Source organism: Burkholderia latens (assembly GCF_001718795.1).
Classification (GTDB): Bacteria; Pseudomonadota; Gammaproteobacteria; order Burkholderiales; family Burkholderiaceae; genus Burkholderia; species Burkholderia latens_A.
In genome coordinates, this window is sequence record NZ_CP013437.1 from 630,543 (window position 1) to 745,885 (window position 115,343).

The following is a 115,343-nucleotide window of genomic DNA, read 5'->3' on the forward strand; positions in this document are numbered from 1 at the left end:
AGTTGAAGAACGCCGAGCCGGTGTTGAACTTCGCATTCTGCGTGAAGGCCGACAGGGCGTCCGCGCCGTACTGCGTGTTCGAATACGCGATCCCGACGGTTGCCGGTCCGGCTACGTACTGGCCGGCCGCGCGCACGATCTGGATCGACTTCGCACTCGAGAAGCCCTGGTTGATCACGGTGTTGAACAGCGTGTCCGAACTGCTCGACCACGTACGCACGCCGTTCGCGACCGTCGAGCCACCGTTCGCGAAGAAGTAGCCGGCACCCAGCGACAGCGGGCCGTTCGCGTAGCTCAGCCCGAAGCTGTACGTGCGGCCACTGCCGGTCGCACCCGCGACGCCGCCGAAGCCGTACAGCGCGGCGAACTGGAACCCCGAGATCAGCGGGCTCGTGTACTTCACCGAATTGCTGACGCGCAGGCTGTTGTCGTAATTGTCGAGGTCTCCCGGCGTTGCGAACACGCCGCCGAAATAGTTGTCCGCGGTGAGGCCGTGCACGAGATCGACGACCGGATCGTACTGGCGGCCGAGCGTTACGGTGCCGTACGAGCTGCTCGCGAGGCCGACGACGGCCTTGCGGCCGAATTCTCGCTGGCCCTGGCCGAGCGCGCCGGTGCCGAGGTTGAAGCCGTTCTCGAGTTGGAACAGCGCGGATAGCCCGCTGCCGAGATCCTCGATACCGCGCAGCCCCCAGCGGCTGCCCGACAGGTTGCCGCTGCTGAACCTGACGAGATTCGACGCGTTGCTGCCATTGGCGTTTTGCGCGTTGTGCACGTACGCGATGCCCGCATCGGCGATGCCGTACAGTGTGACGCTGCTTTGCGCGTGCGCGCCGGTGGCGCAGAGCGCGGCAGGCGCGACGACGAGCGCGAGTGACCGGATTCGTTTCATTGCTGGATTCCCCCGTTGTTCGACAAGTCTGACGAATCGGTGAACGATACGGATCGCGCATCGTTGAGGGAACCAACAAATTGTCGAATCGTTATCAGGCCAGGATCGGCCGCGGTATCGTTGCGCGCGCAACCGGGCCGGCATCGTGCGGCTTCGGGGGCCATGCGGCGCACGGCCCACCCGAAGCCTCGGCGCGCGTCACTGTTCCGCCCCTTCCGCTTCCGCCGTCTCGCCGAGGAAGCCGCCGCTCTGGTGCGCCCACAGCGCCGCATAAATGCCGCCGGCCTGCAGCAACTGCAGGTGCGTGCCTTCCTCGACGATACGGCCTTCGTCGAGCACGATCAGCCGGTCCATCGCCGCGATCGTCGACAACCGGTGCGCGATCGCGATGACCGTCTTGCCGCTCATCAGGCTGTCGAGGCTGCGCTGGATCGCGACTTCGACTTCCGAATCCAGCGCGCTCGTCGCTTCGTCGAGCACGAGGATCGGCGCGTCCTTGAGCATCACGCGCGCAATCGCGACTCGCTGCCGCTGGCCGCCCGACAGCTTCACGCCGCGCTCGCCGACCTCGACGTCGTAGCCGCTGCGCCCGTGCCGGTCGCGCAGGCGCTCGATGAAGTCGGACGCCTCCGCGCGCACGGCCGCGTCGCGCATTTCGTGCTCGGTCGCGTCGGGGCGGCCGTACAGGATGTTCTCGCGCATCGTCCGGTGCAGCAGCGACGTGTCCTGCGTGACCATCCCGATCGCCGCGCGCAGGCTGTCCTGCGTCACGTGCGCGATGTCCTGCCCGTCGATGCGGATTGCGCCGCCGTCCACGTCGTAGAAACGCAGCAGCAGGTTCACGAGCGTCGACTTGCCGGCGCCGGAGCGGCCGATCAGGCCGATCCGCTCGCCGGGCCGGATCGTCAAATTCAGCCCGTCGAACACCGGCGTGTCGTTGTCGTCGTGCGCGAAGCGCACGTTGTCGAACACGATTTCGCCGCGCGGCACAGCGAGCGTCGTCGCGTCGCGCGCGTCGACCACGCTGCGCTTCTTCGTCAGCGTGTTGATGCCGTCCTGGATCGTGCCGACGTTCTCGAACAGCTCGGTCATTTCCCACATGATCCAGTGTGAATAGCTCGACAGCCGCAGCGCCATCGCGATCACGGCCGCGACCACGCCCGCGCTCGCGTCGCCGTGCAGCCACAGGTACAGCGCGACGCCGGTCGAGCCGACCAGCAGCAGCGTCGACAGCAGGTGGTTGACGATCTCGAACGCGCTGACGAGCCGCATCTGCGCATCGCCGGTGACCTTGAACGCTTCCATCGCGCGGCGCGCGTGGTCGGCTTCGCGGCGCGTGTGCGAGAACAGCTTCACCGTGGTGATGTTCGAATACGCATCGGTGATGCGGCCGGTCATCAGCGCGCGCGCATCCGCCTGCTGGCTGCCGACGCGTCCGAGGCGCGGCACGAAATACGCGCAGGCCGCGCCGTAACCGAGCGCCCACAGCACGAGCGGAAGCATCAGCCGCCAGTCGAAGCTCGCGGCGAGCGCGAGAATGCCGATCAGATACGCGGCGACGCCGATCACGACGTCGACCGACATGAACAGCGCGTCGCGCACCGCGAGCGCGGTCTGCATGATCTTGGTCGTCACGCGGCCCGCGAATTCATTCGCATAGAACGACAGGCTTTGGTCCAGCATGAGCCGGTGAAACAGCCAGCGCAGCCGCATCGGGAAGTTGATCGCCAGCACCTGGTGCTTGACCATCGTATGCAGCGCGATCAGCAGCGCACTGCCGGCGAGAATCACCGCGAAGCCGGCGAGCGTGCCGAAATGGCGGACGCCGAAGTCGGCCGGCGTCGCCGACGAGAGCCAGTCGACCACGCGGCCCATCATCGCAAACAGCGCGGCTTCGTACGCGGCGAGCGCGGCCGACGTCAGCGCGATCAGCAGGATCCAACCGCGCGCGCCTTTCGTGCACGCCCAGACGAACGAGAAGAACCCCTTCGGCGGCGTGACGGGGTCTTCGAGCGGGAATGTCGGCAAACGCCGTTCAAACCACGAAAACATTGAACCTTTCTCCTTGAACGAACCGGCGACGCTACCGGCCCGGCGTTGCCCGGCGAGCGCGTCGCAGTCGCGATCAGCTCGCGCGCATGCGGCTGCGTTGCCCGAATGGCGGCGCGGGCGTGGCGTCCGGCTGGGAGTGTCGCACCGATTCGAGTGCGCTGCAGGCTGCTTGTAAGCGCGGGCTCCACGCCGGTGCCGAACGGCGCAGGCTTTTTTCACCTGATCTCGAAAAAATCGCTTGACTATCTACCTATGAGTAGATACAGTTCGATCCATGGAAACGAAATCGACCGTCCGCGAACAGATTCTCGACCACGCAATCACGCTGATGATGCTGCGCGGTTACAACGGCTTCAGCTATCGAGACCTGTCCGATCTGGTGGGCGTGAAGACGTCGAGCATCCACTACTACTTCCCGTCGAAGGACGATCTCGTGCTGGAAGCAGTGTCGGCATACAGCGACGACGTCCTCGCGGCCATGCGGTCGATCGATCCGGCGTTGCCGGCCGACGTGAAGCTGAGCCTGTATACGAAGCTGTTCGGGCGAACGCTGGGCGACGGCAACCAGATCTGCCTGTGCGGAATGCTGGCGGCCGACATCGAATCGTTGCCGGAGAACGTGCGGCAGGCGGTGCAGGCATTCTTCAAGGCCAACGAGAACTGGCTCGCCGAATTGCTGGCACAGGGCGCGAACGAAGGCACGCTGCAGTTCAGCGGCAAGCCGGAAACGGCGGCGCGCACGTTGTACGCGGCGTTCCAGGGCAGTGTGCTGGCCAGTCGGCTGTTTCATGCGCGGGCGCGTCTCGAGGATGTCGAGGCCGTCTGGAAAACCCGGTCCTGACCGATCGGCAAGCAGTGAGGCGGTTCGCCGCCTTTTAGTGGGATTAATCGTCTATCTTTTAGTAGGTAGATCGACGAATGGCGCGGAGGGATTCGAACCTCCGCATTTTTTAGGGATGTTTATCTATCTATGAGTAGATAAACAACGTGATGCCAACGGCGCGGCCGTCGGCGCGCGATCCCGGGTTGGAAGGCTGTTTCACTCACTCATCGTTGAAAAGGAGTCTGATCATGTCGATCGAAAAAGTGCTGTACCGCGCTCATGCAAAGGCCACCGGCGGCCGCGACGGCCGTGCGACCGTGCCGGAAAGCGGTCTCGACCTGAAGCTGACCACGCCGCGCGAACTCGGCGGTGCGGGCGGCGCAGGCGCCAACCCGGAGCAGCTGTTCGCGGCCGGCTACAGCGCGTGCTTCATCGGCGCAATGAAGTTCGTCGCGGCCCGCGACAAGATCGCCATCCCCGCGGACGCGTCGATCGAAGGCAGCGTCGGCATCGGCGCGATCCCGAACGGCTTCGGCATCGAAGTCGAGCTGAAGATTTCGCTGCCGGGCCTCGACCGCGACACCGCGCAAACGCTGATCGACCGCGCGCACGTCGTCTGCCCGTATTCGAACGCGACGCGCGGCAACATCGACGTCACGCTGACGCTCGTCTGATCGCACGCAGTCCGAACCCATCCACCGTCATTCATTGCATTTACCGGTTGAGCCAAGGAGTTTCATCATGAAGATCGTCAAGCCGCTGCTGATCGCCGCCGCCGTTGCAGCCGCGTTGTCCGCGGCGCCCGCCGCTTTCGCGGGCAGTGCCGAAGCCGTCCGTCCCGATACGGCGACGAGCGCATTCCTCGCCGTGCTGAACGGCCAGAAGGGGCCCGGCCTCGAAACGCTGAGCCCCGCGAAGGCGCGGCAGGTGCTGGTCGATGCGCAAAGCGGCGTGAAGGTCGATCTGTCGGGCATCGACGTGTCGTCCCGGACGATCGAGCAGGATGGCCTGTCGGTGCCGATCACGATCGTGCGTCCGCAGCGCGTGACGGGCACGCCGCCGGTATTCATGTTCTTCCACGGCGGCGGCTGGATTCTCGGCGACTTCCCGACGCATGAGCGCCTGGTGCGCGATCTCGTCGTGCAGTCGGGTGCGGTCGCGGTGTTCGTGAACTACACGCCGTCGCCGGAAGCGCACTACCCGGTTGCGATCAACCAGGCGTATGCGGCGACGAAGTGGGTGGCCGCGCATGGCGCGGAGATCGGCGTCGACGGCAGCCGCCTTGCCGTCGTTGGCAACAGCGTCGGCGGGAACATGGCGGCTGTCGTCGCGCTGATGGCGAAGGACAAGGGCGGCCCGGCGATCCGCTTCCAGGGCCTGTTGTGGCCGGTTACGGACCATAACTTCGAAACCGGTTCGTACAACGCGTATCAGCAAGGGCACTTCCTGACGCGGCCGATGATGAAGTGGTTCTGGGACGCGTATACCAGGAACGAAGCGCAACGCAACGACATCTACGCATCCCCGCTGCGTGCGAGCACCGCGCAGTTGAAGGGCTTGCCTCCGGCGCTGATCCAGGTCGCGCAGTTCGACGTGCTGCGCGACGAAGGCGAGGCGTACGGCCGCAAGCTCGATGCGGCAGGTGTGGATTCGACCACGACGCGTTATGACGGCACGATCCACGATTTCGGCTTGCTCAATGCGCTGGCCGACGATGCGCCGACAAAGGCCGCGATGAAGGCGATGGCAAACGAGATCGCGACGCGTCTGAAGTAAGACCTCGCGCGGTATTCGAACAGCTTCGGATGCAAACGATGAAGCGGCGGGCGCGGGCCCGCCGCTTTTTGCATTGGAACGCGCGTTGCGACGAAACGCGACCGTTCGGCTGCATCGAAACGATCGAATCGCCACCGTGCGCTTGCGCGGTCAGGGCCGCGCCGTTTCGTTTGTTGGTACGATCCCGCGTATCGTCAATGCCGGCGCCGCGGGCTGCCGGCCCATCGCTCGCACGGCTGCACGCCGGCGCGGCCACGTTCGGGAGAAGTGCTTCATGCTGCAGGCGTTCGCGGTCTTGCTGACCTTTCAGTGCCTCGGGGAAGGTGTGTCCTATCTGTTCGCGCTGCCGGTGCCGGGCCCCGTGATCGGCATGCTGCTGCTGTTCGGCTTCGTGATGCTGCGCCCCAACGTGGCCGACGCGATCGAGCCGACCGCGCTCGAGCTGCTGCGTCACCTGTCGCTGCTGTTCGTGCCGGCGGGCGTCGGCATCATGGTGTCGGCCGATCGCGTGCGTGGCGATGCGCTGGCGGTCGTCGTCGCGCTGGCGGTCAGCACGTCGCTCGCGATCGCCGTCACCGCGCTCGTCACGCGCGCGCTGCTGCGGCGGCAGCGGCGTGCGGGCGGCGCGGCGGAGGGCACGCAATGACGGCCTTTCCGAAACTCGGCGCGATATGGGTCTATCTCGCCGCGACGCCGCTGCTCGGCCTGACGATCACGTTGATCGCATACCTGATCGCACAAGGCGTCTACGCGCGAGCGCGCTTCAACCCGCTCGCGAACCCCGTGCTGATCGCAGTCGCGCTGATCGTCGTGCTGCTGACAATTACGCGCACGCCGTATCCGACGTATTTCGAGGGCGCGCAGTTCGTGCACTTCCTGCTCGGTCCGGCAACCGTCGCGCTGGCGCTGCCGCTGTATCGCCAGTGGTCGAAGCTGCGGCGTGCGGCGGTGCCGCTGCTCGTCGGGCTGTTCGCCGGCTCGCTGACCGCGATCGTCTCCGCGGTCGGGATCGCCGCGCTTTTCGGTGCGTCGCATCAGACGATTGCGTCGCTCGCGCCGAAATCGGCGACCACGCCGATCGCGATGGCCGTCGCGCAAGCGATCGGCGGGATTCCGTCGCTCACGGCGGTGCTCGTGATTTCGACCGGCATCTTCGGCGCCGTGTGCGCGCGCGGCATCCTGAACGCGCTGCGCATCGACGAGCCGGCGGTCCGCGGTTTCGCACTTGGCGTCGCGTCGCACGGGATCGGCACCGCGCGCGCGTTCCAGGTCAGCGAGGAAGCCGGTGCGTTCGCGGGGCTCGGGATGGGGCTGAACGGCGTACTGACAGCGTTCATCGTGCCGATCCTGTTGCCGGTTTTGTCGCGCTGGATCTGAGCGGTTCAGGACACCGGACGGCGCGCGCGCGTGGATGCTATCGGTTTCCCTGATGGCGCCCGCGCCGGGTTGCCCGCGGCGCCGGCCGGTCAATGCGCGGGCCGCAGACGTATCGCACGCGTTATCAGGAGAATTCAGGAAGCCGCACGGACATTTGCGCGGCGATCGGCTAACGTTGGGTCGGCGCCGTCGTCGCACGCCGGCGTTCGACCCACAACCAACAATCGACAAGGAGAGCCCGCCATGAAAAAGTCTCGGGCGGTTTCGGTGGCAATGGCAGTAACGGTGTCGTTCGGTCTGCTGTCGGCCGCCGTGCCGGTGGCATATGCGCAGGATCCGGCGTCCGCGCCGATGCAGGATTCGGCATCTGCGCCGACGCAGAAGCAACTCGACAAGGCGCAGAAGAAAGCCGCCCGCAAGGCGGCGCGCGCGCGCCACGCGAAGGATCTGAAGGCGATCGGGACCGGCAGCGGCTACCGGCTGACGAACGACCAGAGCAACTATCCGCAGAACGCGGTGGAAAAGACGCCCGCGACCAAGGCGGCGCCGGCCGCGCCGGCATCGGGTCAGTGACCGCAGCTAACCGCCATCGATGACCGCAGGCGGCGGCAACGGCCGCCGTCTGCTCGATGGAAAACGGCGCCGGGTTCGACCGGCGCCGTTCGTTCGCGTGCGCGGCGCGCAGGCGCCATGTGATGCGGCGCGAGGTTTTCCCGCGCGCGGCATTCGATCGCGTTACGACGCGAGCTTCGCGGCGAGTTCCGCGACGTGCTTGCCCTGGTAGCGCGCGATGTCGAGTTCGTTCGGGCTCGGCTGACGGCTGCCGTCCGCGCCCGCGAGCGTGGTCGCGCCATACGGCGTGCCGCCCGTGATTTCGTTCATGTTGACGAGTCCGCTGCACGCGTACGGCACGCCGACGATCACCATCCCGTGGTGCAGCAGAGTCGTGTGGAACGACGTGATGGTCGTTTCCTGGCCGCCGTGCTGCGTGCCCGTCGACGCGAACACGCTGCCGATCTTGCCGACGAGCGCGCCCTTCATCCACAGGCCGCCGGTCTGGTCGAGGAACGTGCGCATCTGGCCGGCCATGTTGCCGAAGCGGGTCGGCGTGCCGAAAATGATCGCATCGTAGTTTGCGAGTTCGTCGACGGTCGCAACCGGCGCGGCCTGGTCGACCTTGACGCCGATCGCCTTCGCCTGGTCGACGGGAATGGTTTCCGGCACGCGTTTGAGCGTGACCTCGACGCCGGGCACCGATTTCGCGCCTTCCGCGACGTGCTGCGCCATCGTTTCGACGTGCCCGTAGGACGAGTAGTAAAGAACGAGTACCTTGGCCATGTTGCGAATCTCCGAGTAGGGAAGGCCCCGCCTTCAGCGGGGCCCGATGTTCCGAGCGGGCGTCATGCCCATTCGGCCGTCACTTCGACCGGACGCAGGTCGAATACCAGCACTTCCGCATCCTTGCCGTCCGCGAACGTGAGCGCCTGTTCGCCGCGGATGCGCGCGCCGTCGCCTTCGCCGAGCGTCACGCCGTTGACCGTCACGCTGCCGCGTGCGACGTGCACGTAAGCGAAGCGGTCAGGTGCGAGCTCCAGCGTGGCGCGCTCGTCGCCGTCGAACAGGCCTGCGTAGATCCGGGTGTCCTGCCGGATCTTCAGCGAGCCGCCGTTGCCGTCGGGCGACACGATCGGCGCGAGCTTGCCGCGCTTGTCGGCTGCCGCGATGTTCGTCTGCTGATAGCGCGGCTCGGCACCCTTCTCCGCAGGGCCAACCCAGATCTGCAGGAAGTGGACGGGCGTGTCCGCAGAGTGATTGAACTCGCTGTGCCGCACGCCGGTGCCCGCACTCATCAGTTGCACGTCGCCCGGCACGATCACCGACCCGGTGCCCATCGAATCCTTGTGTTCCAGCGCGCCCTCGAGCACGTACGACAGGATTTCCATGTCGCGGTGCGGGTGCGTGCCGAAGCCGCGGCCCGGTGCGACGCGGTCGTCGTTGATCACCAGCAGGTCGGAGAAGCCCACTTGCTTCGGATCGTAGTAATTCGCGAAAGAAAACGTGTGACGGGAACTGAGCCAGCCATGTTCAGCACGGCCACGCTGGTTTGCTGCACGAGTCTCGATCATGATTTTTTCCTGGATCTCGCCGGCCCTCGGAAGTGGGGCCGGCCGTTCGTTGAGATGAATCTTAGGTCAATCTATTTGACAAATAAATCGCCGTAGAGATAATGACTGTCGCTATGGAGTGGACAATATGGAACTCAACGACCTGAGGATCTTCGTCGCGACCGTCGACGCGGGCAGCTTCACGGCTGCGGCCGATCAGCTGATGCTGTCCAAGCAATTTGTGAGCCGGCGCACGATGGCGCTCGAGGCGTCGCTCGGCGTGCGGCTTCTCCATCGCAATACGCGCAATCTCGCGGTGACGGAATCGGGGCAGGAGTTCTATGCGCGCGCGCAGCGGATCCTCGCGGAGGTCGCCGATGCCGAACAGGCGATGTCGGTGCGCAGCACCGAGCTGCACGGGTCGCTGAAGATCAGCGCGCCGCTGTCGTTCGGGATCACGCACGTGTCGCCGCTGATCGCCGAATTCCTGTCCGCGCATCCGGCCGTGCGGCTGAACCTCGACCTGACCGACCGGCGCGTCGATCTGATCGGCGAGGGCTTCGATCTCGTGCTGCGGATCGGCGCGCTCGAGGATTCGACGCTGATCGCGCGACCGCTCGGCGCGTGGCAGATGATTGCGTGCGCGAGCCCCGCTTATCTGAAGCGGCAGGGCACGCCCGCGACGCCGGCCGACCTTGCCGCGCACACGTGCCTGATGTACGGGCGCGAGCGGCGCGTCGGCTGGGAATTCCGGATCGACGGCGTCGCGCGCACGTTCGACGTGCAGGGGCCGCTCGTTGCGAACAACGGCGAAGTCGTGCGCGACGCCGCGATCGCCGGGCTCGGCATCGCGCTGCTGCCGCAGTTCATCGTCGGCGCGGCGCTCGACAGCGGCGCGCTGGTGCCGGTGCTCGACGCGTACGCACCGGCGCCGCTCACGCTGAATGCGGTGTTTCCGCAGCACCGGGAAGGGTTCGTCACGCTGCGCACGTTCATCGCGTTTCTGGCGCAGCGGCTCGCGGACGTCGTGCCTCAGGCGGACGGCGGCGCCGGGCGGCGGCGGTAGCCGGAGCGCCGGACGTGCGGTGAAAGCATCGTCGGTTTCCGGCGCGGCGGTGTCGAATCGAAGTTCACCCGCGCGAAGCGGGGCCAATGCGTGGCCGTGGAGAACGCGCTACGCGCAGCGCTGCGCGTAGCGCGGCGTGCGTGGCCCACACTGCGGGGCGCTGCGCTTCATCCGGTGGCCGGACCACGCGTGATGGGCGCATGCGCTCACGCGACGGCCGCGCGTGCGGCGCTTGGGGCGTCACTTGCCGTCACCGTTACCGTGCGCCCGGTCACGCCAGGACATCGCGCGTGTTACCGGTGTGGATCGTGCGATCGGTTCGCGTTACGCTTCGGCGGCGGCACCGCATGCGCTGCGTGTCACGCCGGGCATTTTTACGCCGAACTGCATCGGGCACGTAGCTTCTACTCACTGCGATCCACGACGAGTCACGGCCAATGACAATCAAGAATCGTTCGAATGCTCGCACCGGCGCGCGAAAGCGAGCGGCATGTTGCGACCCGCAGAGGCACAGCGCGAGCGGGTGGGCGGCGAGGATATTGGCATTACTGACGATCGCGCCGATCGCCGCGCATGCAACCGGTTTTGACAGTGCGAAAGCGGCTTCGCGCACCGAAAAGACGATCTGCGCGGACGCCGGCCTGTCGTCGCTCGACGATCAGTTGGCACGCGCGTGGAAAAAGACGATCGCGAAAGGCGGCGATACGGCGGCGCTGAAGGCCGAGCAACTGAAATGGCTCAAACAGCGCGACCGGTGCGGCGGCGACGCGCCGTGTCTCGGCGACCGTTATCGCGAGCGGCTCGCAAGCCTGAACGGCGCGCCCCTTGCCGCCGACCGCTGGCAGCAGACGTGGTATCGCGACAGCGACAACCCGTCGTTCGGCGGCGTGCTGACGTTTACCGGCACGGCGCCGCGGCTGCACTTCGAACTAAGCGGCAACAACGGTGCGAACACCGGCGGGCTCGCCGGCGACATCGAACTGCACGGCGACGGCGGCACGTTTCTCCAGGACCAATGCCGGCTCGACTTCAGCCGCAACGGCGGACGCTTGAAAGTCGTACAGCACGGCAGCGATGCCGATTGCGGCGCCGGCGCCGGCGTCCTGTATTCCGGTGACTACGTGACGGCGGCGAACATGCAGGCGAGTTTGCCAGCAGACCTCGTCACGCTGAAGGTGCTGACCGATGCGCGGCAGAACGCAATCGCGCACAAGCTCCTCGGCGCCGACTATCAGACACTCGTCGACATGGTCAATGTCAGGGCGGCCGAGCAGGATCTCGACGGACTGAACGCGGACGTGGAGGCGTACTGGGTGCGCGGGATCGCGGCGACGAATGCGGCGATCGTCATGCGTCGGGGCGCCGATCTGTGGATCGGGCTGCTGGTGTTCGACCAGCATGACAAGGTGCGGATGCGCTACTACACGAACGTCCCGACATGGAAGAAGACCGTGCCGAAGACCATTCGCGCATGGCACGACAAGCTCGACAGCACGTATCCAGTCGACCTGATGTGACCCGATGTGGCGTGATGTGGCCCGCGCAGCGGGGCACCGCGCCGCGAGCCGGCCGTATGTGACGCGTTTGTTACGTGACAATTGTCCACTGCACAGAGACAGCGAATCTTGTTTTGACGGATTGATGATTTGCGATGAGACAGTAGACTGCACCCGTGCTTCGCCAGAACCGCTCCGCGGCGCCAGCCGGCGCGATCGGACGGACTCTTCGGCAGCGGGCCAACGGTCCGCGGTTCGAACTGGCGAGGAGGGTTCGTTGTCGTGAGCAGGTCCGCCGTTGCGGCGGGCGTCGGCACCGAATGCGTCAAACCGTCAAACCAAGGTGATTGCTATGCGTTACGTTTCGCTGGAGTCGAAGAAGGACGAGCTGCTGCTGGCGGCTCGCGTGCTGATGATGATCCTGTTCGTGCTGTTCGGCTGGCAGAAGCTGAACGGCTTCTCGGGCACGGTCGCGTACATGGCGTCGACGGGTGCGCCGTCGCCGGAGCTGTCTGCGGTGATCGCGGTGGCGGTCGAACTGGTCGGCGGCGCGTTGATCGCTGTCGGGTTCTATACGCGTCCGCTCGCGCTGGTATTCGCGGTCTATACGCTCGCGACCGCGTTGATCGGGCATCGCTACTGGGCGCTGCAGGGCATGGATCAGTATCTTGCGATGATCAACTTCTACAAGAACATCAGCATCATCGGCGGGCTGCTGTTGCTGGCGATCAGCGGGCCGGGACGCTACTCGTTCGACCGGAAGTAAGCGAGCGCGGCACAAGTTGTTCGCTGTACGGCAGGCCCGGTGCGCCCGATCGCGCGCCGGGCCTTGCTGCATTGGAGGCAAGCCGACGGGCGACCGAACTCGACATCGGCCGCGCGTTCTCGTATAGATTGGGGCGTCTTCCCCTTTCATCGTTGGCTACCTTGTCGCATCCGACCATCCTGCTCATCGGCGCGTCCGGCCTTCTCGGCCGTGCGGTCGCCGCGTCGCTGTCGCGCGAACCGTCGTTGACGCTGCTCGCGACCGTCCGGAACCCGGACACCGCCGGCGCACGGAGCCTCACGCTGCCGCCGCGCGACATTGCCCGGCTCGACGCGCTCGATCAGCCCGCGCTCGAACACCTCTTCGACATGCACCGGCCGGCGGCCGTGATCGTCTGCGCGGCCGAGCGCCGGCCCGACGTCTGCGAGCGCGACCCCGCGGCCGCGCGCGCGATCAACGTCGATGCGCCCGCGCGCATCGGCGCGCTCGCCGCGCGCTACGGCGCGTGGACGCTCGGCATTTCGACCGACTACGTGTTCGACGGCAACGCGGCGCCCTATCGCGAAGATGCGACGCCGAATCCGCTGAACGTCTACGGCCGCACGAAGCTCGAAGGCGAGGCGGCGTTGCTGGCCGCGTCGCCGCTGGCGTGCGTGCTGCGCTTGCCGCTGTTGTACGGACCGGTCGTGGACTGGCACGAGTCCGCCGTGACGAGCCTCGTGCCGGCGATCGTCGCGTCCGCGCAGCCGGGCGCGCAACCGGCCCGCATGGACGCGTGGGCAATCCGCTATCCGACTTACACGCCGGATGTCGCCGACGTCATCCGCGATCTGACGCTGCGTCATCTCGCGGGCGCGCCCGTCACCGGCATCCATCACTGGTCAGGCGAGGAGCCGATGACGAAGTACGACATCGCGCAGCGCATCGCGGCCGCGCTTGGGCTCGACGCAGCGCTCGCGCGGATCGACACGCCGGCCGATGCGACGCCGCGCCCGTACGATTGCCACCTCGATGCAGCGCGCGTGCGTGCGCTCGGAATCGCTCATGCGACGCCGTTCGATGCCGGCTTGCGAGCGGTATTGCGCGAGGCGCCGCCGCTGCGGTGATCGCGCGGCAGCGGCGGCGAACTGCGCGTTCCGGGTTGGCATGCAGCTCGCCATGCGCGCGTTCCCCTTGCCGCGGCCTGCATGCGCTATGCGGACAATCTCGCGTGCTCGGGCGACGGCGTGCTCGCGCGTGAAGCCGGGGCGGTTGCAGGTGCGGCGTGCTGCAATTGCCATCGACGACGGCTTCGCGATGCAACCGCTCAACACGCGCGTGATGTGCGTGACGCGATGTGCGCCAGCAACGGGCGCGCGTGGTCGTCAGTCGCTATCCGAAACGGGCGCGTGACGGGTTCGATGTCCTGAAGGCCATGCGGATCGACTGCATCCGCCGTCGACCGACGTCGCAGAACCGCGCCGCACACCCGCATTTACGCGCACATCCGGCCGGACGCAATGTGGATGCAGCGCGCCGAATGCCGCGCGCGGACCTGAGCATGCCCAAGCGCGCCGACGCGCAAATGTCCGAACACGACCGATGCGCACTGCTATCATTCGCGCCATGCCGCGCCATGTGTCATGTGCGCGGCGGCCGGCGGCGAGGAGGTCGCCGCCGGCGGTCCGTCGCGGATCCGGACGCGGCCCCGCGCCGTGTTGCGTGGCGGTGCCAAGCGGCTTTCGACGGTTGCTTGCCTTCGGCATACTGCGAAAGTCTTGCGGGCCCGTAAAACCATTCACGTATCGCAACACAGATTGGCGGAACTTCGTGATAGGTTCGGCCATCGGACGTTTTCTGAATAAAAACATGCCCAAAGAGGATGAATACATGACTCAGGCTCTGCAGGAACTCGAAGCACAACTTCGGGACCTGAACATCAAGCTGTCGGAAGCCAAGCAGAAGGAAAAGCAGGCCGCGCTCGCGGCATTCAAGGAACAAGTCGAACTGTTGGGTATCTCGCAGCAGGAAGTGCTGAGCGCCCTCGGCTACATCGTCCAGCGAAAACGCAAGGCGCCTGCCAAGTATTACGATCCAACGACCGGCCGTTCATGGTCGGGCCGCGGCCCCCGGCCCAAATGGCTCGAAGGCAAGGATCTCGATTCGCTGCTCGTCGAACGTGCGGCGAAGACGTGGTGGCCCGGAGACGATCAGGGCTGACAGATATCGCGACGGCACCGGCCGGTGCCGTTCGCCCGCGGCGGCTGTCACGCAGCGCCCGCTTCGTTCGCTTCGTTCTCCCGGTGTGCTGCCTGATTGGGGGATCGCCGGCTTCAAGTTCTTTCGAATTCATTACCGTGCGGCGTCCGTATTCGTCTGCGCAGGCGCGCGGCGCTTTCCGCCTGCGCTCGTTTGCGGGCCCGTGATGCGCGGGAACAGGCCGTAGAATGTCGCCCGGACAATTCCTGCAGGGCATCATGGCAGCAAACATGAAATCTCCGGCGCTCGGCGACCCGGCGCCGCCGCGCGCGGAGCAGGCCGGGCAGTACGCGTGGAAGGCGCTGGCGGGCTCGGCGCTCGGCTATGCAATGGACGGCTTCGACCTGCTGATCCTCGGCTTCATGCTGCCGGCGATCACGGCCGCGCTGCAGCTGACGCCCGGGCAGGGCGGCGCGCTCGTCACGTGGACGCTGATCGGCGCCGTCGCGGGCGGCATCCTGTTCGGCGCACTCAGCGATCGCTATGGCCGCGTGCGCGTGCTGACCTGGACGATCATGCTGTTCGCGGTTTTCACCGGCCTGTGCGCGTTCGCGCAGGGCTTCCATGATCTGCTCGTGTACCGGACGATCGCGGGCATCGGCCTCGGCGGCGAGTTCGGGATCGGCATGGCGCTCGCGGCCGAAGCGTGGCCGGCGAGCAAGCGCGCACGCGTGTCGTGCTACGTCGCGCTCGGCTGGCAGGCGGGCGTGCTGCTGGCCGCGTTGCTGACGCCGCTGCTGCTGCTTCATATCGGCTGGCGCGGGATGTTCGCGGTCGGCGTGCTGCCTGCGCTGCTCGCGTGGGTGTTGCGCAACCGGCTGCACGAGCCCGAAGTATTCCAGCAGCGCGCGACGCAACCGCGCGCCAACGCGTTCCGGATGCTCGTCGCCGACGCGCGTACCGCGCGCACGAGCGTCGGCATCGCGATCCTTTGCTCGGTCCAGAACTTCGGCTACTACGGGATCATGATCTGGCTGCCGACGTTCCTGTCGAAACAGATGGGCTTCTCGCTGACGAAGTCGGGACTGTGGACCGCGGCCACCGTGATCGGGATGATGATCGGCGTGTGGGTGTTCGGGCAGCTCGCCGATCGCATCGGCCGCAAGCCGACGTTCCTGCTGTACCAGCTCGGCTCGGTCGTGACGGTCATCGCATATGCGCGGCTGTCGGACCCGACGGCGATGCTGTGGGCCGGCGCGCTGATGGGGATGTTCGTCAACGGGATGGTGGGCGGCTACGGGACGCTGATGTCCGAAGGCTATCCGACGGCCGCGCGCGCGACCGCGCAGAACGTGCTGTGGAATATCGGCCGCGCGGCGGGCGGATTCGGGCCGGTTGCGGTCGGCGCGCTGGCAGCGCACTACTCGTTCCAGACGGCGATTGCGCTGCTCGCCGGCCTCTATGTGCTCGACATGGTCGCGACGCTGTTCCTGATTCCCGAGCTCAAGGGCGTCGAACTCGAGTGATGTCGCGCGGCCGTTGCATGGTACGGGATGCTGCCTGCGCGTAACCGCCGGCCGGCCGCAGCATCGCACAGGAATCTCCGCGCCGGGAGCGCGTGCTGGCAGTCATGAGCCGCGGGCCGCGCACGTTGGCTGCCGCGTCGAATTTTCGACGCTAGCCCGCGCGGAAACAGGCTGCGGGATCCCGGCACGCTCGACAGTGTCGGCATCGATCCGCACGCGGTCCGAGCGGTAGCATGCGGCGGCGCTTCTACGCGCTTTCATGCATCATGCGATTGCAGCGACCCGTCGAGCAGCAGGGTCGTGCGAATCCTTGCGTCCGCAGCCGATCCGGAGAACCGACCGACATGCATTCGAATCCCTCCCGCCTTCGTCGCGCCCGCCTGCTCGCCGCGCTGACGATCGCCGCCACTGCCGTTGCCGCGCACGCGGCCGACTGGATCGTATCCGGCAACGACGGCAAATACCAGCGCGTCGAAGGGCGCGACACCTTTCTCGCATCGCCGCCGTCCGATACGCTGACGCTGCTTGATGCGAGCGTGTTTCCGCCGAAGGTCGCGCGTCAGGTCGATGTCGAGAACGGCATTCAGGGGCCGCCGCAGGCGGTCGCGATCGCGCCCGATGCGAAGCTCGCGCTGGTCGGCGCGCCGACGCGCTACGACCAGGCCGCGAAGCAGCTCGTATTCGACACGTTCGTGCAGGTCGTCAACCTCGATGCGTCGCCGGCGTCGATCGCGCGCATCGAGCTCGGCACGCACCCGCAGGGAATTGCGATCGACCGCTCGGGCCGGCTTGCGCTGGTCGCGAACGTCGACGGCAGCGTGTCGATCCTGCGGATCGACGGCACGCATGTGACGCTCGACGGCAGCCTGAAGATCGGCAAGAAGCGGCTTGCCGGAATCAGCTTCACGCACGACGGCACGCACGCGCTGGTGTCGCTGCGCGACGAGCAGGGCGTCGCGGTGCTGAACGTCGACGACGGCAACGTGACCGACAGCGGCACGCGGCTCAGCACGGGCGTTGCGCCGTACACGATCGACGTGTCGAGCGACAATCACTGGGCCGTCGTCAGCAATGTCGGGCTCGCGGGGCTGCCGGGCTATGCAGGCACACTCGCCGGCGATGCGGACTCGGTCGCGCTGATCGACGTATCGCGCACGCCGTTTCGCACGGTCCAGTACCTGACGGTTCCGTCGCTGCCGGAAGGCGTCGCGATCTCGCCGGACGGCAAATGGATCGCCGTGCAGGCAATGGACGGATCAAACCTGACGCCGGACAACCCGGGCCGTCACAAGCTCGGCAAGGTCGTGCTGTTCGAGATCCGCAACGGGCGCGCGGTGCAGACGAGCGAAGTACCGGGCGGCGAAGCCGCGCAGGGGATCGTGTTTACCGCCGACAGCCGGCACGTGCTCGTACAGTTCAACGTCGAGCGGCAACTCGCGCTGTATGCGGTGGAAGGGGGCAAGCTGCGCGATACGGGCAAGCGCATCGCGCTGACGGGCGGCCCGTCGTCGTTGCGGACGTCGCCGCGGTAATGTGCGGCGCCCGCTGGCCGCAGCGACTGAGGCGGCACGAGGCCGCCGCGAGCAGTGTCGCGCTCGTGCGCGCGCGAGGGCAAATCGATGAGCGGGCCGGCGCGCCGGCGGCGGCAACGAACCGGTGCGTCGCGGGGTGATGCGATGTTTCGGCGCGGCGGGTGGCTGACTCGCCACGTACGCGCGGTCGTTACGGACGCAGCAGGTCGAATCCGCCGAACACGACCACGCCGCTCAGCGCAATCATCGCGACCGAATGCTGGCCGAAGTAAAGAATCGCGGCCGCGAGCCACGTGGTCAGGCAGAAGGCGCCGATGCGGGCCATCGTGAATTCCTCGAAATGCGTAATGAAGGGTAGTGCGCGCGAAGCGGGCGCGTCGCGATGACGGTGCGTGCGCGACGCTTGCACCGCGACTGCGACGGACGGCATCGCATGTCGCGTCCGACCGGGCGTGCGCGAGTGCGGGGAGCCGCGCGGCGTTGCCTGAAGCGGCCGGAACGCAACCGATGGCGTGCCATCGCAGGCCAACTCGCAATTTTACCAGCGCCTTCTGCGACTCATTCTGGCCCCGTCGGAAATTCGGCGGCGCAGCGGGCTGGCGGCACGCACACCGGCATGTACGCGCGTCGTGCCGAGACGGTACGCACGCCCATTAAAGTTCGATATGACGAATGCCGTAAACCGGTTGCAAGGTAATTCCGTTCAACCGACTCGAGTCGCACACTCATTACGGACCGACACGATGCAGATCGATCTTTCTTCCGCCGCGCAGACCCCGCTCGCCACCGGCAACGCGACCGCCAGCCCGTCCGCCGCCGGTGGGACGCCGACGGCGTCGTCGGCCGCCTCGTCGCCGACGGGCGGCGCAGCGCCTGCCGATGCCGCGGGCCAGACGCCGGGGGCGGCGGGATCGTCGGGCGAGGATCCCGCGGTCGCGCAGCTGAAGCAGCTGATCGAGCGCTTGCAGAAACAGCTCGCGCAAGTGGAGCAGCAGATGGCGGCCGCCGCGCAGCGCGCGAAGAGCGACCCGGCCGCAGCGGTCGAACAGCAGACGCTCAGCGCCGAAGCCGGCACGATCTCCGCCGCGCTGTCGAGCGCGATCGCGCAGCTCGCGCAGGCGATCCAGAAGTCGGGCGGCTCCACGTCCGGCGGGCTGGTGTCAACGCAGGCCTGACCCGCATCGCAGCGACGCGGCGCAGCGCCCGCTGGCGCGCCGCGTCGCGCACATGACGTTCGCAAGCGCGCGCAATTCCGGGCGCGACGCTGACTGACGGCCACGCAGGGCGTCAGCCACTTCCCGCGGCAGCGCGCATCGACGCAGCGATGCGCGGGTTTCTCGACCGGTTGCCGCGCTGACATTCGCATGACCGGCTCCTGCGCCGCATAAGATTTTCTTTCGGCACGCGCAACATATCGTCGATTGTTGGCGGCCGGCCGTTGGTGGATAGTCCTGCTTCGGCGGGCCGCTGCTGCATCCTCTACGTGGTGCGGCGCGATCTGTTGTCCACACAACCATTCCGGAAAATCGAAGGAACCGTACTCATGCGATTCAACGCGACACGATTCGCCGCGATCCTGTTCGTCGCCGCGTGCGCCGCCGCGCCGACCGGCCGCGCGACCGCCGCCACGCAGGACGACATACATGCCGCCGTGACCCGCCACGTCGCGCCGCTGATGAAGCAGTTCGCGATTCCCGGCATGGCGATCGGCGTCGTCGCCGACGGCAAGCCTTACGTGTTCGACTACGGCGTGATGTCGACGCAAACCGGCAAACCCGTGACCGGCGACACGCTGTTCGAAATCGGTTCCGTCAGCAAGACGCTGACCGCGACGCTCGCGTCGGACGCGCAGGAGAGCGGCGACCTGTCGCTGTCGGATCCGGCCGGCAAGTATCTGCCCGCGCTGACGCGCACGCCGTTCGGCCGCGTGACGCTGCTCGAGCTCGGCACGCACACGCCGGGCGGAATGCCGCTGCAGGTGCCGGACAGCATCCACGACGACGGCGCGCTCCTGGATTATCTGCAGGCGTGGCGGCCTGCGTACGCGCCGGGCACGCGCCGTACGTATTCGAACGTCGCGATCGGAATGCTCGGCGAACTCACTGCGAAGGCGATGAACCGCGATTTCGCGGCGCTGATGGAGCAGCGTCTGTTTCCCGCACTCGGGATGACGCACACGTACATCAACGTGCCGCCGGCGCGCGAGGCCGACTATGCACAGGGCTATACGAAGGACGGCAAGCCGATCCGGATGGCGGGCGGCATGCTGTGGCAGCCGGCCTACGGCGTCAGGACGACGGCGGCCGACCTGCTGCGCTTCGTGCAGGCGAACATGGGACTCGTGGAAACCGCGCCGCGACTGCAGCGCGCGGTGGAGCGCACACATACCGGCTATTTCCGTGCGGGCCCGCTCACGCAGGATCTGATCTGGGAACAGTATCCGTATCCGGTCGCGCTCGCGACGCTGCTCGAAGGCAACGCGCCGACGATGCTGTTCGATGCGACACCCGCGACCGCACTGAAGCCGCCGCTTGCGCCGCGACCGGATACGTGGATCAACAAGACCGGTTCGACCAACGGCTTCAGCACTTATGTCGCGTTCGTTCCCGCGAAGCGGCTCGCGATCGTAATGCTCGCGAACCGCAGCTTCCCGATCGAGGATCGTGTGAAAACCGCGTACCGGATAGTCGAGTCGCTGGGCGGCAACCCGTAACGTGCGGTGCGGCCGATGATGCGGAATCGTTTCATCTGCGGCCCGCGCATTGGCGCAGTGCGATCCATATCCCCGTCGAGTCCGGATCGAGGCGGTGGGCGTCGCACTACCAAGCGCTTTCCCCCGAGGCTCTTGTCCGGTTGAATGAATCGCGACCACACTCACATAGTTGTGTGTGCAACGAATTCAATATTTTGATGCCGCGGAAAACACCTCCTTCGCGAAATCGTTGTTGGTCCGCGATCACGAAGCGACGCCCCGATTTCATCGGCGGCGTTGCCGGACGCGCATGCCGCTTGAACTGTCCCCGCGCACGCGGTCGCAGATGGGCGGCTCACTTCATCGATTAGACCGGAAAGGACTCAACTGTGTCGAATTCCGTCTTGGACAGACTTAACCCGCATGCCTAGACTGAGCTCGTTTTCCGTTACTCGCTGGAGAAAATCATGAGTCTCAAAGGCAAGCTGCCCGCAGAAAAGATCCTTGGCTTCGGTACCGCACCGCTCGGCAACATGTTCCGCAACATCCCCGATGCGGAAGCGGCGGCCACCGTCGAGGCCGCATGGCAGCAGGGCATCCGCTATTTCGATTCCGCGCCGTTCTACGGCGCCGGTCTTGCCGAAATGCGGCTGGGCGATGCACTCGCGCACCATTCGCGTGACGAATACGTGCTGAGCACGAAGGTCGGCCGGGTGATCCTCGACGAAGTCGAAGACGTATCGGCGCGCGATCTCGGCGAGAAGGGCGGCCTGTTCGAACACGGCCGGCCCAACCGCATCGTCAACGACTACTCGGCCGACGCGACGCTGCGGTCGATCGAAGACAGCCTGAAGCGGCTGCGCACCGATCGCCTCGACATCGTGTGGGTGCACGACATCGCGCAGGACTTCTACGGCGACGAATGGCTCGCGCAATTCGAGGTCGCGCGCAAGGGCGCGTTCCGTGTGTTGAGCAAGCTGCGCGACGAACGGGTGATCGGCGCGTGGGGTCTCGGCGTGAACCGCGTCGAACCGATCGAGCTGGTGCTCGATCTCGCCGAGCCGCAACCGGACGGCATGCTGCTGGCCGGCCGCTACACGCTGCTCGATCACGAGCGCGCGTTGCAGCGCGTGATGCCGGCGGCGGCCGCGCAGGGCGTCGGGATCGTCGTCGGCGGCCCGTACAGTTCGGGCGTGCTCGCAGGCGGTACGCACTTCGAATACCAGAAGGCGTCGCCGGATATCCTTGCGAAGGTCGACCGGATCAAGACGATCGCCGCGCGCCACGACGTGCCGGTCAAGGCAGCCGCGCTGCAGTTCTCGATGGCGCATCCGGCGACCGCAGCGGTGATTCCCGGCGCAAGTCGTCCGGAGCGGATTGCGGAAGACCACGCGGCGCTGAACGCCGTGATTCCAGCCGACTTTTGGCGCGACATGCGCGAACAGGGGCTCGTCGCGGCGAACGCACCGCTGCCGATCGATCGCTGATCGTCGAAGGTGATGACGTGGCAAATGCAAGTGCAAGCATCGAGCTTCCGGCTTCGGCCAACACGGTCTGGAAATTGATCGGCGGTTTCGGATCGTTGCCCGACTGGCTGTCGTACATTCCGGCGAGCGAGCTCAGCGAAGGCGGCCGCGTACGCAGTCTCGCGAACCCTGACGGCGACGCGATCGTCGAGCGGCTGGTTGCGTTCGACGATGCCGATCGCAGCTATACGTACGCGATCCTCGCGGCGCCGTTCCCGGTCGCGAACTATCGCTCCACGTTGCGCGTGCGCGAAAACGGCCCGAATGCGTCGACGGTCGAGTGGTCGGGCACGTTTACGCCGAACGGCGCTTCCGATGACGACGCGATCAAGCTCTTTCGCGGCATCTACGAAGACAGTCTCGCCGAACTGGCGAAGCGGTTTGCGGCGTGAGTGCGTGATCGCGTGATGAAGTCGCGCGCGCAGTCAGCCAGTGGCGGCGGCTGTGTCGGCATCTGCGGACTTCGTGTTTCGTTATGGGGTCCGTGCGCAACGCGCACCGGACCCGACATTGCCGTGCGTGCGGCAATTATCCGGTTGAAGCACGGAGGCATCGATCGGCCGCGCCGCAGCACGGTAGCGCCGGCAAACCGACGCCGACGCACGCGTCCCGTTCCACTCGATGGGGTGACGCATCACCGCAAGAGCCGCGCACAGCGGCCTCCGGCAAGCGGGCGATAACGAACGGTTATACCGGTATCACTTCCTTTCAATTGTCGTGCGGCCGATGACTCCGTATGCTGGCCGATTGCGCGGGTTTTCCGGTGACGCGCATGCGGCCTGTCCGAACGGCGCTGTGCATCTTGTCAGGGCGCGGCGCGTAGCCGCGCACGTTTCGATCGGACGGCGCGGTCCGACGGCAACATGCAGTGAGCCGCGTTGCGCGACGCCAGCCCGATACAAGTCAACACAACGCATAAGCGAACCCGTCATTCGATGGCGTTTGCATCGATTCACCTACAGAGGACACGACGGAAATGACTATCGCAGGCAACCTGCTGATCGGCCAGCGCGCGCGGCGCGGCACGAACGGCGACATATACGCGATCGACGCAGCCAGCGGCGAACGCATGGAACCCGCGTTCGGCGGCGCAAGCGTCGCCGATCTCGACGAAGCATGCGCGCTCGCATGGGCCGCGTTCGACACGTATCGCGAAACGAAGCCGGAAGCGCGCGCGGCGTTCCTCGACACGATCGCGTCGAACATCGTCGCGCTCGGCGACGAACTGGTCGAGCGCTGTGTTGCCGAAACCGGTCTGCCGCGCGCCCGCATCGAGGGCGAGCGCGGCCGCACGGTTGGCCAGCTGCGAATGTTCGCCGACGTGGTGCGCGCCGGCGACTACGTCGAAGCGCGCATCGATCCTGCGCAACCGGCGCGCCAGCCGGCGCCGCGTCCGGATCTGCGCCTGCGTCACATCGGCGTCGGGCCCGTCGCGGTGTTCGGCGCGAGCAACTTTCCGCTCGCGTTTTCGGTGGCGGGCGGCGATACGGCGTCCGCACTCGCGGCCGGCTGCCCGGTGATCGTGAAGGCGCATCCCGCGCATCCGGGCACGTCGGAACTCGTCGGGTCGGCCGTGCAGCAGGCGGTGAACACGTGCGGGATGCCGGAAGGCACGTTCTCGCTGCTGTTCGACAGCGGCCTCGAGATCGGCCAGGGGCTGGTGCGCGATCCGCGCATCAAGGCGGTCGGTTTCACCGGTTCGCGCCACGCGGGCACCGCACTGGTCGCGATCGCGAATGCACGCCCCGAGCCGATTCCGGTGTACGCGGAGATGAGCAGCATCAATCCGGTGCTGCTGTTTCCGAACGCGCTCGCCGCGCGAGGCGATGCGATCGCGCAGCAGTTCGTGCAGTCGCTGACGCTCGGCGCCGGCCAGTTCTGCACGAATCCCGGGTTGATCTTCGCGGTGGACGGCCCGGCGCTCGAGCGCTTTACCGCCGCCGCCGCGGAACGGCTCGCGCACGCGCCTGCTGCGACGATGCTCACGCCGGGCATTCACCGCGCGTTCGAGCGGTCGGTGGACGCATTCGCACAGCATCCGGAGGTGCGCACGGTCGCACGCACGCATGCGCCGACCGCCGCGAACCAGGGGCACGGCGCATTGTTCTCGACGAGCGCGGACGCGTTCCGCAAAGCGAAGGCGCTGCACGAGGAAGTGTTCGGCGCCGCATCGCTGATCGTCCGGTGTCCGGATCTGAACACGATGCTCGAACTGATCGAGTCGCTGGAAGGGCAGTTGACGGCGGCGCTTCATATCGATGAAGCCGATTACGCCGCAGCGCGTGCGTTCCTGCCGGCGCTGGAGCGGCGCGCGGGCCGCGTGCTCGTCAACGGTTTCGGCACCGGCGTCGAGGTCACGCATGCGATGGTGCACGGCGGCCCGTATCCGTCCACCGCGGACGGGCGCTCGACGTCGGTCGGCACGCTCGCAATCCGCCGCTTCCTGCGGCCGGTGTGCTACCAGGACATGCCGGATGCGCTGCTGCCCGATGCGCTGAAAGCGTCGAATCCGCTGGCGATCAACCGGCTGCTCGACGGGAAAGTGACCCTCGCGGAGTAACGCAGGTAGGGGATGCCGGCATCGGCGAATGCGCATGTGCATGTCGTTGCGTGCGCATCGATGCCGGCCGATCGATTTCAGCCGCGTTTGCCGCGAGCACGCGCGTCGTCCGTCAATCGTCGATCACGCCGGTTCGGCGAGCGTGCTTTCGTGCGGGGACCACGGCGACACGGCGCGCTGCACCGTGTGCCGCAGGCGGCGCCTGCCGTGGTCGACGTTACGTCCCCGCTGCGCGACGCGAACTGCCTCATTCGACCGTTGCGACCGCTTCCCCGCCCGTCAGAATTTCGCGAAACACCCCCACCAGCGGCCGCAGATTGACCTTGTGCCAGGCCGCCCATAACGGTGTGCGATAACTGAACCACGGCAACTCGCGCACCACGACGCCTCCCGGCACCTGCTGACGCAGACTCTGCTGGATCATCGTCGCGCCGAGCCCGGCGGCGACGAGGCCGAGCGCCGCGAGCGGCTCGCTCGCCTCGACGGAGATGTCCGGCGAGAAGCCGGCCTTTGCGCAAGCGGCGACGAACGCGCCGTGGCGCGGCGCGCTTTCCGGTTGCGCGACGCCGATCCAGGGTTGCGTGGCGAGATCGTCGGCCGTGAGCGACTTCTTCTTCGCGAGCGGATGTTCTTCGGGAAGCGCGAGCAACATCGGATCGTTCAGCACGCGCATCGATTCGAGCTCGGGATCGTCGGGCGCGGGCGGCTCGGTGACGAGCGCGATGTCGAGGCTGCGCTCGCGCAATCCTTCGAGCTGTGCGGAGGACGTGTAGTTGTACAGCGCGATGTGGACGGCCGGGCGGTCCGCACGCAGCGCCTTCAGCGCACGCGGCAGCACGCCCGAGTGCGTGGCCGTTTCGACGTAGCCGATGCAGAGCCCGCCTTCGTCGCCACGGCCGAGCCGGCGCGCGAGCGATTCGAGCCGGTTCGCGTGGCGCAGGAACGCCTGTGCTTCGCTGAGGAACGTGCGGCCGTCGCGCGTCAGGCGAATGCGTTGCTGGCTGCGTTCGAACAGCGTCAGGCCAAGCTTGTCCTCGAGCTGCGCGATTTGCCTGCTGAGCGGCGACTGCGAGATATGCAGGCGTTCCGCAGCGCGCCCGACGTGTTCCTCTTCCGCGACTGCGATGAAGTATTGAAGCTGGCGGATGTCGAGCATGTAAGACCTTTGAATACTCAAGTATGCCTAATTATGTCCGCGCGGGGCATCGACTTCAACCGGCCGGCATGCACGGGACGGAACCGCGATGCCTGCGGCGCGCCTGGACGCGAAACGAACGCTTTCGATACCGGCACACCCGCGCGCGAGCGAACCCATCGTCATGCTCGATCGCGGACTCGCCCGAGCAACTCGCGTCGAAGGCGTTCACGATGCGGGCGAACGTGAGGGCGAAACTGCCGCGTCCGGCGGCATTCTCGCCGGTCAGGTAGCGAGCCGCGGGCTCTGCAGCGTTTCGACGAGCATGCGCGCGCCAGGCGTCAGGTGCGCGAACGCGCGGGCCACCACGCCGAACGGCTCGTCAAGCGTCGGGATCGCGACCGGCAGGCACGCGACGAGACCGAACCGTTCGCCGAATTCCGCGACTTCGCGCGGAATCACCGCGACGAGTTCCGGGTTTTCCTGCAGGAGTGTCAGCGTCGCGAACGTCGACGCCGTTTCGATCGGATAGCGCGGCACGTCGATGCCGGCATCTGCGAGCGCGCGTTCCAGAGCGAGCCGCATCGGCGTGTTGACCGGATAGGCAACCCACTCGACATCGGCGAGATCGCGCAGCGTCAGCGTGTCGCGCCCGGCGAGCGCATGCGTGCGCGCGGTCACGACCGCAAGCGGCTCGGATTGGAGCGGCACGCAGTCGTAGGCTTCGGGCCGCCGGCCGTTGCCGTTGCGGCAGATCGCGAGATCGATGCGGCCCTCGTCGATCAGCGCGAGCAGGCTCGCGCTCGTGCCTTCGACGATCTCGACCGACAGGTGCGGCTGGCGTCTGCGCAGGTCGGTCAGTGCGCGCGTGAGCAGCGGCACCGCGCCCATGATCACGCCGACGGCGAGGTGACCGCCATGTCCCTGCGTGATTGCGAGCACTTCGGTATGCAGGTGTTCGAGGTCGCTGTAGATGAGGCGCGCGTAGCGCGTGACGCAGCGGCCGAGGTCGTTCGCGACGAGCCCCTTCGGTTGCCGCTCGAACAGCGGCATGCCGAGGATGTCCTCGATCTCGCGCAGCACCTTGGTCGCACCGGGTTGCGAGATCGCGATTTCTTCGGCGGCCTTGTGCAGCGAACCGTGGTTTTCCAGCGCGATCAGCAGCTTCAACTGCTTCAGGCGAAGACGCGACGCGATGTTCGCGAGAGAGGGAACGGCCAGCGGCTTCATGGCAACGACCAAACCGAAAGCGGCGATTATAGCCGTGTTCGGGCTGGCGGCGACCCGGATGACTCATGCGCGCGGACTCGCGCGTGCCCGGCGAATCCGCGCCGAACGCGTCGCGATGGATGATTCGCGCCGTCGATTCATTTGGGCGACCGGCGCGACGCTCCAGCGGGGCGCAAATCGGGAACAGCGTTCGCCAACCGGTCGCGCTGACACGACATTGATCGGATGATATGAACGAGAACCGTCGAGTGCGCACGTGATTTTCTGACACATGACGCGCGTACCGTGATCGGAAACGGATACCACGCGTCGAGCGAAAAGCCCATGCGGCGACGCCGATGACAACAGGCCGGTGCCGTATCACGGGGGCGTCACATGCTGACGAGAGACTATGTGGAGCGCGAGCTGTCTCACATCGGGAAAATGGTCGCGCTGCTGGAACGCGACGCGCAAGCCGGCAGGGCGGCGATGCCGTATGCGATGCGTGTGAGCCGTCCGAGCTACTGGCGCGAGCGGATCGACGCGTTGCTGACGATTCCCGGCATGCCATGTCATCTGACGAAGCTCTGCCATGCGCTGCTCGCGAAGATCGCCGGGATCGAGTCGCGCAACGGGGCAGCGAAGTAGCGCGGGAGGCTGCTTCGATGCGCTCGCGATCGCGTCGCCCGCGCCAAAGAAAAAGCCACGGAACGATCCGTGGCTTTCGGTCCGGGTATGCGGCCGTTTTGGCCGCATCGTCGCGCGCGCTTACGCGATCGTCTTGGACCAGTTCGCGTACCAGTTGCGGAACAGCGTGTACTGCGCTTCCGCGTAATTGCGCTGTGCGTCGCTCAGCACGTCGGTTTCGTTGAAGTGCAGCGTGTATTCCTTGTCGCCGTTCAGCACCATCAGGTGCTTGTAGAACAGCACCAGATCGCAGCCTTCGTCGAACGACGACAGCACGGCCAGCGCCGCTTCCAGTTCCTTCGCACGCACGCGCGCCACCGCGTCGCCTTGCGCGGCCTTCTTGCACAGGTCGACCAGTTGCAGCACTTCACGCGGCAGCGCGTTGCCGATGCCGGTAATCGCGCCGGCCGCGCCGCAGTTCACGAAGCCATGAAACACTTGCGTGTCGACGCCGGCCATCAGCGTGACGCTGTCGTCCTGCGACGTGATGTTCTCGGCCGCGTAGCGCATGTCGGCCGCACCGCCGAATTCCTTGAAGCCGATCAGGTTCGGGTGCTGACGGCGCAGTTCGAAGAACAGATCGGCGCGGGTCGCGAAGCCGTAGTACGGGCTGTTGTAGATCACGGCCGGCAGGTTCGGCGCCGCGTTCAGGATCGCGGAGAAGTGTGCCTTCTGCGCAGCCGGCGATGCGCCACGCGACAGCACGCGCGGGATCACCATCAGCCCGTGCGCGCCGACCTTCGCCGCATGCGCGGCGTGCGACACGGCCTCCTTCGAGTTGACCGCGCCCGTGCCGACGATCGTCGGCACGCCGGCTTCGACGAGGCGCGCGACGCCTTCCTGACGTTGCGCTTCGGTCAGCAGCGGCCAGTCGCCCATCGAGCCGCAATACACCACCGCGCGCATGCCGAGTGCCACCAGCTCCTTGCCCTTCTTCACCAGCGCGTCGAAATCCGGCTGACGGTCGGCGGTGCACGGCGTCATCAGGGCCGGAATGGTGCCGGTAAAAATGTTGTCGCTCATCTCGTTTCCTCATTCAGATAGGGTCAGCTGCCATTGCCGGCAGCGTGGGCCGCATGCGCGCTCGCCGTCTTGGTCCGCCTCATGCGATTCGGACGGCGGCCGGCCGCCTGCTGTTTGCCTCGGTGCCGAAACGTTGCCTCCGGTTCCGCCCGAGAGTCAGCCAATCGACAAGCGCATTCTAGCCAGTCCGCATATTTTATACAATATAAAATAAAAAGGGCGTGACGACGGGTCGGGTTTCGGGCGCCCGGAAGGGCGCCGGGCGGCCGCGTCGCGGCCTCCGAGCGAGATGTCCGGCGCGTCGCGTCAGGCGACGCGACGGCGCGCACGAACGCGTGACGCGGACGACGGAAGCGCGTTCGCACGCATGGAAGCCACCCGCGATGGTGGCCTTGTCGTGCGCGCCGTGGAACGCGAGCGTCGAATCGACGGCGGTACGCGGGTACGGCGTGCGGCCCATGCGGGTCCCGGCGCGCGCCTTCGGTTGCCTCAAGGCCGGGCGACCAGACGCTGCGCCCACCGCGCTGGGCCGCAGTCCCTCTGCTAATATCGTAGAAAATATGCAATCGCCGCCGCCGCGCCGGCGTCAGCCTTACCGCCTTTCCCCGCCCACACCGCTACATGAACGAGAAACGCCCAGCTCTTGTCTACGCCACGCGCGCCGAGGCCGCAGCGAACGAATTGCGCCGCCGCATCCTGACGGGCGAGTATGTCGACGGCTTCCAGCTTCGCCAGGATGCGCTCGCGACTGAACTCGGCATCAGCCGGATTCCGTTGCGCGAAGCGCTCGTGCAGCTGGAGAGCGAAGGGCTCGTAAAAATTCTGCCGCACAAGGGCGCGATCGTGTCGGAGTTGTCGCCGGAGGACATCACCGAGTTGTTCGAGCTGCGCGCGTTGCTCGAACCCGTGCTGCTGAAAAAATCCATCCCGAAGCTGACCGCCGACGATTTCGCGCGGCTCGACGCGATTCTCGACGAATACAGCGCAGTGCTGCATGCGAGCCAGTCGGGGCGCTGGGGCGAACTGAATACGGAACTGCATCATCTGCTGCTGTCCCGCGCCGAACAACCGAAGACGGCGGCGATCGTCGCATCGCTGCTGCAGCAGACCGACCGCTACACGCGCGTGCAGCTGTCGCTGTCGGAAGCCGCGCGCGACGTGGCCGAATCCGAACATGCCGAACTGGTCGCGCTGTGCCGCAAGGGCGATGCGCGCGCGGCTGCATCGTTGCTCAAGCGGCATATCGAACACGCGGGCAACGAACTGAACGCGTTTCTGCGGGACCGGCGCGTGGGCCGCTGAGCGGGGGCGCGTCTCGAACCACCTTGGCTGCCGCGTGACGGCGGCGTCCAGCCCCGAATTGAAATCGCCTGCGTTGCACCGGCAACGTGTTCGATTGCAGCGCGTCGAATCGCGTACCTACGTTGCGGCTCGCGCCTAGCCGCCGCCGATTCCCTGCAACACCTTCCCCGTGCCGCCGCACACGGTACACGGCTGTCCTTCCACCATTCCGGTACCGCGGCACACGCCGCATACGTCTTCGCCGACGCCGGGCGCATCAGGCGGCCCGTCGTCGCCCGGGTTCAATGGCGAATCCTCACGCTGTCCGTCTTGCGGTTTGCTCGTTTGCATCGCTTGCCTCCATGAGCGTTTCGGCTGTCACGGCGCGCGCATGGTTCGTGCCCGTCGTGGCGGTGCGCGGCCGGCCATGCGCCGGATGCGGATGGATGGAGGGCGACGCGCATCCGCAGCCTGGGCTTGCATTGAGCGGATGAAAGCGTGTAGCGGGGCGCTTCGCAGCGATGTTGTGGTCAGTCGTCAGATAACAAGCAGGATGGAATGAGAGCACCACCAGCTGCGCGTCAACCCTTACTACGGAGCCAGCTCGCATGATCGCTCATTTCCGGAAAACGTTTCTCCGCACTGCGGCCGAATATCGAACCTCATTGCCCGGCACCATGACGAAAACGCACAACGAGAAGGCTTATAGGGTATGCACCAAGTGAGTTAAACGATTAACCGACGTACATTCCGGTCAACACGTCATACAACGTATGACTGCGGTTCGGCGAACGTCGCGCTTGGGCCCACGCGCAAGCCCCCGGACCCGCGATGACATAACGAGCAACCAGCAAGGAGACTGACGATGAAGCACCGATTCACTCGCTCCCGCACCGCATTGGCCGTCGCGCTGATGGCCGGCTTCGCGGTGTCCGCGCACGCCCGCGTGTTCCGCTCGGCGGATGTGCACGGCGACAGCTTTCCGACCAACATGGCGGTCAAGTACATGGGCGACGAACTGTCGAAGCTCACGGGCGGCAAGGATTCGATCAAGGTGTTCGGCAACAGCGCGCTCGGCTCCGAAAAGGACACGGTCGACCAGGTGCGGATTGGTGCGATCGACATGGCGCGCGTGAATGGCGCATCGTTCAACGAGATCGTGCCCGAGTCGCTGATCCCTTCGTTCCCGTTCCTGTTCCGCGACATCGATCACTTCCGCAAGGCGATGTACGGTCCGGCCGGCCAGAAGATTCTCGACGCGTTCGCGGCGAAGGGAATGATCGCGCTGACGTTCTACGAGAGCGGCGCGCGCTCGATCTATGCGAAGCGCCCGGTACGCACGCCGGCCGACATGAAAGGGTTGAAGGTGCGCGTGCAACCGTCCGACCTGATGGTCGACGAGATCAGGGCGATGGGCGGCACGCCGACGCCGATGCCGTTCGCCGAGGTGTACACCGGCCTGAAGACGGGCCTCGTCGATGCAGCGGAAAACAATCTGCCGTCGTACGAGGAGACCAAGCACTTCGAGGTGGCGCCCGACTACTCTGAAACGCAGCACGCGATGACGCCGGAAGTGCTGGTGTTCTCGAAGAAGATCTGGGACACGCTGTCACCGCAGGAGCAGGCGGCGATCAGGAAGGCGGCGGCCGATTCGGTGCCGTACTACCAGAAGCTGTGGACCGCGCGCGAGGCCTCCGCGCAGCAGACGGTGACGAAGGGCGGTGCGAAGATCCTGCCTGCCGCGCAGATCGATCGCGCGGCGTTCGTAAAGGCGATGCAGCCGCTGTGGGCGAAGTACGAAAAGACGCCGCAGATGAAGCAGATCGTCGACGAGATCGAGGCGACCAAGTGACACGACGCACTTCCGTGACTGGCGCCGCGGCCGTCGGCTCGCCGGACGCGGCCGCCGCCGGCGGCGCGGCGCCGTGCCGCCCGCGCGCGGCCGCGCCGCTGCTGCGCTGCGTGAACGACCTGGTGTCCCGCGCGCTGGCGGTGACGGCGTCGCTGTGTCTCGCGGCGCTCACGCTGCTGGTGTTCTACGCGGTCGTGATGCGCTACGTGTTCGAGAACGCGCCGGATTTCGTCGAGCCGATCGCGCTGTTGCTCGTGATCGTGATCGCGATGTTCGGTGCGGCGATGAAGGTGCGCGACGGCGGCCACATCGGCCTCGACTCGCTCGTGCGGCGTCTGTCCGCGGGACCGCGAACGGCCGTGATCGCGATCCAGCACGTGAGCCTGATCGCGTTCGCGATCGCGATCATGATCGGCTGCGGCACCATGGCCGCCGAGACGATGGGCGACCGCATTCCGATCATCGGGTTGCCCGAAGGCGTGCGCTACCTGATCACGATTCCGGCGGCGATCGCCATCATCCTTTTCTCGCTCGAGCATCTGCTCGCGCTTCGTCGTTCTTCGTCGGGACAATAACGCCATGGAACTCGCGATTCTGTCCGTCAGTTTTCTGATATTCCTGGTGCTTGGCGTGCCCGTGTCGTTCGGGCTCGGCCTCGCATGCGTGCTGACCTACATGGTCGAAGGGCTGCCGATCGCGACCGCGATGCAATCGATGATTTCGGGGATGAATGCGTTTTCGTTCCTCGCGGTGCCGTTCTTCATCTTTTCCGGCGAGCTGATGCTGCATGGCGGCATCGCCGACCGGATCCTGCGCTTCGCGCAGGCGACGGTCGGGCACTTCCGCGGCGGCCTCGGAATGGCCAACGTCGTCGCGTGCACGCTGTTCGGCGGCGTGTCGGGCTCGCCGACCGCCGACACGTCGGCGATGGGCGGCGTCGTGATTCCGCTGATGAAGCGCGAAGGCTACAGCGCGGCGTATGCGGTCAACGTGACGACGCACGCGTCGCTCGCCGGTGCGCTGATGCCGACGTCGACCAACATGATCATCTATGCGTTCGCGGCGCAGGGGATCACCGGGATGCTGCACGGGCAGCAGGTGAGCGGCGTGTCGATCGGCGACCTTCTGTTCTCCGGCCTGCTGCCGGTGCTGTGGGTGATGGGCTTCGTGCTCGCCGCCGCGTATTGGCAGGCCGTGCGTCACGGCTATCCGCGCCGCGACGACGGCTCGTCCGCGTTGCCGTCGTTTCCCGGCTGGTATGCGGTGCTGCGCAGCTTCGTCGGCGCGGTGCCGGGCCTGATGGTCATCGCGATCATTCTCGTGTGCGTCGCGAAGGGCATTGCGACCGCGACCGAGGCCGCCGCGATTGCCGTCGTGTATTCGCTCGTGCTGACGGCGATCGTCTACCGCACGCTGACCGTCGAGAAGCTGCGCCGCGCGCTGTCGCATGCGGCGCGAACGACGGGCGTCGTGCTGCTGCTGATCGCGGTGTCGAACATGCTGCGCTTCCAGATGTCGTACCTCGAGATTCCGGATGCGATCGAAGGGCTGCTGAAGCAGTCGACCGCCGCGCCGTGGCTGATGCTGCTGTACATCAACATCATCCAGGTGTTCCTCGGCACGTTCGTCGACATGGCCGCGCATATCCTGATCACGACGCCGCTGTTCCTGCCGATCGCAATGGCGTGCGGCGTCGGGCCGGTGCAGTTCGGGATCATGCTGCTGCTGAACTGCTCGCTCGGGCTCGTGCATCCGCCGATCGGCTCCGTGCAGTTCGTCGGTTGCGCGATCGGCAACGTGTCGATCGGCGAGACGACGAAGATGGCGTGGCCTTACTACCTCGCAATCTTCAGCGCGATCAACATCGTCACGTACATGCCGTTCTTCTCGACCTGGCTGCCAAGCCTGATCAGCGGGCACGCGGTCTTCTGACCGCACGCGTTGCCCCGCGCGGCGCCGGACGATCGAGGTCGTCCGGCGCCGCGCGCGCTTGAACGCTTCCCGACACGCACGACGAATCCGGTGAACGGGCGCACCGCGTGACGCGGGCTATGGGGAACCGGCACGGCGGAATGACTGCCGTGGCCCGCGCAGTGTCCGGCAACGTACCGGCGCCATATCGCGTCGGCTGGCACGCCTGCGTCGTCGCACTCCGGGATGACGCACAGCGCCCGCCGCGCGGCATCTGACTGCGGCTTCACCATGTGCATCGTCATCCCCGATCGCCGAGACTTGTGCGATAATTCGACGCTTCGCGCGCGTCGCAATACGCCGCCGAACATGGCGCCCGCTGGCGGCTGCCATCCATCTTCAAGACATCGACGAACCCGGAGGCGGGATGCCCGCACTGACCATTCAACGCAGCACGCTGCATTATCAGGAACACGGCACCGGCTTTCCGGTGCTGCTCGGACACAGCTATCTGTGGGACGCGGCGATGTGGGCGCCGCAGATCGACGCGCTGTCGAGCCGCTATCGCGTGATCGTGCCGGACCTGTGGGGCCATGGCGCGTCGGGCCCGCTGCCCGACGGCACGCATTCGCTCGACGATCTCGCCGTGCACGCGAGCGCATTGCTCGATGCACTGGAGATCGAGCAGTGCGCGGTCGTCGGCCTGAGCGTCGGCGGGATGTGGGCTGCCCGGCTTGCATTGCGTGAACCGGAGCGTGTGCGCTCGCTGGTGCTGATGGATGCATCGCTCGAGGCCGAACCCGACGCGACGCGGCTGCGCTACTTCGGGATGCTGGATGCGATCGCCGCCGCCGGCTCGATCGTGCCGCCGCTGCTCGATGCGATCGTGCCGCTGTTCTTCCGGCCGGACGTCAACCTGGCCGACCCGGTGCCGAGCGCGTTCCGCGCCGCACTCGCGAGCCTGCCTGCCGACCGGCTGCGGGAATCGATCGTTCCGCTCGGCCGGTTGATCTTCGGGCGGCCCGATACGCTTGCCGCGCTCGCTGAACTCGACGCCGAACGCACGCTGCTGATGTGCGGCGCCGGCGACATGGCGCGCCCGCCGTCGGAGACGATGAAAATGGCGGGCGTGATCGGCTGCCGGCACGCGCTGGTGCCGGATGCAGGCCATATTTCGAATCTAGAGAATCCCGCATTCGTGACGCGTACGCTGCTCGACTGGTTCGACGCGCAGCAACTCGCGGCGGGCTGACGGTCGCACGGCCGATGCGGGCGGCAAGTGCCCGCGCGGCGTCCTCGATCGTGTGACGGCGCATCGGCTCCCGTTACGCGCGTTCGCCGATCGGCGTGAACTTGCGCTCGCGCACGCGGCCTTCGTCCGTGCCGCGGCGAATCAGGTCCTGCGCTTCTGCGCGGCTCGACACGCACGGTGCGGAGCCGGGCAGCGGCCGCCGTGCGCTCTCGCGCAGCGCAAGCACCGACACGATGCCGATGAACGACGCGCCCATCAAGTAATAGGCGGGCATCATCAGGTCGCCCGTGCGGTCGACGAGCCACGCGGTGACGAGCGGCGTCGTGCCGCCGAACAGCGACACCGACACGTTGAAGCCGATCGCGAGCGCACCGTAGCGGATGCGCGTGGGGAACAGCGCGGGCAGCGCGGACGGCATCACGCCGGTGAACGTCGACAGCAGCGTGCCGTAGATCAGCATTCCGCCGAACACCGGCAGCATCCCGCCGGTGCGGATCAGCAGCAGCGCGGGCACCGACAACGCGAGCAGGCCGACGCAGCCGAACATCATCACCGGCTTGCGGCCGAGCCTGTCCGACAGATGGCCCGCGTAGAGCGTCATCGGCATCATCAGAACCATCACGAGCAGCACCATGAACAGGCCGTGCGTCTCGTTGAAGTGCAGTGTCGCAGACAGGTAGTTCGGCAGGTACGACAGCGCCATGTAATCGGTCACGTTGAAGATCAGCACGAGGCCGACGCACTGCAGCAGCGGCCTCCACTGTTCGACGAGAAGGGCGCCGAACGACTGCTTCGGCCGCGCCCGTTCGTCCGCTTCGCGTGCTTCGGCTTCCTTCCTGAACGCGGGCGTTTCTTCCAGCTTGAGCCGCACGTACAGGCCGACGAGGCCGAGCGGGCCGGCAATGAAGAACGGTACGCGCCAGCCCCACGACAACAGCGCTTCGTGCGACAACGCGGCCGTCAGGATCGCGACGGTGGCCGCGCCGAGCGTGTAGCCGATCAGCGTGCCGAACTCGAGGAAGCTGCCCATGAAGCCGCGGCGCTTGTCGGTGGAGAACTCGGCGATGAAGGTGGCGGCGCCGCCGTATTCGCCGCCGGTCGAGAAGCCCTGCACGAGGCGGGCGACGAGCAGCAGGATCGGGGCCATGATGCCGATCGACGCGTAGCTTGGGATCAGGCCGATCGCGAACGTGCCGACGGCCATCATGATCATCGTTGCGGCGAGCACGCGCTGGCGGCCGATGCGATCGCCGAGCGGGCCGAACACCATGCCGCCGAGCGGACGCACGAGGAACGCGGCCGCGAACGTGCCGAAAGTCGCGAGCAACTGCGCGGACGGGCTGCTCGACGGGAAGAACACCTTGCCGAGCGTGACGGCGATGTAGCTGTAGACGCCGAAATCGAACCATTCCATCGCGTTGCCGAACGCCATTGCGCCGACCGCGCGTTTCAGCACGGCAGGATCGACGATCGTGACGTCTTCCAACTTCAGGGCCTTGCGGGAAGCACGGACTTTCGCGGGGTGCGCTTGCGATGAACTCAATGAACGCTCCTGGAAGGGCCTTCGCGGCTGGCCGTGCGGATGCGCGGCGGGCACGGGCGCGTGACCGTCGGGGCGAAGGCGGTTGTCTCTGGATCGCCGGGATGTCGGTGGTGCGGCGCGCGTCACGCAGCATCCGGCGAGTGTGTGTTGGTGTGAAGCAGTGTAGAGAAACGGGCAGAGCGGACTATCGGTCATGCGCCCGGAAACCGGTCGTAAACGACACGGACGGCGCAGGCAGGCAAGCCGCCGCGCAACATGTCGTCGCGTGTCGGGCGGCGTGGCGGTACGGGGTGTGCGTGCGGCGGTCTATACCGGTGGCGACCGGATCGACGCCGTGGCGCATGCGCATCCCGATACGTCGCCGCTCGTGCGCGGGGAAGCGTGCGGAGTAAACGGCGCGTTGCTGGCGAATCCGAACGCGATGAAAGCGCCGCCGAAATCCGGATACATCGTTGCGATCCGGATTCGGCGGAGATTTATTTGGAGCACGAATTAATGGTGCTGGAGATGCGACGCGGCAACCGGCGCCCGCGCATCAGAACATGTGGCGGATCCCGACGTTCGCGCCGACAGTCGTTCCGGTGACCGCATACAGCGCATTGTTGATGCCGAGCCCGGTGTTCATCGCGCCGTGGTTGTTGACCATCGCGACCTGCGCATACAGCGCGGTCGCCTTCGACAGGCTGTACGTCGCGCCGAGCGCCGCGAGCAGCGAGTGGTTGGCCGTGTCGTTGCGATCGCTGGTGAACCAGACGCCGCCGTTCAGATCGACGGCCGGCGTTGCCTGATAGTCGAGACCGCCGCCGTACACGTTGTTGCTGAACGATCCGCCGACCTTGTAACTGGCGAACGACGCCTTCGCGGTGACCGGTCCGAACCGGTAAGCGGCACCGATCGTGCGCCCGACGAACGCGACGGTGCTCGGCGTCGGTGTCGGGTTGGTGCCGTCGTTGCCGTCGTAGAATGCGGCGTCGATCATGAAGCCGTCGTGCTCGTACTTGACGCTCGCCGAATATTGGCGACCGGCCTGGAAGTCGCCGGCCTTGCCGCCGAATGCGAACATCGCGCTGCCGGTGAGGCCCGCGATCGTCGGGCTCGTGTACGACACGGCGTTCGGGTTGAACAGGCCGGTCACGAGCACGTTGTCGACGTAGTTGATCAGGCCGCTGCCGAAGTGCGAGAAGCTGCGCGGATCCGAATCGAAGATTGCGAGCAGGAACGGCGAGTACTGCACGCCCGCCTTGATCGTGCCGAAACCGCCATCGAGCCCGACCCACGCCTGGCGGCCGAAGAAGTTGCCGTTCGAATGGTTGAACGCGCCGTTGGTCACGGCAAAGCCGCTTTCGAGCTGGAATCGCGCCTTCAGGCCGCCGCCGAGATCCTCGCTGCCGGTCATTCCGAACGTCGTTGGCGTCATGCCGGTGTCGGTCATTGCGAACTGGTGACCGGCGTTTGTGCCGGTGGCCGCGCCCAGCGTCTTGCTCGTGTACAGCAACGCGGCGTCGAGGTTGCCGTACAGCGTCACGCTGCTCTGCGCGAAGCTGCCGGGGCTGGCCAGTGCACCCGCGAGCGCGGTGCAACCGATCATGATTCTGCTTTTCATTGGGTTGTCTCCAGTGTTGTGGTGTCGTACGTCGATGCATCGAACAGACGGATGCGACGGGTGTCGGCATCGCGGCGTTCGTCGCGTGCGCCGCGCACGCGGGATGGGCGCGGCGGGACGCACATGTGCGGCCGGATGGCGGCCGCGTGCGACGCGTCGATGGCGCGGATGAGCGCCGGCACGCGCGTGCGTCGAAAGATGTCGGGTGAGGCCGGCCGCTTCGTCAGAGGGAGCGGCCCAGCTGCTCGAGGATCGCCGGGTTCTCGAGCGTGGAGGTGTCCTGCGTGATGGCTTCGCCCTTCGCGAGCGAGCGCAACAGGCGCCGCATGATCTTGCCCGAGCGCGTCTTCGGCAGGTTGTCGCCGAACCGGATGTCCTTCGGTTTTGCGATCGGCCCGATCTGCTTGCCGACCCAGTCGCGCAATGCCTTCGCGAGCGCCGCCGCCTCGTCGCCTTCCGGGCGCGAACGCTTGAGCACGACGAACGCGACCACCGCTTCGCCGGTGGTGTCGTCCGGGCGGCCGACCACCGCCGCTTCCGCGACCAGCTCGTGCGACACCAGCGCCGACTCGATCTCCATCGTACCGAGCCGATGGCCCGACACGTTGAGCACGTCGTCGATGCGCCCCATGATCGTGAAGTAGCCGGTGTCCTTGTCGCGCACCGTGCCGTCGCCTGCCAGATACAGCCGCCCGCCCAGTTCCTCCGGGTAGTAGCTCTTTCTGAAGCGCTCCGGGTCGCCCCAGATCGTGCGGATCATCGACGGCCACGGACGCTTGACGACCAGAATCCCGCCTTGCCCGTTCGGTACGTCCTGCCCCGTCTCGTCGACCACCGCAGCCATGATGCCCGGCAGCGGCAGCGTGCACGAACCGGGCACCGTCGGCGTCGCACCCGGCAACGGCGTGATCATGTGGCCGCCGGTTTCGGTCTGCCACCAGGTATCGACGATCGGGCAGCGCTCCTGGCCGACGTGCTTGTGATACCACATCCACGCTTCCGGATTGATCGGCTCGCCGACCGTGCCGATGATGCGCAGGCTCGACAGGTCGTAGCGCTTCGGATGAACGTGCTCGTCGGCTTCGGCGGCCTTGATCAGCGAACGGATCGCGGTCGGCGCGGTGTAGAACACGGTGACCTTGTGATCGCCGATCATCTTCCAGAAGCGGCCGGCGTCCGGATACGTCGGCACGCCCTCGAACACGACCTGCGTGCCGCCGCACGCGAGCGGGCCATACGCGATGTAGGTGTGGCCGGTGACCCAGCCGATGTCGGCGGTGCACCAGAACACGTCGGCGGGCTTCCAGTCGAAGGTCCACTTCATCGTCTGCGCGGCCCACAGCAGGTAGCCGCCGGTGCTGTGCTGCACGCCCTTGGGCTTGCCGGTCGAGCCGGACGTATAGAGGATGAACAGCGGATGCTCGGCGCCGACCCATTCCGGCGCGCAGGTGTCGGACTCGCCGTCGACCAGTTCGTGCATCCACAGGTCGCGGTGCGCATACCAGTCGATCTTGCCGCCGGTGCGGCGATAGACGATCACGCTCTTGACTGCCTCGCAGCCGCCCATCGCGAGTGCCTCGTCGGCGATGCTCTTGAGCGGCAGCGTCTTGCCGCCGCGCGCCTGCTCGTCGGCGGTGATGAGCGCCACCGCGCCGACGTCGACGAGGCGCTCGTTCAGCGACTTCGCGGAGAAGCCGCCGAACACGACCGAGTGCGTGGCGCCGATGCGCGCGCAGGCCTGCATCGCGACGATGCCTTCGATGGACATCGGGATATAGATGACGACGCGATCGCCCTTGCCGATGCCGCGTTTTTTAAGCGCATTCGCGAAGCGCGACACGCGTGCGAGGAGCTCGGCGTAGGTGACGCGGGTGACGGCGCCGTCGTCGGCCTCGAAGATCACCGCGACGCGCTCGCCGTTGCCGGCTTCGACGTGACGGTCGAGGCAGTTGTACGACGCGTTGAGCTCGCCGTCGTCGAACCACTTGTAGAACGGCGCATTGCTCTCGTCGAGCACCTTCGTGAACGGCTTGTGCCAGCTCAGGCCCTCGCGTGCGAGGCGCGCCCAGAAGCCTTCGTAATCGCGCTCGGCTTCGGCGGCCAGTGCGCGGTAGGCCGGCATGCCGGAGACGGTCGCGTGCTCGCGCGTGTCGGCCGACGGTTCGAAGATTCTGTGTTCCTGAAGGATCGATACGAGGGCGCTCAAGGTGTTCTCCATGAAAATCGTGCAGTGGTCGCGTGACTGTCGAAACGCAACTTGCATGCCAATCGATGCGGCACTCGCTCGAAACGGCCGGCATCCCGAGCCGCCATGCGGTTCATGACGTTGGATCGGTACTGCGAAGCATGAACGAACCGGGCGATCGGCGCTTCCGCCCGGCAGCCGGTTGCGTCGAAATGCAGCAGTGGCTGTTGCACGCGTCAACACGGCGAACCGCACCGAGGCGGGCGCGCAGCCGTGCTACGCGATGAATGACCGGAGCGCGCCCAGCGCGTCGGATGCGCGCAGGCGCGCAAGTGCCGCCGCTTCGATCTGCCGCACGCGTTCGGCGGACAGGTTCAGCTGGCGTCCGATGTCGCGCAGCGAGCAGCCCTCGTCCGTTTGCAGCCCATAGCGCAGCCGGAGGACCGTCGCTTCGCGCGATGGCAGCCGGTCGATCGCGGCGGCGATCGTTCTGCGCAGTTGCGCGGCGCCGGCGGCCTCCTCCGGCGACGGCGACGACAAGTCCGGCGCGACGTCCGCGAACGTCATGTCGCCTTCCGGCGAGATCGGCACGTCGGCCGATACCGGTTCCTTGACGATCGCCATCAGGTCGCGCACCTTGTCGACCGGTTCGCCCATGTGAGCGGCCAGTTGCGCGGGCGTGGGCGCCGTGCCCGCGCGTTGCCGGTGTTCGCGCGCGATTCGCGCGAGCTTGTTCAGCGCGTCGGCCGTATGCGTGGGCACGCGGATCGTGCGGCCGAAATCGGCGAGCGCATGCGTGATCGCCTGCCGGATCCACCAGGTTGCGTAGGTGGAGAACCGGAAGCCGCGCCGATAGTCGTAGCGCTCGATTGCCTTCAGCAGGCCGATGTTGCCTTCCTGGATCAGGTCCGCGAACGGCAGCCCGCGATCGGGATAGCGCTTCGCAATCGACACGACGAGCCGCAAATTCGCATCGAACAGCCCGTTGCGGGCGGCGTGCATCGCGCGTTCGATCGCGCCAAGGCGCGCATCGAGCGTTGCGGTCGCGTCGGGCGGAAGCGCCGATGTCCGGGCATCGCGCACGATCGTGTCACGCGCATCGACGAAGTCCGCAGCGCGCCGTGTGAGGATCGGCCCGCAGGCCGGATGCGCGGCGATGCACGACGCGAGCCAGCCCGCGTGGTCCGCGTCGGCCGCATGCGCGAACGACGACGCAACGCCCACCTCGGCCAGCATGCGCGCCAGCCGGCCGCGCAGCATGCGCTGTCGGCGTGCGCGGGCGCGCAATGCTTCGCTCATGCGCTCGAGCGCTCGAGCGGACAGATGCAGTGTGCCGAGCAACGCCGCAGCGTCGCGGACATTTGCCCGATAGGCGGCCGACGCCGTGCCGCCGGTCGCGAGCGCCGCGCGCATGCTGCGGGCCAGCGCGTCGAGACCGGCGAGCCGTGCCACGATCGCGTTGCGCTGCACGGAATCGTCGTGGCGTGGGCTCATGTCGTCGCCTTCGTCGGCGCGGATGGATTCACCTGCGATGGCCGGCGCAGCGTGTGCCGCGGCGTCGACGGATCGTGCATCGTCGCCCGCGCCATCGGCGAGACAGACCACGTAGATCGATGCCGGGCTCCGGCATTCGGCGATTTCCGTGCGGATGGCAACCAGCGCGTCGAGTGCTTCGGGATCGCCGCACAGTACCGCGACCGATGCCGCGCGCCCGCGTTCGAGCCGCCGGGCATAGGCGAATTCCTCGTCGCGTGTGAGAAGCGGCGTCATGCCCATTTCGCGCAGGTACAGCCGGACCGGATCAGTCGTGCGCGGCGCGAGCAATTCCGCCGCGGCGAGTGCACCGGCCCCGTCGACCCATGCGCGCGCGGCCGGCGCCGGGCGGAAGTAGCGCTCGAGCGTCCAGCCGCTCGCGGTATCGGTACGGTCGCGCACGGCGATGCCGAGCTCGCCGAGCACCGCGGCCGCCGCGTCGACGCCGCTGTGGTGCGCGTCGTCGTCGGGCAGTGCGTCGATGATGTCGCCGCGCGTGACGAAACCGCGCGACAGGCCCGTCGCGATCAGCGCTTGCAGATGCGCGGCGGCGTGCGGCAGTGTGCCGCCACCGCCACTGCCTGCCGCGGATGCCGGTGCGGACCGCACCGGCATCCCGCCGCGCGCTGTGTCACGCGCGCTTCGCATAGACGTTGCACCAGCCGTCCGCCGCGACCAGCTTGCCGCCGAACATCGGACACGTGCCGCTCGCATCCGCTGCTTCGCCCTTGTAGAAGCGGCAGTTCGAGCAGCGCTGGCCGGCCTGGTATTTCGGGAACTGCGCCGCGTCGACGCTCGACGCGTGCGCGCGGTAGCCGAGCGTTTTCGCGGCGGCATCGTTCTCGTCGACGAGCGGCGGCGCCGCGAATGCGGTGCGTGCGGCGGCGAGCGTCGCGCACAGGCCGACGGCGTGGACGAGGAAGGTTCTGCGGGGGGTCGGATATGTCACGTTCGTTTCCTGATGAAGATGAAATTGTGGAGAAGGGCGCGGCACGCATCGCATCGTTCTGCCGCTCGGGCAGGTGTTACTGGCTCGCCTCCTTGTGCCCGGCCGGACCGACGACGAGCGGCGCAGTCGACCCGCGCGCGGTATCGGCCGTCAGCTTCGCGTTGCTCGCGACATAGCCGTTGGACGCGAGCAGGAACGCCATCAGGTCCGCGTATTCGTCGTCCTTCAGCTTGCCGGGCTGGTCCGCCGGCATGTTGGTCGCCATGTAGCCGAATACGCCGCCGATCGTCAGATGCGAATGCGACAGCGGCGCGAACGACGGGCCGCTCAGCGCGGGCGCGGTATTGCCTTCGAGGTCGGCGCCGTGGCATTTCGCGCAGGCGTTGCCGTAGATCTCCTTGCCATGGGCGACTTGCGCGGCGTCGAATGCGGGCGCTGCGTCGCCCGCGCTCGCGCCGACCCGGATGAAGCCCCCGCCTGCGCGCACGTTGCGCGCGTGCAGCAGCCCGGATGTCGAACGGCTGCCTGCCGCCATTGCACCGTCGAGGAAGCGTGCAGGCGTGCTCGACTGGTGCGACTCACGCGACTCGTGCGCTTCGAGCGCACTGCCGGGCAGCGCCCACTTGCGCGTCAGCGCGGCGAGCCGGCCGTCGCGGGTCATCTGCGTAAGCGCTGCGTCGATGCGCTGTTGCAGCACGGCCGAGCGCGGCGCGAACGCGAACGTAAGCTGCCAGTCCGCATACGGCGACGACGTCGCGCCGATACGGAACGCCTGCTTCGGATGCGCGGCCTGATACGCGACGACTGCCGGATACCAGACGATCGCGCGATGCGCACGGCCGCGGGCGACCGCGTCCACCGTTTGCGCGGACGTGTTCTCGAGATCGAAGCGCGCGCCCTTCTGCTGGACCGCGATCAGTTGTGCGGGGCTCGCGTAGGTTGCCGCGACGATTTCCCGGCCGGCCGCCGGCGTGCCGGCGTCGCGGCGCGTGACGCTCACGTAGCCCGAACGCAGGTAACCCTGCGAAAACAGCAGTTTCGTGTCGGATGCGTCGGCGATCGCCGAGCGCGGGAAGCCGGCGAGCACGTCGCAGTCGCGTTCGAGGATGCCGGCGAGTTCGTGTGCGGACACGCCGTCGTCGTCGCCGCCGCCGGCCTCGTGCGCGGCAAACGTTGCGGCGATGCCGGCCGTGCGGAACACGGCGCGGGCGACGGCCTTGTCGAGGGCGGCCGTCGGCGTGCCGGGCAGCGAGCAGACGCGCACGGGCGTCGCTGCCGTGGCCGGCGCCGGAGACAGCGCCGTGCATGCCGCGAGCGCACAGGCTGCGGCGACGCGGGAATATCGAATGTTCATGATCGGACGCTCGGTTGAAAGAGTGACGGGGAGAAGGCGCCCGCGCCGGCGGCGCGGGCGTCATGCGGTTGAAGCGGACGATGCTCAGCCGCGGTTCAGCGCGAACACGTACAGCGTGCCGCCGCGCGGCACATCGTCTGCCGCCTTCGCCATCGGGCCGCCCCAAATCGGATTCGCGCCGCCGTAGCCGGCGAGCACCGCTACGTACTCCTTGCCGTCGACTTCAAACACGGACGGCTGCGCGATGATTCCGCTCGCAAGCTTCGGGCTTTCCCACAGCACCTTGCCGGTCGACACGTCGAACGCGTACAGATGGCCGTCGAGCGAGCCGCTGAACGCGAGGCCGCTTGCAGTCGTCGCGACGCCGCCGTTCCATGGCAGCTTGCTCCAGTGGCTCCACACCTTCTTGCCGGTGTTCACGTCGATCGCCTGCAGTTCGCCGTAGCCTTCGCTGCCCGGCTCCGGCTTGATCTCGAAGCCTTCGCCGAGGTACGGCAGCCCTTCCATGTAGTTGACCGACTTGCCCGACAGGCTCATGCACGCATGCAGCGACGGCACGATCGCGAGATGGCGCTCCGGGTCGTACGACACCGACCACCAGTTCTTGCCGCCGAGGAAGCTCGGACACGTGTCGATCGTCGTGCCGACCTTCGGATACTTCGCGGGATCCTGGATGGGCGCGCCGTCTTCCGTGTAGCCGGTGACCGACGTCGCCTTCACGAACGGCTCCGCGTAGATCAGCTTGCCGCTGTCGCGGTCGATCGCGTGGAAGTAGCCGTTGCGGTCGGCGTGGATGATCGCGTCGTGCTCCTTGCCCTTGTACTTGATCGTCGCGAGCACGGGCGTGTTGACGCCGTCATAGTCCCAGGTGTCGTGCTTCGTGTACTGGTAATGCCATTTGAGCTCGCCGTTCTTCGGGTCCAGCGCGAGCAGCGAATCGGAATACAGGTTGTCGCCGGGGCGCAGATCCGCGAGCCACGGGCCCGGGTTGCCGACGCCCCAGTACAGCGTGCGGGTCGCCGCGTCGTAGGTGCCGGTCAGCCACGCCGGCGCGCCGCCATGCGCCTGCATCCCGTCCGGCCACGTATCGCCGTGCTTCTCGCCCTGACCGGGGATCGTGAAGCGCTTCCACAGCACCGAGCCGTCGGTCGGGCTGAGCGCGGCGATGAAGCCGCGCGCACCGTATTCGCCGCCCGAGCTGCCGACCACGATCGCGCCGTCGATCGCGAGCGGCGCGAGCGAGAACGCATAGCCGAGCCCCGGCTCGAACATCTGCTTCTTCCACACGAGCGCGCCCGTCTGCGCATCGAGCGCGGCCACTTCGCCGCTCAGCATCGCGACGTACACGTTCTTGCCGTACAGCGCGACGCCGCGGTTCACGACGTCGCAGCAGGCCGTCTTGAACGATTCCGCACCGAGCTTCGGCTCGTACTTCCACAGCTGCGCACCGGTGGCCGCATCGAATGCGTACACGTTGTCTTTCGGCGTGGTCACGAACAGGTAGCGGCCGTTGATGATCGGCGTTGCTTCGAAGCCCTGCTTCAGCTCGGCCGGAAACTTGTAGCTCCATGCCTGGGTGAGCTGATTTACGTTCGACGGGTCGATCTGCTTGAGCGGGGAATGCGCGTGGCCGTTGTACGTACGGTAGTAGGTGAGCCAACCCGGATCGCGCTGCGCATCGGTGAGACGCTGGTACGTGACGGCCGGGTAATCCGCGGCGGCATCCACGACGCCGGGATTCAAGGCGATCGCAGCTGCTGCCGCGATGCCGATCATTGCCAGTCGGCTCGTCGAAGCCGAGAGATTCTTCATGGTTGTCTCCTGAGTCATTGTGGTCGCACCGCGGCCAACATCCGGCCAGGCCGGCTGGGTGGGGTTCCGGGTTCAGTGCGCACCCAGTCACGCAAATCGCATGCCATTGCTTCGCGAAGGTTGCGCTGCAAGGCAGAGCTGGCGATTGAGCGCGCGGCGGCGACGCGCGCGGAGTAGTGGGGTTGATCCGCGTGTGTTGCGTTCAGGGACAGACGTTGCCCAAGTGTTGCGAAACATGACAGCGCAGCGCTGACGGTGCGGCGCGGACGGCGTCCGTATCGATTCCGTCTGTGGCGGAACGCATGCACGCAGCGGGCAATGACCGTCGGACATTCCGACGGATTGCGGCAGATGTGCGCGTGGATGTCGCGCGCAGCGGCGGCGTTGATCCAAATTGACACAGGTGCAACGGCGTTGTCACGGGCTGCAACAGTCGAGCATCGCGCTTGTCTGCGCAGCCGCGGCAGGGTGGCCGCGGCGGAACGGTTCGGCGATCGGCATGCTTCTTGCCGTTGTCCACGCCGTGCGACGCAAGCCGTGCGATGTTCCGTCGCTCTCCGATGTAGTGCGTCGGTCAGAGCGAGCTCGAGCGCTGCAGCGGCGTCTACCGTCGATGCATCGTTACGGATAACGACATAAACAACAGGCTGGAGGAGACGGGAGATGAAGGGACTGCACGCATCGAAGCGCTGCGTCGCCGCACGGCGCGCGAGCGTCACGCTATGCGTTGGCGGCATGCTGGGTGGCTGGGCGGCGCCGGCGTCGTCGCAGGCAACGCCGGCCGACGACGTCGCTGCGCCGATGCTCGCGCCGATCGTGGTCGTCGGCACGACGCCGCTGCTCGGGATCGGTACGCCGCTGTCGCGCGTGGCGGCCAATGTGCAGACCGTTCGAGGCGGCGACGTCGCCGGTCAGCACCGCAGCGTATTGACCGACTATCTCGAGAAGAACGTGTCGAGCGTCGACATCAACGAGGCGCAGGGCAATCCGTATCAGGCAGACGTGAATTACCGCGGCTTCACCGCGTCGCCGGTCGTCGGCACGCCGCAGGGCCTGTCGGTGTTCGTCGACGGCGTGCGCGTGAACGAACCGTTCGGCGACGTCGTGAACTGGGATCTCATTCCGCAGGCAGCGATCGACACGATGCAACTGATTCCCGGTTCGAATCCGACCTTCGGCCTGAACACACTCGGCGGCGCGCTCGCGATCACCACAAAGAACGGCAGGACGAGTCCGGGCGGCGCGGCGGAGGTGTCGATCGGGTCGTGGGGCCGCAAGACGGCGCAACTCGAGCAGGGCGGGCGCATCGGCAACCACGTCGACTACTACGTGACCGGCAACGTGACGAACGACAACGGCTGGGCCGATCACAACGGCAGCCGCGTGCGGCAGGGCTTCGGCAAGCTGCGCTATACGGATGCCGATACGACGCTGTCGATCTCCGCCGGCGGCGCCGAGAATTCGCTGCAGGGCACGCAGACGATTCCGCGCTCGTTCCTCGACAACCGCGCGCAGGCGTACACATATCCCGACCTGAATCGCAACAGCGCCGCATACGTGACGATGTCCGGCGATCATTCGTTCAACGATCACGTGCAGCTCAGCGGGAACGTTTATTACCGTCATTACCGCAACACCAACATCAGCAGCAACGTGAACGATGATTTCGGCAGTGTCGACGACAACGGCGCGACCCAGACCCGGCAGGCGACCAACGATCGATCGGCGATCGCGACCGACAGCTATGGTGCAAACCTGCAACTGACACTGCTCGGCAAGGTCGCGGGCATGGAGAACCAGTTCGTCGTGGGCGCGTCCGCCGATCTTGCGAACTCGGGTTTCGACCAGTCGTCGCAGGATGCGACGTTCACGCAGACGCGCGCGACGATCGGGATCGGCGACTTCACGCCGACGACGCGCGCGAAGACACGCAATGCGAACTACGGCGTCTACTTCGACGATACGCTCGCGCTGACGCGGCAGTGGTCGCTGACGCTGGCTGGCCGCTACAACTGGTCGCGCGCGGCGATCGAGGACGTGAGCGGCCTGCAGCCGTTGCTCGACGCGCGCCATACGTTCGCGCGCTTCAACCCTGCCGTCGGCGTTACGTGGAATCCAGTGCAGGGATTCACCGCGTATGCGACGTACAACGAGGGCATGCGCTCGCCCACCGCGATCGAGCTCGCATGCGCCGATCCAGCCGCGCCGTGCTCGCTGCCGAACGACTTTCTGGCGGACCCGGCGCTGAAACCGGTGATCGCGAAGACGATCGAATTCGGCGCGCGCGGCCGCATCGCGGACGCGACGACATGGAGCGCGGCCGTCTACCGCACGACGCTCGACGACGACATCCAGTTCATCAGCAGCAACGGCGGCGCGGGCACGCTCGGCTATTTCCAGAACGTCGGCAAGACCCGCCGTCAGGGTGTCGAACTCGCGGGCCATACGCGGCTGGGTCCCGTCGGCATCGGTGTCAGCTACAGCTATGTTGATGCGCGTTACCGGTCGACATGGACCGAAAGCAGTGCGAGCAATTCGAGCGCGAACGCACAGGGCAACATCGTCGTGCGGTCCGGCGACCGCATGCCGTGCATTCCGTCGAGCACCGTAAAGTTGCGGCTCGACTATGCGGCGACCCCGAAGTGGAACGTCGGCGCCAACGTCACGTACCGCAGCGGCGTATTCGCGCGCGGCGACGAGAACAACCGGGATGTGAACGGCAAGATCCCCGGCTATGTCCTGGTCGACGTCGATACGACGTGGCAGGTGACGAAGCGCATGCAACTGTTCGCGTCGGTCACCAATCTGCTCGACAAGCGCTACGCGAGCTTCGGGACGCTTGGGCGCAACTTCTTCAACGGCCCGAATCACGGCTTCGACGGGCTCAACCCGGTCAACGAGCAGTTCATCGGCCCGGGCGCGCCGCGCGGCGCATGGATCGGCGCACGCTACGCGTGGGACTGAACCGGCGAGTCGACAGGCTGCGCAGTGTCGGGCACGGAGACGGCGAGCATGTCGCGCACCGCACGCGTGACGCCGCGCGCGAGCGCATCGTCGCTCGCGAGGTGACCGGCCCGCACACGTTCGACGATCGCGGCCGGCACCGCGCGAGCGAGACGATCGACGTTGTCGACCGGGCATACGCGGTCGCGCGTGCCGTGCACGGCGCGGATCGGCACGCCGGCCTGCGCGGCCCGTCGCGCAAGCGCGAGCAGCCGGCGCTCGCCGAGCCAGCAATGGCGCTGCAGGTAGTGCGCCTGGATTCGATATTTGTCGACCAGTCGATCGATCGCGGGTTGCGTCGGCCGCGCGCCGCGTGTCGGCCGGCCGGTGAGGATCGCGTCTTCATACGCGTTCCACGCGAGCGCGAGCGCGCGTTGCCGCGCGACGCCGGCACCGGGCTGCAGGCGTCGCGCGCAGCTGTCGATCAGGCGACGGCCGCATGCGGTGCCGGCGGCGGCCGTCAGGCGTCGCCACGCGCGGGGCGCCCGCGCGCGCGCGCCGACGAACAGGCCGCGCACTTCGCGCGGCGATGTGAGGAACAACCCGCGCAGCACGACGCCGGTCACGCGCTCGGGGTACCGTCCCGCATACGCGAGCGCGAGCGCGGCGCCCCATGATCCGCCGACGACGCCCCAGCGTGCGATGCCGAGCCGCGCGCGCAGCGCGTCGAGGTCGCCGACGAGCCTCATCGTGTCGTTGTGCCGCAAGCCCCCGCGTGGCAGCGACGCGCCTGCGCCACGCTGGTCGACCAGCACGACGCGCATGCACGTGAGGTCGAACAGGCGCAGCACCGCGGGACGGCTGCCGCTGCCGGGGCCGCCGTGCAGTACGACGACCGGCTCGCCGCGCGGGTCGCCGGCTTCGGTCCACGCGATCGTGCACGCATCGCGGGACAGGTGGCGCATGCGGATGGAGGAGCGGCGGAGCGGTTGCATATGTCGATCGTTCGTGGCGGCGAGGGCAGCGGCGCCGCGCAATGCGGCCTCCGGTGAGATGAAACGTATGAAGCCAGAATCGCACCAGTAAGGCAGATAGGGATTCGTCCGGGTGGCGACGCGAGCGCGTTTCACGCTAACACGTTCGCGATGGGCTGGAACGGTCTGCGCAGCGTTGCGCGCGTCCCGCTGTCATTCTTGCGTTTTCCTTTCATGTTGCGCGGCACGGCGCCGTGGCCGGACAACGCCGCGCGCATAACCCGTCGTGGCCCGATGTTTGCTTGCACCTATGGGAAACAGTCCGGCACCGACCGGCAGGATCCCCGGAGGAGACAATGCGCGATGACGTTCATCCGACGGCCAACGCACGGGCTACGCAGGTGCCCGGCTGGCCGACGCCGACGATCCAGAAGTCCCATCAGCGGTCCGAAACGTTCGGCCTGCAGGCGTCCGCACGCCCCGACTACGACGTGCTGTCCGGCGCCGCGCTGGCGCTCAAGCGCGAGCAGAACCGCGTGCTGTGCGTGCATGCGATGCCCGTGATGGAGACGTTGCACGAGCAGATCGTGAACACGCAGAGCATGATCGTGCTGACCGATGCGGAAGGGCTGATTCTTCACTCGATCGGCGACGACGACTTCCTGCGGCGCGCGGAGCGCGTCGCGCTGCGCCCCGGCGCGAACTGGGCGGAGAACCGGCAGGGCACCAACGCGATCGGTACCGCGCTGGCCGAGCTGTGCCCGATGGTCGTGCACGGCGATCAGCATTTCCTGGCCGCGAACCATTTCCTGACCTGCTCGAGCGTGCCGATCCTCGATCCGTACGGCGACGCGATCGGCGTGCTCGACGTGACCGGCGACCACCGCAGCTATCACCAGCACACGATGGCGCTCGCGAAGATGTCGGTGCAGATGATCGAGAACCACCTGTTTACGACGACGTTCCAGGAGACATTGCAGGTGTCGTTCCACGGCCGCCCCGAATTCCTCGGCACGTTGATGGAAGGGATCGTCGCGTTCACGGCCGACGGCCGCTTCCTGTCGGCGAACCGCAGCGCGCAGTTCCAGCTCGGCATGCCGCTCGCGGCGCTGCGCGCGCATACGCTCGCGTCGCTGTTCGACGTGACGAGCGCGCAGCTGATCGACCGTATGCGCGCGAGCACGGAGCCGCACGTGTCGCTGAACCTCGGCAACGGCGCGGTGGTCTGCGCGCGTGTGCAGTTCCGGCGCGCGTTGCGCGCCGAAGGCAGCCGGCCCGCCGAAGTGCACGACGGCGCCGCGCCGCCCGCGCGGTCCGGCGCGCCGCAGGGTGCGGCAAACCTGTCGCGGCTCAGCTATCTCGACACCGGCGATCCGCAGGTTGCGGCCGTGATCGCGAAAGTCCGCAAGGTGATCGGCAAGGACATCCCGGTGCTGATCACAGGCGAGACCGGGACCGGCAAGGAACTGCTCGCGCAGGCGATCCACAACGACTCGCCGCGCCGCGACGGTCCGTTCGTCGCGGTCAACTGCGCGTCGATTCCCGAGACGCTGATCGAATCGGAACTCTTCGGTTACGAGGAGGGCGCATTTACCGGCGCGCGTCGCAAGGGGGCGACCGGCAAGCTGCTGCAGGCGAACGGCGGCACGCTGTTTCTCGACGAGATCGGCGACATGCCTTATCCGCTGCAGGTGCGACTGCTGCGCGTGCTGCAGGAGCGCATCGTCAATCCGCTCGGCTCGACGAAGGCAATCGGCGTCGACATCGCGATCATCTGCGCGACGCACCGCGACTTGCGCGACATGATTGCGCAGAACCGTTTCCGCGAGGACCTGTACTACCGGCTCAACGGCCTCGTCGTGCGCCTGCCGCCGCTGCGCGACCGCACCGATCTGGCGGTGGTCGTGCAGAAGATGCTGCAGCGGGAGACGCTGTCGGGGCCCGGCCGCCGCCCGCTCAGCGTCGCGTCGGACGTGATGGCGCTGTTCGAGCGCTGTGCGTGGCCGGGCAACTTCAGGCAGCTCGCGAACCTGCTGCGAACGGCGGCCGCGATGGTCGACGACGACTGCGAGATCCGGTGCGAGCATTTGCCCGACGATTTCTTCGACGACCTGCGCCGCGACAGTGCGCAGACCGCGCAGACCGCGCAGACCGCGCAGACCGCGCAGCACGGCGGCGCGGCGACGGCGCCGTCCGCCGCGCAAGCCGCGACGTTCGCGCCGACGGCGACCGCCTGCGATGCGCGGCTGCAGGACGTGGCGGCCTCGGCGATCGCGGCCGCACTTGCGCGCCATGGCGGCAACGTGTCGGCCGCCGCCCGCGCGCTCGGCGTGTCGCGCAATACGATCTATCGCAAGATGCCGGCCGCCGGGACGGACGCGCGGGAGCCGGACGAACATTGAGCGCGGGCGCAAGTGTCACAGGGGTGTGTCAGGTTGCAACACCCCGGTGTTCACGGATTCAACACCTGCTCAGTCGGCGGCGCACACCGCGAACCATCGATCGATGGTTTATGAAATAAAGCTGTATTGAAATCGTAAGAATGCCGGTGGCATGCGCACCCGTTGGCAGCCGCATGCGCGCGCGGGCCGTCGCACGCCGCAAAACCGTCCCCGGCACACTCCTTGCTGAATGAGTATCGGCCGCTTGATCGATGCGGTTGTTTCGACTCACCAACTCAACAAGGAGACACATCATGCAGTGGACCACTCCCGCCTATACCGACCTGCGTTTCGGCTTCGAAATCACGATGTACATCGCCAACCGCTGATCGACGCGCGCAGTGCCGCCCGCATCGACGTACACGATGCGGCGGCACCGGGAGCACACGCAGATGAAGATCAAGATACTCGGGTCGGGCGCCGGCGGCGGGCTGCCGCAGTGGAACTGCAACTGCGGCAACTGCCGTCGTGCGCGGGCCGGCACCGACGGCATCGTGCCGCGCACGCAATCGTCGATCGCGGTCAGCGGCAACGACATCGACTGGGTGTTGGTGAATGCGTCGCCGGACATTCTCGCGCAGTTGCGCGCCAATCCCGACCTGCAACCGGCCCGTGCGATGCGCGACACCGCGATCGTGGCCGTCGTGCTCTGCGACGCGCAGATCGATCACGTCACCGGATTGCTGATGCTGCGCGAGCGCACGTCACCGCTGCCGCTGTACGCGAGCGCGCCGGTGCTCGACGATCTGTCGACCGGCTTGCCGATCGTGCCGCTGCTCGGCCACTACTGCGGCGTCGACGTGCACGCGATCGCATCGGCCGAACCGTTCGCGATTGCGGGCGCACCCGGCCTGCGCTTCACCGCCGTGCCCGTCGACAGCAAGCCGCCGCCTTATTCGCCGCGCCGCGACGCGAGCGTGGAAGGTGACAACATCGCATTCCTGATCGAAGACACGCGGACCGGCCGGCGCGCATTCTACGCGCCGGGGCTTGCCGACGTCGACGACGGCGTGCGTGCCGCGATGCGCGACGCCGATCTCGTATTGGTCGACGGGACGTTCTGGACCGGCACCGAGATGATCGATCTCGGGCTGTCGTCGAAGCACGCGGCCGACATGGGCCATCTCGCACAGTGCGGCGATCCGACACGGCCGGGCATGATCGACCGGCTGCGGATGTTGCCCGCGCGCACGCGCAAGGTGCTCACGCATATCAACAACACGAATCCGATTCTCGACCCCGGCTCGGTGCAGCGTGCGAAATTGCGCGAGCACGGGATCGAGGTCGCCCACGACGGCATGCAATTCGAGGTTTGACCCATGAACGCACCGATTCCCGCCGCTGCGCTGCACGCGACGCCCTGGAGCGCGGAGGAATTCGAGGCGCGCCTGCGCGCGCTCGAATCGCGCTACCACATCCATCATCCGTTCAACCGGCGGCTGAATGCCGGGGAGTGTTCGCCGGCGCAGATCCGCGGCTGGGTCGCGAACCGCTTCTACTATCAGGTCAGCATTCCGCTGAAGGATGCGGCGATCCTGTCCAATTGCCCGGATCGCGACACGCGCCGGCTATGGGTCGAGCGCATTCTCGACCATGACGGCCACGGCGATCAGGAGGGCGGGATCGAAGCGTGGGCGCGGCTCGGCGAAGCGGTCGGGATCGGGCGCGAGCAACTGTGGTCGCTCGAGCACGTGCTGCCCGGCGTGCGATTCGCGGTCGACGCATACGTCAATTTCGCGCGGCGCGCGCCATGGCAGGAAGCCGTGTGCTCGTCGCTGACCGAGATGTTCGCGCCGCAGATCCACCTCGACCGGCTCGCTGGCTGGCCGTCGCACTATCCGTGGATCGATGCGCAAGGGCTGCAGTATTTCCGCAGCCGCGTGCCGCTCGCACAGCGCGACGTCGAGCACGGGCTTGCGGTCACGCTGCGCCATTTCACGACCCCGGCCGCGCAACGGCGCGCGCTCGACATCCTGTCGTTCAAACTCGATGTGCTGTGGTCGATCCTCGACGCAATTGAAAAGGCGTATCCGGCATGAATACCAACGACGCCGTCAGCGGCGTGCCGCTGCGTCCTTCGCTTAAGGGCATGTACCGTCTGCAATGGGAGGCGGCCCAGGATGCGTACGTGCTCCTGTATCCGGAAGGGATGGTCAGGCTCAATCCGAGCGCGGGCGAGATCCTCGCGCGCTGCGACGGCACGCGCGAGCTCGACGACATCATCGACGAGCTCGAGCAGTTGTTCAGCACGTCGGATCTCGCGTCGGACGTCTACCGCTTTCTCGATCACGCGCGACTGCGCGGCTGGCTCGACTGACATGGACACGACATCCGCTCCGAACCGGCCGTCCCCGCCGCTGTGGCTGCTCGCCGAGCTTACGTACCGGTGCCCGCTGCATTGCGCGTTCTGTTACAACCCCGTCGACTTCGCGACGCATGGGCCGGAACTCGACACCGACACGTGGCGTGCGGTGATCGGCGACGCGCGTGCGCTCGGCGCGGCGCAGATCGGCTTTTCCGGCGGCGAGCCGCTGCAGCGCGGCGATCTTGAAGATCTGGTGCAGCATGCGCGTTCGCTCGGCTTCTATACCAACCTGATCACGTCGGGCGTGGGCCTCACCGACGCACGCATCGACCGGCTCAAGGCCGCCGGGCTCGATCACATCCAGCTGTCGTTGCAGGATTCGACGCGCGAGCTGAACGATTTCCTGACGAGCACGCGCACATTCGAACTGAAGCGCGGCGTGGGCCGGATGATCAAGTCGCGCGGCTACCCGATGGTGCTGAACTGCGTGCTGCATCGGTACAACCTGCCGCACGTCGCGCAGATCATCGAGATGGCGCTCGATCTCGGCGCCGATTTTCTCGAGCTCGCGAACACCCAGTACTACGGCTGGGCGATGCTCAATCGCGACCAGCTGATGCCGACCGCCGAGCAGCTGCGCGAAGCGGAGGAAACCGTCAACCGCTACCGGAAGCTCGTCGGCGAGCGGTGCAAGATCCTGTTCGTCGTCCCGGACTACTTCGAGCACCGCCCGAAGGCTTGCATGAACGGGTGGGGCTCGGTATTCCTCGGCGTCGCGCCGGACGGCACCGCGCTGCCGTGCCATGCCGCACGCTCGCTGCCGGGCCTCGCGCTGCCGAACGTGCGTGACCGTTCGCTAAAGGAGATCTGGTACGAAAGCGACGCGTTCAATGCATTTCGCGGCGACGGCTGGATGCGGGACCCGTGCCGCACCTGCGACGAGCGTCACGCGGATCATGGCGGATGCCGATGTCAGGCATACATGCTTGCCGGCGATCCGGCAGAGGCCGATCCCGTGTGTGCGAAGTCCGCACATCACGGCGTCGTCGAGCAGGCGGTGCAGTTCGCGCGGCGGCCGGCACGGCAGGACGAGCGGCCGCTGGTTTTTCGCAGTGTTGCCAATTCGGTCGGGCGCCCCGCTCCATCCGATGTCTGAAACGCCTTTTTAATTCAAACGCGTCTTCGATGGATGCGTAGCGCGTCGGCATCCGGCGCTGCGTGTCCTGCCTCGCCCGACTCCCCCTTTCGACCGACGCACGACGGTCACAAGAACGATTCGCCCCGCGGGGCGATTTCAGTGCTTACCTGCACGCGTTCGGATATGACAGAAGCGCGTACACCCGCCCCGCGCAATGACCGCGGATTCGCGGGCCATACGCATCCCGCGCAATCGAACGTAAAGCGGAGTAACGCGATGTAATCAGCGATCGGCCATTTCGGCGACAACGTTTGCGCGACGCTATATCGAAGCATTCGATGCCGCGGCCGGTTTTACGTTGGCCATACGATATGAAATATTCGCGCGATTTACATTAATGCGAGCCACGCTCTTCGGGAGTGCGCTTTCATGAAATCGAAGTGCGCCAAATGCAAATGCGGCTTCGTCGATTCACTCCGCCATTCCGTATCGCGGCCGCGCAAATGCCGGTAGACGCATGGCGTGCGGACGCTTAAAGCGCACCGCAGTGCCCCGCGACGTCGAACTTCACTCGAAATGCGCGATTAAGCGAGGTAGCGGCCGGGCAGCCCGGCGGGCCGGTGCGCACGGCCTGCCGACGTCATTCTTTGGACGCGTGATTCACACGGTACCGGTATCCGGTTGTGCACCACGGGAATGAAACCGCTGGTGGTCACGCATTCTCATCGCCATACTCCTCCGACGTTCAATGCGGCAGTGCCAGCCGCAATCCGCCGACTCGCCGGTTTCCCCCTCTCGTCGCTCTTCGCGGGACGAGTTGTCTCGGTTATCCCGATTCAAATTGTCAGATGTTGATGCAGATCAATTGCCTGGACAGTTGTATGTGCGCATTTCTACAGGGTGTGACAAATCTCAATAAATAGTGCCGTACCACGGGCTTGATGGATTCGGACAACAACACGGCAAAAACGGACAGTGCGAAATCAGCGGGCGAGGGTCGCCCCTATGATGCGGCGCAGAAAAGACAAATGTAAAAAATTGTTAAAGGGCGGTAATGATGCAAACAGTGTCGACTCATTTCTCGACGGGGTTAAGCGTGAATCGTGGTAGAAGCGCCGGCAACGGGCATCAACGAGCAAGCGTAATCGTACTGTTGCTCGAAGGTTTTTCCATCATGCAAATGGGCAAGCTGGCCGCCGTTTTCGAACTCGCAAATCAGCTAGGGCGCGCCGACGGGTCTTTTACCGACCGGTACGAATTGCGACTGTATTCGGTGCATGGCGGCCCGGTCCGTTCGTCATCGGGCGTCGGCATATGGACAGAAGCGGCCCGTACGCTGGAGGCGAGCACGGTGCACGCGATGTTCGTGCTGAGCGGTCAGGATGGAATCGACGCGCTTGACGAACAGCTGATCGGCTGGCTGCGGCATGCGTATCAGCGCGCGCGGGTCGTGCGCGGCAGTCACGGCGGTCGCAAATTGCTCGCGCAGATTCACCTGACCCAGAAGGGCGCCGAAAAGGCCGCGGCCGGGATGAACTGCGGTCATGCGTCATCCGACGGCCGCGAAGACGGCGAGACGGGCGACGAAGACGAGGGGCCGTTTTCCGACGCATTGTCGATCGTCAGGACCGACATGGGCTACGAAATCGCGCAGGAAATCGTGATGTGCATGGTATCCGGTGCGAACCGCAAGCTGACCGACGTGTTGTTCGGCGCGCGTGTCGCGCGCGCGAGCACGTTGATCCGGATGGCCGCGCATCATCTTCGCGTGAACAGCGAGAACCGGATTTCGATTGCCGATGCCGCACAGGCTGCAGCGATGAGCGAGCGCAATTTCTTGCGGCGCTTCAAGAACGAGATCGGCGTTACCCCGACCGAGTTCGTGTTGAAAATCCGGCTCGAAAAGGCGTGTCGCATGCTGATCGAGACCGACCTTCCGGCGGACAAGGTCGCGCGCCGCACCGGCCTCGGCAGCGGCGACCGGATGGCTAAACTGTTTCGTCAGCACCTGCAGACGTCCCCGACCGAATATCGCGCGGCCGCCCGGAAGAGCGGCGGCGCATCGGCGGACCTGCTCTTCACATCGGACTTTGGCGACTGGATGAGCGGCGCACCATCGTAGACGTGCCATCGACGTGTGACGTGCGCGGCCGTGCGCCGCGTCGGCCGATGCGGCGCAATTGCATCGTGCGAAGGAATTAATGTCCAATCCGGATAAAGAATGCGTTATTCGGATTTCGTCAATTCCCGCCATAAATCGCGCTTCATGCGACGAAGGCGGATTCAGCCACAATCGTGGCGCGGTCCGACACGGACCGATCCAAAACCGCTTCCCCCGATTAATTTATCGGCTGGCCTTTCGAGGAGTCAGCACCCCGGCACTCCTCGGAATTTTGCCTGCCGTGCTGCATTGCGCACACCGTGCAGGCCTTTTTATTCAATGAGCGAGTGTCCGGCCTTCGATGAGCGGATGCTCGCCTCCAGCCTGCCGCCGTACCGCGTCGGTGCGTCGAACGCACGATGCGCAAGCGGCGGCACGCGTGCCGAGTGGCGAATCCGCATGCAATGGCGCGTCGTACGCGCAATTGAAATTCGACAGGAAATGGTTGTGCATGACCGTTGAGTGTGGATTAAACCTGCATCGTTCTATTTATGAAAGCGATCGAATAATTCGCGCTCCGAACCTGCCTTGATGTGTTCCGCCATCAGCAAGGCGAATTCGGACGACGACGGTGGAGGCACGAGTCGCGGCGAATATGATGCGCTGCGGAAACGTTGAAGCAACGGTATCGCGACAGGCGCGCCCGATGGACGCGCCGCGGCACGAGGCTCCGCTGCATCGCGAACGGATGTTGGACGATGAATTAGGAGTTCATATCAATGAATTCGTTGATCAATCGGGCAACCGATGTCGGGCTGATCGTGCTGGGTGCGTTCATTCCCGCGTTGATAGGTGCCACCGGCGGTGTGCGTGGAACCCTGTTCGACGGTGCGCTCGTCGCGTTCGCGGCCGCGCTCGCGCTGTCGGTATTTCCGGCCTGCGGCATCTACGAGGCCGCGCGCACGCGCTCGGCGCTGCACATACTCGGCCGCACGGTGCTCGCCTGGATCGTTGTGCAGGGCATGAGCACCGCGCTGCTGTACCTGCTTCACCGCGCTCACGTGCTGTCGAGCCAGTGGTTCGTGTACTGGACGCTCGCGAGCGGGGTCGGGCTGATCGCATTCCGCGCGCTGACGCTCGCGATCTTCGGCATGCTCGAGCGGGCCAGCGGCCAGATGCGAGCGGTGGCCATCGCGCAGGCCGACCTGCACGGGCAACGCACGGTCAGCCGCATCAAGCGGATCGTCAAGCGCACCTTCGACCTGGCCGGCGCGTCGCTGCTGCTCGTCATGCTCGCGCCGGTGTTGCTCGGCATCGCGTGGCTCGTGCGGCGCGACGGCGGCCCGGCGATCTTCGGCCACGAGCGCGTCGGCCGCGACGGCCGGCGGTTCAAGTGCCTGAAATTCCGGTCGATGGTGACGAACGCGGATGCGGTGCTCAAGGCGCTGCTGGAGCGCGATGCCGATGCCCGCGCGGAATGGCATCGAGAATTCAAGCTCAAGCACGACGTGCGCATCACGCCGATCGGCCGCCTGCTGCGCAAGACGAGTCTCGACGAACTGCCGCAGCTGCTCAACGTGCTGAAGGGCGACATGAGCCTGGTCGGGCCGCGTCCGATCGTCGAAGCCGAACTCGAGCGCTACGGCGCCGACTTGCGCTACTACCTGATGGCGAAGCCCGGCATGACGGGCCTCTGGCAGGTCAGCGGCCGTAACGACACCGACTATGCGACGCGCGTGTCGCTCGATGTGCGCTACGTGCGCGAATGGTCGCTGCGTCGCGATATCGGCATTCTGTTCCGGACGATTACCGTCGTGGTGCGCGGTTCCGGCGCGTATTAGTACGCGAGCGGCGCGCGTCCGCGCGCGAGTGCGCCACGGTGCGGCGACAACGCGGTATTTGGCAGAAGCAGTGGCAACAAGCATGTCCGGTCTCGACAGGGGTGCTGTACTCGCGGGCGACACGCCGCGGGGCGACCGAAGCAATTCCAAATTAAAAAAGTGCGAGGTTGTAATGCAGAGGTTGCATCAAACGGAGTCGGCGCGCGCGTGCGCGCCGTGGCGGCCATCGCGGGCCGGCCGGATCGCGATGATCCTGCCGCTGTGTGCATTGCTGGGCGCATGCGGGATCGCGCCGGGCATGCGCATGCAGCAGCCGGCGTCGATCCCGCTGCACGACGGCGCCACGCCGGCCGACAACGCTGCGGAGCTCCCGGTGCCGGTCACGAACATCGATGTGGCGCTGATCCGGCGCCTGCGCGACTCCGAGCGCAGTGCGCGCGGCGAACCGCACGATATCGTCTCGGCGCCGGACGCATACACCATCGGACGCGGCGACGTGCTGCAGATCACCGTCTGGGACCACCCGGAGCTTGCCGCTGCACTCGGCGCGCCCGCGCAGGCCGCGCCACGCGCCGCGGATGCGCCGCCGGGTTTCGTCGTCGATCAGGACGGCACGCTGCAATTTCCGTTCGCGGGCCGGTTGCCGGTGGCCGGACTGACGGCCGAGCAGGTGCAGACGCAGCTTACGCGCCGCCTCGACAGGACGTTCAGGAATCCGCAGGTGACGGTGCGCATTGCATCGTTCCGTGCGAAGCAGGTGTATATCGAGGGCGAGGTGCATACGCCTGGTTCGCAATCCGTGAACGACATTCCGATGACGCTGTATGACGCGATCGGGCGGGCCGGGGGATTTTCCGCGTCGGCAGACCAGAGCCGCATCGTGCTCGTGCGCGACGGCGTCGAACGACGGATCGACCTGACCGAGATGGCCGAGCAGGGCCGCAATCCATCGAAGATCGTGCTGCGCAACGGCGATCTCGTGCGCGTATTGCCACGCGACGAGAGTGGCGTGTTCGTGATGGGCGAGGTCAACAAGCCGGTCACCGCGCTGCCGATGCGAAACGGTCGGCTGACGCTGAGCGAGGCCATCGCGCAGGCCGGCAGCCTCAACGCGAATACGGCCGACGCCGCTCAGCTGTATGTGGTGCGCGGGATGCAGGACGAGCGGCCGCAGGTCTATCACCTGGATGCACGCTCGCCGGTCGCGATGGTACTGGCCAATCAGTTCCAGCTGAAGCCGAAGGACATCGTATACGTCGACGGCAACGGGCTCGTGCGCTTCAGCCGCGTGCTCAGCCTGCTGCTGCCTGCCGTCAACGCAGGTCTGACCGCGGCGATTGCGACCAAATGATCGAATCGATCCTGATCGTCTGCGAGGGCAACATCTGCCGCAGCCCGATGGCCGAAGCGATGCTGCGGCACGCCATGCCCGGGCGGCGCGTCGCATCCGCCGGGCTGAACGCGCTGGTCGGCATGCCGGCCGCACCGTATGCATGCGAGGTGATGCAGATGCGCGGCTTCGACGTGTCGACGCATCGCGCGCAGCAGGTCGACCGCTCACTGTGCATCGACGCCGACCTGATCCTCGTGATGGACCGCCGCCAGCGCACGTCGCTCGAGAACCAGTTCCCGTTCGTGCGGGGTCGCGTGTTCCGTCTCGGCGAGTACACGGATTTCGACGTGCACGACCCTTACCGCCAGCCCCGCTTCGTGTTCGAACGCTGCGCACGCCTGATCGAACTCGGCGTGTCCGAGTGGTCGAAGCGCCTGCGTATCGTCTGACGCGGCTGCAGGTCGATGCCTCACTGGAACCCAATACACGCATATCGTCGCCATGACCCAACCCTCCATCCCGCCGCAGCGACCTGCCGATGACGGCAGCGAGACCGATTTCGTCGCGGTGCTCGACATCCTGCTGGAAAGCCGCTGGCTGATCGCGGCCATTACGTGCGCGCTGCTCGCCGCCGGGCTCGCGTATGCCATTCTCGGCAAGCCCGTATTCGAAGCGAACATCATGGTCCAGGTCGAGGACAGCCCCGACACGTCGGCTGCCAAGTCGTTGCTCGGCGACGTTTCGTCACTGTTCGACGTCAAGTCGTCGGCCGCCGCCGAACAGCAGATTCTCGCGTCCCGCCTTGTCGTCGAACGCGCGGTCGACAAGCTCAACCTGTTCATCGACGCTCAGCCGAAGCGCTTTCCGCTGATCGGCGACTGGATCGCGCGCCACAGCGACGGCTTGTCCGATCCGGGCCTGGCCGGCTTCGGCGGCTACGTCTGGGCGCGCGAGCGCATCGACGTGCGGCGCTTCGACGTGCCGCGCAAGAACGAAGGCGACCCGTTCACGCTGACAAGCCTCGGCGGCAAGCGCTATCGGCTGGAAGGCGGCGATCTCGACGCACCCGTTGAAGGGACGGTCGGCGAGCTCGAACGCTTCCGGTCGCCGCGCGGCCCAATCACGCTGCAGGTCGCGTCGATCGCCGCGAAACCCGGCGCCGCGTTCGTACTGGTGCGCAACTCGCGGCTGAAGACAATCGAGGACATCCGCGACCGCCTCAACGTGCAGGAGCGCGTGAAGCAGTCGGATGTCGTCGTCGCCAGCCTGCAGGACACCGATCCGAAATGGGTCAGCGACACGATGAACGAAATCGGCCGTCAGTACGTGCGGCAGAACATCGAGCGGAAATCGGCGGAGGCAGCGCAGTCGCTGGAATTTCTGACTGCGCAGTTGCCGCAGCTCAAGCAGCAGCTGACCGATTCCGAAGCGCGGTTGACGAAACTGCGCGACGAGCGTGGCACGGTCGATCTGACCGAGGAGGCGAAGCTCGCGCTCGCGCAGACCGCCGACGCGAAGACGCGCCTGCTCGAACTACAGCAGAAACGGCAGGAACTGCTGTCGCGCTTCACCGAACGGCACCCGAGCGTCGCGGTGATCGACGAGCAGATCGCCGCGCTCGGCGGCTATCGGAAGGCGGCCGAGCAGCAGATCCGGCGCTTGCCGGACCTGCAACAGGAAATGGTGCGGCTGATGCTCGACGTGAAGGTCAACACCGACTTGTACACTGCACTGCTCAACAACATGCAGCAGTTGCAGCTCGTGCAGGCGGGCAAGACCGGCAACGTGCGCCTCGTCGATACTGCGGCGGTGCCGGAAGTGGCGGTGCGGCCGAAGAAAGCGCTCGTCGTGCTGGCGTCGGTGCTGCTCGGGTTGCTCGCGGGTTGCGGCACCGCGATCCTCCGGTCGATGCTGTTTCATGGCGTCTCGGATCACAATGAGATCGAGCGTCGTCTTGGCCTGGCGGTGTACGCGACGGTGCCGATCAGCGACCATCAGCGCGATCTGGCCGAGGAGGCTGCGCGCAAGAGCGGACACAAGTCGATCCTGGCGATCGACTTCCCGAACGAGCCTGCGGTCGAATGCCTGCGGAGTTTGCGCACTGCGCTGCAGTTCGCGATGCTCGAGGCAAAAAACAACATCGTGCTGATTGCAGGTCCCGCTCCCGGCGTCGGCAAGACCTTTCTGTCGTCGAACCTCGCGGTGGTCATGGCAAGCGCCGGCAAGCGGGTGTTGCTGATCGACGGCGACATCCGCAAGGGCCGGCTGCACGACTATCTCGGCTTCCCGCGCGGCCGCGGCTTCACGGAGCTGATCGCAGGCAGCGCGCGCGTGGAGGATGTGATTCACCGCGAAGTGGTCGACGGTCTCGACTTCATCTCCACGGGGACGATGCCGAAGAATCCCGCCGAACTGCTGCTGAACCGCAATCTCGCGACGCTGGTCGGCGATTTGTCGTCGCGCTACGACATCGTCGTCATCGACTCGGCACCGGTACTCGCCGTGCCGGATACCGGCATACTCGGCGCAGTCGCCGGCACCGCGCTGCTGGTCACGATGGCGGGCAAGACGAAGCTCGGCGAAATCGGCGAGTCGGCCAAGCGCTTCGCGCAGAACGGCGTTCGCCTGAACGGCGTGATCTTCAACGGCGTCAATCCGCGCCTCGGACAGTACGGGTACGGGTCGAAGTACGGCGGTTATCGCTACGTCGCGTACGAATACGGGGTGCAGGATGCGTGACGCCTGCGGGATGGCCGTCGTGGGCCGGTCGCGCGCATCCGGTCGTGCACGGCACACGGAGGCGAGATGATCAATCCACGGGATTCGATCGTGTCGCTCGCCGGCGTCGTGGCCGGGCAGATCGCGCTGTTCGTCTGCATATTCGTGATCGGACGGCGTTTCGGTCCGGAGTCGCTCGGCCACTTCAACTATCTGCTCGCGCTTGCGACCTTCATCGGCACGCTGCTCGCGTTGCGTTACGAGCTCGCGTGCGTCGACGATGTGCCGGGCGAATCGTTCAACGCGTTCGTCAACGTGACGATGCTGAGCGTGGCCGTCGTCGCCGGCGTCACGGCGCTGCTTGCGATCGCCGGCCGTGGCGATCTGTATCCGGTTTCCGCCTATGCACTGGCAACGTTCGTGCAACTGGCTGCCGGATCCTATCTGAACAGCCTTCGGCGCTACGGCTGGATCGCGCTGTCCCGCGTGGTGGTCAACGGTGCGTTCCTCGCGGGCCTCATGCTGTCGCTCGCGTGCGATGCGTGCGCGCATGTCGACGTGTTTGCGCTGTACACGTGGGTGAGCGTCGCGGTATCGATCGTGATGGCGGTTGCGATTCTGTTGTCCGGTTATCGGTCCGGGTATTCGTTCCGGCTCTCGCGCGAATTTTTCGTCAGGAACCGGCGTTTCGCGCTGTATATCCTGCCGTCGACGCTATGCGCGTCGGTGCTGACCTACGCGCTGTCGATCGCGATTCCGCACTGGTTCGACGCGCAGAGCGCCGGTTACTTCGCCGCCGCGTACCGGCTCGGGTTCTTTCCGGTGTCGCTGATCGCACAAAGCGTCGGCGGCGTGTTCCGCCGCGACGCGATCGGCGCAATGGCACGCGCGGATGCGGGCACGACGGTGCCGCGCGTGTACCGGATTTACGCGCGCGCGCTCACGGCGCTAGCGGCCATATACCTGGCTGGCGGACTCGTGCTGTTCGCGCCGCTCGTCAACCTGTTCTTCGGCGAAAGCTGGCGCGGCTCGGTCGGGTTCTATCACAGCCTGATGCCGCTGTTCGCTTTGCAGCTGATCTACGTGCCGCTGTCGCAGATCTTCCTGGCGGCGCGTGCGCAACGTATCGATTTCCTGTTTCAGCTGACCTGCGGCGTGTGTCTTGCCGGCGCGCTATGCATTGCGCGATTGATGGATCTGTCGGCCGCCACGAGCGTGCAGGTTTTTTCGCTGACCGGTACGGTGCTGATGGCGGCAGGCATCGCGCTCACCTACCGGGTTCTCGGGACAAGCCTGTCCGCGCCGCGAGCGGTGGCGTGAGATCGCAGACACGACGAACGAGCACACCATGATCCTGATAGTCGTTGATTCCCTCGAGCGTTACTACTTCGTCACTCGCCTCGTGCACGCCGTGCGTCACGAATATGCGTTCGCGTTCCTGACCAGCGAACCGGTCGCGCATCTCGGCCTGCTGCTGAACGGCTATCGGTCGGTGTATCTGAACCGCCTGACGCCGATCGGCAAGTCAGACGGCCAGCAGGTCGACCACACGCCATACCAGCTGTCGATCGAAGTGCTGAACGGGCAGATGTCAGAGGCGCGCGCCAAGCGCGAGTCCGCGGCGATTTTCCATATCGCGTCGGAACTGCTGCGCGCGCTGCGTGTCGAGCAGTGCGTGATGTGGAACGGGCAGCAGCTTGTGTGTCGCGCGGTGCGGCAGGCGTGTGCGGTGCACGGCGTCGCCACGCGCTTCATCGAGATCTCGAACCTGCCGGGCAAGCTGTTCGTCGATCCACTGGGCGTCAACGCACTGTCGACCATCAGCCGCAACCCGGAAGTCGTCGATCGGCTGCCGCGGCCAGACGAGGACACGCATGCGCGCTGGCTGTCGGCATATGAACGCTACAAGCAGATGCCGCTGCCGCAGGCGCGGACCTCGTGGGCGCGCAAGACCCTGTCCGCAACCAACTATGTGCTGAAGGTGCTCAGTCGCGGCGTCGGCCGCAGGCGCGTCGCGAGCGTGCGCGCGCGCAACGGAATGCCGGCGCCGCGCGATGCCAGGCACATGTCGGTCGATACGCTGGCAACCTGCCGCTATGTGTTCCTGCCGCTTCAGGTGTCCGGCGATACGCAGATCAAGCTGCACTCCGACGTCGGCAATCTCGACGCGATCCGTCACGCGTTCGAGTTCGCGGCGAACGAGAACGCCGATCTGTTCGTGAAGCTGCATCCGGCCGAGACGGACGCAGCGGAGATCGACGCGATCGTGCGCCTGCAGCAGACCTATCGCTTCGAGATCGTAACGTCGCCGACGACGGAGCTGCTTCGGCATGCGCATGCGGTCGTGACGATCAATTCGACGGTCGGGCTCGAGGCGATGCTGTACGGAAAGCGCGTTGTGTCGCTCGGCCGTTGCTTCTACAGGGATTTCGACCGCGAGCGGCTGCTGAAGTACATCCATTCGTTCCTGGTCGACGGTATCGACTATTTCGGCGCGGCGCGCATTCCTGCCGATGCCGCGCGACGCGTGTTCGGGAGTCGGTACTGACATGGCCGTATCGTTGCGACAGACCGCCGAGGCGATCGCCGAAGACTGCCGCCGCAACGCGTTCGTCAAGACGCGCTGCGTGGTGATCTTCTACCGCGTCGCACATTACCTCGCGTGCCGGAGCCGGTTCACGCTGCTGGCCGGCGCGCCGCTGATCCTCCTTTACATCGTGGTGTGCGACTGGCTCATGGGCATCGAGATTCCGGTCAAGACGAAGATCGGCAAGGGACTCGCGCTTTATCACGGTACCGGACTCGTGATCAACGGCTATGCGGTGATCGGCGATTACTGCACGCTGCGGCACGGCGTGACCATCGGTAACACGATCCTGAAGGACGGCACGATCGGCGGCGTGCCGACGATCGGCGATCACGTGGAGTTCGGCGTGCACAGCATCGTGCTCGGCGCGGTGCGTGTCGGCGACCGCGCGCGGATCGGCGCGGGGGCAGTGGTATTGCGCGACATACCGGACGGCCGCGTGGCCGTCGGCGTGCCGGCACGGATTCTCGACATTGGGCAGGGACCGACATGAAAGTATTCATTCTCCATCCCGGCAAGGCGAATTATCCCGAGATCGCTGCGTACGGACGTCGTCTGAGAACGCACGGCTTCGAGGTGTTCGACGGCGATCTCGACGCGTACGCGCGCTTTCCGGACCGGCAACAGTGCATTCTGTGGTGCATCATGGGCTTCTATCGCGCGTTGCCGCCTGCGCGATTCGTGATTCATGACTATCGGTCGCTGTCGGTCGGCCGGCTCGCGGCGCTCAAGGATCGCGTGAAGCGAGCGCTGAACGTGCGCCCCGATCTGCGCATCTTCCAGAACGCGCGGATGCGCGACGCGATGGCGTTTCGCGACGGCGTGCGTTCGCTGCTGCTGCCGATGGGCGTGCCGGACTGGATTTTCGACCCGGCCCGCGCCGATGCCCACGACGCCCGGCAAACCGCGGCCGGCCGGTTCTGCTATATCGGCGAGATGAGTCGTGAACGCGGCTTTCATAAGGTGCTGGCCGCCTATCGCGATGCGCGGCGCGACGAAGCGGATACGCTCGTGCTGGTCGGCAACCCGGAGCCCGAGATCCGCGCGGCGTTCGCCGATACGCCGGGCATCCGCTTCGTCGGCCGCGTGCCGCAATCCGACGCGTTGCGGATCGTTCGCGACAGCGAATACGCGGTGTGCTTTTTTCCTTATCACCGTCCGCATTGTTTTCAGACGCCAACGAAGCTGCTTGAGTACGCGTCGCTGGGCAAGAAGATCGTATGCAACGACGCGCCGTCGAATGTGCGTACGGCGCATGAACTCGGGATTCAGTGTCACGTGACTGGCGCCACGATCTTCGACGAGCTGTTTCCACTGTCGAAGATTCGCGCGCGCTGTCCCGATCCGGCCGCAATGAAGTCGCTGGAATGGGGGCGCGTGATCGAACGATCGGGGGTGCTCGCGTATATCGATGCGGTGGCCGGGCGCGGGCCACGCGTTTGACGGGACTATTCGCCATCGGCACGCGATGACTCATTCCTCATGAAACGGCCTCAGATGAAAATCGTCCACATAGTCGAATCCAGCGCGACGGGCACGTTGTCGATGGTGTGTCTGATCGCGAATCGTCTTGCCCGCGAAGGGCACGACGTGCATGTCGTCTACTCGGTGCGGCCCGACACGCCGCAGGGACTCGCCGCGATGTTCGACGCGCGCGTGTCGCTGCGCCATGTGCAAATGAAAGGCATGGGCCTGCTGCGCACGGTCGGCCGGCTGCGCGCGACGCTGAACGAGATCGGTCCGGACGTCGTACACCTGCATTCGTCGTTTGCCGGTTTTCTCGGGCGGCTGTCGACGTTGTTTGCGTTGCCGAAGACGGCATTCTTCTACAGCCCGCACTGCATTTCGTTCATGCGTCGCGATATCTCGGGCATGAAGCGTCTGGCGTTCGTCGCCCTCGAATGGATCGCGTGCGTGCGCAAATGCCTGTACGTCGCGTGTTCCGAAAGCGAAGGCCGCGCGATCCGCGCATGGCTTCGTCAACCGGTGGTGGTGGTCGAGAATGCAGTGAGCGACGTCACGTCGTCTACCCACAGGGGCAACGTCGACGCGTTGGCCGCTGCTCCCCGTTGCGTGGTGACTGTTGGCGGCATCCGTGCGCAAAAGAATCCCGAATTGTTTGCCCGGATCGCGCAACGCATGCGGGCGCACGGCACCCGCTTCGTATGGATCGGCGACGGCGACGCGGCATTGAAGTCAACGCTGACGGAAGCGGGCGTCGAAGTAACCGGATGGCTGCCGCACGACGAGGTCGCGTGCCGGCTCGGGCGCGCGGACGTGTATCTGTCGACGTCGTCGTGGGAGGGCATGCCGGTATCGGTCATCGAGGCGATGCTGGCCGGCCGGCCCGTGGTCGTGTCCGACTGTGCCGGCAACGTGGACGTCGTGCGTCATATGCAGACAGGCGTGGTGTACGCGACGGCGGCCGACGCAATCGCGTGGCTGACGCGCATCGTCGGCGACGACACGCTATGCAGCCAACTGGGCCGCCGGGCACGCGACGAGGCGCGGCAGCGCTTCGGCGAGGAGCGCCTGTTCGCGGAACTCGCACCGCTCTATGCTGCACGTGCGGCCCGCTGACAGTCGGAAGCGGCCGCGCTTGACCCGAGCGCTCGCGCGGCTGCTGCTGTCGCGCATGCGCTGCAACACCTTTCCCATTTCGTGGAGAACAGGATGAATGTAACCATCACCCCCGACATCATCGCCGGGAACGACCGGCCGTTCGTGCTCTTCGGCGGTCTCAACGTGCTCGAAAGCGTCGACTTCACGCTCGACGTCTGCGGCACGTTCGTCGAGGTCACGCGAAGTCTCGGCATTCCGCTGGTGTTCAAGGCATCGTTCGACAAGGCGAACCGCTCATCGATTCACTCGTATCGCGGCGTCGGGTTCGACGAGGGGCTCAGGATCTTCGATGAGGTCAAGCGCCGGTTCGGCGTACCGGTCATAACCGACGTGCATGAAGTGTGGCAGGCCGAGCCGGTCTCTCAGGTCGTCGACGTGTTGCAGGTGCCGGCATTCCTTGCGCGTCAGACGGATCTCGTCGTCGCGATCGCGCAGACAGGCAAACCGGTCAACATCAAGAAGCCGCAGTTCATGAGCCCGACGCAGATCGAGCACGTCGTGTCGAAGTGCCGCGAGGCCGGCAACGGCAACGTGATCCTGTGCGAGCGCGGGTCTTCGTTCGGTTACGACAACCTCGTCGTCGACATGCTTGGCTTCCGCCAGATGCGCGATGCGACGGGCGACTGCCCGGTGATCTTCGACGTCACGCACAGCCTGCAGATGCGCGATCCGGGCGGCGCCGCGTCAGGCGGCCGGCGGCGCCAGGTCCTCGATCTCGCGCGCGCGGGGATGGCGGTCGGACTCGCCGGGCTGTTCCTCGAAGCGCATCCGGATCCCGATCGCGCCCGCTGCGACGGTCCGAGCGCGCTGCCGCTCGCATTGCTCGAGCCGTTCCTGCAGCAGGTGAAGGCGGTCGACGACCTGGTCAAGCGGTTGCCGCCGCTCGAGATCCGATGAGCGGCGCAATGTATCGCGGGCCCGTGCGCCTGGTGCTGTTCGACGTCGACGGCGTGCTGACCGACGGTCAGCTTCATGTCACAGGCGACGGCGAGTTCATGAAGAGTTTTCACGCCAGGGACGGCGTCGCGTTTGCGCTGTTGCGCGCGCACGGCATCCACACCGGCATCCTGTCGGGCAAGCACAGCGGTGCACTGGCATGGCGCGCGCAGCAGCTCGGCGTGGACGTGCTGGTGACCGGTTGCGACGACAAGGCCGCCGGTTATGCGGACATCAAGAGACGTCAACGGCTCGACGACCACGAGATCGCGTATGTTGGCGACGACGTGAACGATCTCCCGGTCATTGAACGCGTCGGCGTGTCGTATGCGCCAGCCGATGCGCATCGTCTCGTGCGTTCACGGGTCGATCGTGTCACGGATATCGCCGGCGGCCGCGGTGTGGCAAGGGCGGTGGCAGAGCATCTGCTGGCCGAGGGCGGACTGTCGTTCGACGACGCGTACCGGCCGCTGCTCGAACAATGGAGCGGTCATGACGTCGTGCAGTAATCTGCGGCCGGTGCGCGTCGTGATTCCCGCCCGGTACGGTTCGACGCGACTGCCCGGCAAGCCGCTCGTCGATCTGGACGGCACGCCGATGATCGTTCGCGTGCATGCGCGTGTGCGCCGTGCGCTGCCGGGTGTCGACATCGTCGTCGCGATCGACGACGCACGCATCGCCGATGTGCTCGACGCACGAGGCGTCCGCTTCGCGATGACCGATGCCCGTCATGCGTCCGGCACCGATCGCGCGGCGGAAGTCGCGCGCATGCTCGGCTGGGCCGACACCGATGCGGTGATCAACGTGCAGGGCGACGAACCGCTCGTGCCGAGCGCGCTGTTGCAAGCGTTCGCCGGCTTCTGTGGCGCCGCGCCGGACCTCGGTGTCGCGACGGTGGCGTGCCCGGTCGGGGACGCCGCGCTGCTCGACGAGCCGGCGATCGTCAAGCTTGTCGTCGATTGCCGCGGCCGCGCGCTGTATTTCTCGCGCGCGGCGATCCCGTTCTGTCGGGACGGGCGACCCGCAGACGCGGCCCACGCAAGTGAATCGGGCAGCGGCAGGTTCCTGCGCCACATTGGCCTCTACGGCTATGGGAATGCGACCTTGCAGGCACTGGCGAGCACGGCGCCGTGCGAGCTCGAGCAGCTGGAAAAGCTCGAGCAGTTGCGCGCGCTCTGGCTCGGCTTGCCGATCGACGTAATGCGCTGGCCCGATGCGCCGCCGCCCGGCATCGATACGCCCGACGACGTCGAGCGCGTCGTCTCCCTTCTCAAACGGCACACCCATGATGCGACAGAACCATACTGAATCGGCGCGGCAGGTCTTCGAGATCGAGTCGCTTGCACTGGCCGGCGTGGCCGCACGGCTCGACGCGAACTTCGACGACGCGATCGAGATCGTTCTTGCTTCGCGCGGCCGCGTCGTCGTGTGCGGCATGGGCAAGTCCGGCATCGTCGGCAGGAAGATCGCCGCGACGCTGTCGAGCACCGGCACGCCCGCGTTCTTCATGCATCCGGGCGAGGCCTATCACGGCGATCTCGGCATGGTGACGCCGGACGACACGTTTCTCGCGATTTCGAATTCCGGCGAAACCGACGAAGTGATCAAGCTGATTCCGTTCCTGCGCAGCAACGGCAACGACCTGATCGCACTCACCGGCAACGCCGCGTCGGCGCTGGCGCGCGCCGCGCGCGCCCATCTCGACATTGGCGTCGAGCGCGAGGCGTGTCCGCTGCAACTCGCGCCGACTGCATCGACGACGGCGACGCTCGCGATGGGCGACGCGCTGGCGGTCACGCTGATGCGCGCACGCGGCTTTCAGCCCGAACACTTTGCGCGCTTTCATCCCGGCGGCTCGCTCGGCCGCCGGTTGCTGTCGACCGTCGACGACGAAATGGCGCGTGGAAACCTGCCGTTCGTGACGGAGGACATGTCGACACTCGATGTGCTGGATGCGATGACGCGCGGGCGGCTCGGGCTCGCGATCGTGAAGCGGCCCGCCGGCTGGGGCATCGTGACCGACGGCGACATCCGTCGCGCGATCGAGCGTCACGGCGACGGTGTGTTGCGGCGAACGGCAGCCGACATGATGTCGATCGAGCCGTCGACGGTGCGGCCCGGCACGCGGGTCGAGGACGCGCTTCAGCTGATGCAGCAACAGCGGATCGGGGCGCTGCTGGTCGTCGACGGCGATGAGGTCGTCGGCGTGTTCAAGAAGTAGCAGAAGGCGTCCGCAGCGTCGGATGACGCGCGGAAGCGCCGGCGCCGGCACGCGTTACTGGAGGCTTTGCGTCAGTGCACCGGAAGCCTCGTCCTGGCGGAACCGGCGCACGCGCAGGAAGGTGATGAAATTCGAATCGTGCTGGCTTGCGGCGCCGCCGTCCGGATCGTCGAACGCGACGCGCAGCACGGCGATGATGTCGTTGCCGTCGAATTGCCAGTCGGCATACTGGAAGCCGTGCCGTTTCATGTCGGCATGCTGCAGGAGTACGCGCCGCGCGCTCCACTGGCGCAGATCCGGCGACGACAGCAGCACCAGCATGTTCCGCACGCGCTCGAGGTTCACTCGGCCGACGCGCTTCGGCACCGCATTCGTGATCGTCCAGTACTGCTTGGACGTCGTATCGAAGCGAATCGTGAACTTCTTTCCGCCGCCGGGCAAGTCGACGAAATCGCGTGCCGGATCGAACGACAGCGTGCGGCCGTCATCAGCCGTTGCAACCAGCGCAGCCTTTTCCGGGCCGTTGTCGGTGTTCACGCGCAGCATGATCGCAGGCGCTGCGTCTTGCCTGCCGACCGCATTGCCTTCTTCCCACGACTGAAACCTGCCGCCAAGCCAGCGCCTGTCCGACGGCAGGTGCGCGGACACGCGCCAGTTCCGGGTGTCGAGCAGGTCGCGATCGACCGGCGCGGACATCACCAGCGCACGCAGGTCGCCGTCTTCCACACTTTCATACGCGCGCCACACGCGGCCGCGGTCGACGAGCACCGGCACCGGCCCCGTGATGAAGCGTCCCGGATAAGGGAACAGCCCGGTCGATGTATCCACTGGCGTGGTCCACGATGCGCCGCCGTCATCGGAGCGGCGGATCAACGGCGTGCCCATCGAGCGGTTGGTGCCCATCAGATACAACGAACCATTGACCACGAACAGCGACGACCAGTACTGGTCCTGCACGTCGCCGAGCCTGGACCACGTTGCTCCCTTGTCGTGCGACGTGAAGATGTGTACGCGGTTTTGCGCGGCCGCGGCGCCGAACGTGTCGAAGCTCGCGACATAGTCGCCGTTCGGCAGCACGGCCAGCGATGGCGAGCCGAGATAAATCCGCGTGGCGGCCCGGCTGTGCGCAATCACGTCGCCGGGGGGCGGCGGTACGGGTTGCGCCGGTGCCGCCGCCGCGGTGCAGCTCGCGCACAGCAGCGCGATCAGCGACCGCTTTACTGCGAGCAATGTCGGCGCATGTCGGCGTGATGTCATGTCGGTTGCGCGAGCGGCTTGCCGCCGGAAACCTCCGGCATTCGACGGGCGGCCGTTCGCCGGTGCGGAGCGTCCTGATTAGCCAGCACGACGAACAGCAGGATGGTGAGCCAGAGCATGCCATAGAGCACGTGGTACTTGAAGAGCAGGATCGGCAGCAGGTAGAGCAGATATTTGCGTCGGCCCCTGCGCCGGAACAGCAGCACGAGCGTCCCGAAGACCGCGACGAAGCCCGCGACGCCCGCCGCGAACACTAGGTAGATATAGAAGGAGCTGTCCCGCACCTGATAGCCACGCAAATGTGTTTTGCCGACGTTGTTGCGCTCGTCCCAGAACAGCCCGCCCCCGAACACGCCGGCGACGACATCGCGCTCGGTCAGCTCGGTCAGCACGAGCGTTCGGCTGCCGACCGCATCGTAATCGACCGACTGGTTTACCCGCTGGTCGTAGACGCCGTAGAGCCACGGCACGCATGCGACGGCGACCGCGACGACGGCGATCCTCGTGCGCAGGCGGCCGCGCGCCGAAAGTACGTGCAGCGCGCACAGCACCGCGCACACTGCCATCGACGCGACCGAGAAGCTAAGCAGCGCGGTGGCGAAGCCGATGACGGGCGCAAGCGTAATGCGCCGCTGCGACAGCAGCAGGATCACCGAAGAGGGGACGACCGTCATCGCATAGAACGACGGTTCCGAATACAACCCCAGCGCGCGGATCGAGATCAGACTGTCGGTCAGCGCCTTGGTCGCGTAGAGCGCCTCGGAATCGGCTTCACGCACGTAGCTGTCGAAATCGATGAAGGTGCCGGTTCCGAGGTAGTAGGCGAGCTGGAACGTGAAGAAGGCGGCGTGCACGTAAATGAGCGTCTTGCAGGCGGTATCGAGCGATTCGCGCGTGAGCACGCCGCCCGCGAACATCCAGTAGCTCAGCGCGATATACGTCTGGATCAGCACGAACTTGATGAAGAAGTTCACGTAGAAGTCACCGAATGCTGACAGGACGAACGCGAGGCAGGTGCTGACCAGCCAATACGTGCAGACCGGAAGCAAATATCGCTGCCGGTTCATCAGCGTCGGGGCGCGCAGAAACGCAAGTGCGCAGAGCAGGAAATACGCGGCAAAGGTGGCCCGCACGCTGAATGCGTTGAGCGAGAAGAACAGTACGCTGACTGAGAAGAGCAAGGTCGACATGCGTGCGCCCGATCGGAGACTCCGGATTCGCTGCGCGCTGGCCGTTCCGGCGCCGCGCGGCGGGATGCGGTGCGACACGGGGCAAGATGCCTGCCGGGCAGGACGGGCTTGCGCGCCGGTTCGCACGCGGAATGCGCGGCCTTCTTCGTGACGAAGCGATTCCGGCGCTCAAGGATAGGCGGTCAGGCCGTCGCGCGAGCCGGGGTGTCCGATCCTGCCGGTATTCTGTCTTTTTTCGGCGAGGCCGGTGCAACGAAGGTGAGCGCCGCCGCCGCTCGCTCGGCGTCGGGCAACCCCCGGACGGCTGCGGCGGGATCGTCAAGGCCGCAGCGTGAATCGCCCGCACAAAAACGGCGAATACCACTCGATCGCCGCCTGAATCGGCGCATGCCGGCCGTAAGCCACGGCCGACACGACGAGCAGCGACCCGGCAGCGAGCGCGCGATACCGGGCCTCGACGCGCGGCATGCCGTGCCGCCGCGCGAACGCCAGTGCGACCGCCGAGCCGACGAACCAGCCCGCGACGACTTCCGACGGCGTATGCGCGTCGTCGAACACACGCGCGACGCCGATCAGCGCGCCGAGCGCGAGTCCGGCCAGCAAAGGCGTGCCTGCCCGCAGCGGTGCGCCGCTCAGCACCAGCACGCATGTCATCGGCCAGACCGCCGACGCGAGCATCGTGTGTCCGCTGATCACGCGGAAATCGATGGCCTCGATCCGGACCCCGCAACCGGCGTAAAGTATCTTCGTGACACCGACGAGCGCCATGCCGGCCGCGAGCAGCAGCGCCCATGACACTGCCTGACGTCGCCCGGTCGTCGACCACGCGAGTCAGGCGATGCACCAGAGCGCAAGCGGCAACGTCATCGCCGCGTCGCCGAGATCGCTGACGGCCGTCCACGCGACCGGCTGCGCAGCGCCCACGCGGTCAGGCGACCATCAGCGCCGGCATGCGCGCGGCGAGATAGCTTTCGAAATCCGCAGCGACTTCCGGATGCCGCAACGCGAACTCGACTGTTGCCTTCAGATAGCCGAGCTTGCTGCCGCAATCGAAGCGCGTGCCGTCGTAGCGATGGGCGAGCACCTGCTCGTCCGACAGCAGCGACTGGATCGCGTCGGTGAGCTGCAGTTCGCCGCCCGCGCCCGGCCGCAGCGCGCGCAAATGCTCGAACACCTTCGGCTTCAGCACGTAGCGGCCGACCACGCCGAAATTCGACGGCGCGTTCGCCGGATCCGGCTTCTCGACGATCCCGGATAGCTTGAACAGGTTGTCGTCCCACCGCTTGCCGTCGATCACGCCGTACGACTTCGACGCGTCGGGCGCAATCTCCTCCACGCCGATCACTGACGCGTGGTAATGATCGAACACATCGATCATCTGGCGCAGCACGGGCGTCGGGCCGTCCAGCAGATCGTCGGCGAGGATCACCGCAAACGGCTGGTCGCCGACCAGCTTCTCCGCGCACAGCACCGCATGACCGAGCCCCAGCGCTTCGGCCTGGCGCACGTAGAAGCAGTCGACGTGGCTCGGCTTGATGCCGCGCACCAGCGAAAGCAGCTTTTCCTTGCCCCGCGCCTCGAGCTCGGCTTCGATCTCGTAGGACTTGTCGAAGTGGTCTTCGATCGCGCGCTTGCTGCGGCCGGTCACGAAAATCATTTCAGTGATGCCGGCGTCGATTGCTTCCTCGACCGCGTATTGAATCAGCGGCTTGTCCACGACCGGCAGCATTTCTTTGGGGCTGGCCTTGGTCGCCGGCAAAAATCGCGTGCCAAGACCGGCGACGGGAAATACGGCTTTCGTCACTTTCAACATGATTTCGGGATTCCATCCGTTCAGGATCCGGCATCGTGAATGCCGAGGAAGGCGGCGATGCGCGCAAGGCAGTCATCGTTCGCCGGTGGCGGGCCGCTCGCGCAAATGAACTCCGCGCCGTCCGAAAATCGTATGGGCGTTCCCGATCCCGATGGTGACCGAATCTAGTCCGAATCCGACAGCGACGAATCCCGAATTTCCAATCGCCAATCGCCAATCGCCGATCGCGAATGGCAACCGCCGAATTTACGGATGTCGGATGCCATCTAGGAATTGGCGGCACGAAGGTGATTGCATGACATAGATTCAGGCATCCATTACCGGACGGCCAATCACGGCGCCGCGCTCGCGGGCCGCAGGACGCCGTCGGCTCAGGAGCGATCATGACCGGACAGGGCGACATCTTCGATGCAATCGCGCAATTCAATCGCGCGTATCTCGCACTTGCGCAGCGCATGTTGCGTACCGACTACGAGCAGGGCAGGCGCCAATTGGGCATCTCTGACGAAATTGCGGCATCGATTGTCGCGTTGACGCCGGTTCAAATCGACGAACTTGCGGCCAGTGGCGAACTGGTGTGTGAATTTCGCGCAGAAAACGCGCCGGGCCGCGCATGACGGGCTTTCCGGTTTTCCCGAATGGGCGTTCGACTCACGGCCCTCAAGCGGATTGCATCATGGCGATCCCGCGTCCATTCGGTCTTTTATCACGCCATGTAAATGTGGAGGAATCGCATGTCCGGTTATCGCGAATTGAAGGCGCAAGCCGATGAACTGATGAAGCGTGTCGAGGAAGCGCGGCTTGCCGAGCTCGACGCCGTCATTCAGGAGATTCGCACGCGTATCGCGGAATACGGGCTGACCGCCGGCCAGATCTTCGGCCGCCACGCAGGCGCCGCGAGAACGGCGCCGCGCGGGAGCGGATCGGCGCCCCGGTATCGCGATCCGAAGACCGGCGCGACATGGAGCGGGCGAGGGCGCGAGCCGCGCTGGATCAAGGGTGGACGCCGTGAGCGGTTTCTGATCGAGCGCAATCCCGATTGAACGCGCGGCGGCGCGGCGAAAACCGGCGTTCCCGGGCCGCAAACGGGCGCGAGACCCGGCGCTCGCGCCGCCGGATCATCGACGCGCGCGCCGCCGCTCCCGCCGCGCGGCCCGCTCCAGCAGCGCCACGAACGCCGCTTCATCCGCGCGCAGCCCCCTCGGCTTGCGGACGACCTCGAGCGTATCGAGTTCCCCGGCCTCGAACGTTTCAAGCACCAGCGGATGGATATAGCAGCGCCGGCATACGGCCGGCGTGTTGCGCAGGATGTCGGCAACGGCCCGCACCGTTTCGACGATCTGCTTGCGCGCGTGCGTGACGCCCTGATGCGGAATCCGCCTCAATAGCGCCAGCGCCTGTACGCTGCCCGCCCACGTCCGGTAATCCTTCGCGGTGAACTCCGCGCCCGCTGCGTCGCGCAGGTAGTCGTTGACGTCGGATGAGCCGACGGAATGACGCGCACCGTCGTCGTCCAGATACTGAAAGAGCTCGTGGCCCGGCAACTCCGCGCAACGCCGCACGATGCGGCCGACGCGCGGGTCCTCGACGGTCACGTCGTGTTCGATCCCGCTCTTGCCGGTGAAACGCAGCCGCACTTGCCCCGGGCGGATCGTCACGTGGCGCTTGCGCAGCGTCGTCAGTCCGTACGACGCGTTCTCGCGCGCGTACTCGGCGTTGCCGATTCGCGCCAGCGTCGTGTCGAGCAGCCGGACGATCGTCGCGACGATCTTGTCGCGCGGCATCCCGGGCAGCGCCAGGTCCCGCGCGACCCGTGCGCGGATGCGCGGCAGCGCGCGCGCGAAGGCCGCCATCCGCGCGTATTTGTTCGCATCGCGCGTCTCGCGCCACAGCGGGTGGTAGCGATACTGCTTGCGCCCGCGCGCATCGCGGCCCGTCGCCTGCAAATGGCCGCGCGCGTCCATGCAGATCCACACGTCGGTGTACGCGGGCGGAATCGCGAGCGCGTTGATGCGCGCGATCTCGTCGGCATCGCGGATTCGCACGCCATCCTGCGTGTAATACGCGAAGCCGTTGCGCAGCCGGCGGCGCGTGTACCCGGGGCGCCGGTCGTCGACATGGCGCAGCGACGCGGCAACCGCACACGCGTTCGCCGGCGCCGTAAGCGACGCGCGTTTGTTCATGCTGCGCCGCGCCAGGCGGGCGGGTGGTCAGGATGCTGGATGCTGCGTTCAAACGCGGCGTTCATCGTCGTTCTCCTTGTTGGCGGCAGTTCGCCGCGATGCACGAGCGGGCGCTGGCGAGGCGGGAGCAAGATTCGTGCGCCGCCGACCGGCTCCGCGGCGAGGCGCGCCGGACGCGGCGAAACACGACGGGACAACGTGCGGCCCTGCACGGCGCGCCGCGCGCCCGAGCGCCGCGGGGACTTAGGTGTTTATACGTATGCCGATACCGATATCGCTGGAATCCAAGATTTCATTGGAAGGTTATCGGACTTGTTCATAGACTGATCCGGGGGTACATCTCTGGCCGGCCGCACGCGCGGGGCCGCTGCGCCCCGAACCGCGTCCGCGCCATGCAGAACCACAACAGCACGGCATCGCGCCAGGCCGGCGCCGCGGCATACAACGACACCATCGGAGACGAACCATGACATTCCTCAGGAAGCTGGCGGCCGGCGCGATCGTCGCGGCGGCGACGGCGCTGGCCACCGGCGCGCACGCGCAGCAAAAGCCGATCACGCTCGGGTTCTCGCAGGTCGGCGCGGAAAGCGCGTGGCGCACGGCGAACACCGTGTCGGTGAAGAGCGCGGCGAAGGACGCCGGCATCAACCTGAAATTCTCGGATGCGCAGCAGAAGCAGGAAAACCAGATTCGCGCGATTCGCTCGTTCATCGCGCAGAAGGTCGACGTGATCGCGTTTTCACCGGTGGTCGAGTCGGGCTGGGAGCCGGTGCTGACCGAAGCGAAGGCGGCCCACATCCCGGTGATCCTGACCGACCGCGGCGTCGACGTGAAGGATCCGTCGCTGTACGTGACGATGATCGGCTCCGACTTTCTCGAGGAAGGGCGGCGCGCCGGACACTGGCTGGAAGAGCGCTACAAGAACGACGCCGGCCCGATCAACATCGTCGAGTTGCAGGGCACGGTCGGCTCCGCGCCGGCCAACGACCGCCGCGCGGGCCTGCTCGAAGTGATCAAGAACAATCCGAAGTTCAAGGTGATCGCATCGCAAAGCGGCGACTTCACGCTCGCTGGCGGCAAGCAGGTGATGGAAGCGTTCGCGAAAACCTACGGCAAGCAGATCAACGTCGTCTATGCACACAACGACGACATGGCGCTCGGTGCGATCCAGGCGATGGAGGAGGCCGGCATCAAGCCCGGCAAGGACGTGAGCGTCGTGTCGTTCGATGCGACGAAGGGCGGCTTCCAGGCGATGGTCGCCGGCAAGATCAATGTCGACGTCGAATGCAGCCCGCTCCTCGGCCCGCAACTGATGACCGCGGTGAAGGACGTGGTCGCCGGCAAGCAGTTGCCGAAGCGGATCGTCACGAACGAAACGGTGTTCCCGATGAACGTCGCGGCGCAGGTGCTGCCGACCCGCAAGTACTGAGCACCGTCGGCGGCCCGGGCGGCGGTGCAATTCCCGCCGTCCGGCAACTCCATCGAATCGAGGGCGACCCATGACGAATTCGCCGGTGGTCGAGATGACCGGCATCGACAAGGCGTTTCCGGGAGTCCGTGCGCTGCAGCGCGTGAACTTCCGGCTGTTTCCGGGCGAGATCCATGCGCTGATGGGCCAGAACGGCGCCGGCAAGTCGACGCTGATCAACGTGCTGACCGGCGTGCATGCGCACGACGCGGGCGAGATTCGCGTCGGCGGCGCGCCGGTGAATTTTGCGGCGCCGCGCGAGGCCGAGGCGGCCGGTATCCAGACGCTGTATCAGGAAGTGAACCTGTGCGCGAACCTGTCGGTCGCGGAGAACATCTTTGCGGGCCGGCAGCCGATGCGGCGCGGCGCGATCGACTGGAAGGCGATCCATGCGCGGGCGCGCGACGCGCTCGCCGAACTCGACCTGTCGCTCGACGTCACGCGCTCGCTCGATTCGTATCCGATCGCGGTGCAGCAGATGGTCGCGATCGCGCGCGCCGTGTCCGTCGATGCGCGCGTGCTGATTCTCGACGAGCCGACGTCGAGCCTCGACGACGGCGAAGTCGCGCGGCTGTTCGACGTGCTGCGCCGGCTGAAGGCGTCGGGCATCGCGATCCTGTTCGTCACGCACTTCCTCGAACAGACTTATGCGGTGTCCGACCGGATCACCGTGATGCGCAACGGCGAGCGCGAAGGCGAGTACCTTGCGCGCGACCTGCCGGTCGACATGCTCGTCGCGAAGATGACCGGCCGCGAGCCGATGTCGGGCACGCTGCGCGCAGGCGCTGCGGCCGTATCGGCCGACGCGGGCGCGGCTGCGCCGTTCCTGTCGATGCAGCAGGTCGGCCGGCGCGGGATGATGAGCCCGCTCGACCTCGACGTGCGGCCCGGCGAAATCGTCGGGTTGGCCGGGCTGCTCGGCTCGGGGCGCACGGAAACGGCGCGGCTCGCGTTCGCGGCCGAGCGTACCGACACCGGCACGATCGAGATCGACGGTGCGCGCAAAAGGCTGTCGTCGCCGCACGACGCGGTGCGCAACGGCATCGCGTATTGTCCGGAGGATCGCAAGAAGGAGGGGATCGTTGCCGCGCTGTCGATCCGCGAAAACATCGTTCTTGCGCTGCAAGCGCGGCGCGGCTGGTGGCGGCTGATCAGCCGCGCGCGCCAGCGCGAACTCGCCGAAACCTACATCGCGCGGCTCGGCATCAAGGCGCGCGATGCCGAACAGCCGATCGGGCTGCTGTCGGGAGGCAATCAGCAGAAGGTGCTGCTCGCGCGCTGGCTCGCGACGGAGCCGAAGCTGCTGATCCTCGACGAACCGACGCGCGGGATCGACGTCGCCGCGAAGTTCGACATCATGGAACGCGTGCTCGCGCTGTGCGCGCAGGGGCTCGCAATCCTGTTCATCTCGTCTGAAATCAGCGAGGTCGTGCGCGTGAGTCACCGCATCGCGGTGCTGCGCGATCGCCGCAAGGTCGCCGAATTGTCCGGCGCCGACGCCTCGGAGGAACATGTGTACCACCTGATCGCGGGAGGCCGCTCATGATGCGGCTCCGTACGCTGCTTCGCCATCCGCTCGTGTGGCCGGTGCTGACGCTCGCGCTGCTGTTCGCGCTCGACGTTGCGCACCGGCCGGGCTTCCTGTCGATCTTGCTGCTCGACGGGCATCTGTTCGGCGCCCCGATCGACATCCTGAACCGCGCGGCGCCGCTCGTGATCGTGTCGCTCGGGATGACGCTCGTGATCGCGACGCGCGGGATCGACATCTCGGTCGGCGCGATCGTCGCGATCGCGGGTGCGGCCGCGGCGATCGTGCTCGACGGCGATCCGACGCGGCTCGGCGCGGCGCTCGCCGCCGCGCTCGGGGTCGGCCTGCTCGCGGGCGCGTGGAACGGCGTGCTGGTCGCGTTCGTCGGCATGCAGCCGATCATCGCGACGCTGATCCTGATGGTCGCCGGACGCGGCATCGCGCAACTGCTTACCGGCGGGCAGATCATTCCGATCGGCGCGCCCGGCTACCTCGAACTCGGCGGCGGCTATCTCGCGGCCGTGCCGTGCGCAGTGTGGATCGCGATCGCGACGATCGCGGCGACCGCGCTGCTCGTGAACCGCACCGCCCTCGGCCTGTTCATCCGCGCGATCGGCGTGAACCCGGTTGCGACGCGCCTCGTGGGCTTGCGAGCAGGTGCGGTCGTGTTCGGCGTGTATTTGTGTTCGGGCGTGATGTCGGCGCTCGCCGGCGTTCTCGCGAGCTCGAACGTGCGCAGCGCGGACGGCAACAACGCGGGGCTGCTGCTCGAGCTCGATGCGATCCTCGCGGTGACGCTCGGCGGCACGTCGCTGCTCGGCGGGCGCTTCAGCCTTGCAGGCTCCGTGCTCGGCGCGCTGATCATTCAGACGCTCACGTACACGACGTATTCGATCGGCGTGCCGCCGGAGGCGACGCTCGTCGTGAAGGCGATCGTCGTGATCGTCGTGACGCTGATCCAGTCGGACGCGGCGCGCGCGCTGGTGGTCCGGCACGCGTCGCGGCTGCTGCCTTTCGCGCGTTCGCGCGCCGCCACCGGAGCAACGCCGCGATGAACCGATTCCTCGCACGGCTTGCCGACCCGCGCACGCTGCCGATCGTCGTGACGATCGTGCTGTTCGCCGCTTTGTTCGGCTTCGGATCCGTGATGTACACGGGGTTTTTCTCGATGCAGGTGCTGACCGGTTTGCTCGTCGACAACGCGTTCCTGCTGATCGTCGCGATCGGGATGACGTTCGTGATCGTGTCGGGCGGCATCGATCTGTCGGTCGGATCGGTCGTTGCGCTGACAACGATCCTGTGCGCGATCGGCGCCGAGCGGCTGCACTGGCCGGTGTGGGCGATCGTGCCGGTCGTGCTCGTGCTCGGCGCGCTATACGGCGCCGCAATGGGCGCGCTGATCCATTACTTCAGGCTGCAACCGTTCATCGTCACGCTGGCCGGGATGTTCCTCGCGCGCGGTGCATGCTTCCTGATCACGACGCAATCGATCACGATCAACGAGCCGACGTTCCATGCGCTTGCAGGCATCAGCGTGCCGCTCGGCGGCGGCACGCTGAGCGCAGGCGCGCTGATCGCGCTCGCGACGCTGGCCGCTGCCATCTACGTCGCGCATTTCACGCGCTTCGGCCGCAACGTGTACGCGGTCGGCGGCAACGAGCGCTCGGCGCTGCTGATGGGGCTGCCGGTCGCGCGCACGAAAGTGGGCGTGTATGCGCTGAGCGGCTTCTGTTCGGCGTTGGGCGGCGTGGTATTTACGTTGTACGTGCTGTCCGGTTACGGGTTGCAGGCGCAGGGAATGGAGCTTGACGCGATCGCCGCGACCGTGATCGGCGGCACGCTGCTGACCGGCGGCGTCGGTTATGTCATCGGCTCGGTGTTCGGCGTCGGCATCCTGGGCACGATCCAGGTGCTGATCACGTTCGACGGCACGCTGAGCTCGTGGTGGACGCGCATCGTGATCGGCGCGCTGCTGTGCGTGTTCTGTCTGCTGCAGCGGGTGATCGAGCGACACGCGGCGCGGCGGCGCAGCGGCGGCACCGGGCTCGATCCGAAACGCGCGAAGCGCGATGCGGCGGACGTGACGCCCGCTGCGCCCGGCGACGATGCGGCGCCGGTGTCGACGACGCGCAGGCTGCTGGGCTTTCAGCGTTCCGCATGAGTGCGCCGCGGGCCGCCGATTGCGCAGGCGGCCGGCACGCTTGCCTGTCGGTTCCTGGTGCTGAATGGATGTGCGTTCGCGGGCGACTGCGCGGCGAATGCGGGCCGCGCGGCGTTGGCGCGCAGGTCGCAATCACACCGGGTCGGCCAAATCCGGTTCTGCATCGAACGACCGATCGGCGATGCCCGTGCGCTTCAGCGATTCGGCGAGCCGCTCGATTGCATGCAGGTCGAGCATGTCGAGGCGTTCGCGCATTGCCTGCACGAACGCTGCATGCCGCGGCGCGTGCGCATGTTGCCCGAGCCATTCCTCGATATCGGTGAGGCGTCCTTCGCTCGCGAGCGCGCCGAGTTCATCGAGCGCGTCGGCGGGCGGGCAGTGCATCGCGAACGCGTCGGGCGCCACGTCGGCATGATCGGCACGCGCGTCGGCTCGCACGAGCGCCGACGCCGGAATCAAAGCACGGCCGATTGCCGGCGCGACGATCTGGACCGTAAACGACGTGCCGATGCCCGGCTGGCTCGATACGGCGAGTTCGCCGTGCATCGCGCGCACGATCCGCTGCGCGATGAACAGCCCGAGCCCCGTGCCGCCGTTGACCGCCTGCACCTGCTGGTACGCGCGGAAGATGTCGGTCGTCTCGTCGATGTCGATGCCGATGCCGGTATCGGATACTTCGAACACGATCCGCCACGCATCGTCGTGCGGATACGCGCCGACCGATAGCGCGACCGTGCCGTCGCGCGTGAACTTCGACGCGTTCGACAACAGATTGAGCAGCACCTGCTGCAGCCGGATCGCATCGATCGACAGCTTGCCCGGCAACGGCGTGAGCGGCCGATAGTCGAACCGGTTGTTCTGCTGCGAACACAGCGCGATCGCGTAGTCGCCGATGTCGTTCAGCAGACCGGGCAGGTCGACCGTATCTGGCGAAATGCCGAGCGGCTGCAGTTCCGCCTTCGTGTATTGCAGCAACTCGTCGATCAACGCGAGCTGGTAGCGGATGCTTCGGTCGATCGAGCGGATCAGCCGCGCCTGGCCTTGCGTGGCGCTTTGCAACAGCAACTTCGCGTAGCCGTTGATCGTCGACAACGGCGCGCGCAGATCGTGGCTCACGTAGCCGAGCGTCTCGATCTTCTGCTGCATGTGCGTTTTCGCCTGTTGCAGCGCGTCGTTGAGCGCGACCGTGCGCTTGGCGACCTCGTCGCGAAGGCGATCCTGCTCGGTGAGTTGCCAGTGTTCGAGGCGCTTGCGCGCTTCGGTGCGTTGGCGGCCGACGTGGTGGATCCATGCGGCAAGCACGACCAGGTGCGTGGCGAGGCCGACGATCGCAATCACCGGGTTCGGGTAAATCTCGGATTTCAGCCAGAACAGCCAAGGCGGAACCGCACTCAGGCCGTCGAGGATGCGCATCAGCAAATTGAAGGCGCCGAACGCGACGGCGATCAGCATCACGCGGCCGGTCGGCGTCCTGCGGATCGCAAGCGTTAGCGCGATGCCGAGATTGACGACGGCGAGCACGGCGTTCAGCCGCACGCAGAACCACGTAAACGTCAGCAGATCGCCGAATGCGGCTCCGAACATGCCGACGCATTCGAGGCCCAGGATCGTCAGATAGACCGCGCGTAGCGGCAGCCGGGCCTTTTCGCGACGAGATACCGTGAGGATGAAGACGATGAACAACGCGATCGCGAGGTACACGAAGATCACCTCGCCGCGTGCGGACCATTCGCGCTCGCCAGGCCAAAGGATCAACGTCGTATAGCCGCGATACGCCGCCTCGAACAGCGTCGTGCACAATGCGATGCCGGCCAGGATGTGAAATACGCTGCTGCGCGAGAAGAAGCCGATCAGCATTGCGCACCACATGAGCGCCAGCATGCCGCCGAGAAACCCGAAGTCCCACATCGCCGCGTGCATTTCCTCGGCGTCCCACGCGTCGCGCGTGAAGGCGGCGGGCGCGAGCCGCATTTCCTTGCGCGACGTGACGCGGATCAATACCGGCAATTGCTCGCTGGGGCGCAACGTCGCATCGAGCACCGGGTATCGCGAATGCCGCCGGATCGCGCCGTCTCCGTCGCCGGGGAAACGGCCGACGAACGTCCACGTGCCGCCGCGGTACGCATAGAAGTCGGCGCGGTCGACGCGCGCGTCGCGCAATGCCAGAACCAGATCGCGGGCGACGCCGCCGCGGTTGACGAGCGTCGTGCCGACCCACCATGCCGAGCGCGAGAAATCGATATTGAACGATGGCTGCGCCGGCGCGCTCGCGCGGTGCCGAGGGTCCGCAAGCCGCGCGGCCGCCTGATCGGCGGACAGCGTGTGGCCCGGATCCTCGATCAACGCGGCTGCGTCGACACGCGCAGGGTTTTCGCTCGCGTGTGCGCGGTGCACGCCGAATGCGGCAATCAGCGCGAGCACGACCAGCAGTGCGGCATGCCACGCCGATGGGCGCCGCCTATGCATCGTGCGGCCGATCGTGCGACGCGGGCTGGACATCGATCGCGGGACGCTGGCGCCGCCAGTCCGACGGCGTGATGCCGAACCGCTCGCGAAACGCGGTTGCGAAGTTGCCCGGCGTCGAAAAGCCGATTTCCTCGGCGATGTCGCCGATCCCCATCGACGTTTCCGCGAGGAAGTGCTTTGCGGCGCGCAGCCGCGTATCGCGCAGGTACTCGAATACGGTCTGGCCGAGATGGTCGCGGAACACGCGTGACAGCTTTTTTTCGTGCGTGCCGACTTGCCGTGCGAGTTCTTCCAGCGTCGGCGGATTGCGCAGTTCGCGCAGCAGGACTTCGCTTGCCGCGCGCACGAGCGCGGCATCGGGATGGTCGGGCAATTGCGGAAGCTGTGTGAACGGCTGGCTGCGCCGCGCGCGCTTCAGGTGATTACGGATTCGCGCGATGACCTCGACCGGCTCGAACGGCTTCACGATGTAGTCGAGTGCGCCGGTTTCGAGCCCGGCGATGCGATCGTCGAGATCGCTCGCGGCGGTCAGGATGATCACGGGAATGTGCTGCGTCGACGGCGTCGACGCGAGCAGCCGGCACGCGGCGAACCCGTCCATGCGCGGCATTCGCACGTCCATCAGGATCAGGTCCGGTGCGATCCCTTGCGCGCGGTGATACGCCTGCAGGCCGTCGAACGCGACGCTGATGCGGCAGCGCGCGGCACGCAGGATCTCCGTCAGGAGCCGCAAGTCGTTCGGGCGGTCGTCCACGACGAGAATGTGTGCGCCAGCGAGATCCGGCGTGGCGCGGAGCGACGCTGGACTGGACGAGCGGGATGCCATGGTTGCGAACGCGTAGAGGAGGTAGGCCTGATCGACACCGATGCATCTATGCGCATCATTGTTGCGAAAAATTATATGCCGACACGCCTGCCGACGGCGGGGTGTCCGTGCGGCGCGTGTGGAAATATTTGACAGCCCGATCGGCGTGCCCGGCGCCCGGAAACCCTACGGAAAATAAAGCGGGAAAAAGTGCCGAGTCGAATAAGAAATGTCGGTCGTTATTTCCGGGCGCAATTTCCGCGAACGGCATTGGCCCGCACGATGAATTAGAGCGGAATGTGTCGTGCGGGTGGCGGACCCCGGTGCGCATCGCATTCATCAATTCAATGTCCCCGTACTTAAGATTCTATTTATTCGATCTTAAAAATACTTTCATATTCGAGTCGAGCGCCGCGCCGACGTGTATGAATGTAAATATCGTCTGCCCGGGAAAACATTTTGTCCGCCCGGGAAAAGATTTGATCCGATGAATCCCGGCACACTAGGCCCGACACGGCTGGAATCGGTTTTTCAGACAAACCGGGCTCCCCGCGAAATTCATTTGCCGCACTGCCCAGTCTGAATGCGCATATGTTCAATGTGACATTGCGCACTGACAATCCCGGAATCCGGGAACCGGGGCGGCGGCGAGTGCCGGCACGAGGGCAGTGCTAGCTTCGTCGTCCTTCGAAAGAATCGATATACAAGCGAAAGGAAGGATTTCGAGGCTGCTGAGAGTTTGACATACAAGGCGACAACAAATAGTCAAAGAAAGTCAGTTGATTAATGCGATGTAGGGTCGTCCGGCCAGTCATCGGTATTTCCGGAAATCCGGACTTGCGGATGTGTGCCTGGATGGAAAGGGGTGAGTGAATTCGTGTCGACCGCCGGACAATGCGATTCCATGGCCGGCGGTCGCGCGCAAAGCGCTCTCGAATCAGGCGGCACGAAAAAACATGAACATTAAAAGCGTGGCAGATCAAAGCACCGGATCGCTGGACCCGGTGTCGGCTGTCAGCGTCCCCGCTCCCGCGACGCATGCATTAGTTCCGGGGTGCGTGCGGCGTCAGCCGCCTCCCGAATGAAACAGGACCGTCGGCCTGCGGTTCGAGCCGACGCGCGTCCGTGTGGCGTCTGAACGACGCATCCCCATGAAATTCGAAGTCGCCGCCGATGCGGTGCGATGGCGCTCGCGTGCGCGTTTCCGCAGCGGGCCGCGCAACGTGCTCACACGACGCCGGCGACGTCGGCTTCCATGATTCGATCCGATCCGGTTGTCGCCGCGAGTCGCGCCTGACCGCCCCGCGCGGTGTGCGACCGTGTGATCGCAGCGTGAATTGCGCGTGTCGTGCAGAGCCGTACGGATTTTCAGTTAGTCGTACGAAGTGAGTAAGCAAACGTGGCGACACGGGCGATCAAGGAGACGGAGTTTTCGCCCGTCCGCGTGCGCTGTCGCGTCATCCAGCACATGTAAACCGAGGGAAAACAAGATGAACAAGTCGTTCAAGTCGATCTGGAACGAAGCGCTGGGCGCCTGGGTTGCGGCGTCCGAGCTCGATCGTGCGCGCGGCAAGCGCGTGGCATCGTCGCGAAGTGCTTCAGCGCATGCAGCCGACGCGCCTGCAGTCGCGCCCATCGCAACGCCGGCAGCGCTATCGCCCCGGCGATTCGTCGTGACGATGGCCGCCGCGTACCTCGGGCTCTTTCATGCCGGCGCCCACGCGCAGTACTCGGCGGGCGGGGGTTCGGCCACCGGCGGCGCGAGTTCGATCGCGGTCGGCAACGGTTCGATCGCGACGCAGGTGAATTCCACCGCGTTCGGCAACCTGGCCACGGCGACGGGCGTGTCGGCCACGGCGCTCGGCCCGGGTGCGCACGCGATCGCGGACGCTTCGACCGCGATCGGCATCAACTCGCAGGCGACGGGCGTCAATAGCGTTGCAATGGGCGTGCAGGCAATCGGATCAGGCGGATATTCGGTGGCCCTCGGCAATCAGACGCAGGCGACGCAGTCCGGAACGGTGGCGATCGGCAGCGGTGCGACGGCGACCGGCGTCTCCGCAATCGGCCTCGGAAACAATGCAACGGCCTCCGGTCAATATGCGGCCGCACTCGGTCTCGGTGCGTTCGGAACCGGCGCGCAGAGCGTCGCGCTCGGCTATGCATCGCATGCGACCGACACGGGCAGCGTCGCGCTGGGCAACCAGTCAACGAGTTCGGGCGCTGCCGGCGTCGCCGTGGGTAGCGGCGCACTGGCTTCCGGGAATTCGGCTGTCGCGATGGGCGTGAACAGCGGTGCGAAGGGCGGGTCGTCGATCGCCATCGGTTGGGGCGGCACCGCCGGCGTGCCCGGCTCGGGCACGCAGTCGCTCGGCACCAGTTCGATCGCGATGGGCTCCGGCACCACGGCGGGCGCGGACAATGCGCAGGCGTATGGGCTGAACGCCAACGCGGCGGGCCTCAGTTCGATTGCGATGGGCGTTCAGTCGACCGCGACGCAACAGTTCGGCGTCGCAATCGGCAACCTCGCGCGCTCGACTGGCATTTCGGCCACGGCGCTCGGCGCCGGCGCGACGGCGTCCGCATTGAACGCGACGTCGATCGGTATCAATAGCGTGGCCGCGGCTGGATCGACCGTTGCGATCGGCGACAGCAACTCGATCGCCGCGACCGCGGGCGCGGGCTCGATCGCCGGCGGCAACTTGTCGAAGGTGCTGGGCGGTACCGGCGCCGTCGCGCTCGGCTTCGGCCAGACCGTGAGCGGCGACGGCGCGGTCGCAATTGGCGACCCGAGCAGCGCGATCGGCACCGGCGCGGTCACGACGGGTTCGAACAACACCGCGAACGGCAACGGCGCGGTCGCGATCGGCAATTCGAACAATGCGCAGGGTACGGGTTCACTCGCGCTCGGCAATACGTCGACCGCCGCTGCGGCAGGTGCAGTCGCGTTCGGCGCGTCGGCCATCGCGAATAACGCAAACGACGTTGCCCTCGGCTCTGGCTCGGTGACGGCCGCGCCGAATCCGACCGCGACCGGCACGATCGGCGGCGTCACGTACAGCTTCAACGGCATCAATCCGACCAGCGTCGTCAGCGTGGGGAGCGTTGGCGCCGAACGTCAGATCACCAACGTTGCCGCCGGGCGGATCAGTCCGTCGAGCACGGACGCGATCAACGGCTCGCAGCTCGATGCGACAAACCAGGCGGTGACGTCGCTGTCGACGTCGACGCTGTCGAGCATCACGTCGCTGTCCACGTCGACGTCGACCGGTATCGGTTCGTTGTCGACGGGCTTGAGTTCGACGAACAGTACGGTCGCGTCGCTGTCGACGTCGACGTCGACGGCCGTCGGTTCGTTGTCCACCGGCCTGAGCTCGACCAACAGCACGATCTCTTCGTTGTCCACGTCGACGTCGACGGTCGTCGGTTCGTTGTCCACCGGTTTGAGTTCAACCAACAGCACGATCCAGTCGCTGTCGACTTCGACCTCCACCGGAATCAGCTCGCTGTCCACGTCGACCTCGACGGCCGTCGGTTCGTTGTCCACCGGCCTGAGCTCGACCAGCAGCAGCCTGACGTCGCTGTCGACGGCAACGTCCACCGGCATCAGTTCGTTGTCGACGGGCCTGAGCTCCATCACGAACAACAACACGAACCTCGGCAACAGCACGGCCGGCGCGATCGGCGGCGGCGCCACCTACGATCCGACCACCGGCACGATCTCCGCGCCGTCGTACGTGACGTACAACAGCGACGGCTCCACCACGATCAACAACAACGTCGGCTCCGCGATCGACAACATCAACGCGAACGGCATCAAGTATTTCCACGCGAATTCGACCGCGCCGGACAGCCAGGCGCTCGGCCTCGACAGCGTCGCGATCGGACCGAACGCGATCTCCCGCGTGGACGGCAGCATCGCGCTCGGCGCGGGCTCGGTCGCCGATCGCGCGGTGGCGCCGTCGTCGGGCATCATCCGCAACGGCAGCGCGTCGATTCCGTTCGATACGACCGACCAGACGCTGCTCGGCGCGGTGTCGCTCGGCGACGCGACGAGCAAGACGTATCGCCAGATCACCAACGTCGCCGACGGCACCGGACAGCACGATGCGGTGACAGTGCGGCAGCTGACCGGCGCATTGCAGTCGTTCGCGGTCACGAGCCAGAAGTACTTCCACGCGAATTCGACGGCGGGCGATTCGCTGGCGGTCGGCGCGGAATCGATTGCGGTCGGGCCGACCACGGTCGTCAACGGCGACAACGGCGTGGGGATCGGCAACGGCGCGATCGTCGACCAGACCGCGCCTGGCGGTGTCGCGATCGGCCAGGCGGCGAGCTCCGCGCAGGCCGATGCGATCGCGCTCGGCAGCGGTGCGACGGCGACCGGCGCGCAGTCGGTGGCGCAGGGTGCGAACGCGGTCGCGGTGAGCGTGGGCAGCGTCGCGCTCGGCTCGGGTGCGCGCAGCAGCGCGACCGATGCACTGGCACTCGGCGCCGGCGCATCCGCGACGTTCGCGAACAGCGTGGCGCTCGGCGCGGGGTCGCTGACCACGGTCGGCGCGCTGACGAATTACGTTGCCTACGGCTTGAGCAGCCCGCAGTCGTCGGCCGGCGAAGTGAACGTCGGCAATCGCCAGATCACGGGTCTCGCCGCCGGCAAGAACGGCACGGATGCGGTGAACGTGTCGCAGCTCGATTCGATTGCGAACCAGCTGACGACGCTGATCGATCAACGCACGACCAACCTCGGCGGCCAGTACACGACGAACCCGCCTGGCGGCAACGTGCCGCCGGGGGCGAGCGGTTCGAACTCGTCGGCGGGCGGCTCGGGGGCGGTCGCATCGGGCTCGAACAGCACGGCGGTCGGCAATAGCGCGACGGCGTCGGGCAACGGTTCGACGGCGATCGGCGTGGGCTCGACTGCATCGGGCAACAACTCGACGGCGATCGGCGCGGGCAGCAACGACGGCGGCCGCTCGAACGTCGTCGCGGTCGGCTCGGCGGATTCGCCGCGGCAGGTCGTGAACGTCGCGGCCGGCACGCAGGGTACCGACGCGGTGAACGTGAACCAGCTGAATGCCGTATCGAACCAGTTCACGCAGTCGCTGAACACCGTCAACAACCAGATCTCGCAGATGCAGCAGCAGATCCAGCAAACCGATTCGATGGCGCGCGAAGGTATCGCCGCGACGGCCGCGCTGGCATCGATTCCGCACATGGACCGCGATTCGAATTTCGCGATGGGGCTCGGCACCGCGTCGTTCCAGGGCCAGAAGGCCATGGCGGTGGGCGTGCAGGCGCGCATCACGGAAAACCTGAAGGCGACGCTGAACGGCGGTTTCGCCGGCAGCCAGCGCGTCGTCGGCGCGGGCATGCTGTATCAGTGGAAGTGATCGCGTGCGGCGGTTCGTTCCGGCACGTTCGGCCGGAGCGGACCGCGCCGACCGCAAACGCACGCGTGCGGCCGCGCCAGCGAGCCGCGCGCGCTGCGCCCATCGCATTCTCGGAGTAAACAAGTGAAAAACATCCATCTTGCATTGCTGGCCTCCGTCGTTTCCCTCGCCGCGTGTTCGAGCGCGTCGGGGCCTACGTTCAACGCATACGAACTGCAGCCGCGCGACGGCATTCGCACCTTCCGCGTCGATTGCCACGGGATCCTGTCGAGCGTCAACACCTGCATGAAGGTCGCGACGCGGATGTGCGGCAACGAGCCCGTGCGTCGCATCGATTCGACCACGCCTTACCGCGACGGCGCCGATCCGCACTCGCTCGTGTTCCAGTGCGGCGCGGCACCCGCGCCGGCTGCCGCGACCGGTGCGCCCGCGGCTGCTCCGGTCGAAAAAGCGAGCCTGACCGGGGACGCGTATTTCGCGACCGATTCCGCGGTGCTGACGCCGGCGGCCACCGCCGCGCTCGACAAGCTGCTGAACCAGCAGGGCGACAGGCACTTCGCGCGCGTGGAAGTGGACGGCTATACCGACGCAACCGGCTCGGATGCGCACAACCAGGCGCTGTCGAAGCGCCGCGCCGATGCGGTCGCCGCGTACTTGCGCGAACACGGGCTGAAGGCCGATGCGTTGACCGCGACCGGGCATGGCGAAGCGAATCCGGCTGCGTCGAACGACACGGCGGAGGGGCGCGCGCGGAATCGTCGGGTGGAGATTTCGCTGCAGAAGTAGGTCGCAGGTTGCCTGCCTGAGCGTGCCGTGGAGCGACGCAACGCGGCGCGCGTGCTGTCCGTGGAAAACTGTATGAATATACAGTATAGTATCCGTCGAACGCGTGCGGCCCGGGCATGACCCGGGCCGCACGCGCGCCGCGCCTGCGGGCATCCGCCGCAGCGTTCCGGCACCGTGAATTCCGGCTAACTCCATTCAGACGGGCAGGCAAATTGTCATCCAGCAATCTGATCCGCATTCGCGGAGCACGTCAGCACAACCTCAAGAACCTCGATCTCGACCTGCGCACCGGCGAAATGACGGTCGTGACCGGCCCGTCGGGCTCAGGCAAGTCGAGCCTCGTGTTCGACACGCTGTATGCGGAAGGCCAGCGGCGCTACGTCGAGACGTTCAGCGCGTACGCGCGGCAGTTCCTCGACCGGATGGATCGCCCGCAGGTCGAGCGTGTCGACGGCGTGCCGCCCGCGATCGCAATCGACCAGACCAACCCGGTCCGCAGCTCGCGGTCGACGGTCGGCACGATGACCGAGCTCAACGATCACCTGAAGCTGCTGTACGCGCGCGCGGCCGAACTGTTCGACCGCAAGACCGCGCGGCAGGTGCGGCATGACACGCCGGAAACGATCTACGCGGAACTCGTCGAGCGCACGCGTGCCGACGATCCGCGCGTCGTCGTCACGTTCCCGGTCGAGTTGCCGGAAAGCGCGTCGGAAGAAGAGGTCGCGCAGTGGCTGTCCGCGAGCGGCTACACGCGCGTGCAGGCGCAGCGCGAAGTCGCGTCGCCGACCGGCCCGCGCAAACTGCTCGACGTGGTCGCCGACCGCTTCCGCGTGCAGCAGGCCGACAAGGTGCGGGTGGTCGACGCGATCGAAGCGTCGCTGAAGCGCGGCGGCGGCCGCGTGAACGTGTACGTGCTGGCTCCGGAAGCCGCGAACGCGGTGGCCGGGCCGCAGGTGTGGCGCTTCTCCACCGGCCTGCACGATCCCGACAGCGACCTGCGTTATGCGGAACCGCAGGCGGCGCTGTTCTCGTTCAACTCCGCGTATGGCGCATGCGAGACCTGCCGCGGCTTCGGCCGCGTGATCGGCGTCGATCTCGGCCTCGTGATTCCTGACGCGCGCAAGACGCTGCGCGGCGGCGCGATCAAGCCGATGCAGACGCCCGCGTGGAAGGAATGCCAGGACGACCTGATGCGCTATGCGGCGAAGGCCGACATTCGCCGCGACACGCCGTGGTCCGATCTGACGGATGCGGAGCGCGACTGGGTGATCAACGGCTCGCCGGACTGGAACGGCAAGTGGCAAAGCCAGTGGTACGGCGTGAAACGCTTCTTCGGTTATCTCGAATCGAAAGCGTACAAGATGCATATTCGTGTGCTGCTGTCGAAGTACCGCAGCTATACGCCGTGCGACGTATGCGGCGGCGCGCGCCTGAAGACGGAATCGCTGCAGTGGCGTCTCGGCTCGAAGGCGAACGCCGACGCGGTGCTCGCGCCGGCCGATCGCTTCATGCCGCGCGGCGTCGACTGGACGCGCGCGCAGCTCGAAGCGCTGCCGGGCTTGACGGTGCACGACCTGATGCTGCTGCCGATCGAGCGCATCCGCCGCTTCTTCGACGAGATCACGCTGCCGAGCGCGCTGCTCGACGATGCGCTGAAGCTGCTGCTTGCCGAAGTGCGCACGCGGCTGAAGTACCTGTGCGACGTCGGGCTCGGCTATCTGACGCTCGACCGGCAAAGCCGCACGCTGTCGGGCGGCGAGGTGCAGCGGATCAACCTGACGACCGCGCTCGGCACGTCGCTGACCAAGACGCTTTTCGTGCTCGACGAACCGAGCATCGGACTGCATCCGCGCGACCTCACGCGGATCGTCGACGCGATGCAGCGGCTGCGCGATGCGGGCAATACGCTGGTCGTCGTCGAGCACGATCCGTCGGTGATGCTCGCGGCCGACCGCCTGATCGACATGGGCCCCGGCCCCGGCGAGCGCGGGGGCACGATCGTGTACGACGGCACGCCGGCCGACATCCGGTCCGCGCGCACGCTGACAGGCGAGTATCTCGGCGGCCGCAAGCACGTCGCGCATGCGTCGAACTGGGAACGCCGCCCGGTGGACGCGAACACGCCGCGTATCGTGCTCGAGGGCGCGACCGAGCACAACCTGCGCGACGTGACGGTCGAGATTCCGCTGCAGCGGCTCGTGTGCGTGACGGGCGTGTCGGGTTCCGGCAAGTCGACGCTGCTGCAGGACGTGCTGTATCCGGCGATGGCGCGCCACCACGGCAAGGCGACCGAGTCGCCGGGGGCGTTCCGCAATCTGATCGGCGCGGACCAGGTCGGCGACGTCGTGTTCGTCGACCAGTCGCCGATCGGCAAGACCACGCGTTCGAACCCGGCCAGCTACGTCGGCGCGTTCGACGAGATCCGCAAGCTGTTCGCGAAGGCGCCGCTCGCGCTGCAACGCGGCTACGGCGCGGGCACGTTCAGCTTCAACTCGGGCGACGGCCGTTGCCCGACGTGCGGCGGCTCCGGCTTCGAGCACATCGAGATGCAGTTCCTGAGCGACGTCTACCTGCGTTGCCCCGATTGCGACGGCAGCCGCTATCGCGCCGAGATTCTCGAAGTGCGCATCGAGCGCGACGGCCGCGCACTGAATATCGCCGACGTGCTCGATCTGACCGTCAGCGAAGCGGCGGCGTTCTTTGCGACGGATGCCGAGGTGCTGCGCGTGCTGCAGCCGATCGTCGACGTCGGCCTCGAATACGTGAAGCTCGGGCAGCCGGTGCCGACGTTGTCCGGCGGCGAAGCGCAGCGGCTGAAGCTGGCAGGCTTCCTCGCCGAATCGGCGGCCGCCGCCGGCGGGCGGCGGGTCGTCAGCGAAGAGGCACGGATCGCGCGCGCGAAGCTGTTCATGTTCGACGAGCCGACCACCGGGCTGCACTTCGACGACATCGCGAAGCTGATGCAGGCGTTCGGCAAGCTGCTCGCGGCCGGCCATTCGCTGATCGTGATCGAGCACAACCTCGACGTGATACGCGCGGCCGACTGGCTGATCGATCTCGGTCCGGAAGGCGGCGACGGCGGCGGCCGCGTACTCTGCGCGGGCACGCCCGACGACGTGAAGGCGTGCGCGGAATCGCATACGGGTGTCGCGCTGCTGCAGTACGACCGCGCGATGGACGGCGAAACTGCGCTCGCCGACGAAGGCGTGCCGCTGCAGGCCGTGCTGAGCGCCGCGCGCGAGCGCCGCGCGATCGAGGGCGAGGACGTCGTGCGGATCGTCAATGCACGCGAGCACAACCTGAAGGCGCTCGACGTCGACATCCCGCACGGCAAGTTCAACGTGATTACCGGCGTGTCGGGTTCCGGCAAGTCGACGCTCGCATTCGACATCCTGTTCCACGAAGGCCAGCGCCGCTATCTCGAATCGCTGAACGCATATGCGCGGTCGATCGTGCAGCCGGCCGGGCGGCCGGAAGTGGACGCCGTGTACGGCATTCCGCCGACCGTCGCGATCGAGCAGCGGCTGTCGCGCGGCGGCCGCAAGAGCACGGTCGCGACCACGTCCGAGGTGTGGCACTTCCTGCGGTTGCTGTACGTGAAGCTCGGGCTCCAGCATTGCATTCACGACGGCACGCCCGTCACGTCGCAAACCGTCGAATCGATCGCCGCGCAACTGCTGCGCGATCATCGCGGCGAACACGTGGGCTTTCTCGCACCGCTCGTCGTGAACCGCAAGGGCGTCTACACCGATCTCGCGAAGTGGGCGAAAGCGCGCGGCAGCACGCATCTGCGGGTGGACGGCGAGTTCGTCCCCGTCGATCCGTGGCCGAAGCTCGACCGCTTCCGCGAACATACGATCGAGCTGCCGGTCGCCGATATCGTCGTGTCGCCGGACAACGAGGCCGAGCTGCGGCGCCTGCTCGACGAAACGCTGGAGCTCGGCAAGGGTGTGATGCACCTGCTCGCGCCGCTCGACGGGCTGCACCACGCGATGCAGAACGATCATTCGACCGCGTGCGTCGGCGAGGTCAAGGTGTTGTCGGTCAAGCGCGCGTGCCCGGTGTGCGGCACGAGCTACCCGGAACTCGATCCGCGGATGTTCTCGTACAACAGCAAGCACGGCTGGTGCACGACCTGCGTCGGCACCGGCGTCACGCTCACGCGCGAACAGCGCGCCGCTTACGACGACACGCTACTCGCCGGCGACGATCGCGGCCGCGAGCAAACCTTGCCGTCGGACGAGCAGGAACCGGAAGGCGTCGGCAACGAGCCGTGCCCGGATTGCGGCGGCACGCGCCTGAACCCGTCCGCGCGTGCGGTCACGTTCGATGCGCATCCGATCGTCGAGGTCGCGCAGTGGACGGTGTCCGACACGCGCCGCTGGATCGATGCGCTCGAATTGACCGGCCGCGACGCGCAGATCGCGCGCGACATCGTCAGCGAGATCGGCAGCCGCCTCGCGTTTCTCGAGGAAGTCGGGCTCGGCTATCTGAGCCTCGATCGCGCGGCGCCGAGCCTGTCGGGCGGCGAAGCGCAGCGGATCCGGCTCGCCGCGCAGCTCGGCAGCAACCTGCAGGGCGTGTGCTACGTGCTCGACGAGCCGACGATCGGCCTGCATCCGCGCGACAACCAGATTCTGCTCGACGCGCTGCGCAAGCTCGGCGACAAGGGCAACACGCTCGTCGTCGTCGAGCACGACGAGGACACGATTCGCCGCGCCGACCACATCATCGACGTCGGCCCGGGCGCCGGCAAGCGCGGCGGCACGCTGGTCGCCGAGGGTGCGGTCGCCGACCTGGCAGCGCAGCCGGATTCGGTCACGGGCCGGTTGCTTGCGCACCCGATGACGCACCCGCTGCAACCGCGCCGCGCGGTGAGCGTGGCCGGCAAAAAGGGCGCAGCGGCGGTGCCGGACGGCTGGCTTACGGTCCATCGCGCGACGCTGCACAACCTGCGCGACGTCACCGTCGGCATTCCGCTCGCGCGGCTCGTCGCAGTGACGGGCGTCAGCGGGTCGGGCAAGTCGACGCTCGCGCGCGACGTGCTGATGACGAACCTGCTCGACGCGGTCGGCCGTTCGGTGCTGTCGTCGCCGGCCACGCGCCGCGCGCGCAAGGCCGCGCAGCAGGACGCGCCTGCCACGAACCGGCGTTCGAGCGTGCTCGCGCGCAGCGTGCCGCGGCCGTCGCTCGACGTCACGCATGGATGGCAGGGTTGCGAATCGCTGAGCGGCTGGGAGCAGATCGACCGCGTGCTCGAAGTCGACCAGACGCCGATCGGCAAGACGCCGCGGTCGTGTCCGGCCACGTACATCGGCGTGTGGGACACGATCCGCAAGCTGTTCGCCGATACGCTCGAAGCGCGGGCGCGCGGCTATAGCGCGTCGCGTTTCTCGTTCAACACCGGCGACGGGCGATGCCCGGCGTGTGAAGGCCAAGGCGTGCGCACGATCGGAATGAGCTTCCTGCCCGATGTGAAGGTGCCGTGCGACGTGTGCCACGGACAGCGCTTCAATCCGGAAACGCTCGCGGTTACGTGGCGCGGCCGGAACATCGGCGACGTGCTGACGATGGAAATCGACGAAGCGGTGGAGTTCTTTGCGCCGATTTCGAACATCGCGCATCCGCTGCAGCTGATGAAGGACGTCGGTCTCGGCTATCTGACGCTCGGTCAGCCGTCGCCGACGCTGTCCGGCGGCGAGGCGCAGCGGATCAAGCTCGTCACCGAGCTGACGAAGGTGCGCGACGACATCACGCGGCGCGGGCAGAAGGCGCCGCACACGCTGTACGTGCTCGACGAGCCGACGGTTGGCCTGCACATGGCCGACGTCGCGAAGCTGATCCGCGTGCTGCACCGGCTGGTGGACGGCGGTCATAGCGTCGTCGTGATCGAGCACGATCTCGACGTGATCGCGGAAGCCGACTGGATCATCGATCTCGGTCCGGAAGGCGGCGTGGGCGGCGGCACGATCGTCGCGGCGGCGCCGCCGGAAGGGCTCGTGCAGGTGAAGGCGAGCCATACCGGGCAGGCGCTGAAGCCGGTGCTGGCACGAACGGCGAGCGCAGACGTCGAGGCGGAGCGGCAGGGCGCGGCGCGGGTCGGCTGAACGCGGGCGCGTGCCGTGCAGCGAGCGGTGTACGGCATGCGGCCCCGATGTCGGATCAGCCCGGTTCGGGCATCGGGGCCGCGCATCGTGCGTCGCTCATGTCGCGGCCGCTCATTCCCCCTTCACGCCGATCGTCTCGATGATGGTCTCCAGTTGCGGGCTCATCGGCAGATTGAGGCTCACACCCGATGGAAGCGGGCGCAGGAACCAGCGCTTGTATTGACGCGCGATTTCGCCGTCGAGGGCCAGCTCCTGGAACGTGCTTTTCACGACCTGCGCGAGCTGCGGATCGTCCTTGCGAAACATGATCCCGTACGGGTCGTACGACAGAAAGTCGCCCACGACGTCGTACTGTCCGCCCTTGCCCGCATTCTCTGCGATCAGCCCATACAGCAGCACGTCGTCCGTCGCGAACGCGTCGGCGCCGCCGTTCGCGACGAGCGCGAAGCCCTGCGCATGGTCGGGCACCACCTGCAGCTGGATTCCGAGCCGGAATCGCTCGTCCAGATCGCGCAGCGCCTTCTCGTTGGTCGTACCGGCGGTCACCGCGACTTTCCGGCCCGCGAGATCGCGGAACGAGCGGATCAGCGCGCCGCGTTTCACCATCACCTTCGTGCCGGCCACGAAGATGATCGGCGAGAACGCCACGCGCTTCTGGCGCTCGAGGTTGCTCGTCGTGGAGCCGCATTCCAGATCGACCTTGCCGCTGACCACCGCGTCGATGCGGTTGTCTGACGTGACCGGCACCCAGCGGATCGTCAGGCTCCGGTTGATCGCGTCCTCGATAGACGCCACGAGCGCCTTGCACAGCTCGATCGAATAGCCGATCGGCTCGTTGCGCGCGTTCAGATACGAGAACGGGATCGACGCGTCGCGATAGCCGAGTGCGATCGTGCCGCTGCCGCGCACCTTCGCAAGCGTGCCGGTCAGTTGCGCCGGCGCGAACGGCTCGATGCGCGGCAGCGTCGATGGCGCATCTTCCGCGCGCGCGGTCGCGCCGATGGCAAGCAGGCCCGCGAGCGCGAGCGCACGCCAGAATCGCTGCATCTTCATCGCCGGGCCTCCGTCAGACTTCGGTCGGATGTGCGATCGTCGCTTCCTGTTCGGCTTCGATGCGCGCCGCGTTGGCCTCGGCTTCCGCTTCGGACATAAGCTGGCCTTCCCACTTCGCGACGACCGCGCTGGCAATCGAGTTGCCGACCGCGTTGGTGGCCGAGCGTCCCATGTCGAGGAACGTATCGACGCCGAGAATCAGCAGCAGCCCGGCTTCGGGCAGCCCGAACTGGTGCAGCGTGGCCGCGATCACGACGAGCGAGGCGCGCGGCACGCCGGCCATCCCCTTCGATGTCAGCATCAGCACGAGCAGCATCGTGATCTGCGTGCCCAGCGACAGATGGATGTTGTACGCCTGCGCGATGAACAGCGACGCGAACGTGCAGTACATCATCGAGCCGTCGAGGTTGAACGAATAACCCATCGGCATCACGAAGCTGGAGATTTTGCGTCGCACGCCGAACCGGTCGAGCGCGTCGAGAATCTTCGGATACGCGGCTTCGGAGCTGGCCGTCGCGAACGACAGCATGAACGCTTCCTTGATCAGCACCAGCAGCTTGAACACTCTGCGCCCGAGGAACGCGAACCCGGCACAGACGAGCAATGCCCAGAGCAGGAACAGGCTCACGTAGAAGTCGCCCATGAACACCGCGAACTTCAGCAGCACCGACAACCCATTGACCGCGACGGTCGCGGCCATCGCCGCCATCACCGCGAGCGGCGCAAGCTTCATCACGTAGCCGGTGATCTTCAGCATCACGTGCGACAGCTGGTCGATCGCGGCGATCAGGATCTTGCCGCGGTCGCCCAGCGCGGCGAGCGCCACGCCGAAGAACATCGAGAACACGACGATCTGCAGGATTTCGTTATTCGCCATCGCCTCGGCGAACGACTTCGGCACCATGTGGCCGACGAAGTCCTTCAGCGTGAACTTCGACGTCGCAAGGTTCGCCGATGCGCCGATGTCCGGCAGCGGCAGGCCGAGATTGTCGCCGGGCCGCAGCAGGTTCGCCATCAGCAGCCCGAGCAGCAGCGAGACCAGCGACGCGGTGACGAACCAGCCGAACGCCTTCACGAACACGCGCCCGACCGAAGCCGCGTCGCCCATGTGCGCGATGCCGACGACGAGCGTCGAGAACACGAGCGGCCCGATCACCATCTTGATCAGCCGCAGGAACACGTCGGACACGAGCGAGATGTACCCGGCGATTTCGGCGGCGGCCTTCTTGTCGGGAAAGCTCGTGAAGATCATGTAGCCGATCACGATGCCTGCCACCATCGCGATCAGGATCCAGACGGCTGCTGCATTCTTTTTCCGCATCGTGAGCCTCCCATGCACCGGTTTCGCCATCGGGGATGGAAGGACGATACAGGACCAGAATGGCGCTGAACAGTGCAACCGGGTCCGGGTTTGCGCTAGCGCCGGGGCGACGCCGATCGGGCGACGGCGAATGCGAGGGTGGCGCTTCGGGCCCGGCATCGGCGCAACCCGATACCGGTTTGTGCGGAGCAGCACGCCGGCTGTTCGACTGCTGGCGAGTCGACTGTGCGCGTCACGTCGGCGCCGCCTGAGTCCCGTAAAGCGCACGCGCAGCCCCGGGCGCCTGGCGTCGCCCGATTACCGCAGGTACGGTCGCATCGCTGGAGCCAGCGATACCGATGCCGGAGCAACGACAGCCGCAGTCGCATGCTCGCGTGGCACGCGAACCGCACCTCATCGCAATGGCAGCCAGAGCGGGCCGTCCCACCCTTTGAGTGCATCCAGGAACGCCTTCAGCTTCGACGGCATGAACCGCCGTGTCGGATAAACGGCATGAACGAATATTTCCGGCGAGGACCAGGCCGGCAGCACGCGCACGAGTTTTCCCGTCGCGATATGCGGGTCGCAATAGTTCGACGGAAGCAGCGCGATGCCGTGCCCACGAAGCGCAAATGCACTGACGACGTGAAAGTCGCGCGCGGCCACCGGCCCCGTCAGATGCACCTTCACCGATTTCCGGCCGTTGACGAGATGCCACTCCGTCTCGTTGTTGCGCGCGTTCATCATCACGCACGCATGTCGCGCGAGATCGTCGGGCCGCGACGGCAGCGCGTGCGCTCGCGCGTATTCCGGCGACGCGACCAGATACCGGACGCTCCGGCCGATCCGTTGCGCGACGAGGCTCGAGTCCTGCAAGTCACCGAAGCGGATCGCGACGTCGATGTTTTCGGCGATCAGGTCGAGAAACGCGTTCGTGAAGTAGAGATCCACATGGATGTGCGGATAGGCGCTCAGAAACGACGACAGGAAATCGTAAAACGGTTCCTGCTCGAGCATCACCGGGCCGGAGATGCGAAGCAGGCCTTCGGGCTTCTTCTGCGTTTCGGTGATCACGCGCTCCGCGTCGTAGAGGTGAGTCAGCGGCTCGCTGCACGCGTCGAAATACGCGCGGCCCTGCGCGGTCAGGCTCAGCTTCCGGGTGGTCCGCTGCAGCAGCGTCGCGCCCAGACGCTCCTCGAGCGCCGTCACTTTGCGGCTGACCGTCGAGACCGGCATTCCAAGGGCATGCGCCGCCCGGCTGAAGCTTCCCAATTCCACTACCCGGACAAAGACGGCGATGTCGTTCAGATTGGCCAGTTCGCTCTTGTGGGATTTTTGCATGGATGGAAAAGTCATTTCAGACATTCCAGTCTAATCAAAAATCGCGCCGAGGACGACACTTCTCTCCACGCAGTCCCACAACCCCAAGGAGAGCAATCATGGCTAACAAAGTCGTCGTCATTACCGGTGCTTCCAGCGGAATCGGTGAAGCCACCGCCAAGCGCCTCGCGTCAAACGGCGCCACTGTCGCGCTGGCCGCACGCAGGCTGGAAAATCTCGAACGCATCGCGACGGAAATCCGGGAAAAGGGCGGTAATGTATCCGTCCATCAGGTCGACGTGACAGACCAGGCGCAGGTCAATCGCCTCGTCGCCGATGTCGTGTCGCAACACGGGCGCCTCGACGTAATGGTGAACAACGCCGGACTGATGGCGATCGCGCCGTTGTCGTTGCGCAAGACCGACGAATGGGATCGGATGATCGACATCAACATCAAGGGTCTCCTGTACGGCGTCGCGGCCGCGTTGCCGGTTTTCGAAAATCAGGAATCCGGCCATTTCGTCAATATCGCGTCGGTCGTCGGGCTGAAGGTCTTCAGCCCCGGCGGTACCGTGTATTCGGGCACGAAGTTCGCGGTCCGGGCCATTTCGGAAGGCTTGCGTCACGAAGTCGGCGGCAAGATCCGCACGACCGTGATTTCACCGGGAGCGATCGACACGGAGCTGAAGTTCGGCTCGGGGCACGACGAGAGCCGCGACTTCGTCGTCGATTTCTACAAGATGGCGATTCCGGCCGATGCCATCGCGCAGGCTATCGCGTATGCGATCGAGCAGCCGCCTTCGGTCGACGTCAACGAGATCGTGATTCGTCCCACCGTGCAGGATTTCTGAGGTTGCGCATGTCGTCCATCCTTTCCCGACATGCGGGTCACCATGGCAACTGCTGAACCGCTGTTGCGGATTGGCCGTGCACGCGCGATGCCCGGCGCGCGTGCCGGCCAACCCGGATCGGACATGCATGAATCCATGTTGACGATCGATGTCACCGTCAAGGATTTCCACCGCGCGGGGCAGGCGGGCCCGCTGGATAAGGGCGTTCCTGCCACTAACCGGGGCCATCGCTGGCGGCGGCGAGAAGCGGCACGATCAGGTCGCTGATCGGCGTCGGAATGCCGTGAATTCGTCCGTATCGCTGCACGACTCCATTTCGGCAATCCCATTCGAGCGGGCGATTGCCCTGCCGATCGGCGAGAATCGACGTCCCCAAATCTGGCGGGAAACGATGGAACGCGTCGACGATCTCGCGGGGCACTTCATCGCCGAGCTTCGCACCTTCCGCACGGGCCACCTCGAGACATTCCCGCAGGTACGCAAGCGCCAGTTCGGTGATGTCGCTTCGCGAGAACATGCCGGCGCGGCGGCCGGTCAGCACCATGAGGCCCGCCACCGCGTTCTGCAACAGCTTGCGCCACGCGAGCGAGATGAAATCCTCCGCAACCTCGACCGAGCATCGCGTGCCCCGCAACGCCGAGACCACCGCGTTGCTCGCCGGCGTGTCGGGCAGAGTGACGCGCGGTTCGCCGCGCAACCACACCGACGCGTCCGCTTCGCGTTGCGCGGGAAACCAGACCACCGATGGCACCACCGCAGCGCCGACCGAATACGGCGCGAACGCGGCTGCTTGCTCGACGCCGTTTTGCAGCACGCAGACGACGGAGTTCGCATCGCATAGCGCGGGGAGCCACGACGCCGCGCTCGCGACCTGCGTCGATTTGACTGCCACGAATACAACGTCGAACCGCTCGTCGATCGCTTGCGGATCTGTCAGCACGGGCCCGGGCACGACGATCTCGCCGCCGTCGAAGCGCAACGTCAGCCGCTCGTGCGCCGAGCGGCCGCAGATCGCCAGCGTGCGGCCGGCTTCATGAAGCGCCGCGGCAATGGTCGTGCCGATTGCACCCGGCCCGACGATGGCGACGCTGCGGTAGTCATCCTCTGTCATGGTGTTCATCCTGTCCGTTGGTCCGCCAGATGCGGGCGCAGTGCGAACGCAAGCGGAAAAATCGCGAGGGCGGTCAATGCGGTCGCATACGTCGCGGCATGCACGCCGATCCGGTCGCCCAGCAAGCCGTAGAGAACAGGCGATAACGCACCGGATGCGATCGTTCCCGTATAGAAAATCGCGAACGCGCGCTCGGTGCGAGCGGGCGCGGACATCTCCGGAACGGTTCCGTACAGCACCGAGGACGTGCCGTTGAGCATCATGCCGAGGATCGGCAGCAGCACCATCGTCAGCGGCAGCGGCAGATACATCACCGCGACGATGCATGCGGCCGTGCCGCCCTCCGTGAGCAGCACCGTCTTCACCACCCCCATGCGCGCGCCCAGCCAGCCGCAAACGAACTTGCCGGCCGCACCGCCAATGAACACCAGCGCGAGAGCCGTTCCGACCAATTGAGGCGACACGCCCTTCGCACCGAGCAGGAAGGGCAGAAACGTAAGCAGCCCCATGCGTACCGCCGTATCGAGCACGCCGATCGAAAACAGCGCGGGAAATCCGCTCGTGCCGGTGCGCTTGCGTGCAGTGGTCGCGTGCTCGGCGCTGGTCGTCTTCGCGGGGCCGCGCGGCACCGCGGGAAACCGGAGCGCGATGATCGCAGCCACGACGCAGCCCCATCCGGCGACGATCCATAGCGCGTGACGCCACGGCATCATCGTCGCGAACAGCGAGATGGCAGCCGGCAGCAAGGATTTGCCGAGGTCGCCGGAAAAATTGTAGATGCTCAGCGGGCCCCGTGCGTCGCGGCCATAGGTGCGCGAGATCGCGCCCGAAGCGATCGGATGCTGCGTGCTCGACCCGGCGCCCGAAATCGCCAGCGCGACGCACAAACCGAGCAGCCCGCCCGACAGGCCGGCGAGCGCATAGCCGAGCGCGGCGAGCAGCGTGCCGGCGGCGAGCGGCGCGCGGCTGCCGAGACGTTGTGCGACACGCCCCGCAGGCAACTGCAGCGCCGCCATCGTGCCGGCATACACGCCGCGCAGAATCGCCAACGCAGCGAAGTCGAGGCCGAACTCCGACTGCCATACGGGTAGCAGCGCGTAAATCATGTCCGTGTAGCCGTCGTGGATCGCGTGCGCGACGCAGGACAACCACAGTACGCGCGGTCGTGACGACGTGGTGTCCGGTGTCGCGGAAGGGGAAAAAACCGGCAAGCTCATCGTCGTTCTCTCCGCACGAGTTGCTGACGTAAGCCGCTCGTGGTTTGGTTTTCAGGCTGGGACGGTCAATTCTATGGCCGACGTGGCGGCCACTTCAATTGAGCTAAAATCGCGTCAACAGAGAGAAAAAGTCACGTCATGAACGAAAGCCCCGATGCGAAGAACCGGGACCAGCTCCCTCCGCTGAACGCATTGCGCGCTTTCGATGCGGTTGCGAGGCACGGCAGCTTCGCTGGCGCGGCGGCGGAATTGCACGTGACGCATTGGGCCGTCGGAAAACAGATCAGATTGCTGGAGAACTGGTTCGGCCTGCCGTTGTTCGACCGTCGTCCGCGCGGTGTCGTGCTGACCGACGAAGGCGCCGCATTGCTGAACGACGTCAGCCACGCGTTCGAGCGCCTCGGCAGCGCAGCGGTGCGGCTGCGCCACAACACGGCCACGCACCGGATCTCGGGCATCGTGCGCGTGAACGTGCCGATGAGCTTCGCGCTGTGCTGGCTGCTGCCGCGCCTCGCCGATTTCCATTCGCAATACCCGGACATCGACGTGAGGGTGTCGACGACGTCGCGCAAGCTGCGCTATGTCGCCGACGCTTTCGATATCGGGGTTCGGTCCGGCCCGGAGCAAGGGGCTGGTATCGAATCGCGCCCGCTGATGCCCGACTTGCGCGTGCCTGCCTGCAATCCCGTATTGCTGCGCAAGCAGCCGATACAGACGGCGGCCGACTTGCGCCATCACACGCTGCTGCATTCGGCCACGACGCGCTCCGCGTGGACACACTGGTTGAAGGAAGCGGGCGCCGCCGATCTGCGGCCGGCGCGCGACGTCGAATTCGATCACGTGAATCTTCAGCTGGGTGCTGCGATCGAAGGCCTCGGCGTGGCGCTGGCGTCGTTGCAGCTGATCGGCCGCGACCTGGCGGAGGGGCGGCTCGTATGTCCGCTCGCGTCGCCGGTCTGGCGTGCCGACGATTACATGTTGGTGACGAACGCCGATCGCGCCGACGATGCCGCAGTGTCCGTGTTCGCCCGGTGGATCGACCGCGCGGCGAGCCAGGAGGCCGGGCACGCGCCGGCATGAATCCACGCGCCACCGCTCGAGTGCGCAGCGGATCGACTGTTCGCGGCCACGGCGACAGACGTTCAACCGCACTGGTCCGCAGCGTCCGCAAACCCGCAGGCCCCGCCTAAGCGAAATACGGTTGCAGCACGCGCTCGATCCACTCCATGAACGCCCGCACGCGCGGCGACAGATTGCGCCGATGGGCGACGACGAGTGACGCCGCGAGCGGCTCCGGGCGCAGCGCCGGCAGCACCTCGACCAGCGCACCGCTTTCGATGTGACTCGCGATCCCCGAGTATCCGGCCTGGATCAACCCGAGACCGGCAAGCCCGGCCGCATGATAGGTCTGCACGTTGTTGACCTGCATCGCGCTCGGCAACGCGAGCGTCGCATAGCCGTCGCCGGTCGGATATTCCCAGCCGGGATGCCGCGCGCCGAGTGTCAGCGTGTAGTGAACCATCCGGTGGCCGTGGGCGAGCAGATCGTCGAGCGTATGCGGCACGCCATACCGCGCCAGATACCCGGGGCTCGCCGCATTGATCATCCGCAGCCGGCCCAGCGGCCGCGCAATCAGTGTCTCGTCCACGATCGGCCCCAGACGGATCACGCAATCGAACCCTTCCTGCACGAGATCGACACGCCGATCGGTGCTCGACAACTCCAGTTCCAGCTCCGGATGCGCGGCCATCAGTTGCGGCAGCGCGGGCACCACGACGCTGCGTGCGAGCTCGGTCGGCATGTCGACGCGCAGTCGTCCGCGCACGCGCGTGCCGTCGCCGGAGAACATCGATTGCAGTTCCTGCACCTCGGCCAGCAGATCGCGAGCACGTGAATAGAACGCGCGGCCGTCTTCGGTCAACTGCACGCTGCGCGTCGTCCGGTGCAACAGCGCGGCGCCGACGTCGCGCTCGAGGGTGCGGACCACCATCGACACACGGCCTTTCTGGATGCCGAGGCTTTCGGCCGCCCGCGTGAAGCTCGACATTTCGGCGACTCGGGCAAAGATCAACAGCGCATCGAGATTTTGCATTGTTCACTCGAAGAGTAACAGTACGTTCAATCGGTCATCATTTATAACTCAGTTGCGGCTCGGTAGAGTGCCTTTCGATGTCGTCGCCCGACGACAACCTGAGCGAAAGGACGCAACCATGACGCAACACACCTCGCCGGCCAAAACGGCCGTCGTCTATCACTCCGGCTATGGGCATACCGCACGGATGGCCGCGGCCGTCGCCGAAGGCGCCGGCGCTGCGCTCGTCGCGATCGACGCCGACGGCAACATTGCGGACAACGCATGGGACACGCTCGCGAGCGCGGACGCGATCGTGTTCGGCTCGCCGACGTACATGGGCGGCCCGAGCTGGCAGTTCAAGAAATTCGCAGACGCGTCGTCGAAGGCGTGGTTCGAAGGCGCGTGGCGCAACAAGATCTTCGGCGGCTTCACGAACAGCGCGAGCATCAACGGCGACAAGCTGAACACGCTCGAGTACTTCGTGCTGCTGGCCGGGCAGCACGGCGGCATCTGGGTGAGCATGGACATCAAGCCGGCGAACCTGAAGGCGTCGCTGCGTGACGACCTGAACCGCATGGGCTCCTATATCGCGCCGATGGCGCAGACGCCGGCCGATGCGTCGCCTGACGAGATGTCGCCGGGCGACCTCGAGACCGCCCGCCGCTATGGCGCACGCGTCGCGACGATCGCCGGACAGTTTCGTGCAGCGCAAGCCCGGCTCGGCTGAAATCCCGCGCGTTCGGCGTGCCGGCGCGCGCGCCGCTGCATCCTTTTATACGATCCTGATGGACACGGTCATGAAATACAAGCAACTGGGCCGCACGGGCCTGTACGTCTCCGAACTGTGCCTCGGCACGATGACATTGGGCGGCAATGCCGACGCCGGCATGTGGGCGGCGATCGGTTCGGTCGGCCAGGACGACGCGACGAAACTCATTGGCCGCGCGCTTGCCGCGGGCATCAACTTCATCGACACGGCCGACGTCTACTCGTTCGGCGAATCCGAACGCCTCGTCGGGCAGTCGCTGCGCGACATCGGCGTGCCGCGCGGCGAAGTCGTGCTGGCAACGAAGACGGCCGGCGCGATGGGTCCGAAGCCCAACGACCAGGGCGCATCGCGCGGGCACATCATGGATTCGGTGCAGAGAAGCCTGGAACGGCTGCAGGTTGACCATATCGACCTCTATCAGATCCATGCGAACGATTCCGTCACGCCGCTCGAGGAAACGCTGCGTGCGCTCGACGACCTGACGCGCCAGGGCCTGGTTCGCTATGTCGGTGTGTCGAACTGGCGCGCCGGCAAGATCGGCAAGGCGCTCGGGCTGAGCCAGGCGCTGCACGCGACGCGTTTCGAAACGCTGCAGGCCTATTATTCGATCGCAGGGCGCGACGTGGAGCGCGAACTGGTGCCGCTCGCGCTCGAAGAGCAGTTGGGGATGCTTGTCTGGTCGCCGCTTGCCGGCGGATTGCTGTCGGGCAAATTCGGTCCGGGCGCACCGTCCGCCGAAGGTTCGCGGCGCAGCCGTTTCGACTTTCCGCCGGTCGACCTCGAGCGTGCGTGGCCATGCGTGGCCGAGATGCGCGCCATCGCCGACGCGCGACGCGTGTCGGTCGCGCGGATCGCGCTTGCGTGGCTGCTCGCGAAGCCGCATGTCACGAGCGTCATCGTCGGCGCCAAACGGGTCGACCAGCTCGAAGACAACCTCGGCGCGGTCGATGTCGCGCTGACCGACGACGAGCTTGCACGTCTGGACGCCGTGAGTGCATTGCCGCCGAGCTATCCCGGCTGGATGATCGATCGGCAGGAAGCAGCCAGGCGGCCGCCGGCTTTTACGGGCGGGCGTCGCGTTGAAGCGTGAGCGGTGACGTCACGTGCGCCCGTGATGCGGCGTGCGGCAACGCGCAATGTCGAAGCGACGCGCGGCCGCGCATGACGGCCTGCTGTCCGATGTTTGCGCGCGCGCCGGTGCCCGGCAGCCCGGCGGCCGGGCGAGCATGTTTGCGGCGCCCCTGCGGTGTAGCGACAGGCGTGCGCCGCTCCGCCGGTGCGCACCATCTCCGCGATTTGGCGTGGCGCATCGACCGCAGCGGCGCGAAGCATCTTTTTGCGTCCGGTACGCTCGCACGGCGCCTAGGCACGAATCCGGACGACCGTCGTCGCGACGTCATCTTCAATAGGATAAAAAATAGCATATTGAATCTGCGATGCTCATGAACTAAGTTCCTCAAGGCCGATACCAAAGCGGCTGGCAAATCGACCGGTACGTGCCTTTGCATATGATTCCGTATTTCATATGGCGCGGCATCGATCCCACGGGCGGAGACCGCGCCCCGTCGACACGCCGACACACAAAACGGATCGCCCACGATCCCCAACGGAGACACCATTGATGAGCAGCGTTACCAATCCCGGCGCCCGCGCAGGCGCCGCGCCTTTCTTTTCGAAGGAAGCGACCATCGCGCCGCCGGGCTTTTCGCGATGGATGGTGCCGCCGGCCGCGCTGGCCGTGCATCTGTGCATCGGCCAGGCCTACGCGTTCTCGGTCTTCAACGGTCCGCTCACGAAAGTGATCGGCATCGCCGAATCCGCCCCCGACGACTGGTCGCTTACCACGCTCGGCTGGATCTTTTCGCTGTCGATCTTCTTCCTCGGGCTTTCCGCGGCGTTCGCCGGCAAGTGGCTCGAACGCGTCGGCCCGCGCCGCACGATGTTCACGGCCGCGTGCTGCTTCGGCGGCGGTTTCCTGATTTCCGCGCTCGGCGTGAAACTGCACCAGATCATGTTGCTGTACATCGGCTACGGCGTGGTCGGCGGCATCGGGCTCGGGCTCGGCTATGTTTCGCCGGTGTCGACGCTGATCCGCTGGTTTCCCGACCGCCGCGGAATGGCGACCGGGATGGCGATCATGGGCTTCGGCGGCGGTGCGATGATCGCCGCGCCGCTGTCGGTCGCGCTGATGAATCATTTCAAGAGCGCGTCGAGCGTCGGCGTCGCCGAGACGTTCGTCGTGCTCGGCATCGCGTACTTCATCTCGATGTCGATCGGCGCGCTCGCGATCCGCGTGCCGCCTGCCGGGTGGAAGCCGGCAGGCTGGACGCCGCCCGCGGTGACGAAGCACAAGATGATCACGTCGAATCACGTGCACATCGACCAGGCGCTGAAGACGCCGCAGTTCTACCTGATCTGGCTCGTGCTGTTCCTGAACGTGACGGCCGGCATCGGCATCATCGGGCAGGCATCGGTGATGATCCAGGAGAGCTTCAAGGGTGCGGTCAGCGCCGCGGCGGCGGCCGGCTTCGTCGGTTTGCTGTCGCTGTTCAACATGGGCGGGCGCTTCGCGTGGGCGTCGGCGTCGGACTGGGTCGGACGCAAGAACACGTACTTCATCTTCTTTGCGCTGGGCGCCGTGCTGTACTTCTGCGTGCCGCTCTTCGCCGCGTCCGGGCAAATCGCGCTGTTCGTGCTGACGTTCTGCCTGATCCTGTCGATGTACGGCGGCGGATTTGCGACGGTGCCCGCGTATCTGGCGGACATGTTCGGCACCGCGTACGTCGGCGGCATTCATGGGCGGCTACTGACGGCGTGGGCCGCGGCCGGTATTGCCGGGCCCGTGCTCGTCAACTACATCCGCGCATATGAAGTCGCGCACGGTGTCGTGAAAGCGGATGCATACACGATGACGGTTCACATCATGGCGTCGCTGCTCGTGATCGGCTTCATCTGCAACCTGTTCGTGAAGCGCGTCGACGAGCGCCATCACATGACCGATGCACAGCTCGACGCGGGCAAATAAATTCTGGAGACGCGAGAATGAATGAAACGGTTGCTTCGATGCGCCCGACCAACAAGGCGGTGCTTGCCGTGTTCTGGCTGTATGTGCTGGTTCCGCTCGCGTGGGGCGTCGTGAATACGATCACGACCGCGATGAAGCTGTTCGGCTGAAAGCGGCAAGGATGTACGTGCCGCGGCGGTGCGTGCACGCGGAAGGCGGCGCGCGCCGCCTCAACGGCCATGCCGGTTGGACCGCGATGTACCGCACTGCCTTCTACGGGCGCAACGCGAACCGGCGCACCGCGCCGCGACGCCATCTTTTGACGGGAATGACATGAAACGGCAGATTGGCCTGATCGGCGTGGGGCTGATGGGGCACGGGATTGCGCGCAACGTGCTGAAGCACGGTTATCCGCTCACGGTCGTCGAACATCCGGGCAATCAGCCGCTCGACGAACTGCTGCGCGGCGGCGTACGGACGGTGCGAACCGCGCGCGAACTGGCCGACCAGGCGGACGTCGTCATCCTTTGCGTGACGGGCTCCCCTGAAGTGGAAGCGGTCCTGACCGGTGACGACGGCGTGTTGGCGGGGCTGAAGAACAATGCGATCGTCGTCGACTGTTCGACCGCCGTTCCCGAATCGACCGTTCGGATGGCGCGGCTTGTCGAAACGGCAGGCGGGCGCTTCGCCGACGCGCCGATGACGCGCGGCGCGCGGGAAGCGCACGAGGGCCGGTTGAACCTGCTGGTCGGCGCGGCGCCCGCGTTGTTCGAGGAGATCAGGCCCGTGCTCGCGTGCTTCGCCGAAAACATCACGCGCGTGGGCGACGTCGGTGCGGGCCACAGCATGAAGCTTCTGCACAACTATGTTTCGCTCGGCACCATCGCGCTACTGTCGGAAGCCGTCGCGTGCGCGAAACGCGCGGGCGTGGACGTCGCGGTGCTCGCCGACGTGCTCGCCAACGGCGGTGGCGGCGGCGCCGCACTGAACCGGCTGCGTCCGTTCCTGGAAAGCGGCGACGCATCGGCGTTGCCGTTCCATATGGCGAACGCGCTGAAAGACTTGTCGTACTACTCGGCGATGGCCGACGGCGTCGATGCGGCTCATGCTATCGCGGCGGCCGTCACGGATACGTATCGCGACGCCGTTGCCGGCGCCGGCGCGCATTGTCCCGTGCTGAAATTGTCCGATGTGCTGATGGCGGCGCACACGCACGACGCGCGCGCGTCGTCCTGAGCGGGTTCGCGTCCGCCGGCGCGCTGCTGATCGCGCGCGCCGCGATCAGCGCGGCGGCGCGACCGACGCGCCGGTGATCCCGTGCCGCCGCAGCGAATCCGCGACGAAGCCCGACGCCTTCATCTCCTCGACGAACTCGCCGAGAAACGCTGCAGCCGCTGCGCCGCGGCTCTTCGGCACGCCCATCGCCTGACGGATCACCATGAAGCGCTCGTCGAGCAGGCGCAGTCCCGAAGTGTTCGCCGCGTCGGCTTCGAGTTGCTGCTTGACGCCCGCGGCGACTTCAAGCTGCTGTTCGACGAACGTCGGCACGACCGCCTGCGACGTTGGTGCGCGTACGATCTGCGCGGCCTTCAGTTCGCGCGTGAGGAACAGGTCGTACGCGCTGCCCTTGCCGACGGCCACGCGATTGTGCGGTTGATCGACGTCCGCATTGGTGCGGATCGGCGATGCGTCGCGCACGAGATAGAAGCCCTCGATCAGCACGTACGGCTCGGTGAACGCGACGGTCTCGCCGCGCAGCGGATCCACTGCGAAGAAGCCGAAATCAGCGCGCTCGTCGGTCAGCGCCTGCACGGATTTGCCGGCCGCATCGAACACCACGAGTTCGAGCTCGGACGACAACCGCTCGGCGAACGCACGCGCCAGGTCGATCGACACGCCGAATGGCTCGCCGGTTGCAGCGTCGCGATTCGCGAGGATCGGGTTGCCGAGGTTGATCGACGCGCGCAGCTTGCCGGTCGGCGTGAATGCGGAGAGGACGGAAGGATCGATGGGCATGGAGACACTCATGAAGATCGAATGCGCCGGTGCGCTCGGCACGCGGCGGCCGAGGTTTCATGCGGAGATGCGAGCGGACGTTTTCGGTGCTCGCCGAAAGGAAATCGCAAGCACCGCCGGACGTGACCGGCGGTAGTGCGCCCGGATATCGGTTCGTCTCCGCTGCGATTACTTTACTGCGACTTCCGTGTGCACGACCTGCGGCGGGCTTTTGAAGAACGGCCCGGCCAGCTGCCGCCACGCCTGGAAGTCTTCCGATTGCCGGAAATGCACGATGTGGTCGTCGACGGTGTCCCACTTGACGACGAGCAGGTAGCCGCCGCTGCGCTCGATCACGCGGTGCAGTTCGGCGCCGCCGCAGCCGCGCGCACGGGCAAAGAGCGGGAGCGCCTGACGAACCGCTGCTTCGAACGGCTCGGCCTGCGACGGATCGATTTCGAGCGATGCCATTTCCAGAATCATGGATGCTATTCCCGGGGTGTGAATGATGCGGACTGTTCGCGATGCGACGCGCGCATCGGTCGGCGTCTCGCCACGATACCGGAAGTCGGGATCGCGCGCCCGCGAGACCGGTTCCAGCGATGCCGCTGCCGTCACGCGAGCCGTCCGCCAACTCGTGCGCATTCGCGTTTTCCCCTATGTGGAATGACGCCGCGCAGGCCGATGTCACAGAGGCGGCGATAACAATCCGAGGCCAGCCATGACGATATCCGCGACAAACGGAACAAACGACACACCGCCGGCAACCATCGCCGAAGCCGCACCCGATTACGCCGTCGCGCCAGCGACGGTCCTGCTGGTCGACGACGAACCGGCCGTGTTGTCCGCGCTCAAGCGGGTGCTGCGGCCCGCGCGTTACGACGTCGTCACCGCCGAAAGCGGCGAAGCCGCGCTCGAACTGCTTGCATCGAAGGAAGTCGACCTGATCGTGTCCGACATGCGCATGCCGAACATGAGCGGCGCCGCGTTTCTTTCCCGCGTGCGTGCGCTGTACCCGGACACGATGCGGATCCTTCTGACCGGCTATTCGGACATCGCGTCGATCGTCGAAGCCGTCAACGACGGCGGCGTGTATCGCTACCTGAACAAGCCGTGGGACGACCACGACCTGCTGATGACGCTCGAGCAGGCGCTCGAACAGCGGCGCTTGCGCGGTGAAGCCGCCCGGCTCGCCGCGTTGACGGAAGCGCAGAACGAAACGCTGCGCCGTTTCAACACCGAACTCGAAACGCAGGTGCGCGCGCGCACGGACGAGCTCGGGCAAACCGTGATGTTCCTCGAGGCGGCGCAGCACGACCTGAAAAGCAGTTTCACCGCGATGGTTCAGGTCTGCGCGAGCATGATCGAAATGCGCTGCGGATCCGCAAGCGGTCATGCGATGCGCGTCGGCGAAATCGCGCGCCAGCTCGCGCTGGCGGCCGGGATGAGCACGCTGCACGCGCAGGACGTCTATTACGCGGGGCTGCTGCATGGAATCGGCAAGCTGTCGCTGCCGGACGAACTGCTGCACAAGCCGCTCGTCAAGATGACGACGGACGAACACAGCCTGTTCCAGCAGCATCCGCTGCGTGCGCAGATGGTGCTCACGCCGGTCGCGCAACTGCACAAGGTCGCG

95 protein-coding genes and 1 pseudogene (2 of these 96 cut by a window edge) are annotated in these 115,343 nt (G+C 66.4%); 63 read left to right on the forward strand and 33 right to left on the reverse strand.

Features of this window, described 5'->3' with window-relative positions; all coding sequences use genetic code 11:
- A protein-coding gene (locus WK25_RS18380) for a porin (protein ID WP_069242304.1) crosses the window boundary here: on the reverse strand, nt 1–892 show its 5' portion. It extends 281 nt beyond the left edge of the window; 892 of the gene's 1,173 nt are visible here — the first part of the coding sequence; its start codon is at nt 890–892; the stop codon falls past the left edge of the window.
- A gap of 198 nt (nt 893–1,090) precedes the next feature.
- On the reverse strand, nt 1,091–2,944 hold the full coding sequence (locus WK25_RS18385) for an ABC transporter ATP-binding protein (RefSeq protein ID WP_069242305.1): 1,854 nt from the start codon (nt 2,942–2,944) through the stop codon (nt 1,091–1,093).
- Nucleotides 2,945–3,218: 274 nt separating this feature from the next.
- Between WK25_RS18385 and WK25_RS18390 the strand changes: the two genes are divergently transcribed.
- The 6 genes from WK25_RS18390 to WK25_RS18415 all read left to right on the forward strand — a co-directional run bounded on the left by WK25_RS18390 (nt 3,219) and on the right by WK25_RS18415 (nt 7,493).
- Nucleotides 3,219–3,785: a TetR/AcrR family transcriptional regulator gene (locus WK25_RS18390; RefSeq protein ID WP_038571511.1), complete on the forward strand. Its 567-nt coding sequence runs from the start codon at nt 3,219–3,221 to the stop codon at nt 3,783–3,785.
- A gap of 230 nt (nt 3,786–4,015) precedes the next feature.
- Nucleotides 4,016–4,441, forward strand: a complete 426-nt coding sequence (locus tag WK25_RS18395; protein ID WP_038571516.1) for an organic hydroperoxide resistance protein — start codon at nt 4,016–4,018, stop codon at nt 4,439–4,441.
- Between the two features lie 67 nt (nt 4,442–4,508).
- Complete coding sequence (locus WK25_RS18400) at nt 4,509–5,543, forward strand: alpha/beta hydrolase (protein WP_069242306.1); 1,035 nt, start codon at nt 4,509–4,511, stop codon at nt 5,541–5,543.
- Nucleotides 5,544–5,817: 274 nt separating this feature from the next.
- Nucleotides 5,818–6,189 (forward strand): CidA/LrgA family protein, encoded by a 372-nt coding sequence (locus WK25_RS18405; RefSeq protein ID WP_069242469.1) that lies wholly within the window; start codon nt 5,818–5,820, stop codon nt 6,187–6,189.
- Nucleotides 6,186–6,920: an LrgB family protein gene (locus WK25_RS18410; RefSeq protein ID WP_038571525.1), complete on the forward strand. Its 735-nt coding sequence runs from the start codon at nt 6,186–6,188 to the stop codon at nt 6,918–6,920. Before WK25_RS18405 ends, WK25_RS18410 begins: the two co-directional genes overlap by 4 nt.
- Before the next feature lie 243 nt (nt 6,921–7,163).
- Nucleotides 7,164–7,493 carry a hypothetical protein gene (locus WK25_RS18415; RefSeq protein ID WP_069242307.1) on the forward strand — a complete coding sequence of 110 codons (330 nt, stop codon included), beginning with the start codon at nt 7,164–7,166 and terminating at the stop codon, nt 7,491–7,493.
- Between the two features lie 162 nt (nt 7,494–7,655).
- Here WK25_RS18415 and wrbA read toward each other — a convergent pair whose 3' ends face one another.
- Together wrbA and WK25_RS18425 are read right to left on the reverse strand one after the other, a co-directional pair.
- Nucleotides 7,656–8,258: an NAD(P)H:quinone oxidoreductase gene (gene wrbA / locus WK25_RS18420; RefSeq protein WP_038571532.1), complete on the reverse strand. Its 603-nt coding sequence runs from the start codon at nt 8,256–8,258 to the stop codon at nt 7,656–7,658.
- 62 nt (nt 8,259–8,320) lie between these two features.
- Nucleotides 8,321–9,046 carry a pirin family protein gene (locus WK25_RS18425; protein ID WP_038571534.1) on the reverse strand — a complete coding sequence of 242 codons (726 nt, stop codon included), beginning with the start codon at nt 9,044–9,046 and terminating at the stop codon, nt 8,321–8,323.
- Nucleotides 9,047–9,173: 127 nt separating this feature from the next.
- On the opposite strand from WK25_RS18425, the gene WK25_RS18430 reads away from it, so the two are divergent.
- The 7 genes from WK25_RS18430 to WK25_RS18460 all read left to right on the forward strand — a co-directional run bounded on the left by WK25_RS18430 (nt 9,174) and on the right by WK25_RS18460 (nt 17,589).
- Complete coding sequence (locus tag WK25_RS18430) at nt 9,174–10,091, forward strand: LysR family transcriptional regulator (RefSeq protein ID WP_038572322.1); 918 nt, start codon at nt 9,174–9,176, stop codon at nt 10,089–10,091.
- A 539-nt stretch (nt 10,092–10,630) separates the two neighbouring features.
- Nucleotides 10,631–11,608: a lysozyme inhibitor LprI family protein gene (locus WK25_RS18435; protein ID WP_413464106.1), complete on the forward strand. Its 978-nt coding sequence runs from the start codon at nt 10,631–10,633 to the stop codon at nt 11,606–11,608.
- 331 nt (nt 11,609–11,939) lie between these two features.
- Nucleotides 11,940–12,353, forward strand: coding sequence for a DoxX family protein (locus tag WK25_RS18440; protein ID WP_038571540.1), 414 nt, complete (start codon nt 11,940–11,942; stop codon nt 12,351–12,353).
- Between the two features lie 161 nt (nt 12,354–12,514).
- A complete protein-coding gene (locus tag WK25_RS18445; protein WP_069242308.1) occupies nt 12,515–13,459 on the forward strand; it encodes a dTDP-4-dehydrorhamnose reductase family protein in 945 nt (314 codons plus the stop codon).
- Between the two features lie 763 nt (nt 13,460–14,222).
- Nucleotides 14,223–14,552, forward strand: a complete 330-nt coding sequence (locus WK25_RS18450) for an H-NS family nucleoid-associated regulatory protein (protein WP_038571545.1) — start codon at nt 14,223–14,225, stop codon at nt 14,550–14,552.
- A gap of 257 nt (nt 14,553–14,809) precedes the next feature.
- Nucleotides 14,810–16,057 carry an MFS transporter gene (locus WK25_RS18455; RefSeq protein ID WP_069242471.1) on the forward strand — a complete coding sequence of 416 codons (1,248 nt, stop codon included), beginning with the start codon at nt 14,810–14,812 and terminating at the stop codon, nt 16,055–16,057.
- Between the two features lie 344 nt (nt 16,058–16,401).
- A complete protein-coding gene (locus WK25_RS18460) occupies nt 16,402–17,589 on the forward strand; it encodes a YncE family protein (protein WP_069242309.1) in 1,188 nt (395 codons plus the stop codon).
- 190 nt (nt 17,590–17,779) lie between these two features.
- Here the strand turns inward: WK25_RS18460 and WK25_RS31770 are convergent, their stop codons facing one another.
- A complete protein-coding gene (locus WK25_RS31770) occupies nt 17,780–18,019 on the reverse strand; it encodes a hypothetical protein (RefSeq protein ID WP_052110921.1) in 240 nt (79 codons plus the stop codon).
- 313 nt (nt 18,020–18,332) lie between these two features.
- Between WK25_RS31770 and WK25_RS18470 the strand changes: the two genes are divergently transcribed.
- The 5 genes from WK25_RS18470 to WK25_RS18490 all read left to right on the forward strand — a co-directional run bounded on the left by WK25_RS18470 (nt 18,333) and on the right by WK25_RS18490 (nt 24,367).
- A complete protein-coding gene (locus tag WK25_RS18470) occupies nt 18,333–18,764 on the forward strand; it encodes a hypothetical protein (protein WP_038571554.1) in 432 nt (143 codons plus the stop codon).
- A 368-nt stretch (nt 18,765–19,132) separates the two neighbouring features.
- Entirely contained in the window at nt 19,133–20,302 is a 1,170-nt protein-coding gene (gene ampC, locus WK25_RS18475) for a class C beta-lactamase (RefSeq protein ID WP_069242310.1), read from the forward strand.
- Nucleotides 20,303–20,748: 446 nt separating this feature from the next.
- Nucleotides 20,749–21,768: an aldo/keto reductase gene (locus WK25_RS18480; protein ID WP_069242311.1), complete on the forward strand. Its 1,020-nt coding sequence runs from the start codon at nt 20,749–20,751 to the stop codon at nt 21,766–21,768.
- 17 nt (nt 21,769–21,785) lie between these two features.
- A complete protein-coding gene (locus WK25_RS18485; protein ID WP_069242312.1) occupies nt 21,786–22,199 on the forward strand; it encodes an SRPBCC family protein in 414 nt (137 codons plus the stop codon).
- A 584-nt stretch (nt 22,200–22,783) separates the two neighbouring features.
- Nucleotides 22,784–24,367 carry an aldehyde dehydrogenase (NADP(+)) gene (locus WK25_RS18490; RefSeq protein ID WP_059544818.1) on the forward strand — a complete coding sequence of 528 codons (1,584 nt, stop codon included), beginning with the start codon at nt 22,784–22,786 and terminating at the stop codon, nt 24,365–24,367.
- 247 nt (nt 24,368–24,614) lie between these two features.
- Here WK25_RS18490 and WK25_RS18495 read toward each other — a convergent pair whose 3' ends face one another.
- Entirely contained in the window at nt 24,615–25,523 is a 909-nt protein-coding gene (locus WK25_RS18495) for a LysR family transcriptional regulator (RefSeq protein WP_059544817.1), read from the reverse strand.
- Nucleotides 25,524–25,787: 264 nt separating this feature from the next.
- Nucleotides 25,788–26,732: a LysR family transcriptional regulator gene (locus WK25_RS18500; protein WP_069242313.1), complete on the reverse strand. Its 945-nt coding sequence runs from the start codon at nt 26,730–26,732 to the stop codon at nt 25,788–25,790.
- Between the two features lie 375 nt (nt 26,733–27,107).
- On the opposite strand from WK25_RS18500, the gene WK25_RS18505 reads away from it, so the two are divergent.
- Entirely contained in the window at nt 27,108–27,359 is a 252-nt protein-coding gene (locus WK25_RS18505; RefSeq protein WP_069242314.1) for a hypothetical protein, read from the forward strand.
- 120 nt (nt 27,360–27,479) lie between these two features.
- Here the strand turns inward: WK25_RS18505 and WK25_RS18510 are convergent, their stop codons facing one another.
- Nucleotides 27,480–28,421 carry a dihydrodipicolinate synthase family protein gene (locus WK25_RS18510; RefSeq protein WP_038571588.1) on the reverse strand — a complete coding sequence of 314 codons (942 nt, stop codon included), beginning with the start codon at nt 28,419–28,421 and terminating at the stop codon, nt 27,480–27,482.
- 621 nt (nt 28,422–29,042) lie between these two features.
- On the opposite strand from WK25_RS18510, the gene WK25_RS18515 reads away from it, so the two are divergent.
- Nucleotides 29,043–29,723: a GntR family transcriptional regulator gene (locus WK25_RS18515; RefSeq protein ID WP_038571590.1), complete on the forward strand. Its 681-nt coding sequence runs from the start codon at nt 29,043–29,045 to the stop codon at nt 29,721–29,723.
- Between the two features lie 135 nt (nt 29,724–29,858).
- Here the strand turns inward: WK25_RS18515 and WK25_RS18520 are convergent, their stop codons facing one another.
- The gene (locus WK25_RS18520) at nt 29,859–30,053 is read right to left on the reverse strand and encodes a hypothetical protein (protein WP_038571598.1); all 195 of its coding nucleotides are present in this window, start codon (nt 30,051–30,053) and stop codon (nt 29,859–29,861) included.
- 514 nt (nt 30,054–30,567) lie between these two features.
- On the opposite strand from WK25_RS18520, the gene WK25_RS18525 reads away from it, so the two are divergent.
- The 4 genes from WK25_RS18525 (at nt 30,568) to WK25_RS18540 (ending at nt 34,717) form a co-directional block, all read left to right on the forward strand.
- Nucleotides 30,568–31,554: a TRAP transporter substrate-binding protein gene (locus WK25_RS18525; protein WP_038571600.1), complete on the forward strand. Its 987-nt coding sequence runs from the start codon at nt 30,568–30,570 to the stop codon at nt 31,552–31,554.
- Nucleotides 31,551–32,129: a TRAP transporter small permease gene (locus WK25_RS18530; RefSeq protein ID WP_038571603.1), complete on the forward strand. Its 579-nt coding sequence runs from the start codon at nt 31,551–31,553 to the stop codon at nt 32,127–32,129. Before WK25_RS18525 ends, WK25_RS18530 begins: the two co-directional genes overlap by 4 nt.
- 4 nt (nt 32,130–32,133) lie before the next feature.
- Nucleotides 32,134–33,486, forward strand: coding sequence for a TRAP transporter large permease (locus WK25_RS18535; protein ID WP_038571606.1), 1,353 nt, complete (start codon nt 32,134–32,136; stop codon nt 33,484–33,486).
- 406 nt (nt 33,487–33,892) lie between these two features.
- Nucleotides 33,893–34,717, forward strand: coding sequence for an alpha/beta fold hydrolase (locus WK25_RS18540; RefSeq protein ID WP_069242315.1), 825 nt, complete (start codon nt 33,893–33,895; stop codon nt 34,715–34,717).
- Between the two features lie 73 nt (nt 34,718–34,790).
- Here the strand turns inward: WK25_RS18540 and proP are convergent, their stop codons facing one another.
- On the reverse strand, nt 34,791–36,260 hold the full coding sequence (gene proP / locus WK25_RS18545) for a glycine betaine/L-proline transporter ProP (protein ID WP_069242316.1): 1,470 nt from the start codon (nt 36,258–36,260) through the stop codon (nt 34,791–34,793).
- Nucleotides 36,261–36,453: 193 nt separating this feature from the next.
- On the opposite strand from proP, the gene WK25_RS18550 reads away from it, so the two are divergent.
- Entirely contained in the window at nt 36,454–36,756 is a 303-nt protein-coding gene (locus WK25_RS18550; RefSeq protein WP_156789056.1) for a hypothetical protein, read from the forward strand.
- 39 nt (nt 36,757–36,795) lie between these two features.
- Here WK25_RS18550 and WK25_RS18555 read toward each other — a convergent pair whose 3' ends face one another.
- From WK25_RS18555 to WK25_RS18585, 7 genes are all read right to left on the reverse strand, one after another.
- Nucleotides 36,796–37,863, reverse strand: a complete 1,068-nt coding sequence (locus tag WK25_RS18555) for a porin (RefSeq protein WP_069242318.1) — start codon at nt 37,861–37,863, stop codon at nt 36,796–36,798.
- Nucleotides 37,860–38,045, reverse strand: coding sequence for a hypothetical protein (locus tag WK25_RS18560; protein WP_069242319.1), 186 nt, complete (start codon nt 38,043–38,045; stop codon nt 37,860–37,862). Before WK25_RS18560 ends, WK25_RS18555 begins: the two co-directional genes overlap by 4 nt.
- Nucleotides 38,046–38,086: 41 nt before the next feature.
- A complete protein-coding gene (gene acs / locus WK25_RS18565) occupies nt 38,087–40,069 on the reverse strand; it encodes an acetate--CoA ligase (RefSeq protein WP_069242472.1) in 1,983 nt (660 codons plus the stop codon).
- Nucleotides 40,070–40,324: 255 nt separating this feature from the next.
- Nucleotides 40,325–42,196, reverse strand: a complete 1,872-nt coding sequence (locus tag WK25_RS18570) for a sigma-70 family RNA polymerase sigma factor (RefSeq protein ID WP_069242320.1) — start codon at nt 42,194–42,196, stop codon at nt 40,325–40,327.
- 16 nt (nt 42,197–42,212) lie between these two features.
- Nucleotides 42,213–42,530 carry a high-potential iron-sulfur protein gene (locus tag WK25_RS18575; RefSeq protein ID WP_059548897.1) on the reverse strand — a complete coding sequence of 106 codons (318 nt, stop codon included), beginning with the start codon at nt 42,528–42,530 and terminating at the stop codon, nt 42,213–42,215.
- 76 nt (nt 42,531–42,606) lie between these two features.
- A complete protein-coding gene (locus tag WK25_RS18580; RefSeq protein ID WP_069242321.1) occupies nt 42,607–43,884 on the reverse strand; it encodes a c-type cytochrome in 1,278 nt (425 codons plus the stop codon).
- An 84-nt stretch (nt 43,885–43,968) separates the two neighbouring features.
- Nucleotides 43,969–45,696, reverse strand: coding sequence for a methanol/ethanol family PQQ-dependent dehydrogenase (locus tag WK25_RS18585; protein WP_059548893.1), 1,728 nt, complete (start codon nt 45,694–45,696; stop codon nt 43,969–43,971).
- Between the two features lie 663 nt (nt 45,697–46,359).
- Between WK25_RS18585 and WK25_RS18590 the strand changes: the two genes are divergently transcribed.
- Nucleotides 46,360–48,660 (forward strand): TonB-dependent receptor, encoded by a 2,301-nt coding sequence (locus WK25_RS18590; protein WP_069242322.1) that lies wholly within the window; start codon nt 46,360–46,362, stop codon nt 48,658–48,660.
- Here WK25_RS18590 and WK25_RS18595 read toward each other — a convergent pair.
- Nucleotides 48,645–49,634: an alpha/beta fold hydrolase gene (locus tag WK25_RS18595; RefSeq protein ID WP_226209067.1), complete on the reverse strand. Its 990-nt coding sequence runs from the start codon at nt 49,632–49,634 to the stop codon at nt 48,645–48,647. The genes WK25_RS18590 and WK25_RS18595 overlap by 16 nt on opposite strands.
- Nucleotides 49,635–49,969: 335 nt before the next feature.
- Here WK25_RS18595 and WK25_RS18600 point away from each other — a divergent pair, with 335 nt between their 5' ends.
- The 20 genes from WK25_RS18600 (at nt 49,970) to WK25_RS18690 (ending at nt 71,856) form a co-directional block, all read left to right on the forward strand.
- A complete protein-coding gene (locus tag WK25_RS18600; RefSeq protein ID WP_069242323.1) occupies nt 49,970–52,015 on the forward strand; it encodes a sigma-54-dependent Fis family transcriptional regulator in 2,046 nt (681 codons plus the stop codon).
- 293 nt (nt 52,016–52,308) lie between these two features.
- The gene (pqqA, locus tag WK25_RS30580) at nt 52,309–52,383 is read left to right on the forward strand and encodes a pyrroloquinoline quinone precursor peptide PqqA (protein ID WP_006410019.1); all 75 of its coding nucleotides are present in this window, start codon (nt 52,309–52,311) and stop codon (nt 52,381–52,383) included.
- A 63-nt stretch (nt 52,384–52,446) separates the two neighbouring features.
- Nucleotides 52,447–53,370 carry a pyrroloquinoline quinone biosynthesis protein PqqB gene (pqqB, locus tag WK25_RS18605; protein WP_069242473.1) on the forward strand — a complete coding sequence of 308 codons (924 nt, stop codon included), beginning with the start codon at nt 52,447–52,449 and terminating at the stop codon, nt 53,368–53,370.
- Between the two features lie 3 nt (nt 53,371–53,373).
- On the forward strand, nt 53,374–54,093 hold the full coding sequence (pqqC, locus tag WK25_RS18610) for a pyrroloquinoline-quinone synthase PqqC (RefSeq protein ID WP_069242324.1): 720 nt from the start codon (nt 53,374–53,376) through the stop codon (nt 54,091–54,093).
- Complete coding sequence (gene pqqD / locus WK25_RS18615; protein ID WP_038571643.1) at nt 54,090–54,371, forward strand: pyrroloquinoline quinone biosynthesis peptide chaperone PqqD; 282 nt, start codon at nt 54,090–54,092, stop codon at nt 54,369–54,371. The genes pqqC and pqqD overlap by 4 nt, the downstream gene beginning before the upstream one ends.
- Nucleotide 54,372: 1 nt before the next feature.
- Nucleotides 54,373–55,515, forward strand: a complete 1,143-nt coding sequence (pqqE, locus tag WK25_RS18620; RefSeq protein WP_069242325.1) for a pyrroloquinoline quinone biosynthesis protein PqqE — start codon at nt 54,373–54,375, stop codon at nt 55,513–55,515.
- A 1,036-nt stretch (nt 55,516–56,551) separates the two neighbouring features.
- Entirely contained in the window at nt 56,552–57,619 is a 1,068-nt protein-coding gene (locus WK25_RS18625; RefSeq protein WP_080294432.1) for a helix-turn-helix domain-containing protein, read from the forward strand.
- Nucleotides 57,620–58,377: 758 nt separating this feature from the next.
- On the forward strand, nt 58,378–59,439 hold the full coding sequence (locus WK25_RS18630; RefSeq protein ID WP_069242326.1) for a sugar transferase: 1,062 nt from the start codon (nt 58,378–58,380) through the stop codon (nt 59,437–59,439).
- 172 nt (nt 59,440–59,611) lie between these two features.
- Nucleotides 59,612–60,790 carry a polysaccharide biosynthesis/export family protein gene (locus tag WK25_RS18635; protein WP_038571653.1) on the forward strand — a complete coding sequence of 393 codons (1,179 nt, stop codon included), beginning with the start codon at nt 59,612–59,614 and terminating at the stop codon, nt 60,788–60,790.
- Nucleotides 60,787–61,221, forward strand: a complete 435-nt coding sequence (locus WK25_RS18640; protein ID WP_038571655.1) for a low molecular weight protein-tyrosine-phosphatase — start codon at nt 60,787–60,789, stop codon at nt 61,219–61,221. Before WK25_RS18635 ends, WK25_RS18640 begins: the two co-directional genes overlap by 4 nt.
- A 52-nt stretch (nt 61,222–61,273) precedes the next feature.
- On the forward strand, nt 61,274–63,511 hold the full coding sequence (locus WK25_RS18645; protein ID WP_069242327.1) for a polysaccharide biosynthesis tyrosine autokinase: 2,238 nt from the start codon (nt 61,274–61,276) through the stop codon (nt 63,509–63,511).
- A 66-nt stretch (nt 63,512–63,577) separates the two neighbouring features.
- Nucleotides 63,578–64,810 (forward strand): oligosaccharide flippase family protein, encoded by a 1,233-nt coding sequence (locus tag WK25_RS18650; RefSeq protein WP_069242328.1) that lies wholly within the window; start codon nt 63,578–63,580, stop codon nt 64,808–64,810.
- Between the two features lie 28 nt (nt 64,811–64,838).
- A complete protein-coding gene (locus tag WK25_RS18655; protein WP_069242329.1) occupies nt 64,839–66,038 on the forward strand; it encodes a capsular biosynthesis protein in 1,200 nt (399 codons plus the stop codon).
- Nucleotide 66,039: 1 nt separating this feature from the next.
- Nucleotides 66,040–66,570: a serine O-acetyltransferase gene (locus WK25_RS18660; protein ID WP_038571663.1), complete on the forward strand. Its 531-nt coding sequence runs from the start codon at nt 66,040–66,042 to the stop codon at nt 66,568–66,570.
- A complete protein-coding gene (locus WK25_RS18665; protein WP_069242330.1) occupies nt 66,567–67,520 on the forward strand; it encodes a glycosyltransferase in 954 nt (317 codons plus the stop codon). Before WK25_RS18660 ends, WK25_RS18665 begins: the two co-directional genes overlap by 4 nt.
- 39 nt (nt 67,521–67,559) lie before the next feature.
- Nucleotides 67,560–68,657, forward strand: a complete 1,098-nt coding sequence (locus WK25_RS18670; protein ID WP_226209065.1) for a glycosyltransferase — start codon at nt 67,560–67,562, stop codon at nt 68,655–68,657.
- 93 nt (nt 68,658–68,750) lie between these two features.
- Nucleotides 68,751–69,596, forward strand: a complete 846-nt coding sequence (gene kdsA, locus WK25_RS18675; protein ID WP_038571671.1) for a 3-deoxy-8-phosphooctulonate synthase — start codon at nt 68,751–68,753, stop codon at nt 69,594–69,596.
- The gene (locus WK25_RS18680; RefSeq protein WP_069242332.1) at nt 69,593–70,144 is read left to right on the forward strand and encodes a KdsC family phosphatase; all 552 of its coding nucleotides are present in this window, start codon (nt 69,593–69,595) and stop codon (nt 70,142–70,144) included. Before kdsA ends, WK25_RS18680 begins: the two co-directional genes overlap by 4 nt.
- On the forward strand, nt 70,128–70,943 hold the full coding sequence (gene kdsB, locus WK25_RS18685; protein ID WP_069242333.1) for a 3-deoxy-manno-octulosonate cytidylyltransferase: 816 nt from the start codon (nt 70,128–70,130) through the stop codon (nt 70,941–70,943). Before WK25_RS18680 ends, kdsB begins: the two co-directional genes overlap by 17 nt.
- Nucleotides 70,921–71,856, forward strand: a complete 936-nt coding sequence (locus tag WK25_RS18690; RefSeq protein WP_069242334.1) for a KpsF/GutQ family sugar-phosphate isomerase — start codon at nt 70,921–70,923, stop codon at nt 71,854–71,856. The genes kdsB and WK25_RS18690 overlap by 23 nt, the downstream gene beginning before the upstream one ends.
- 54 nt (nt 71,857–71,910) lie before the next feature.
- Here WK25_RS18690 and WK25_RS18695 read toward each other — a convergent pair whose 3' ends face one another.
- From WK25_RS18695 to galU, 4 genes and pseudogenes are all read right to left on the reverse strand, one after another.
- Nucleotides 71,911–73,113 carry a sialidase family protein gene (locus WK25_RS18695; protein ID WP_069242335.1) on the reverse strand — a complete coding sequence of 401 codons (1,203 nt, stop codon included), beginning with the start codon at nt 73,111–73,113 and terminating at the stop codon, nt 71,911–71,913.
- Nucleotides 73,110–74,303, reverse strand: coding sequence for a hypothetical protein (locus WK25_RS18700; RefSeq protein ID WP_069242336.1), 1,194 nt, complete (start codon nt 74,301–74,303; stop codon nt 73,110–73,112). The genes WK25_RS18695 and WK25_RS18700 overlap by 4 nt, the downstream gene beginning before the upstream one ends.
- A 318-nt stretch (nt 74,304–74,621) precedes the next feature.
- Nucleotides 74,622–75,170 (reverse strand): annotated as a pseudogene (locus WK25_RS18705) (phosphatase PAP2 family protein).
- Between the two features lie 61 nt (nt 75,171–75,231).
- A complete protein-coding gene (gene galU / locus WK25_RS18710; protein WP_038571687.1) occupies nt 75,232–76,116 on the reverse strand; it encodes a UTP--glucose-1-phosphate uridylyltransferase GalU in 885 nt (294 codons plus the stop codon).
- A 383-nt stretch (nt 76,117–76,499) separates the two neighbouring features.
- On the opposite strand from galU, the gene WK25_RS18715 reads away from it, so the two are divergent.
- Nucleotides 76,500–76,733, forward strand: a complete 234-nt coding sequence (locus WK25_RS18715; protein ID WP_038571689.1) for a flagellar transcriptional regulator FlhD — start codon at nt 76,500–76,502, stop codon at nt 76,731–76,733.
- A 117-nt stretch (nt 76,734–76,850) separates the two neighbouring features.
- Nucleotides 76,851–77,159 (forward strand): H-NS histone family protein, encoded by a 309-nt coding sequence (locus WK25_RS18720; RefSeq protein WP_038571692.1) that lies wholly within the window; start codon nt 76,851–76,853, stop codon nt 77,157–77,159.
- A gap of 75 nt (nt 77,160–77,234) precedes the next feature.
- Here the strand turns inward: WK25_RS18720 and WK25_RS18725 are convergent, their stop codons facing one another.
- Nucleotides 77,235–78,299 carry a DNA topoisomerase IB gene (locus WK25_RS18725; protein WP_069242338.1) on the reverse strand — a complete coding sequence of 355 codons (1,065 nt, stop codon included), beginning with the start codon at nt 78,297–78,299 and terminating at the stop codon, nt 77,235–77,237.
- Nucleotides 78,300–78,765: 466 nt separating this feature from the next.
- Between WK25_RS18725 and WK25_RS18730 the strand changes: the two genes are divergently transcribed.
- From WK25_RS18730 to yjfF, 4 genes are all read left to right on the forward strand, one after another.
- Entirely contained in the window at nt 78,766–79,728 is a 963-nt protein-coding gene (locus WK25_RS18730) for an ABC transporter substrate-binding protein (RefSeq protein ID WP_038571695.1), read from the forward strand.
- Between the two features lie 70 nt (nt 79,729–79,798).
- Nucleotides 79,799–81,313, forward strand: coding sequence for a sugar ABC transporter ATP-binding protein (locus tag WK25_RS18735; RefSeq protein WP_069242339.1), 1,515 nt, complete (start codon nt 79,799–79,801; stop codon nt 81,311–81,313).
- The gene (locus tag WK25_RS18740; RefSeq protein ID WP_069242340.1) at nt 81,310–82,350 is read left to right on the forward strand and encodes an ABC transporter permease; all 1,041 of its coding nucleotides are present in this window, start codon (nt 81,310–81,312) and stop codon (nt 82,348–82,350) included. Before WK25_RS18735 ends, WK25_RS18740 begins: the two co-directional genes overlap by 4 nt.
- The gene (yjfF, locus tag WK25_RS18745) at nt 82,347–83,456 is read left to right on the forward strand and encodes a galactofuranose ABC transporter, permease protein YjfF (RefSeq protein ID WP_069242341.1); all 1,110 of its coding nucleotides are present in this window, start codon (nt 82,347–82,349) and stop codon (nt 83,454–83,456) included. Before WK25_RS18740 ends, yjfF begins: the two co-directional genes overlap by 4 nt.
- A gap of 132 nt (nt 83,457–83,588) precedes the next feature.
- Here yjfF and WK25_RS18750 read toward each other — a convergent pair whose 3' ends face one another.
- Both WK25_RS18750 and WK25_RS18755 read right to left on the reverse strand, forming a co-directional pair.
- Nucleotides 83,589–85,922 (reverse strand): sensor histidine kinase, encoded by a 2,334-nt coding sequence (locus tag WK25_RS18750; RefSeq protein ID WP_069242342.1) that lies wholly within the window; start codon nt 85,920–85,922, stop codon nt 83,589–83,591.
- On the reverse strand, nt 85,915–86,748 hold the full coding sequence (locus WK25_RS18755; RefSeq protein ID WP_069242343.1) for a response regulator: 834 nt from the start codon (nt 86,746–86,748) through the stop codon (nt 85,915–85,917). Before WK25_RS18755 ends, WK25_RS18750 begins: the two co-directional genes overlap by 8 nt.
- A gap of 1,469 nt (nt 86,749–88,217) precedes the next feature.
- Between WK25_RS18755 and WK25_RS31340 the strand changes: the two genes are divergently transcribed.
- The 3 genes from WK25_RS31340 to uvrA all read left to right on the forward strand — a co-directional run bounded on the left by WK25_RS31340 (nt 88,218) and on the right by uvrA (nt 99,013).
- Nucleotides 88,218–92,120, forward strand: a complete 3,903-nt coding sequence (locus tag WK25_RS31340) for a YadA-like family protein (protein WP_069242344.1) — start codon at nt 88,218–88,220, stop codon at nt 92,118–92,120.
- 123 nt (nt 92,121–92,243) lie between these two features.
- Complete coding sequence (locus WK25_RS18765; protein ID WP_069242345.1) at nt 92,244–92,906, forward strand: OmpA family protein; 663 nt, start codon at nt 92,244–92,246, stop codon at nt 92,904–92,906.
- 212 nt (nt 92,907–93,118) lie between these two features.
- On the forward strand, nt 93,119–99,013 hold the full coding sequence (uvrA, locus tag WK25_RS18770; RefSeq protein ID WP_069242346.1) for an excinuclease ABC subunit UvrA: 5,895 nt from the start codon (nt 93,119–93,121) through the stop codon (nt 99,011–99,013).
- 111 nt (nt 99,014–99,124) lie between these two features.
- Here the strand turns inward: uvrA and WK25_RS18775 are convergent, their stop codons facing one another.
- The 3 genes from WK25_RS18775 to WK25_RS18785 form a co-directional block, all read right to left on the reverse strand.
- On the reverse strand, nt 99,125–100,066 hold the full coding sequence (locus WK25_RS18775) for an amino acid ABC transporter substrate-binding protein (RefSeq protein ID WP_069242347.1): 942 nt from the start codon (nt 100,064–100,066) through the stop codon (nt 99,125–99,127).
- A 13-nt stretch (nt 100,067–100,079) separates the two neighbouring features.
- The gene (locus WK25_RS18780; protein ID WP_038572330.1) at nt 100,080–101,387 is read right to left on the reverse strand and encodes a dicarboxylate/amino acid:cation symporter; all 1,308 of its coding nucleotides are present in this window, start codon (nt 101,385–101,387) and stop codon (nt 100,080–100,082) included.
- 393 nt (nt 101,388–101,780) lie between these two features.
- Nucleotides 101,781–102,707 carry a LysR family transcriptional regulator gene (locus WK25_RS18785; RefSeq protein WP_083253043.1) on the reverse strand — a complete coding sequence of 309 codons (927 nt, stop codon included), beginning with the start codon at nt 102,705–102,707 and terminating at the stop codon, nt 101,781–101,783.
- 98 nt (nt 102,708–102,805) lie between these two features.
- Here WK25_RS18785 and WK25_RS18790 point away from each other — a divergent pair, with 98 nt between their 5' ends.
- Nucleotides 102,806–103,537, forward strand: coding sequence for an SDR family oxidoreductase (locus WK25_RS18790; RefSeq protein ID WP_069242348.1), 732 nt, complete (start codon nt 102,806–102,808; stop codon nt 103,535–103,537).
- A gap of 214 nt (nt 103,538–103,751) precedes the next feature.
- Here the strand turns inward: WK25_RS18790 and WK25_RS18795 are convergent, their stop codons facing one another.
- Together WK25_RS18795 and WK25_RS18800 are read right to left on the reverse strand one after the other, a co-directional pair.
- A complete protein-coding gene (locus WK25_RS18795) occupies nt 103,752–104,648 on the reverse strand; it encodes an oxidoreductase (RefSeq protein WP_069242476.1) in 897 nt (298 codons plus the stop codon).
- 5 nt (nt 104,649–104,653) lie between these two features.
- Nucleotides 104,654–105,865: an MFS transporter gene (locus WK25_RS18800; RefSeq protein ID WP_069242349.1), complete on the reverse strand. Its 1,212-nt coding sequence runs from the start codon at nt 105,863–105,865 to the stop codon at nt 104,654–104,656.
- 138 nt (nt 105,866–106,003) lie between these two features.
- Here WK25_RS18800 and gcvA point away from each other — a divergent pair, with 138 nt between their 5' ends.
- Nucleotides 106,004–106,945, forward strand: coding sequence for a transcriptional regulator GcvA (gcvA, locus tag WK25_RS18805; RefSeq protein ID WP_069242350.1), 942 nt, complete (start codon nt 106,004–106,006; stop codon nt 106,943–106,945).
- 106 nt (nt 106,946–107,051) lie between these two features.
- Here the strand turns inward: gcvA and WK25_RS18810 are convergent, their stop codons facing one another.
- On the reverse strand, nt 107,052–107,957 hold the full coding sequence (locus WK25_RS18810) for a LysR family transcriptional regulator (RefSeq protein WP_069242351.1): 906 nt from the start codon (nt 107,955–107,957) through the stop codon (nt 107,052–107,054).
- A 118-nt stretch (nt 107,958–108,075) separates the two neighbouring features.
- Here WK25_RS18810 and WK25_RS18815 point away from each other — a divergent pair, with 118 nt between their 5' ends.
- The 5 genes from WK25_RS18815 (at nt 108,076) to WK25_RS18835 (ending at nt 112,948) form a co-directional block, all read left to right on the forward strand.
- Nucleotides 108,076–108,666, forward strand: coding sequence for a flavodoxin family protein (locus WK25_RS18815; protein WP_069242352.1), 591 nt, complete (start codon nt 108,076–108,078; stop codon nt 108,664–108,666).
- A gap of 70 nt (nt 108,667–108,736) precedes the next feature.
- Nucleotides 108,737–109,798 (forward strand): aldo/keto reductase, encoded by a 1,062-nt coding sequence (locus WK25_RS18820; RefSeq protein ID WP_069242477.1) that lies wholly within the window; start codon nt 108,737–108,739, stop codon nt 109,796–109,798.
- Nucleotides 109,799–110,329: 531 nt separating this feature from the next.
- The gene (locus WK25_RS18825) at nt 110,330–111,733 is read left to right on the forward strand and encodes an OFA family MFS transporter (RefSeq protein ID WP_069242353.1); all 1,404 of its coding nucleotides are present in this window, start codon (nt 110,330–110,332) and stop codon (nt 111,731–111,733) included.
- A gap of 17 nt (nt 111,734–111,750) precedes the next feature.
- Nucleotides 111,751–111,882 carry an MFS transporter small subunit gene (locus WK25_RS18830; RefSeq protein ID WP_038571745.1) on the forward strand — a complete coding sequence of 44 codons (132 nt, stop codon included), beginning with the start codon at nt 111,751–111,753 and terminating at the stop codon, nt 111,880–111,882.
- Between the two features lie 163 nt (nt 111,883–112,045).
- Entirely contained in the window at nt 112,046–112,948 is a 903-nt protein-coding gene (locus tag WK25_RS18835) for an NAD(P)-dependent oxidoreductase (RefSeq protein WP_069242354.1), read from the forward strand.
- A gap of 45 nt (nt 112,949–112,993) precedes the next feature.
- Here WK25_RS18835 and WK25_RS18840 read toward each other — a convergent pair whose 3' ends face one another.
- Both WK25_RS18840 and WK25_RS18845 read right to left on the reverse strand, forming a co-directional pair.
- The gene (locus WK25_RS18840) at nt 112,994–113,728 is read right to left on the reverse strand and encodes an ABC transporter substrate-binding protein (protein WP_038571751.1); all 735 of its coding nucleotides are present in this window, start codon (nt 113,726–113,728) and stop codon (nt 112,994–112,996) included.
- A gap of 168 nt (nt 113,729–113,896) precedes the next feature.
- Nucleotides 113,897–114,190 (reverse strand): antibiotic biosynthesis monooxygenase family protein, encoded by a 294-nt coding sequence (locus tag WK25_RS18845; RefSeq protein WP_038571754.1) that lies wholly within the window; start codon nt 114,188–114,190, stop codon nt 113,897–113,899.
- A 238-nt stretch (nt 114,191–114,428) separates the two neighbouring features.
- Here WK25_RS18845 and WK25_RS18850 point away from each other — a divergent pair, with 238 nt between their 5' ends.
- On the forward strand, nt 114,429–115,343 hold the 5' portion of the coding sequence (locus tag WK25_RS18850; RefSeq protein ID WP_069242355.1) for an HD domain-containing phosphohydrolase. The gene runs 498 nt beyond the window's last position; 915 of the gene's 1,413 nt are visible here — the first part of the coding sequence; the start codon lies at nt 114,429–114,431; the stop codon falls past the right edge of the window.

Bases quoted from the DNA above. Each gene is read 5' to 3' on its own strand.
- WK25_RS18495 (WP_059544817.1), bottom strand. From the start codon at position 25,523: ATGCTCGACATCCGCCAGCTTCAATACTTCATCGCAGTCGCGGAAGAG.
- WK25_RS18640 (WP_038571655.1), top strand. From the start codon at position 60,787: ATGATCGAATCGATCCTGATCGTCTGCGAGGGCAACATCTGCCGCAGC.
- WK25_RS18525 (WP_038571600.1), top strand. From the start codon at position 30,568: ATGAAGCACCGATTCACTCGCTCCCGCACCGCATTGGCCGTCGCGCTG.
- WK25_RS18390 (WP_038571511.1), top strand. From the start codon at position 3,219: ATGGAAACGAAATCGACCGTCCGCGAACAGATTCTCGACCACGCAATC.
- WK25_RS18425 (WP_038571534.1), bottom strand. From the start codon at position 9,046: ATGATCGAGACTCGTGCAGCAAACCAGCGTGGCCGTGCTGAACATGGC.
- WK25_RS18845 (WP_038571754.1), bottom strand. From the start codon at position 114,190: ATGATTCTGGAAATGGCATCGCTCGAAATCGATCCGTCGCAGGCCGAG.
- pqqD (WP_038571643.1), top strand. From the start codon at position 54,090: ATGAATACCAACGACGCCGTCAGCGGCGTGCCGCTGCGTCCTTCGCTT.
- WK25_RS18735 (WP_069242339.1), top strand. From the start codon at position 79,799: ATGACGAATTCGCCGGTGGTCGAGATGACCGGCATCGACAAGGCGTTT.
- pqqC (WP_069242324.1), top strand. From the start codon at position 53,374: ATGAACGCACCGATTCCCGCCGCTGCGCTGCACGCGACGCCCTGGAGC.
- WK25_RS18505 (WP_069242314.1), top strand. From the start codon at position 27,108: ATGCTGACGAGAGACTATGTGGAGCGCGAGCTGTCTCACATCGGGAAA.
- WK25_RS18600 (WP_069242323.1), top strand. From the start codon at position 49,970: ATGCGCGATGACGTTCATCCGACGGCCAACGCACGGGCTACGCAGGTG.
- WK25_RS18625 (WP_080294432.1), top strand. From the start codon at position 56,552: ATGATGCAAACAGTGTCGACTCATTTCTCGACGGGGTTAAGCGTGAAT.
- WK25_RS18450 (WP_038571545.1), top strand. From the start codon at position 14,223: ATGACTCAGGCTCTGCAGGAACTCGAAGCACAACTTCGGGACCTGAAC.
- WK25_RS18515 (WP_038571590.1), top strand. From the start codon at position 29,043: ATGAACGAGAAACGCCCAGCTCTTGTCTACGCCACGCGCGCCGAGGCC.
- WK25_RS18385 (WP_069242305.1), bottom strand. From the start codon at position 2,944: ATGTTTTCGTGGTTTGAACGGCGTTTGCCGACATTCCCGCTCGAAGAC.
- WK25_RS18630 (WP_069242326.1), top strand. From the start codon at position 58,378: ATGAATTCGTTGATCAATCGGGCAACCGATGTCGGGCTGATCGTGCTG.
- WK25_RS18540 (WP_069242315.1), top strand. From the start codon at position 33,893: ATGCCCGCACTGACCATTCAACGCAGCACGCTGCATTATCAGGAACAC.
- WK25_RS18480 (WP_069242311.1), top strand. From the start codon at position 20,749: ATGAGTCTCAAAGGCAAGCTGCCCGCAGAAAAGATCCTTGGCTTCGGT.
- WK25_RS18715 (WP_038571689.1), top strand. From the start codon at position 76,500: ATGACCGGACAGGGCGACATCTTCGATGCAATCGCGCAATTCAATCGC.
- WK25_RS18785 (WP_083253043.1), bottom strand. From the start codon at position 102,707: ATGCAAAAATCCCACAAGAGCGAACTGGCCAATCTGAACGACATCGCC.
- WK25_RS18585 (WP_059548893.1), bottom strand. From the start codon at position 45,696: ATGAAGAATCTCTCGGCTTCGACGAGCCGACTGGCAATGATCGGCATC.
- WK25_RS18440 (WP_038571540.1), top strand. From the start codon at position 11,940: ATGCGTTACGTTTCGCTGGAGTCGAAGAAGGACGAGCTGCTGCTGGCG.
- WK25_RS18680 (WP_069242332.1), top strand. From the start codon at position 69,593: ATGAGCGGCGCAATGTATCGCGGGCCCGTGCGCCTGGTGCTGTTCGAC.
- WK25_RS18405 (WP_069242469.1), top strand. From the start codon at position 5,818: ATGCTGCAGGCGTTCGCGGTCTTGCTGACCTTTCAGTGCCTCGGGGAA.
- WK25_RS18800 (WP_069242349.1), bottom strand. From the start codon at position 105,865: ATGAGCTTGCCGGTTTTTTCCCCTTCCGCGACACCGGACACCACGTCG.
- WK25_RS18395 (WP_038571516.1), top strand. From the start codon at position 4,016: ATGTCGATCGAAAAAGTGCTGTACCGCGCTCATGCAAAGGCCACCGGC.
- WK25_RS18690 (WP_069242334.1), top strand. From the start codon at position 70,921: ATGATGCGACAGAACCATACTGAATCGGCGCGGCAGGTCTTCGAGATC.
- WK25_RS18695 (WP_069242335.1), bottom strand. From the start codon at position 73,113: ATGACATCACGCCGACATGCGCCGACATTGCTCGCAGTAAAGCGGTCG.
- WK25_RS18665 (WP_069242330.1), top strand. From the start codon at position 66,567: ATGAAAGTATTCATTCTCCATCCCGGCAAGGCGAATTATCCCGAGATC.
- pqqB (WP_069242473.1), top strand. From the start codon at position 52,447: ATGAAGATCAAGATACTCGGGTCGGGCGCCGGCGGCGGGCTGCCGCAG.
- WK25_RS18595 (WP_226209067.1), bottom strand. From the start codon at position 49,634: ATGCAACCGCTCCGCCGCTCCTCCATCCGCATGCGCCACCTGTCCCGC.
- WK25_RS18635 (WP_038571653.1), top strand. From the start codon at position 59,612: ATGCAGAGGTTGCATCAAACGGAGTCGGCGCGCGCGTGCGCGCCGTGG.
- WK25_RS18750 (WP_069242342.1), bottom strand. From the start codon at position 85,922: ATGCATAGGCGGCGCCCATCGGCGTGGCATGCCGCACTGCTGGTCGTG.
- WK25_RS18490 (WP_059544818.1), top strand. From the start codon at position 22,784: ATGACTATCGCAGGCAACCTGCTGATCGGCCAGCGCGCGCGGCGCGGC.
- WK25_RS18550 (WP_156789056.1), top strand. From the start codon at position 36,454: ATGCGCCCGGAAACCGGTCGTAAACGACACGGACGGCGCAGGCAGGCA.
- WK25_RS18740 (WP_069242340.1), top strand. From the start codon at position 81,310: ATGATGCGGCTCCGTACGCTGCTTCGCCATCCGCTCGTGTGGCCGGTG.
- pqqE (WP_069242325.1), top strand. From the start codon at position 54,373: ATGGACACGACATCCGCTCCGAACCGGCCGTCCCCGCCGCTGTGGCTG.
- WK25_RS18810 (WP_069242351.1), bottom strand. From the start codon at position 107,957: ATGCAAAATCTCGATGCGCTGTTGATCTTTGCCCGAGTCGCCGAAATG.
- WK25_RS18755 (WP_069242343.1), bottom strand. From the start codon at position 86,748: ATGGCATCCCGCTCGTCCAGTCCAGCGTCGCTCCGCGCCACGCCGGAT.
- WK25_RS18670 (WP_226209065.1), top strand. From the start codon at position 67,560: ATGAAACGGCCTCAGATGAAAATCGTCCACATAGTCGAATCCAGCGCG.
- WK25_RS18790 (WP_069242348.1), top strand. From the start codon at position 102,806: ATGGCTAACAAAGTCGTCGTCATTACCGGTGCTTCCAGCGGAATCGGT.
- WK25_RS18430 (WP_038572322.1), top strand. From the start codon at position 9,174: ATGGAACTCAACGACCTGAGGATCTTCGTCGCGACCGTCGACGCGGGC.
- WK25_RS18470 (WP_038571554.1), top strand. From the start codon at position 18,333: ATGCAGATCGATCTTTCTTCCGCCGCGCAGACCCCGCTCGCCACCGGC.
- WK25_RS18455 (WP_069242471.1), top strand. From the start codon at position 14,810: ATGGCAGCAAACATGAAATCTCCGGCGCTCGGCGACCCGGCGCCGCCG.
- WK25_RS31770 (WP_052110921.1), bottom strand. From the start codon at position 18,019: ATGCCGTCCGTCGCAGTCGCGGTGCAAGCGTCGCGCACGCACCGTCAT.
- WK25_RS18720 (WP_038571692.1), top strand. From the start codon at position 76,851: ATGTCCGGTTATCGCGAATTGAAGGCGCAAGCCGATGAACTGATGAAG.
- WK25_RS18655 (WP_069242329.1), top strand. From the start codon at position 64,839: ATGATCCTGATAGTCGTTGATTCCCTCGAGCGTTACTACTTCGTCACT.
- WK25_RS18830 (WP_038571745.1), top strand. From the start codon at position 111,751: ATGAATGAAACGGTTGCTTCGATGCGCCCGACCAACAAGGCGGTGCTT.
- WK25_RS18645 (WP_069242327.1), top strand. From the start codon at position 61,274: ATGACCCAACCCTCCATCCCGCCGCAGCGACCTGCCGATGACGGCAGC.
- WK25_RS18570 (WP_069242320.1), bottom strand. From the start codon at position 42,196: ATGCCGGTGCGGTCCGCACCGGCATCCGCGGCAGGCAGTGGCGGTGGC.
- WK25_RS18580 (WP_069242321.1), bottom strand. From the start codon at position 43,884: ATGAACATTCGATATTCCCGCGTCGCCGCAGCCTGTGCGCTCGCGGCA.
- kdsB (WP_069242333.1), top strand. From the start codon at position 70,128: ATGACGTCGTGCAGTAATCTGCGGCCGGTGCGCGTCGTGATTCCCGCC.
- WK25_RS18590 (WP_069242322.1), top strand. From the start codon at position 46,360: ATGAAGGGACTGCACGCATCGAAGCGCTGCGTCGCCGCACGGCGCGCG.
- kdsA (WP_038571671.1), top strand. From the start codon at position 68,751: ATGAATGTAACCATCACCCCCGACATCATCGCCGGGAACGACCGGCCG.
- WK25_RS18415 (WP_069242307.1), top strand. From the start codon at position 7,164: ATGAAAAAGTCTCGGGCGGTTTCGGTGGCAATGGCAGTAACGGTGTCG.
- WK25_RS18520 (WP_038571598.1), bottom strand. From the start codon at position 30,053: ATGCAAACGAGCAAACCGCAAGACGGACAGCGTGAGGATTCGCCATTG.
- WK25_RS18775 (WP_069242347.1), bottom strand. From the start codon at position 100,066: ATGAAGATGCAGCGATTCTGGCGTGCGCTCGCGCTCGCGGGCCTGCTT.
- galU (WP_038571687.1), bottom strand. From the start codon at position 76,116: ATGTTGAAAGTGACGAAAGCCGTATTTCCCGTCGCCGGTCTTGGCACG.
- WK25_RS18780 (WP_038572330.1), bottom strand. From the start codon at position 101,387: ATGCGGAAAAAGAATGCAGCAGCCGTCTGGATCCTGATCGCGATGGTG.
- gcvA (WP_069242350.1), top strand. From the start codon at position 106,004: ATGAACGAAAGCCCCGATGCGAAGAACCGGGACCAGCTCCCTCCGCTG.
- WK25_RS18825 (WP_069242353.1), top strand. From the start codon at position 110,330: ATGAGCAGCGTTACCAATCCCGGCGCCCGCGCAGGCGCCGCGCCTTTC.
- ampC (WP_069242310.1), top strand. From the start codon at position 19,133: ATGCGATTCAACGCGACACGATTCGCCGCGATCCTGTTCGTCGCCGCG.
- WK25_RS31340 (WP_069242344.1), top strand. From the start codon at position 88,218: ATGAACAAGTCGTTCAAGTCGATCTGGAACGAAGCGCTGGGCGCCTGG.
- WK25_RS18725 (WP_069242338.1), bottom strand. From the start codon at position 78,299: ATGAACAAACGCGCGTCGCTTACGGCGCCGGCGAACGCGTGTGCGGTT.
- yjfF (WP_069242341.1), top strand. From the start codon at position 82,347: ATGAACCGATTCCTCGCACGGCTTGCCGACCCGCGCACGCTGCCGATC.
- WK25_RS18820 (WP_069242477.1), top strand. From the start codon at position 108,737: ATGAAATACAAGCAACTGGGCCGCACGGGCCTGTACGTCTCCGAACTG.
- WK25_RS18535 (WP_038571606.1), top strand. From the start codon at position 32,134: ATGGAACTCGCGATTCTGTCCGTCAGTTTTCTGATATTCCTGGTGCTT.
- WK25_RS18840 (WP_038571751.1), bottom strand. From the start codon at position 113,728: ATGCCCATCGATCCTTCCGTCCTCTCCGCATTCACGCCGACCGGCAAG.
- WK25_RS18500 (WP_069242313.1), bottom strand. From the start codon at position 26,732: ATGAAGCCGCTGGCCGTTCCCTCTCTCGCGAACATCGCGTCGCGTCTT.
- WK25_RS18460 (WP_069242309.1), top strand. From the start codon at position 16,402: ATGCATTCGAATCCCTCCCGCCTTCGTCGCGCCCGCCTGCTCGCCGCG.
- WK25_RS18510 (WP_038571588.1), bottom strand. From the start codon at position 28,421: ATGAGCGACAACATTTTTACCGGCACCATTCCGGCCCTGATGACGCCG.
- WK25_RS18660 (WP_038571663.1), top strand. From the start codon at position 66,040: ATGGCCGTATCGTTGCGACAGACCGCCGAGGCGATCGCCGAAGACTGC.
- WK25_RS18555 (WP_069242318.1), bottom strand. From the start codon at position 37,863: ATGAAAAGCAGAATCATGATCGGTTGCACCGCGCTCGCGGGTGCACTG.
- WK25_RS18815 (WP_069242352.1), top strand. From the start codon at position 108,076: ATGACGCAACACACCTCGCCGGCCAAAACGGCCGTCGTCTATCACTCC.
- WK25_RS18650 (WP_069242328.1), top strand. From the start codon at position 63,578: ATGATCAATCCACGGGATTCGATCGTGTCGCTCGCCGGCGTCGTGGCC.
- WK25_RS18795 (WP_069242476.1), bottom strand. From the start codon at position 104,648: ATGACAGAGGATGACTACCGCAGCGTCGCCATCGTCGGGCCGGGTGCA.
- WK25_RS18400 (WP_069242306.1), top strand. From the start codon at position 4,509: ATGAAGATCGTCAAGCCGCTGCTGATCGCCGCCGCCGTTGCAGCCGCG.
- WK25_RS18410 (WP_038571525.1), top strand. From the start codon at position 6,186: ATGACGGCCTTTCCGAAACTCGGCGCGATATGGGTCTATCTCGCCGCG.
- wrbA (WP_038571532.1), bottom strand. From the start codon at position 8,258: ATGGCCAAGGTACTCGTTCTTTACTACTCGTCCTACGGGCACGTCGAA.
- WK25_RS18835 (WP_069242354.1), top strand. From the start codon at position 112,046: ATGAAACGGCAGATTGGCCTGATCGGCGTGGGGCTGATGGGGCACGGG.
- WK25_RS18730 (WP_038571695.1), top strand. From the start codon at position 78,766: ATGACATTCCTCAGGAAGCTGGCGGCCGGCGCGATCGTCGCGGCGGCG.
- WK25_RS18700 (WP_069242336.1), bottom strand. From the start codon at position 74,303: ATGTCGACCTTGCTCTTCTCAGTCAGCGTACTGTTCTTCTCGCTCAAC.